The 112,329-nt window shown below is 69.0% G+C and carries 103 protein-coding genes and 1 riboswitch (2 of these 104 only partly in view); of the genes, 49 read left to right on the top strand and 54 right to left on the bottom strand.

What is annotated here, in order from left to right; genetic code table 11:
* Both GGQ61_RS11930 and GGQ61_RS11925 read right to left on the bottom strand, forming a co-directional pair.
* Nucleotides 1-93: the 5' portion of a malate synthase G gene (locus tag GGQ61_RS11930; RefSeq protein WP_183773027.1), read on the bottom strand. 2,061 nt of this gene lie to the left of the window's left edge; the window shows 93 of its 2,154 coding nt (coding positions 1-93); the start codon lies at nt 91-93; the stop codon falls past the left edge of the window.
* A 151-nt stretch (nt 94-244) separates the two neighbouring features.
* Nucleotides 245-1,660, bottom strand: a complete 1,416-nt coding sequence (locus GGQ61_RS11925; RefSeq protein WP_183773025.1) for a helix-turn-helix domain-containing protein — start codon at nt 1,658-1,660, stop codon at nt 245-247.
* A 157-nt stretch (nt 1,661-1,817) separates the two neighbouring features.
* Between GGQ61_RS11925 and GGQ61_RS11920 the strand changes: the two genes are divergently transcribed.
* Together GGQ61_RS11920 and GGQ61_RS11915 are read left to right on the top strand one after the other, a co-directional pair.
* Nucleotides 1,818-3,410, top strand: coding sequence for an isocitrate lyase (locus GGQ61_RS11920; RefSeq protein WP_183773023.1), 1,593 nt, complete (start codon nt 1,818-1,820; stop codon nt 3,408-3,410).
* Between the two features lie 159 nt (nt 3,411-3,569).
* A complete protein-coding gene (locus tag GGQ61_RS11915) occupies nt 3,570-4,559 on the top strand; it encodes a polysaccharide deacetylase family protein (RefSeq protein WP_183773021.1) in 990 nt (329 codons plus the stop codon).
* Here the strand turns inward: GGQ61_RS11915 and GGQ61_RS11910 are convergent.
* Nucleotides 4,556-5,257: a methyltransferase domain-containing protein gene (locus GGQ61_RS11910; RefSeq protein ID WP_183773013.1), complete on the bottom strand. Its 702-nt coding sequence runs from the start codon at nt 5,255-5,257 to the stop codon at nt 4,556-4,558. The genes GGQ61_RS11915 and GGQ61_RS11910 overlap by 4 nt on opposite strands.
* Before the next feature lie 179 nt (nt 5,258-5,436).
* Between GGQ61_RS11910 and GGQ61_RS11905 the strand changes: the two genes are divergently transcribed.
* From GGQ61_RS11905 to GGQ61_RS11895, 3 genes are read left to right on the top strand one after another with little or no spacing between them, the layout of a single operon-like run.
* A complete protein-coding gene (locus GGQ61_RS11905; RefSeq protein WP_183773011.1) occupies nt 5,437-6,303 on the top strand; it encodes an ABC transporter permease in 867 nt (288 codons plus the stop codon).
* Complete coding sequence (locus tag GGQ61_RS11900) at nt 6,300-7,565, top strand: ABC transporter ATP-binding protein (RefSeq protein WP_183773009.1); 1,266 nt, start codon at nt 6,300-6,302, stop codon at nt 7,563-7,565. Before GGQ61_RS11905 ends, GGQ61_RS11900 begins: the two co-directional genes overlap by 4 nt.
* An 18-nt stretch (nt 7,566-7,583) precedes the next feature.
* Nucleotides 7,584-8,702 (top strand): glycosyltransferase, encoded by a 1,119-nt coding sequence (locus GGQ61_RS11895; protein ID WP_221221000.1) that lies wholly within the window; start codon nt 7,584-7,586, stop codon nt 8,700-8,702.
* Here the strand turns inward: GGQ61_RS11895 and GGQ61_RS11890 are convergent.
* From GGQ61_RS11890 to GGQ61_RS11860, 7 genes are read right to left on the bottom strand one after another with little or no spacing between them, the layout of a single operon-like run.
* Nucleotides 8,699-9,637, bottom strand: a complete 939-nt coding sequence (locus GGQ61_RS11890) for a glycosyltransferase family 2 protein (RefSeq protein ID WP_183773007.1) — start codon at nt 9,635-9,637, stop codon at nt 8,699-8,701. The genes GGQ61_RS11895 and GGQ61_RS11890 overlap by 4 nt on opposite strands.
* Nucleotides 9,637-10,509, bottom strand: coding sequence for a glycosyltransferase family 2 protein (locus tag GGQ61_RS11885; protein WP_183773005.1), 873 nt, complete (start codon nt 10,507-10,509; stop codon nt 9,637-9,639). Before GGQ61_RS11885 ends, GGQ61_RS11890 begins: the two co-directional genes overlap by 1 nt.
* Nucleotides 10,496-11,464: a glycosyltransferase family 2 protein gene (locus GGQ61_RS11880; RefSeq protein ID WP_183773003.1), complete on the bottom strand. Its 969-nt coding sequence runs from the start codon at nt 11,462-11,464 to the stop codon at nt 10,496-10,498. Before GGQ61_RS11880 ends, GGQ61_RS11885 begins: the two co-directional genes overlap by 14 nt.
* 17 nt (nt 11,465-11,481) lie before the next feature.
* Nucleotides 11,482-12,567, bottom strand: coding sequence for an NAD-dependent epimerase/dehydratase family protein (locus tag GGQ61_RS11875; RefSeq protein WP_183773001.1), 1,086 nt, complete (start codon nt 12,565-12,567; stop codon nt 11,482-11,484).
* Entirely contained in the window at nt 12,564-13,553 is a 990-nt protein-coding gene (locus GGQ61_RS11870) for a Gfo/Idh/MocA family protein (protein ID WP_183772998.1), read from the bottom strand. Before GGQ61_RS11870 ends, GGQ61_RS11875 begins: the two co-directional genes overlap by 4 nt.
* A gap of 5 nt (nt 13,554-13,558) precedes the next feature.
* Nucleotides 13,559-14,539 (bottom strand): glycosyltransferase, encoded by a 981-nt coding sequence (locus GGQ61_RS11865; RefSeq protein WP_183772996.1) that lies wholly within the window; start codon nt 14,537-14,539, stop codon nt 13,559-13,561.
* Nucleotides 14,536-15,492, bottom strand: coding sequence for a glycosyltransferase (locus GGQ61_RS11860; RefSeq protein WP_183772992.1), 957 nt, complete (start codon nt 15,490-15,492; stop codon nt 14,536-14,538). The genes GGQ61_RS11865 and GGQ61_RS11860 overlap by 4 nt, the downstream gene beginning before the upstream one ends.
* A gap of 484 nt (nt 15,493-15,976) precedes the next feature.
* Here GGQ61_RS11860 and GGQ61_RS11855 point away from each other — a divergent pair, with 484 nt between their 5' ends.
* Nucleotides 15,977-16,975, top strand: a complete 999-nt coding sequence (locus GGQ61_RS11855) for an NAD-dependent epimerase/dehydratase family protein (protein WP_183772987.1) — start codon at nt 15,977-15,979, stop codon at nt 16,973-16,975.
* Here the strand turns inward: GGQ61_RS11855 and GGQ61_RS11850 are convergent.
* A complete protein-coding gene (locus tag GGQ61_RS11850) occupies nt 16,968-18,041 on the bottom strand; it encodes a glycosyltransferase family 2 protein (protein WP_183772980.1) in 1,074 nt (357 codons plus the stop codon). The genes GGQ61_RS11855 and GGQ61_RS11850 overlap by 8 nt on opposite strands.
* Before the next feature lie 103 nt (nt 18,042-18,144).
* On the opposite strand from GGQ61_RS11850, the gene GGQ61_RS22630 reads away from it, so the two are divergent.
* The 4 genes from GGQ61_RS22630 to GGQ61_RS11830 all read left to right on the top strand — a co-directional run bounded on the left by GGQ61_RS22630 (nt 18,145) and on the right by GGQ61_RS11830 (nt 22,847).
* Nucleotides 18,145-19,272 carry a glycosyltransferase gene (locus tag GGQ61_RS22630; protein ID WP_183772975.1) on the top strand — a complete coding sequence of 376 codons (1,128 nt, stop codon included), beginning with the start codon at nt 18,145-18,147 and terminating at the stop codon, nt 19,270-19,272.
* Nucleotides 19,262-20,281, top strand: a complete 1,020-nt coding sequence (gene galE, locus GGQ61_RS11840; protein WP_183772971.1) for a UDP-glucose 4-epimerase GalE — start codon at nt 19,262-19,264, stop codon at nt 20,279-20,281. The genes GGQ61_RS22630 and galE overlap by 11 nt, the downstream gene beginning before the upstream one ends.
* 2 nt (nt 20,282-20,283) lie before the next feature.
* Nucleotides 20,284-21,459 (top strand): class I SAM-dependent methyltransferase, encoded by a 1,176-nt coding sequence (locus GGQ61_RS11835; RefSeq protein WP_183772965.1) that lies wholly within the window; start codon nt 20,284-20,286, stop codon nt 21,457-21,459.
* Nucleotides 21,460-21,572: 113 nt separating this feature from the next.
* Nucleotides 21,573-22,847, top strand: a complete 1,275-nt coding sequence (locus GGQ61_RS11830) for a DUF1254 domain-containing protein (RefSeq protein ID WP_183772959.1) — start codon at nt 21,573-21,575, stop codon at nt 22,845-22,847.
* 52 nt (nt 22,848-22,899) lie between these two features.
* Here GGQ61_RS11830 and GGQ61_RS11825 read toward each other — a convergent pair whose 3' ends face one another.
* Entirely contained in the window at nt 22,900-23,349 is a 450-nt protein-coding gene (locus GGQ61_RS11825; RefSeq protein ID WP_183772955.1) for a hypothetical protein, read from the bottom strand.
* A 289-nt stretch (nt 23,350-23,638) separates the two neighbouring features.
* On the opposite strand from GGQ61_RS11825, the gene GGQ61_RS11820 reads away from it, so the two are divergent.
* From GGQ61_RS11820 to GGQ61_RS11810, 3 genes are read left to right on the top strand one after another with little or no spacing between them, the layout of a single operon-like run.
* Complete coding sequence (locus tag GGQ61_RS11820; protein ID WP_246370814.1) at nt 23,639-24,358, top strand: response regulator transcription factor; 720 nt, start codon at nt 23,639-23,641, stop codon at nt 24,356-24,358.
* Nucleotides 24,355-25,659: a FecR domain-containing protein gene (locus GGQ61_RS11815; RefSeq protein ID WP_183772949.1), complete on the top strand. Its 1,305-nt coding sequence runs from the start codon at nt 24,355-24,357 to the stop codon at nt 25,657-25,659. The genes GGQ61_RS11820 and GGQ61_RS11815 overlap by 4 nt, the downstream gene beginning before the upstream one ends.
* Nucleotides 25,656-27,953 (top strand): CHASE2 domain-containing protein, encoded by a 2,298-nt coding sequence (locus GGQ61_RS11810; protein WP_183772937.1) that lies wholly within the window; start codon nt 25,656-25,658, stop codon nt 27,951-27,953. Before GGQ61_RS11815 ends, GGQ61_RS11810 begins: the two co-directional genes overlap by 4 nt.
* On the opposite strand, the gene GGQ61_RS11805 is transcribed toward GGQ61_RS11810, so the two are convergent.
* Nucleotides 27,950-28,450: a hypothetical protein gene (locus GGQ61_RS11805; RefSeq protein ID WP_183772924.1), complete on the bottom strand. Its 501-nt coding sequence runs from the start codon at nt 28,448-28,450 to the stop codon at nt 27,950-27,952. The two genes, GGQ61_RS11810 and GGQ61_RS11805, sit on opposite strands and share 4 nt — an antisense overlap.
* 592 nt (nt 28,451-29,042) lie before the next feature.
* Here GGQ61_RS11805 and GGQ61_RS11800 point away from each other — a divergent pair.
* Nucleotides 29,043-29,426 carry a helix-turn-helix domain-containing protein gene (locus GGQ61_RS11800; RefSeq protein ID WP_183772919.1) on the top strand — a complete coding sequence of 128 codons (384 nt, stop codon included), beginning with the start codon at nt 29,043-29,045 and terminating at the stop codon, nt 29,424-29,426.
* A gap of 58 nt (nt 29,427-29,484) precedes the next feature.
* Here GGQ61_RS11800 and GGQ61_RS11795 read toward each other — a convergent pair whose 3' ends face one another.
* The gene (locus GGQ61_RS11795; RefSeq protein ID WP_183772915.1) at nt 29,485-29,688 is read right to left on the bottom strand and encodes a cold-shock protein; all 204 of its coding nucleotides are present in this window, start codon (nt 29,686-29,688) and stop codon (nt 29,485-29,487) included.
* 187 nt (nt 29,689-29,875) lie between these two features.
* On the bottom strand, nt 29,876-30,505 hold the full coding sequence (locus GGQ61_RS11790) for a TlpA family protein disulfide reductase (protein ID WP_183772914.1): 630 nt from the start codon (nt 30,503-30,505) through the stop codon (nt 29,876-29,878).
* Here GGQ61_RS11790 and argH point away from each other — a divergent pair, their 5' ends adjacent.
* The 4 genes from argH (at nt 30,506) to GGQ61_RS11770 (ending at nt 35,299) form a co-directional block, all read left to right on the top strand.
* Complete coding sequence (argH, locus tag GGQ61_RS11785; protein ID WP_183772910.1) at nt 30,506-31,936, top strand: argininosuccinate lyase; 1,431 nt, start codon at nt 30,506-30,508, stop codon at nt 31,934-31,936.
* Complete coding sequence (locus GGQ61_RS11780; RefSeq protein WP_183772902.1) at nt 31,936-32,214, top strand: hypothetical protein; 279 nt, start codon at nt 31,936-31,938, stop codon at nt 32,212-32,214. Before argH ends, GGQ61_RS11780 begins: the two co-directional genes overlap by 1 nt.
* Complete coding sequence (gene lysA, locus GGQ61_RS11775) at nt 32,211-33,494, top strand: diaminopimelate decarboxylase (protein WP_183772897.1); 1,284 nt, start codon at nt 32,211-32,213, stop codon at nt 33,492-33,494. The genes GGQ61_RS11780 and lysA overlap by 4 nt, the downstream gene beginning before the upstream one ends.
* An 89-nt stretch (nt 33,495-33,583) precedes the next feature.
* A complete protein-coding gene (locus GGQ61_RS11770; protein ID WP_221221031.1) occupies nt 33,584-35,299 on the top strand; it encodes an ATP-binding protein in 1,716 nt (571 codons plus the stop codon).
* Here GGQ61_RS11770 and GGQ61_RS11765 read toward each other — a convergent pair.
* On the bottom strand, nt 35,296-35,820 hold the full coding sequence (locus GGQ61_RS11765) for a phosphoribosyltransferase (RefSeq protein WP_183772880.1): 525 nt from the start codon (nt 35,818-35,820) through the stop codon (nt 35,296-35,298). The genes GGQ61_RS11770 and GGQ61_RS11765 overlap by 4 nt on opposite strands.
* Complete coding sequence (locus tag GGQ61_RS11760) at nt 35,813-36,685, bottom strand: DUF3426 domain-containing protein (RefSeq protein WP_183772875.1); 873 nt, start codon at nt 36,683-36,685, stop codon at nt 35,813-35,815. Before GGQ61_RS11760 ends, GGQ61_RS11765 begins: the two co-directional genes overlap by 8 nt.
* A gap of 56 nt (nt 36,686-36,741) precedes the next feature.
* Here GGQ61_RS11760 and ftsE point away from each other — a divergent pair, with 56 nt between their 5' ends.
* Genes ftsE through GGQ61_RS11740 form a run of 4 tightly spaced genes read left to right on the top strand, consistent with a single transcriptional unit; the run spans nt 36,742 to nt 39,666 of the window.
* Nucleotides 36,742-37,458 (top strand): cell division ATP-binding protein FtsE, encoded by a 717-nt coding sequence (gene ftsE, locus GGQ61_RS11755; RefSeq protein WP_183772870.1) that lies wholly within the window; start codon nt 36,742-36,744, stop codon nt 37,456-37,458.
* Nucleotides 37,455-38,342, top strand: coding sequence for a cell division protein FtsX (locus GGQ61_RS11750; RefSeq protein WP_183772864.1), 888 nt, complete (start codon nt 37,455-37,457; stop codon nt 38,340-38,342). The genes ftsE and GGQ61_RS11750 overlap by 4 nt, the downstream gene beginning before the upstream one ends.
* Entirely contained in the window at nt 38,339-38,950 is a 612-nt protein-coding gene (locus GGQ61_RS11745; RefSeq protein ID WP_183772858.1) for an ElyC/SanA/YdcF family protein, read from the top strand. Before GGQ61_RS11750 ends, GGQ61_RS11745 begins: the two co-directional genes overlap by 4 nt.
* A gap of 5 nt (nt 38,951-38,955) precedes the next feature.
* Nucleotides 38,956-39,666: a lysophospholipid acyltransferase family protein gene (locus tag GGQ61_RS11740; RefSeq protein WP_183772851.1), complete on the top strand. Its 711-nt coding sequence runs from the start codon at nt 38,956-38,958 to the stop codon at nt 39,664-39,666.
* A gap of 37 nt (nt 39,667-39,703) precedes the next feature.
* Here GGQ61_RS11740 and GGQ61_RS11735 read toward each other — a convergent pair whose 3' ends face one another.
* Nucleotides 39,704-40,243, bottom strand: coding sequence for a gamma-glutamylcyclotransferase (locus GGQ61_RS11735; RefSeq protein WP_183772846.1), 540 nt, complete (start codon nt 40,241-40,243; stop codon nt 39,704-39,706).
* Between GGQ61_RS11735 and GGQ61_RS11730 the strand changes: the two genes are divergently transcribed.
* The gene (locus GGQ61_RS11730; RefSeq protein ID WP_183772841.1) at nt 40,242-41,309 is read left to right on the top strand and encodes a DUF2125 domain-containing protein; all 1,068 of its coding nucleotides are present in this window, start codon (nt 40,242-40,244) and stop codon (nt 41,307-41,309) included. The genes GGQ61_RS11735 and GGQ61_RS11730 overlap by 2 nt on opposite strands.
* A gap of 175 nt (nt 41,310-41,484) precedes the next feature.
* On the opposite strand, the gene GGQ61_RS11725 is transcribed toward GGQ61_RS11730, so the two are convergent.
* A complete protein-coding gene (locus GGQ61_RS11725) occupies nt 41,485-42,063 on the bottom strand; it encodes a DJ-1/PfpI family protein (protein WP_183772838.1) in 579 nt (192 codons plus the stop codon).
* Between the two features lie 72 nt (nt 42,064-42,135).
* Nucleotides 42,136-43,383, bottom strand: a complete 1,248-nt coding sequence (locus GGQ61_RS11720; RefSeq protein WP_183772833.1) for a M24 family metallopeptidase — start codon at nt 43,381-43,383, stop codon at nt 42,136-42,138.
* 122 nt (nt 43,384-43,505) lie between these two features.
* Here GGQ61_RS11720 and GGQ61_RS11715 point away from each other — a divergent pair, with 122 nt between their 5' ends.
* The 4 genes from GGQ61_RS11715 to GGQ61_RS11700 all read left to right on the top strand — a co-directional run bounded on the left by GGQ61_RS11715 (nt 43,506) and on the right by GGQ61_RS11700 (nt 47,269).
* Nucleotides 43,506-44,255 (top strand): class I SAM-dependent methyltransferase, encoded by a 750-nt coding sequence (locus tag GGQ61_RS11715; protein ID WP_183772828.1) that lies wholly within the window; start codon nt 43,506-43,508, stop codon nt 44,253-44,255.
* Nucleotides 44,256-44,374: 119 nt separating this feature from the next.
* Nucleotides 44,375-45,181 (top strand): chorismate mutase, encoded by an 807-nt coding sequence (locus GGQ61_RS11710; RefSeq protein WP_183772826.1) that lies wholly within the window; start codon nt 44,375-44,377, stop codon nt 45,179-45,181.
* A gap of 31 nt (nt 45,182-45,212) precedes the next feature.
* Nucleotides 45,213-46,343: a histidinol-phosphate transaminase gene (gene hisC / locus GGQ61_RS11705; protein ID WP_183772823.1), complete on the top strand. Its 1,131-nt coding sequence runs from the start codon at nt 45,213-45,215 to the stop codon at nt 46,341-46,343.
* Entirely contained in the window at nt 46,340-47,269 is a 930-nt protein-coding gene (locus GGQ61_RS11700) for a prephenate/arogenate dehydrogenase family protein (protein WP_343056128.1), read from the top strand. Before hisC ends, GGQ61_RS11700 begins: the two co-directional genes overlap by 4 nt.
* Here GGQ61_RS11700 and GGQ61_RS11695 read toward each other — a convergent pair.
* On the bottom strand, nt 47,266-49,299 hold the full coding sequence (locus tag GGQ61_RS11695) for an elongation factor G (protein WP_183772821.1): 2,034 nt from the start codon (nt 49,297-49,299) through the stop codon (nt 47,266-47,268). The genes GGQ61_RS11700 and GGQ61_RS11695 overlap by 4 nt on opposite strands.
* Nucleotides 49,300-49,423: 124 nt before the next feature.
* Between GGQ61_RS11695 and GGQ61_RS11690 the strand changes: the two genes are divergently transcribed.
* The gene (locus GGQ61_RS11690) at nt 49,424-49,756 is read left to right on the top strand and encodes a DMT family transporter (protein ID WP_183772819.1); all 333 of its coding nucleotides are present in this window, start codon (nt 49,424-49,426) and stop codon (nt 49,754-49,756) included.
* A 19-nt stretch (nt 49,757-49,775) separates the two neighbouring features.
* On the opposite strand, the gene GGQ61_RS11685 is transcribed toward GGQ61_RS11690, so the two are convergent.
* From GGQ61_RS11685 to GGQ61_RS11665, 5 genes are all read right to left on the bottom strand, one after another.
* The gene (locus GGQ61_RS11685; RefSeq protein WP_183772817.1) at nt 49,776-50,240 is read right to left on the bottom strand and encodes an SRPBCC family protein; all 465 of its coding nucleotides are present in this window, start codon (nt 50,238-50,240) and stop codon (nt 49,776-49,778) included.
* Nucleotides 50,237-50,575, bottom strand: a complete 339-nt coding sequence (locus GGQ61_RS11680) for an ArsR/SmtB family transcription factor (RefSeq protein WP_343056127.1) — start codon at nt 50,573-50,575, stop codon at nt 50,237-50,239. Before GGQ61_RS11680 ends, GGQ61_RS11685 begins: the two co-directional genes overlap by 4 nt.
* A complete protein-coding gene (locus GGQ61_RS11675) occupies nt 50,572-51,240 on the bottom strand; it encodes a glutathione S-transferase family protein (RefSeq protein ID WP_183772815.1) in 669 nt (222 codons plus the stop codon). Before GGQ61_RS11675 ends, GGQ61_RS11680 begins: the two co-directional genes overlap by 4 nt.
* A 693-nt stretch (nt 51,241-51,933) precedes the next feature.
* Nucleotides 51,934-54,750: a helicase C-terminal domain-containing protein gene (locus GGQ61_RS11670; RefSeq protein ID WP_183772814.1), complete on the bottom strand. Its 2,817-nt coding sequence runs from the start codon at nt 54,748-54,750 to the stop codon at nt 51,934-51,936.
* Between the two features lie 68 nt (nt 54,751-54,818).
* Nucleotides 54,819-55,247: a GFA family protein gene (locus tag GGQ61_RS11665; protein WP_183772812.1), complete on the bottom strand. Its 429-nt coding sequence runs from the start codon at nt 55,245-55,247 to the stop codon at nt 54,819-54,821.
* A 152-nt stretch (nt 55,248-55,399) separates the two neighbouring features.
* On the opposite strand from GGQ61_RS11665, the gene GGQ61_RS11660 reads away from it, so the two are divergent.
* The 3 genes from GGQ61_RS11660 to pdeM are packed head-to-tail and all read left to right on the top strand — an operon-like array spanning nt 55,400 to nt 59,226.
* A complete protein-coding gene (locus tag GGQ61_RS11660) occupies nt 55,400-55,987 on the top strand; it encodes a hypothetical protein (RefSeq protein WP_183772810.1) in 588 nt (195 codons plus the stop codon).
* A gap of 42 nt (nt 55,988-56,029) precedes the next feature.
* On the top strand, nt 56,030-58,501 hold the full coding sequence (locus tag GGQ61_RS11655) for a ligase-associated DNA damage response DEXH box helicase (RefSeq protein ID WP_183772809.1): 2,472 nt from the start codon (nt 56,030-56,032) through the stop codon (nt 58,499-58,501).
* Nucleotides 58,498-59,226 (top strand): ligase-associated DNA damage response endonuclease PdeM, encoded by a 729-nt coding sequence (gene pdeM, locus GGQ61_RS11650; protein ID WP_343056126.1) that lies wholly within the window; start codon nt 58,498-58,500, stop codon nt 59,224-59,226. Before GGQ61_RS11655 ends, pdeM begins: the two co-directional genes overlap by 4 nt.
* Nucleotides 59,227-59,261: 35 nt before the next feature.
* Here pdeM and GGQ61_RS11645 read toward each other — a convergent pair whose 3' ends face one another.
* The 4 genes from GGQ61_RS11645 to GGQ61_RS11630 are packed head-to-tail and all read right to left on the bottom strand — an operon-like array spanning nt 59,262 to nt 64,621.
* Nucleotides 59,262-59,729 carry a DUF3429 domain-containing protein gene (locus GGQ61_RS11645; RefSeq protein WP_183772808.1) on the bottom strand — a complete coding sequence of 156 codons (468 nt, stop codon included), beginning with the start codon at nt 59,727-59,729 and terminating at the stop codon, nt 59,262-59,264.
* Between the two features lie 4 nt (nt 59,730-59,733).
* Nucleotides 59,734-60,504: a TIGR02186 family protein gene (locus GGQ61_RS11640; protein ID WP_183772807.1), complete on the bottom strand. Its 771-nt coding sequence runs from the start codon at nt 60,502-60,504 to the stop codon at nt 59,734-59,736.
* On the bottom strand, nt 60,504-61,424 hold the full coding sequence (locus GGQ61_RS11635; RefSeq protein ID WP_183772806.1) for a sulfite exporter TauE/SafE family protein: 921 nt from the start codon (nt 61,422-61,424) through the stop codon (nt 60,504-60,506). The genes GGQ61_RS11640 and GGQ61_RS11635 overlap by 1 nt, the downstream gene beginning before the upstream one ends.
* A 23-nt stretch (nt 61,425-61,447) precedes the next feature.
* On the bottom strand, nt 61,448-64,621 hold the full coding sequence (locus tag GGQ61_RS11630; RefSeq protein WP_183772805.1) for a peptidoglycan-binding protein: 3,174 nt from the start codon (nt 64,619-64,621) through the stop codon (nt 61,448-61,450).
* Nucleotides 64,622-64,834: 213 nt separating this feature from the next.
* Between GGQ61_RS11630 and GGQ61_RS11625 the strand changes: the two genes are divergently transcribed.
* A complete protein-coding gene (locus GGQ61_RS11625; RefSeq protein WP_183772803.1) occupies nt 64,835-65,038 on the top strand; it encodes a hypothetical protein in 204 nt (67 codons plus the stop codon).
* A 12-nt stretch (nt 65,039-65,050) separates the two neighbouring features.
* On the opposite strand, the gene GGQ61_RS11620 is transcribed toward GGQ61_RS11625, so the two are convergent.
* Nucleotides 65,051-66,724: a phosphatidylglycerol lysyltransferase domain-containing protein gene (locus GGQ61_RS11620; protein WP_183772801.1), complete on the bottom strand. Its 1,674-nt coding sequence runs from the start codon at nt 66,722-66,724 to the stop codon at nt 65,051-65,053.
* 161 nt (nt 66,725-66,885) lie between these two features.
* Here GGQ61_RS11620 and GGQ61_RS11615 point away from each other — a divergent pair, with 161 nt between their 5' ends.
* The 6 genes from GGQ61_RS11615 to GGQ61_RS11590 all read left to right on the top strand — a co-directional run bounded on the left by GGQ61_RS11615 (nt 66,886) and on the right by GGQ61_RS11590 (nt 73,733).
* On the top strand, nt 66,886-68,109 hold the full coding sequence (locus tag GGQ61_RS11615) for an acyl-CoA dehydrogenase family protein (RefSeq protein WP_183772799.1): 1,224 nt from the start codon (nt 66,886-66,888) through the stop codon (nt 68,107-68,109).
* 76 nt (nt 68,110-68,185) lie between these two features.
* The gene (locus GGQ61_RS11610) at nt 68,186-69,397 is read left to right on the top strand and encodes an acyl-CoA dehydrogenase family protein (protein WP_183772797.1); all 1,212 of its coding nucleotides are present in this window, start codon (nt 68,186-68,188) and stop codon (nt 69,395-69,397) included.
* Between the two features lie 75 nt (nt 69,398-69,472).
* Nucleotides 69,473-70,681, top strand: coding sequence for an acyl-CoA dehydrogenase family protein (locus GGQ61_RS11605; RefSeq protein ID WP_183772795.1), 1,209 nt, complete (start codon nt 69,473-69,475; stop codon nt 70,679-70,681).
* A 97-nt stretch (nt 70,682-70,778) separates the two neighbouring features.
* Nucleotides 70,779-71,984 (top strand): acyl-CoA dehydrogenase family protein, encoded by a 1,206-nt coding sequence (locus GGQ61_RS11600; protein WP_183772793.1) that lies wholly within the window; start codon nt 70,779-70,781, stop codon nt 71,982-71,984.
* Between the two features lie 43 nt (nt 71,985-72,027).
* Nucleotides 72,028-73,164, top strand: coding sequence for an acyl-CoA dehydrogenase family protein (locus GGQ61_RS11595; RefSeq protein WP_183772791.1), 1,137 nt, complete (start codon nt 72,028-72,030; stop codon nt 73,162-73,164).
* Nucleotides 73,165-73,205: 41 nt separating this feature from the next.
* Nucleotides 73,206-73,733 (top strand): energy transducer TonB, encoded by a 528-nt coding sequence (locus GGQ61_RS11590; protein ID WP_183772789.1) that lies wholly within the window; start codon nt 73,206-73,208, stop codon nt 73,731-73,733.
* Nucleotides 73,734-73,898: 165 nt separating this feature from the next.
* Here GGQ61_RS11590 and GGQ61_RS11585 read toward each other — a convergent pair whose 3' ends face one another.
* Nucleotides 73,899-74,501: a restriction endonuclease gene (locus tag GGQ61_RS11585; RefSeq protein ID WP_183772785.1), complete on the bottom strand. Its 603-nt coding sequence runs from the start codon at nt 74,499-74,501 to the stop codon at nt 73,899-73,901.
* Nucleotides 74,502-74,812: 311 nt separating this feature from the next.
* Here GGQ61_RS11585 and GGQ61_RS11580 point away from each other — a divergent pair, with 311 nt between their 5' ends.
* Nucleotides 74,813-75,580 (top strand): terminase small subunit-like protein, encoded by a 768-nt coding sequence (locus GGQ61_RS11580; protein WP_183772780.1) that lies wholly within the window; start codon nt 74,813-74,815, stop codon nt 75,578-75,580.
* Nucleotides 75,581-75,684: 104 nt separating this feature from the next.
* Here GGQ61_RS11580 and GGQ61_RS11575 read toward each other — a convergent pair whose 3' ends face one another.
* On the bottom strand, nt 75,685-77,505 hold the full coding sequence (locus GGQ61_RS11575) for an aspartyl protease family protein (protein WP_183772778.1): 1,821 nt from the start codon (nt 77,503-77,505) through the stop codon (nt 75,685-75,687).
* Between the two features lie 198 nt (nt 77,506-77,703).
* On the opposite strand from GGQ61_RS11575, the gene GGQ61_RS11570 reads away from it, so the two are divergent.
* Nucleotides 77,704-78,573: an alpha/beta fold hydrolase gene (locus GGQ61_RS11570; protein WP_183772770.1), complete on the top strand. Its 870-nt coding sequence runs from the start codon at nt 77,704-77,706 to the stop codon at nt 78,571-78,573.
* A 64-nt stretch (nt 78,574-78,637) separates the two neighbouring features.
* Entirely contained in the window at nt 78,638-79,396 is a 759-nt protein-coding gene (locus tag GGQ61_RS11565) for a glycosyltransferase family 2 protein (protein WP_183772764.1), read from the top strand.
* Here the strand turns inward: GGQ61_RS11565 and GGQ61_RS11560 are convergent.
* The 3 genes from GGQ61_RS11560 to GGQ61_RS11550 all read right to left on the bottom strand — a co-directional run bounded on the left by GGQ61_RS11560 (nt 79,393) and on the right by GGQ61_RS11550 (nt 81,772).
* Entirely contained in the window at nt 79,393-80,277 is an 885-nt protein-coding gene (locus tag GGQ61_RS11560; protein WP_246370813.1) for a hypothetical protein, read from the bottom strand. The two genes, GGQ61_RS11565 and GGQ61_RS11560, sit on opposite strands and share 4 nt — an antisense overlap.
* A gap of 61 nt (nt 80,278-80,338) precedes the next feature.
* Nucleotides 80,339-81,001: a lysoplasmalogenase family protein gene (locus GGQ61_RS11555; RefSeq protein WP_183772759.1), complete on the bottom strand. Its 663-nt coding sequence runs from the start codon at nt 80,999-81,001 to the stop codon at nt 80,339-80,341.
* Nucleotides 81,002-81,121: 120 nt separating this feature from the next.
* Nucleotides 81,122-81,772, bottom strand: a complete 651-nt coding sequence (locus tag GGQ61_RS11550) for a Type 1 glutamine amidotransferase-like domain-containing protein (protein WP_183772753.1) — start codon at nt 81,770-81,772, stop codon at nt 81,122-81,124.
* 117 nt (nt 81,773-81,889) lie between these two features.
* Here GGQ61_RS11550 and GGQ61_RS11545 point away from each other — a divergent pair, with 117 nt between their 5' ends.
* On the top strand, nt 81,890-82,843 hold the full coding sequence (locus tag GGQ61_RS11545; protein WP_183772738.1) for an amidohydrolase family protein: 954 nt from the start codon (nt 81,890-81,892) through the stop codon (nt 82,841-82,843).
* A 62-nt stretch (nt 82,844-82,905) separates the two neighbouring features.
* Entirely contained in the window at nt 82,906-83,316 is a 411-nt protein-coding gene (locus GGQ61_RS11540; protein WP_183772734.1) for a YybH family protein, read from the top strand.
* Here the strand turns inward: GGQ61_RS11540 and GGQ61_RS11535 are convergent.
* Nucleotides 83,313-84,158, bottom strand: a complete 846-nt coding sequence (locus GGQ61_RS11535) for a bestrophin-like domain (RefSeq protein WP_183772731.1) — start codon at nt 84,156-84,158, stop codon at nt 83,313-83,315. The genes GGQ61_RS11540 and GGQ61_RS11535 overlap by 4 nt on opposite strands.
* Nucleotides 84,159-84,291: 133 nt before the next feature.
* Nucleotides 84,292-85,794, bottom strand: a complete 1,503-nt coding sequence (locus tag GGQ61_RS11530; protein ID WP_183772730.1) for a flavin-containing monooxygenase — start codon at nt 85,792-85,794, stop codon at nt 84,292-84,294.
* Between the two features lie 210 nt (nt 85,795-86,004).
* On the opposite strand from GGQ61_RS11530, the gene GGQ61_RS11525 reads away from it, so the two are divergent.
* Entirely contained in the window at nt 86,005-86,799 is a 795-nt protein-coding gene (locus tag GGQ61_RS11525) for an SDR family oxidoreductase (RefSeq protein ID WP_183772725.1), read from the top strand.
* Here the strand turns inward: GGQ61_RS11525 and GGQ61_RS11520 are convergent.
* Nucleotides 86,796-87,179, bottom strand: coding sequence for a group III truncated hemoglobin (locus tag GGQ61_RS11520; RefSeq protein ID WP_183772721.1), 384 nt, complete (start codon nt 87,177-87,179; stop codon nt 86,796-86,798). The genes GGQ61_RS11525 and GGQ61_RS11520 overlap by 4 nt on opposite strands.
* A 406-nt stretch (nt 87,180-87,585) precedes the next feature.
* On the opposite strand from GGQ61_RS11520, the gene GGQ61_RS11515 reads away from it, so the two are divergent.
* Nucleotides 87,586-88,383 (top strand): outer membrane protein, encoded by a 798-nt coding sequence (locus GGQ61_RS11515; protein ID WP_183772718.1) that lies wholly within the window; start codon nt 87,586-87,588, stop codon nt 88,381-88,383.
* 57 nt (nt 88,384-88,440) lie between these two features.
* Here GGQ61_RS11515 and GGQ61_RS11510 read toward each other — a convergent pair whose 3' ends face one another.
* From GGQ61_RS11510 to GGQ61_RS11500, 3 genes are all read right to left on the bottom strand, one after another.
* The gene (locus GGQ61_RS11510; protein ID WP_183772717.1) at nt 88,441-89,565 is read right to left on the bottom strand and encodes a hypothetical protein; all 1,125 of its coding nucleotides are present in this window, start codon (nt 89,563-89,565) and stop codon (nt 88,441-88,443) included.
* Between the two features lie 105 nt (nt 89,566-89,670).
* Nucleotides 89,671-89,859: a hypothetical protein gene (locus GGQ61_RS11505; RefSeq protein ID WP_183772716.1), complete on the bottom strand. Its 189-nt coding sequence runs from the start codon at nt 89,857-89,859 to the stop codon at nt 89,671-89,673.
* Between the two features lie 217 nt (nt 89,860-90,076).
* Nucleotides 90,077-90,841 carry a hypothetical protein gene (locus tag GGQ61_RS11500; protein WP_183772714.1) on the bottom strand — a complete coding sequence of 255 codons (765 nt, stop codon included), beginning with the start codon at nt 90,839-90,841 and terminating at the stop codon, nt 90,077-90,079.
* A gap of 188 nt (nt 90,842-91,029) precedes the next feature.
* Here GGQ61_RS11500 and GGQ61_RS11495 point away from each other — a divergent pair, with 188 nt between their 5' ends.
* Both GGQ61_RS11495 and GGQ61_RS11490 read left to right on the top strand, forming a co-directional pair.
* Nucleotides 91,030-91,521, top strand: coding sequence for a pyridoxamine 5'-phosphate oxidase family protein (locus GGQ61_RS11495; RefSeq protein WP_183772712.1), 492 nt, complete (start codon nt 91,030-91,032; stop codon nt 91,519-91,521).
* Between the two features lie 224 nt (nt 91,522-91,745).
* Nucleotides 91,746-92,456, top strand: coding sequence for a Crp/Fnr family transcriptional regulator (locus GGQ61_RS11490; RefSeq protein WP_343056125.1), 711 nt, complete (start codon nt 91,746-91,748; stop codon nt 92,454-92,456).
* Here the strand turns inward: GGQ61_RS11490 and GGQ61_RS11485 are convergent.
* The 11 genes from GGQ61_RS11485 to GGQ61_RS11435 form a co-directional block, all read right to left on the bottom strand.
* Nucleotides 92,453-93,046 carry a sensor histidine kinase gene (locus GGQ61_RS11485; protein ID WP_183772710.1) on the bottom strand — a complete coding sequence of 198 codons (594 nt, stop codon included), beginning with the start codon at nt 93,044-93,046 and terminating at the stop codon, nt 92,453-92,455. The genes GGQ61_RS11490 and GGQ61_RS11485 overlap by 4 nt on opposite strands.
* 184 nt (nt 93,047-93,230) lie before the next feature.
* Nucleotides 93,231-94,013 (bottom strand): adenosylcobinamide-GDP ribazoletransferase, encoded by a 783-nt coding sequence (gene cobS, locus GGQ61_RS11480; RefSeq protein WP_183772709.1) that lies wholly within the window; start codon nt 94,011-94,013, stop codon nt 93,231-93,233.
* Nucleotides 94,010-95,038 carry a nicotinate-nucleotide--dimethylbenzimidazole phosphoribosyltransferase gene (gene cobT, locus GGQ61_RS11475; RefSeq protein WP_183772708.1) on the bottom strand — a complete coding sequence of 343 codons (1,029 nt, stop codon included), beginning with the start codon at nt 95,036-95,038 and terminating at the stop codon, nt 94,010-94,012. The genes cobS and cobT overlap by 4 nt, the downstream gene beginning before the upstream one ends.
* Nucleotides 95,035-96,501, bottom strand: coding sequence for a cobyric acid synthase (locus GGQ61_RS11470; RefSeq protein WP_183772707.1), 1,467 nt, complete (start codon nt 96,499-96,501; stop codon nt 95,035-95,037). Before GGQ61_RS11470 ends, cobT begins: the two co-directional genes overlap by 4 nt.
* A complete protein-coding gene (gene cbiB, locus GGQ61_RS11465; RefSeq protein ID WP_183772705.1) occupies nt 96,489-97,409 on the bottom strand; it encodes an adenosylcobinamide-phosphate synthase CbiB in 921 nt (306 codons plus the stop codon). The genes GGQ61_RS11470 and cbiB overlap by 13 nt, the downstream gene beginning before the upstream one ends.
* Entirely contained in the window at nt 97,399-98,175 is a 777-nt protein-coding gene (locus GGQ61_RS11460) for an ABC transporter ATP-binding protein (protein WP_183772703.1), read from the bottom strand. Before GGQ61_RS11460 ends, cbiB begins: the two co-directional genes overlap by 11 nt.
* On the bottom strand, nt 98,172-99,149 hold the full coding sequence (locus GGQ61_RS11455; protein ID WP_183772701.1) for a FecCD family ABC transporter permease: 978 nt from the start codon (nt 99,147-99,149) through the stop codon (nt 98,172-98,174). Before GGQ61_RS11455 ends, GGQ61_RS11460 begins: the two co-directional genes overlap by 4 nt.
* 178 nt (nt 99,150-99,327) lie before the next feature.
* Nucleotides 99,328-100,182, bottom strand: coding sequence for an ABC transporter substrate-binding protein (locus GGQ61_RS11450; RefSeq protein WP_183773807.1), 855 nt, complete (start codon nt 100,180-100,182; stop codon nt 99,328-99,330).
* Between the two features lie 5 nt (nt 100,183-100,187).
* A complete protein-coding gene (gene cobO, locus GGQ61_RS11445) occupies nt 100,188-100,802 on the bottom strand; it encodes a cob(I)yrinic acid a,c-diamide adenosyltransferase (RefSeq protein ID WP_183772699.1) in 615 nt (204 codons plus the stop codon).
* Nucleotides 100,799-101,794, bottom strand: a complete 996-nt coding sequence (cobD, locus tag GGQ61_RS11440) for a threonine-phosphate decarboxylase CobD (RefSeq protein ID WP_343056124.1) — start codon at nt 101,792-101,794, stop codon at nt 100,799-100,801. The genes cobO and cobD overlap by 4 nt, the downstream gene beginning before the upstream one ends.
* Complete coding sequence (locus GGQ61_RS11435) at nt 101,775-103,718, bottom strand: TonB-dependent receptor plug domain-containing protein (RefSeq protein WP_183772695.1); 1,944 nt, start codon at nt 103,716-103,718, stop codon at nt 101,775-101,777. Before GGQ61_RS11435 ends, cobD begins: the two co-directional genes overlap by 20 nt.
* 106 nt (nt 103,719-103,824) lie before the next feature.
* Nucleotides 103,825-104,012, bottom strand: a riboswitch (cobalamin riboswitch).
* Between the two features lie 27 nt (nt 104,013-104,039).
* Between GGQ61_RS11435 and cobU the strand changes: the two genes are divergently transcribed.
* Nucleotides 104,040-104,549, top strand: coding sequence for a bifunctional adenosylcobinamide kinase/adenosylcobinamide-phosphate guanylyltransferase (gene cobU / locus GGQ61_RS11430; protein ID WP_183772693.1), 510 nt, complete (start codon nt 104,040-104,042; stop codon nt 104,547-104,549).
* A 114-nt stretch (nt 104,550-104,663) separates the two neighbouring features.
* Complete coding sequence (locus tag GGQ61_RS11425) at nt 104,664-105,482, top strand: alpha/beta hydrolase (RefSeq protein WP_183772691.1); 819 nt, start codon at nt 104,664-104,666, stop codon at nt 105,480-105,482.
* On the opposite strand, the gene GGQ61_RS11420 is transcribed toward GGQ61_RS11425, so the two are convergent.
* On the bottom strand, nt 105,404-112,329 hold the 3' portion of the coding sequence (locus GGQ61_RS11420; RefSeq protein WP_183772689.1) for a non-ribosomal peptide synthetase/type I polyketide synthase. 2,359 nt of this gene lie beyond the right edge of the window; 6,926 of the gene's 9,285 nt are visible here — the last part of the coding sequence; its start codon lies beyond the right edge, outside the window — the gene reads right to left on this strand; the stop codon is at nt 105,404-105,406. The two genes, GGQ61_RS11425 and GGQ61_RS11420, sit on opposite strands and share 79 nt — an antisense overlap.

Here is a 112,329-nt window from a genome sequence, read left to right as displayed (position 1 = left end):
GGCGTCGGAAGCTACGCCCGTCCCCGGCAGCAGCTCGCCTTCCACGAAGGCGTGCAGCGTGTCGTCGACCGTGAGGGATTTGCTGATGTTCATGCGATCCGTGTCCCCAACTAAAGCGTCCTTCGGCTTCGCCGCAGTGCAGCGAGCCGGACCATTCCGGCGCTTTACTGCACGGAAGCGCGCCGGTTTGAAGCGTTTTGTTCGTGCGGGGCGACGCTTTGGCGCGCCACGGGCAGAATTTGCCTCAGGCGTCGGAAAAGCCGAACGGCGCGCTCGTGCGCCGGATGTCGTCGGCCAGGATCTGGCGGCCGATAGGAGGGGCCGAGCGTGCTGTGCATTCCGTACGATGGCAGAGCCGGCAGGTGACGCCGATCGGCGTGGCGCTCTCCGGTCCCGGGCGATCCTGGGTGTAGATCAGCCGGTGCGCGTGCTCGGCCGAGCAGCCGAGCGCGATCGCCCGCTCGACCCGCGGCGTGCCGAACGCCCCGCCGCCGGCGGTGACCGTGCGGGCGATCGAAAAGAACCGCTCGCCGTCCGGCAGCTCCAGCCATTGGGTGACGATCTCGCGCGGGGTCTTGAACGCCTGGTGCACCGACCACAGCGGACAGCCGCCCCCGTGGCGCGCGAACGGAAAGCCGGCGCCGTCCAGGCGCTTGGAGACGTTGCCGGCCGGGTCGACGCGGATGAAGAAGAAAGGCACCCGCTCGTGGCCGGGCTTCTGCAGGGTGGTCAGCCGGTGCGCGGTCTGCTCGAAGCTGGCCCCGAACTGGCGGGCCAGGGCTTCGACGTCGTAGCGGCGCGCCTCCACGGCCTTGGCGAAGGCCGTGTAGGGCATCAGGATCGCGGCTGCCGCATAACTCGCGAGCGCCCGGCGGGTCAGCCGCTCGCCGCTCTCGCTGGCGAAGGTCCCTTCGGCGGCGACCGCATCGACATCCTCGCGCATCTCCAGATAGGCCAGCTGCAGGGCCAGCTGGAACACTTGGCTGGCGGTGTCGAGCGAGTCGTCGAGCAGCAGCTCCTTGCGGTGCCAGTCGAGCCGCCGGATCGAGCCGACCATGAAACTCGACGGGATGCGCCGGACCCGCAGATTGTGCCGCGCCTTCAGATAGGCCGCGATGCTTTCGTGGGCGGCGACCTGCTGGGCCAGCCGCTCGGCCGCGTCGTCCAGCACCGGGAACGAGTTGCGCCTCGCAGCCAGGAATCGTCGCGACTCCGCCACCGGATCGGCTGCGTCCGGCCCCTGGGCGGCGTCGCCGGCCGGGCCTTCAGCGCCGCGGTCGGCCAGCGCCAGCTGCTCTTCCTTGTAGGCGGTGTAGAGCCGCAGCAGCGCTTCGGTGATGCCCGGGAAGTTGGTGGTGACGTCGGTGCTCTCCAGGGTAGGCAGATCGATGTCGCCGAACATCGGGTCCTTCAGCACCGCCTGCAGCCGCGCTGCGTCGTCCGACCCACCGTCGCCGGCCAGGGTCGCCATGTCCATCTTGTAGGTCTGTGACAGCCGCAGCAGCATCTCGGCGCTCAGCGGCCGATGATTGCGCTCCAGCAGCGCGATGTAAGAGGGCGAGACTTCCAGGTCCGCGGCCATGTCCGCCTGCGTCAGGCCGTGATCCCGGCGCAGTCGGCGCAGGCTCGGCCCGACATAGAGGCGGCGTTCGGCGACCATTTCTTACTCCTGCTATTGTCGAAACATTACAGCATTACAGAGATCGTCCGTAAAGTCTTACATCCGCACCTCGCGGCGACTCCACACCGGCGCGCCGCCGCCCTAGGTGACCGCCAGCACCGGGCCGAGTTCCCCCGGCTGATCGCGGAAGAGGCACATGTCTTATCAAGACCACATCATCGAGATGAGCCAGCTCATCAAAAGCAAGAACGGCACCTGGGACGGCATCAACGCCGAATCCGTGGCCCGCATGCGTCTGCAGAACCGCTTCAAGACCGGCCTGGAGATCGCCAAGTACAACGCCGCGATCATGCGCAAGGACATGGCGGCCTATGACCTGGACGCCGGCAAGTACACCCAGTCGCTGGGCTGCTGGCACGGCTTCATCGGCCAGCAGAAGCTGATCTCGATCAAGAAGCACTTCGGCAACACCGACCGCCGCTACCTGTACCTGTCGGGCTGGATGGTCGCCGCCCTGCGCTCGGAATTCGGCCCGCTGCCGGACCAGTCGATGCACGAGAAGACCTCCGTGCCGGCGCTGATCGAAGAGCTGTACACCTTCCTGCGCCAAGCCGACGCCCGTGAGCTCGGCGGCATGTTCCGCGAACTCGACGCCGCCCGCGCGGCCGGCGACAAGAAGCGCGAGCAGGAACTGATCGACGCGGTCGACAACTATCAGACCCACGTCGTTCCGGTTATCGCCGACATCGACGCCGGTTTCGGCAACGCCGAAGCCACCTACCTCCTGGCCAAGAAGATGATCGAAGCGGGCGCCTGCGCCCTGCAGATCGAAAACCAGGTCTCGGACGAAAAGCAGTGCGGCCACCAGGACGGCAAGGTCACCGTCCCGCATGAAGACTTCCTGGCCAAGGTCCGCGCCTGCCGCTACGCCTTCCTCGAACTCGGCGTCGACGACGGCGTCATCGTGACCCGCACCGACTCGCTGGGCGCCGGCCTGACCAAGCAGATCGCCGTCAGCCACACCCCGGGCGACCTGGGCGACCAGTACAACAGCTTCCTGGACTGCGAAGAGATCGCCCCCGCCGACCTCAAGAACGGCGACGTGATCATCAACCGCGAAGGCAAGCTGCTGCGTCCGAAGCGTCTGCCGAGCAACCTGTTCCAGTTCCGTGAAGGCACCGGCGAAGACCGCTGCGTCCTGGACTCGATCACCTCGCTGCAGAACGGCGCCGATCTGCTGTGGATCGAAACCGAAAAGCCGCACGTCGAGCAGATCGCCGGCATGATGGACCGCATCCGCGAAGTCATCCCGAACGCCAAGCTGGTCTACAACAACAGCCCGTCGTTCAACTGGACCCTGAACTTCCGTCAGCAAGTCTACGACGCGTGGAAGGCCGCCGGTAAGGACGTCTCGTCCTACGACCGCAACGGCCTGATGAGCGTGGACTACGACGCCACCGAACTGGCGGCCGAAGCCGACGAGCGCATCCGCACCTTCCAGGCGGACGGCGCCAAGCGCGCGGGCATCTTCCACCACCTGATCACCCTGCCGACCTACCACACCGCGGCCCTGTCGACCGACAACCTGGCCAAAGAGTACTTCGGTTCGCAAGGCATGCTGGGCTACGTGAAGGGCGTCCAGCGTCAGGAAATCCGCCAGGGCATCGCCTGCGTGAAGCACCAGAACATGTCCGGCTCGGACATCGGTGACGATCACAAGGAATACTTCGCCGGCGAAGCCGCGCTGAAGGCCGGCGGCGTCCACAACACGATGAACCAGTTCGCCTAAGCGTCCCGCATCGACGACTAAAGGGAACGGCCCGGAGCTCACGCTCCGGGCCGCTTTCTTTGGGCCATCGCGCAAGGACGGCGCGAACTTCATTCTCGACTAAGGCTTTTGGGCGTTTAATTCGTACGCAGGCATCGCTGTGCTGGGAAATGGTCTCGGATGTCCAGGATCAGACGTATCGCGCGCAAGGTAAGGAACCGCCTGGCGACGGCCGGCCGGCGCACCTTCGGCCTGCCCGCCGGGCCGGCCATCCTCATGTATCACCGCGTCAACGAGCCCGGTTACGACCCTTGGGAACTGGCCGTCACGCCGGCCCGCTTCGACGAGCAGCTCGCCTGGCTCAAGCGCCGCCGCACGGTGCTGCCGCTGGTCGAGTTCGCCGAACGCCACGCTCGGGGCGACCTACCCCGTGACGCCATCGCCATCACCTTCGACGACGGCTACGCCTGCAACGGCCACAATGCGGCGCCGCTCCTCGCCGCCCACGGCCTGCCGGCGACGGTCTTCCTCGCCACCAGCGCGATCTCCGCCGAACATGAATATTGGTGGGACGACCTGGAACGCATCGTGGTCGGCGCGCCGGTCACGTCGATGAACGTCGAGGTTGACGGCCAGCGCCATGCGTTCGACCTCGGCGCGGTCGGCGACCTTCACGCCCCCAATCCGCAACGCCAAGCCGCCTACAAGGCGCTCTGGCAGGCGATGCGGCTGCTCGACCCAGTCGAACGCCGGGCGCTGTTGGCCGATCTGGCTCAGCGTCACGGCATGCCGTCGGCTCGCAGATCCAGCCATCGCAGCATGACCCGCGAGGAGATCCAGACCCTGGCATCTGAGGGCGTGATCAGCTTCGGGGCGCACTCGGTGAACCACCCGGCGCTCAGCGAGCTCAGCCGCGAGGAACAGCGCATCGAGATCGAAACTAGCCGCGAGGTCTGCGCCGAACTGCTGGGCTCGACGCCCTCGACCTTCGCCTATCCGTTTGGCGACTACAGCGACGTGACTGTGGACGTGGTGCGCGATGCCGGCTTCGCTGTCGCGGTCACCACCGACGCCGACGTCGTGCGCAAGGGCGCCGACCGCCTGCGCCTGCCACGGCTGCAGGTCGGCGACTGGCCTGCGCGGCGCTTGAGCGCCGTCCTCAGCGCCTAGGCGCCGCGGCGCGCTTTGATCGTGATAGTGACCGGATAGCCATCATCGACGAGATCGAGCTTGCGTTTGCTGACCTCCTCGTGAGCCAATCCCTGAAGAAAGGCGGTCGCGGAAAAGGCGTTGCCATACGTCTCCACCTCGACGTTCTCGGGTCCGAAGACCTCGCCGAACAGTCGCTTGGCCGACAGCGCAGTCAGTGACCAGTACCAGGTCGTGCCCCACTGGTCTTCAGCGACCGGGCTGATGCCCGGCACCGTCACCAGCGCAACACCGCCGGACCGTAGTCCACGGTGCATGCCCTCAACGGCGGCCTTCATATCGTAGATCAGGTGCAGGGTCTGGGTAAGCACGATGCAGTCGAGTCCGCCCTCAGGTAACACGCCCGGCTCGGACAGGTCGCCGACGATCGTGGCCTCCGGATTGCCGGCCTTGACGTGCAGCACTTCTTGACGGGTTACCCGCGCGCCTCCGAACCGTCGGCAGTAGGCGGCGTCGCCGATCTCCAACGCCCTCCCGCGGATTTCGGCGGACTGCCGCGCCAGGAAGTTCTCGATATAGTATCGGTCGATCGGAGTGCCGCGATCGTAGCCGAACCGCCGGCTCACCGGCTCAGTGCTAAGGAACCTCAAGAACAGGCCCGCGCCGACACGGCGGTCGATTTTCGACATCAAGGCATGGCGCCGGCGGCCGTCGGTCAACACAGCATTCCTCAAAAGCGGCGGGGAAAATTCTCAATAGCGAAGCAGCAATTGACTATCGCCCTTCAATATTAACACTCCCTAAGCATCGGTCATGGTCAATGCCTTCGCAACTGGAGTCTTGATGTGGACACCCCGTCCGGCCAATGCTCGGGAACCACAAAGGAGTTCGTAACGACATGGCTGACAGCGCCGTAGTCCCGAACCATGAGGCGCCGCCGCACCTGCTGCGGGAAACGGTCGTGCGCCCGACCAGCGGCTGGCGCTCGCTAAATCTTGGCGAACTGTTCCTCTATCGAGACCTGCTGATGTTTCTCGTCTGGCGCGACCTCAAGGTCCGCTATCAGCAGACCATCCTCGGCAGCGCGTGGGCGATCATCCAGCCCTTGGCGACCATGGTCGTGTTCACGGTCGTGTTTGGTAAGCTGGCCAAGCTGCCGTCCGACGGCGTGCCCTATCCGCTGTTCAGCTTCACAGCCCTGGTCATCTGGACCTATTTCAGCCAGGCGGTGAACGGCGCCGTGAACAGCCTGATCGGCAACACCCAGCTGATCGAAAAGGTGTACTTCCCACGCCTGATCCTGCCGATCGCCGCGGTGGTCCGCGGCCTGGCCGACCTGGCGATCTCCTTCGCTTTCCTGATCGCGATGCTAGCCTTCTACGGCGTCTGGCCGACCTGGAAGGTCGTCTTCGTCATTCCCTTCACCCTGTTGGCCATCGTGGCCACCGTCGGCGTCGGCGCGGGTCTGGCGGCGATCAACGTCCGGTTCCGCGACGTGCGCCAGATGATGCCGCTGCTCGTCCAGCTCTGGATGTTCGCAACGCCGGTCGCCTATCCGGCGAGCATGGCCCCTGAGAAGTGGCGCGTGCTGCTCGGCCTTAACCCGATGACCGGCGTCGTCGAGGGTTATCGCTGGGCCATGCTGAACACCGGCCCCTTCCCACTTGATCTGGTCGCCCTGTCCACCGCCAGCGCGCTGGTCATGCTGATCATGGGTCTCTTCGTCTTCCGACGGATCGAGAGCAGCTTCGCGGACATCATATGAAGAACGAGCGGCCATGGGCTATTAAGGTCGACGACCTCACCAAGCGCTATCGCTTGGGCGGGGCCGGCTCCACAAATCTGCGCCAGACAATTTCCATGGGCGTCAAACGCCTGCCGGAACTGCTGCGCGGCGAACAGCGCCCGCGGCCGGAGGACTTCTGGGCGCTCAAGGGCGTCTCTTTCGACATCAAGCGCGGCGAAATCGTGGGAGTCGTCGGCAAGAACGGGGCGGGCAAGAGCACGCTGCTGAAAATCCTCTCGCAGATTACCGAACCGACCTCCGGCGAGGTGCGCTTTCGCGGCCACGTCGGCTCGCTGCTTGAGGTTGGAACCGGCTTCCATCCCGAGCTATCGGGCCGCGACAACGTCTTCCTCAACGGCGCCATCCTGGGCATGTCGCGCCAGCAGATCGCCCGCAGGTTCGACGAGATCGTCGCCTTCGCTGAGGTCGCAGACTTCATCGACACGCCTGTCAAGCGCTACTCGAGCGGCATGTATACGCGCCTCGCCTTCGCGGTGGCCGCGCACCTTGAGACGGACATTCTGCTAATCGACGAAGTCCTCGCCGTCGGCGACATCGGCTTCCAGCAGAAGTGCTTGGCGCGAATGGGCGAGATGGCGCACGACGGCCGCACCGTGCTTTTCGTCAGCCACAACATCACAGCCATCCAATCGCTCTGCCCGCGCGCAATCCTGCTGCAGGGTGGCAAGGTGGCGGCCGACGGCCGCACGCATGAGGTCCTCTCGGCCTATCTGCGCGCCGGCGCCGAAGGGCCATCCGGGTTCCGCATGTGGTCGCAGGAAACCGCGCCCACGGGCGGCTCTGCAAAGCTGCATGCGATCCAGGCTTTGTCGCTCGACGAAAACCAGCCGAAACTCATCGACGTGCACACGCCGTTTCAGATCGCATTGGACTATGAATGGCTCGGCGGCTCGCAACCCTTGCGCTTTGATCTTCGATTGCTCAATCAAAGCGGAGTGGTGGTCTTCGATGTATCGAGCCCGCCATCGACCTGGGCTCAGACCCCCGGACGCCATCGCATCAGCTGCCAGATTCCCGGCGATCTGCTGAACGCCGATGAGTACCGCCTGCATCTGATCCTGCGCCAAGGCGACGAAGAGGTGCTCGATCTGCCGGACGTGATGCTCTTCGAACTGCTGGACAGCGACCGTGATCGCCACGGCTGGTACGGCGAATGGGAAGGGGTGTTGCGTCCGCGCTTCGAGTGGAGCGCTGAGCCTCTTCCGGCCGTCGTCGCCTGATCCGTCGGACCGGCAACGGTGAACAGCCCGCTTTCCAGCGACCTGATTGGCCCCGGCGTCGCCACGCCGGGCGTCAGCCATCGCCCGGCGTCCGCCGAGCCCGACCCCACCACGGCGATGACCGTCTTCTGGGACCAGGGCCTGCCCGTGGCCCAGGCCCTGACCGGCATTGACGGCGTCACCCGCCGCTCCCAGCCCGCGACGCGGGGCGAGCGGCCCAGTATGTCGCCCCGGCCACCGTCGGTCAGCGTGGTCATCTGCACGCGCGATCGCCCGGATGAGCTCAGGCGTTGCCTTGCTTCCTTGCCTTCTCAAACCCTGCGGCCGCTGGAGGTAATCGTCGTCGACAACGCTTCGGCCGGCGGCGCCACTCGCGCGGTCGCGCAGGACGCCAACGTTGTCTATGTCCGCGAAGATCGGCCGGGCCTCGACTACGCCCGCAACACCGGCGCAGCGACCGCCCACGGCGAGATCGTCGCCTACACCGACGACGACGTGTTGCTGCACCCGAACTGGCTGCAGAACCTGGTCGCGGGCTTCGAAACGCCAGCGATCGGCGCCGTCACCGGCCTGGTGCTCCCGGCCGAGCTCGCGACGCCCGCCCAGCTTCACTTCGAGACCTATTGGAGCTTTGCGCGCGGCTACGCGCCGAAGGACTATACGCCCCAGGCGTTCGAGGCCGAGCGGCGGGCCTTTCCCGCGTGGGAGATCGGAGCCGGCGCCAGCATGGCCTTCCGCCGCGAGGTGTTCGCCAAGGCTGGCCTGTTCGACGAGCGGCTAGACGTCGGCCGGGCCGGCTGCTCGGGCGACTCCGAGTTTTGGCACCGGCTGCTCGCCCATGGATATGTCTGCCGCTACGAACCGTCATCGGTCGCATTCCACTATCATCGCGCGTCGGAAGACGGTCTGGCGCGCCAGCTATTCAGCTACATGCGCGGACACTCCGCAGCCCTGCTGGTGCAGTTCGAGCGCAACCGCCGACTCGGCGACCTGCGGCGCGCTTTTGTCAGCCTCCCGGCGCGTTACGCACGCCGGGCGCTGCGGCGCTCGCAGCCCCGCGACCGTTTCCTCGGCCTCGAGTTCCGCGGCTATCTCTCGGGACTTGCCTTCTACCTGACCGGCTCGCGTCGCGCCTAGCGGCCGACCATGCCGCGTACTGAGCGGCGTACCGCGCGACGCGCGCGGACGGCCGCCTCCGACGCCCGCCGCGTCGCCAGGGCGATTCGATCGCTGGGGCCGAGCGGCCACTCCGGCAGATCATAGGGCGCGAAGGCTAGCCGGAAGGCTCGCTCGGTCTGCGGCGTCATCAGCCCGTGGCGCCGCGCGTGCTCGGCCGCCCAATTCAGGAACGCGATCCGCGCCGCGTGCGGCCGGTAGCGGTCGTAGTCTCCGCCCTCCGTAGCCTTGTTCGAGGTCGAATCAGGATGCTGTCGGTAACGCGACTGGAACTGGTCGGCGACGTAGACTGGATAGCGCAGCAGCAGCTTGGCCCATAGGCTCTGGTCCTCATAGAGCGCGAACTGCTCCTCAAAGCCGCCGACCTGCTCGATGGCCGAGCGGCGGATCAGCACCGCGCAGGTGCACGGCACGTCACCCTGCTGCCCTAGCAACACAGCGTTGAACAGCGCGGGCGCCGGATGCGCCCGCCCGGCGAAGCGACGCATGGTCTCGGTCCAAGTGCGAGGGGTCTCGCCCTCCCACCACCACAGCGTCGGGCCGTACATCCAGGCCGCCTCAGGGGCCCGCTCCAGCATGGACAGCTCGAAGGCGAGCTTGGTCGGCTCGAACAGGTCGTCCGCGTCAAGAAAGGCGATGAAACGCCCGCGCGCCGCATCCATGCCGCGGTTGCGCGCGGCGGCCGCGCCGCGCCGCGCCGGATCGGGCGCGATGACCCGGATCCGCCCGTCGGCCGCCGCCGCGGCCGCAGCCATCCGGGGGCTGGCGTCGCTAGAACCGTCGTCCACCAAGAGCAGCTCCCAATCGCCGAAGGTTTGGGCCTGCACCGAGGCGATCGCCTGTTCAATGTAGGCCTCAGCGTTGAGGAACGGCGTGATCACCGACACTTCGGCCATCAACGGGGCGCCTTTCCGAGCATGCGCCTGACAACGTTCTTAGCCATCCTCAGGCGCAGATCGGCGATCGTGCTCCGCACGGCCTGGCGCGCCTGCGGGTCCGCCCGCTGCGCCGCCAGGTAGCGCGACAGCCAGCCGAGATAGCGCAGCCGCGCTTTATCGTCGGCGCCCGCCGCTGCGGACTCCGCCGTCGCGCTCTGCGGATGCTGCCGATACTTGAACCAAACTGCGTCGGCGACATAGGTCGGGGCCGCCAGCAACGCCTTGGCGTAGAAAACTTGGTCCTCGAACATGCCCTTGAATGCTGCCTCGAAGCCGCCGACTCCGTCGACCAGGGACTTTCGCAGCAGTGAGCCGCTCGAGGTCGGCGTCTGGTAGACATTCTTGAGCTGAAGATGAAACAGGTGCGGCGGCCGGTAAACCTGGTCGGGCTCCACACCGAGGTCGTAGACGAAATCCTCTTCGGCGGCGTCGGGCCGCCAAGCATGCCAGATCAGCGCACGCCCATATACCATCCCGACTTCGGGCTGCTGGTCCAAGATCGCGACCTGCTCGGCCAGCTTGCCCGGCGCCCAGACATCGTCGGCGTCGAGGAAGGCGATCAGCTCGCCCTTGGCGTGGGCCAAGCCCAGATTGCGCGTCGCGCTCATGCCCCGGTTGACGCCGCCCGGATGGCGCAGCAATCGCACCTGCTCAGGATACGCGTCCACGTAGCGCTGCGTCAGCTCGCGGCTGCCGTCGCTCGACCCGTCGTCGACCACCAACAGCTCGAAATTCGGCCAGCTTTGCGCCAGCACGCTGTCGATCGCCTCGGCGAGATAGGCTTCGCCGTTGTAGACGATGATGATGACGCTGACCCTAGGCGGGGCCATTCTGACCTCCGGCACGTTGCGCCCGTCGACGGCGCAACGCCGAGCGGACCGAGCGCAACCGTTCGCGCGCATTGGAGATCGCCATGCGAGCGGCGCTGGCCGGCAGGGCGCGCGGCGCGATCCGCGTGATCCCAATCGCCTGGCGCATCAGCGGCGCAAGCCCAGCCGGCTTGCGGTTCGCCAGCAGGTTCATCAGCCAAGTGTCGGAGTAGAAGCGGATCCAGCGCGCCTCGCCCTCGCGTACGGCGGCCCGCCACTCGGGCCGCTCCTCGGCCGCGCTTCGGTAACGGCGCACGACGCCGAGCACCGAGCGCAGCATCATCGCGCTGTCGCGCGACATGTTCTGATCGTGCTGCCAGTACTCGGCCATCATCTCGGGTCGCGCGGCGATGGCGTAGTTGCGCGACATGCGCAGATAGGTGTCGTAGTCCTCGCAGGCGCGCAGCGAGGCGTCGAACGCGCCGACCGCTTGCAGCCGGTCGGCGCGATACATCACCGTCGCATGCATGCCGATGCAGTTGCAGCGCAGGAAGGTCGCGAACGGATCCTCGCCGGGCGGAAACAGGGTCACCGGCGTGATCTGCCGGGTGACGGCGTCGACATAGCAATACGAGCCGTAGACCATGCCGCAGTCCGGATGCTGCGCGAAGAGCTCCAACTGCTTGGCCAGCGCGTCGGGCATCAACTGGTCGTCCGCATCGAGAAAGACGAGATACTCGCTGGTCGCTGCGCGCATGCCGGTGTTACGCGCCGCCGACAGGCCCTGGTTCTCCTGGCGGATCAGCTTCACCGACGAATAGGCGGCCGTGACCGCGGCCGGGTCGTCGCGCGATCCGTCGTCCACAACGATGATTTCCGTCGGCGGCGTGGTCTGGCCAAGCGCGCTCTCGATCGCCGCAGCCAGATAGTGCGCGTGATTATAGGTCGGTATGATCACCGCTACGCTTGCAGACATCGCCCCACCCTGTCCCCTTACGATACGACTGGATATCCTGCGTACTTGAGCCACGCGATGGAACGGCGCAGCCCCTCATCGAACGATACGACAGGAACGTAACCAAGTTCCACCTCCGCGCGTGTCCACGGAATCCAGACCTCTCCAGTCTGCAGCAAAACGCGTTCCAGCGAGACTTCGGGGCCGCGGGCGTTGCGGCCTGGGGGCGGGGAGCGGCGGGCCCGGTAGGACTTTAGCCCCGCTCCGATTCCGACACGGACCGGTCGCGGCAGGGCGCCGGCGAGCCCGTTGACCAGCCTAGAACGCCGCAGCCTCTCCAGCCCCGAGGGGGGCGCCGGGACGGCCGCCGCCGAGGCCGGCATGTCCGGAAGGGAATCCAAATCGACGCCCAACGCGGCGGCGATAGGTCCATAGAGCTCGCGCCAGATCGGCTTCTCTCGATCCCCCAGCAGATAGGTCCGCCCGTCGGCGCGCTCGGATGTCGCCGCCAGGCCGATCGCGTGGACGAGGTTGTCGACATATATGGAATTGCAGGCGCCGCGCGCGCCGTTGACGACGTAGGCCTCACCAGCCAACAGCTCGTCGGCCCACCCGCCCACCCACTGCGAGCGGGGTCCGAACACGATGCCGGGACGCAAAACCACCGTCTCCACGCGGCCGGCGCGGCGCAACTCGGCCAACAGGCGCTCGGCCCGCACCTTGGCGTTGTTGTAATCCATCGGCTGGCGCTCGCTGAGGGGGCTGTCTTCGTCGACGTCGACGGTGGGCGACTGGCCATGCACCGATGCGCTGCTCAGATAAACCAGCCGCCGAACGCCGGCATCCTCGGCCGCGCGGTAGACCGGCGCGACGGCGCCGACGATAGTCTGCGGATCGCCCGCGACCGCCGAGACCACCACGTCGCAGCCCTCCAGCGCGGCGGCCATGGCGGCGCGGTCGCCTGCGTCCGCCACCCGCACGTCGAGATCGAACCGTCGCGGCAGGGCTGCGGCGCTGGCGCGGCGCACGATGGGGCGCACATGGGCCTGGCCTGAGAGATGCAGCATTTCGACGGCGCGGTTCCCGACGAAGCCGTTGGCGCCGACGATGGCGATATTCGTCATGCCGCGCGCCCGCCGTCGATCCATGGCTCGGCCATCTGCTGGCGGCGCGCATAACAGAGATCGATAAGCCGCAACGCCTCGACGCCGGGCGCCTGCCCCCGGCCGACGCCGCTCGAGGGGACGATTGCGGCCCGCAATTGGGCGGTGAACGCGTCCTGGAACTCGCCCGCGCCCTCCAGGATCAAGGCCGCCGACTGCCCCTCAAGGCGCAATTCGAGTCGGTTCGTCTCATACGGCGTCCAGGCGATGGCGCCGGACGAACCATTGAAGACGAAGCGGTTGGGCCGTGCCCAGTCGCGGCTGAGCCGGACATTAGCGCGCGCGGCGCCGAAACCCAGCTCGACCCGCGCATTGGCTTCGACCCCGCCCCTGGCGTCGTCGGCGGCGGAGATCAGTTGCGGCTCGCCAAGCCAGCCGATCAGCAAGTCAAACACATGCGGACCAAGGTCGCGCAAGACGCCCCCGCCGCTCTCAGCGCGGCTGAAATAGCGCTGCGAACTCACCGGCCAGTCGAACGGGCCGCCCTCGAAGACGTCCACCGAGATTAGGTCGCCGATCGCCTGCCGTCGCAGCAGGTCGGCAATGGCGCGCACCGACGGGAACTGCCGGCGCACCAATCCTTCGGTCAATGGCCGCCCGGCGGCCGTCGCCGCGGCCATCATCGCCGCCGCTTCGTCTCCCGACATGGCCAGCGGCTTCTCGCAGTGCACCGCCAGACCCACGGCCAATGCGGCGAGCGTCTGCTCGGCGTGGCGGCGCGGCGGCGAGGCGACAAGGACCAGGTCGAGGCCCGCGGCCAGCAACTCGTCATAGCTGGCGCATAAGCGCCGGCCCTGCAGGCGATCGCCCATCGCCTGCATCGCTGGGACGTCGGGATCGAACACGGCGACTAGCCGCGCCTCGCCGGCGGCCGCCAATGCGGCCAGCGCGGGCGCATAGTAGCGCGCGCTGACCGCACCGCATCCCGACAGTCCAATACGGATCATGCAGTCTACGCGTTGCCGGCCACGAAGCCGCCCCTCAGGGCGATGCTGGCGGCCTGCCGCATGACGCCTGGGGTCGCACTCATTTTGACCGCCTCCAGCAAATGCGCCTGCATCCCCTGTCGATCTCCGTTCCGCGCGAACTTACGGGCATTGTTGAGGGCCGTGCCGGCATAGGTCAACCGTGCCCGCCGGGCTATGTCCCGCGCCCGTTCCGGCGGCAAATAGGGCGTGAACATCTCAATAGCGCGGCGGGTGTAGCCAAGCTCCTCGGCCATTCGGAAATGGCGGCCGGTATTCGACTCCTGGTGCATACGGTAGCCGGCCAGCACCTCCGGCTCGTACCAGATCGGATAGCGCGCAGCGATGCGCACCCACATCTCCCAGTCCTCCGAACAGACGAGCCGCGGATCGAAGCCGCCCAACTCTTCGTAGACCTCGCGCCGGACAGTGATCGAGGGGGTCATGATCCGCTGCTCCTCGGCCAGCCGCTCCACGCCGCCGGCCAGGATGCCGGCCCGCGGCTGCTCTGCGTCCGGAACCGAAAGCTCGTGGCCCTCGCCGTCGATGTAGCGGTGTCGGCAGAATGCCGCTCCGACGTCGGGGGAACTCTCGAAGCCTTGCTGCAAGGCCTGATAGAAACCCCGCTCGACGCGATCGTCGCCGTGCAGCAGGTGCACATAACGCCCACGCGCGCGGGTCAGACAGGTTGCGAAGTTAAGGATGTGCCCGACGTTCTGCGGCTGCCTGAAAAAGCTCACGCGATCGCCGCCTACGGTGCGAACGATCGCCTCGGGGTCATCGGCCGACCCATCGTCGACCACCTCGATCTGCATCTCTTCGGGACCAGGCGCCTGATCGAGCACGCTGTGCAGCGTCTCGGCCAGATAGCTGGCGCAATTGTAGGTGGGGATCATCACCGACCAGTCCGGTCTTGGCAGATTGTCCATGATCGGTTCGATCTGGGCGCGCTGAAGGGAGGTGTTCATCGTCTTTCTCCGCTCCCCCACACGCGCCGGGATACGCGCAGCAAGCTGCGCGCGCTGAGCTGGCTGGCGCCGCCGGCGCGCAGCGCCCGCCAGAGACAGTCGCGGGCCATCTGCGTCTCGCCACGCGCGGCGTAGACCTCGGCCCATTCGAAGAAGTAGCGGCTGGCGCCGCCGCGAGCAGCGCGCTGCTGGTCGCGCGGCGAGACCGCCCGCATGCGCCGGTAGAACCCCTCGATGCGATCGAGCTTTTCCTGGCCCGGCAGCGAGGAGAACATGCCCCCCGGATGCAGCCGGTAGCCGCCGATCGGCTCGTCCACAAAGGCGATCGGCCCCCACGCCGCGCAGAGGATGTAGAGCGGCCAGTCGGTGATCGGGAAGAAGTCCGCGTACCAGTCGCCGAGCTTACTCAGCGCCTCGCGCCGCATCATACCCGCGCAGGTCGCGAACGGGTTGCCGCCCCAGAGTTCGTCAACGTCATTGCGCATTTGCTGGTCGGCGGGCGTCCAGCGACGCGAGGGCACGCCTTCCCCGTCGTCCACCAGGGCGTTGTGAAACACGGCCGAAAGCGTCGGGTCGGCGTCGAGCATTCCGGCCTGACGCTGCAGCTTATCGTGATCGGTCCAGTAATCGTCACCGTCCAGCAGGCAAATGTAGCGGCCGCGCGCGGCGCGGATCGCCCTGGCGACCACCTCGTTGGAGCGCAGGTTTTGCGGCGACGCCAACGTGCGGATTTGTGGATGCCGTTCAACGTAACGGGCAAGGATCGTCCGCGTGGCGTCCGTTGAACTGTCCTCGCTGACAATCACTTCGACCCTCTTATCGGTGCGCTGGGCCAGCACGCCGTCGAGCGCCGAGGAAATATAATCGGCGTGGTTGTATGTAATTATTAGAATACTGATATCGGCGTCGTCGCCAATTTTTACATTTGACAACTTAAGCGATAATTTTTCCACCGCATCGCGCCCAGATAAGTGCAATGGCGACCTAATAAATCTAAGCCTGCCCTTCACTTAACTATTGCTTGCGCCCACGCGGCGGCGATGTCAGCAACACCCCTTATAAGATACTAAAAATTCACCCAACTGGCACAGCAAAGCTTCTCTGAGCGCATTGGGAGCCGAGACGTCGTCTGGCGCAAGAAGAGTCCAGGCAATGCCCGTCTGCGAAGTGGGCGCGGATTCGACCTCGACTGTAACTGCTCAGAAACTCCTGACCGCTAAGGTACGCATTCGGTCGGAATTCTCCGAAATGGAGAATGATGTTTTTTCGGGATGTATCCGATCGTAAATCGACTAATGTTCAGTCTATAAGTCTCGGGTTATCGCGTACCTTTTGCTCCACCCCTTTTCAGGAAGTCGACAGCCCTAGCTGACGGGTCGTCGGACCGGCTTACTGCTGGGGGGGGCTTGGCTCTACCGTTCACAACTGGGGGTGAATGTGGGAAAGGCAGTTCTCGTTGCTGGTGGTTGCGGCTTCCTTGGCTCGCACCTGATCGACCGGCTCCTGCTGAGGTCGGATGTCGACCGCATCGTCGTGGTTGACAACCTTTGGACGGGCACGCGGGACAATCTCAAGCACATCTCGGACCCGCGCCTGCACCTTGAGGTCGCGCCGGCGGAGCACTTCTCCACCTCCGAGCGCTTCGACGAAATCATCCATCTCGCCTCGCCGGCCTCGCCACCCTGGTACATGCGCGACCCGGTCGGCGTGATCCAGGCCAACCTCGGCGGCGCCCTGAACCTGCGCAACCTGCTGGTTAAGGGCGGCCGGTTCTCTTTCGCCTCGACGTCTGAGGTCTATGGCGACCCGCTGATTTCGCCGCAGCCCGAGGACTATCGCGGCTCGGTCGACTGCACCGGCCCGCGCTCATCTTACGACGAAAGCAAGCGCTGCACGGAGTCGCTCCTGTTCGAATGCCGCCGCGTCTACGGCATCGACATCCGCATCGTGCGACTATTCAACGTCTATGGCCCGCGCACGCGGATCGATGACGGCCGCGCGGTGTCGAACTTTCTTGGCCAAGCTCTGACCAGCGGCAAGCTCACCGTCTATGGCGATGGCCTGCAGTCGCGCAGCTGGGGCTATGTGGACGACATCATCGACGCGCTCGAACGTTACTTCTGGCGCGACCAGGTCACCTATCCAGGCCCGCTCAACGTCGGCAACGACCGCGAGATATCGGTGTTGGAAGTCGCCGAATACATCACCAAGCTCGTGCCTGGCTCGTCGATCGAATTCCTGCCGCCGGTGCCGCAGGACCCGACCAATCGCCGGCCGGATCTGACGCGGATGAACCAGATTCTTCCGGGCTGGTCGGCGGACATCCCTTACGAGGATGGGATCCGGCGCACGCTTGAATGGTTCAAGCTGCAGCTCGGCGAGCAGAAGACCGCGCCCGCCCTCGCGCCCGCCCCGCTGTTTATGGGTCCTAACTAACGGGGCGTCCCACCATGTGCGGATCGTACGCGGCGTCGAGCGCAGCCAGGCTTCTGAACCGTTGAAGCCGGCGCCTCGAATCCCAGGCCGTGTCGACCTCGGTGTCGGAGTAGGCGTCGAAGTGGCGGGGATCGATCACCCTCTCCGCACCTCCGGTGCTCCGACGACCGAGGTAGACAATCGCCAGTCGCGCCTGCTCAACCAGCTTGTGGGGGGCGCCAAACGGGTCATGCGCGAATGCCTCGCCGACGGCCGCGAGCGCCTCGCGCGCCAGACCGCGCCGGGCGCGGTTGCGGGCGTACTCGGCGAAGAAAGTGGCCATACGCCGCCGCGCCAGATTGCGCGCCGTGTCGTCGAGCTCGGGCCACATCACCCGGTACATCTGGATGTGCGAACGGATCATGCGCCCGACATCCTCTGTCATCGCCCCGTCAGTCCGGCGGTATCCGGTCAGATAGGCTGGCACGCATGCGAACTGGTGCTTCAGGGCGACCTGCAGCTGGATGAGATAGTCCTCGCACCCCTGGGCGTTGGCCGCGTTAAGCCCCGGATCGTAGCGCAGGTCGCCCAGCGCGCTGCGCCGAATCAGCGGGGTGCTGCCGTTCGAGACGAAGTTCCAGTCCAGGTGCCGGTACAGCACCCAGCCCTCCACCACCGGCGCGGCCGAGGCGTCGATGATGCGGCCGGACGTGTCGATGCGGCGATACCAATTGTACACCAGGCCCAGGCTGGCCGGTCCGTTCGTGAAGCGCTCGAGCTGGAGCCGCAGCTTGTCCGGATGCCAGAGGTCGTCGGCATCCAGCGGCGCGATGAAATCACCGCGCGCGGCATCGATGCCGGCGTTGCGGGCCGCCGCCACTCCGCCGTTGGGCTTGGAGATCACACGCACTCGCGGGTCTTCGGCCGCAAAGGACTCGGCCAGCGCGCGGGTGCCGTCCTTCGAACCGTCGTCGACGACGATGACCTCGAGGTCGGCATGGGTCTGCCGCAACGCCGAGCGCAACGTTTCGGCCAGGGTTGCGGTGGCGTTGTACGCGGGCACGACGACAGAAACCAGGTTCGGCATGATCCAACTTCGCGGTGAAAACGTGCAGATTTCGAACTACACTATACAAATACCTTTGATCGCCTTCGGCCTAGAGCCAATGTGCTGGTGAGCGGGAGTCATTGTGCGTATCGCCTTTGTCTCGCTGGGAAGTCCGTTCAACCGCTCCTCGTGGAGCGGCATTCCCTATTATGCGCTGCGCGAACTCAGCCGGCGCTTCAACGACCTGACTGTTATCGACACCCCGCGGCTCGATGAGGGTCTGCGCTACGCCTCCAGCCTGGCGGCGATCGGCGTGCTGGTTTCGCGCGAACCGGTGGTCACCCGTGCCTTCGGCCACTGGCTCGACAAGCGCCTGACTGAGGCTGACGCCGACGCTGTGATCTCGATCGGCGCGGCCCACAAGGTCGCCTACATCGATCCCAAGTGGCCCGTGCTGCACGTCGCCGACGCCCTTTTCGGCCCGCTGGTCGACTACTACCCGAAGTATCGCCCGCTCAACGGCCGCAGCCGGCGCATCGGCAACGCGCTGCAGCGCCACCTGATCAACCGCAACCAGCCGATCATGCTGACTTCCGATTGGGCGGCCAGATCCGCGGCCGAGTACTACGGCGTCCCGCCCGAGCGGTTCGGCGTCGCCCCGCTTGGCGCGAACTTCGACGTCGAGCCGGCCGCCTACGCTCGCGTGTCGCAGGGCGACAAGCTCAAGCTCCTGTTCGTCGGCTACGACTGGCCCCGCAAGGGCGGCGCTCTCGTGCTGCAGGTGTTCCGCGAGTTGCGCAGGCACATCGGCGACGCCGAACTGCACATCGTCGGCTGCAAGCCCGCCGAGACTTTCGGCGTCCCGGGTGTGGTCCACCATGGCCATCTCAGCAAGACCGATCCCGAACAGGCCGCGCAGCTGGAGAACCTCTTCCGCACCTCGTCATTCCTGTTCATGCCCAGCCAGCAGGAGGCGTTCGGCCTCGTCTACTGCGAGGCCTGCGCCTTCGGCCTGCCGTCGATCGCCCGCGACACCGGCGGGGTCAGCGCCATCGTCCAGAATGGCTCAAACGGCCTGCTTTTCGGGGCCGACGCAGCGGTCGAGGATTATGTGGCCGGCATTCGTGAAATCTGGGCCGACCAGCCCCGCTATCTCGCCATGACCCGCGCGGCCCGCGCGGCGTTTGAGAATCGGCTGCGCTGGAACGTCTGGGGCGCGCGCGTCGAAGCCGAGATTCGCGCCCTAGGGAGGAAGATCAATGGCGATTGACGCCCGGCGGACCAAACCCGCCATCCTGGTCACCGGCGGCGCCGGCTACATCGGCAGCCACGCCGTCTTGGAACTGCTCGACGCAGGCTACCCCACCGTCGTCATCGACAATCTGGTCACCGGCTTCAGATGGGCCGTCGATCCCCGCGCCACCTTTGTCGCGGGCGCGATCGAGGACGATGCGCTGGTCCGCCGGACGATCCACGAACATGGCGTCGGCGGGGTGCTGCACTTCGCCGGCTCCACCGTCGCGCCGGAGTCGGTCGCCGACCCGCTCAAGTACTATCGCAACAACACCGCAGCCAGCCGCGCCCTGCTGGAAAGCGTGATCGGCGAAGGCGTCCGCCATTTCGTCTTCTCTTCAACCGCCGCCGTCTACGGGGTCACGCCCGAGCGGCCTGTGACGGAGCGCGATCGGGTCGAACCCGAAACGCCCTACGGCCGTTCGAAGCTCATGACTGAACGGATGTTGGCCGACGTCGCCGCGGCGACGGCGGACTTCAACTATTGTGCGCTGCGCTACTTCAACGTCGCCGGCGCCGACGCCCTTGGCCGGGCCGGGCCTTCGGGCATCGGCGCCACGCACCTCATGAAGGCGGCGGTCGAGGTGGCGGTCGGCAAGCGCGACGCGCTCATCGTCCACGGCGACGACTTCGCCACCCACGACGGCACCGGCGTGCGCGACTACATCCACGTCAGCGACCTGGCCGCCGTGCATATCCTGGCGCTTCAGCGGCTGTTCGACGAACCCGGCGTCAGCCACGTTCTCAACTGCGGTTACGGCCGCGGCCATTCGGTGCTCGACGTGGTCGGTGCCGTCAGCGCCGCCGCCGGCCGCCAGATCCCGTACGTCATCGGAGGCCGCCGTCCCGGCGACCTCGGCTCGGTCATCGCCGACAATGCCCGCATCCGGACCGAGTTCGCCTGGCGGCCGCGCTTCGACAAACTGTCGGTCATCGTCGCCGACGCCCTGCGTTGGGAGCAGGAACTGGAACGGCGCAGGGCCTGAACATGTCCGAGCCGGATCCCCCAAGGTTGGAGCGCCTGCTGCAACTCGGGATTCTCCGGCTCCGCGAGCACTTCCTGCACCATGCCGAGCAGATCTTCCGCCAGATGCTGGCGGAGACGCCGAACCACCCGCACGCCCAGCGGTTCCTGGGCGTGACGCTCTTCAAGCTCGGCCGGCGCGACGAGGGCGTCGAACTCCTGCGCCAGGCCACCGCCGATCCGGATACGCCGCCCAAGGCCTGGGGCGACTTGGCCGCCGCCCTGCACCGGATGGGCGCGGTCGACGAGGCGGCTGAGGCCTACGGCCGAGCCATGCACGGGCCGCCGACGGCCCCGCCGGCCGACATCGCCTTCGCCACCGAGCGGGCGGTGCACGATTTCAAGCTCTCCGACTATCCGTACCGCGCCATCGTCCGCTACGGCGCGGGCCGGCCCTCGCACCCCCGACTTCTCGAACTCATCGACGCGGGGCGGGAAAGCTACATCCGGCAGTACGCGGCCATCGCCGAGATCCAGGCAGACTTCGCCGACATCGGCTGGAACGGCCACTACGACTCCCACGATCCGTTCTGGATGAACGGCTGGTTTCCGCCGCTCGACGGCATGGTGCTGACCAGCATGCTGCGGCAGTCGAACCCGAACCGCTTCGTAGAGGTCGGGTCAGGCGTCTCCACCAAGTTCGCGCGACGGGCGGTCAGGCGCTACGGCCTGCGGACCAAGCTGATTTCCATCGATCCCCAGCCCCGAAACGAGATCGACGCCCTGTGCGACCAGGTGCTGCGCAAACCGCTCGAAACTTGTGACCCGGCCATGTTCGACGTGCTCGACCCAGGCGACATCTTCTTCCTGGACTCGTCGCATCGCGCCTTCCAAGGCTCGGACGTCACCGCCTTCTTCCTCGACATCCTGCCGCGCCTGAAGCCGGGGGTGATCGTCCAGATCCACGATATTTACCTACCCGACGACTACATCGGCGGACACGTCGAGCGGCTCTGGAACGAACAGTACCTTCTGGCGGCCGCGTTGCTGTTCGGGTCCGACGCCTTCGAGATTCTGTTCCCAGCCTGGTACGCCGGCCAGGACCCGGCCCTGTCCGATCACGCCGCCAGTCTGTTCCGCGGCGGCCCGCTGGAGGGGCTGAACCTTTACGGAGCCTCCTTCTGGCTGCGCAAAGTCTAGCGCTGCGCTTCCGTACATTGCCAGGCTTGACCGCCGCGGGCAGGTTGCGCGGCCCGGTCGCCCAGCCGCAGGGCCGCCGCTCCGGACACCATGCGGCCAGGGAGAAACCATCGATGACAGGCGTCCAAGCTTCCCCGCTGTCCAGCGAACTCGACCGTCTGCGTGAGGCCGCCTGCGAAGCCTGGATCTACGGACTGCCGCTCATCGAGATCGCCGCCACCCGCGGCAGCAGCGTCGGCTTCGGCGGATCGCTGAACACCTTCGGCCACATGCGCAACCTGGCCAATCACAAGATGCGGGCGGTCACCACGCCCAACAACGACACCCTCTACACCAGCGCCCAGATCGACCTCAGCGAAGGTCCGGTGACGATTTCGCTTCCGGCCTCGGGCGAGCGCTACCTCTCGCTGGCCCTGATGGACGCCTATACCAACAACTTCGCGATCCTCGGCACCCGCACCACCGGTCCGGACGCGGTGACCTTCCGCCTGATCGGCCCGCAGGACGCCAGCGAGGGCCCCAACACCCTGCGCTCGCCGACCAACCATGTCTGGGCCCTGGCCCGAATCCTGGTCGACGGCCCCTTCGACCTGGAAGCCGCCCGGGCCGTCCAGGCCGGGATCTCGCTGCAGGGCCCGCCGGCGTCTGCAGCGCCCGTTCACGCCCGTCGCAGCGCGCCGTGGAATGAGTACTTCGCCAGCCTGGACGCCTTGCTGGTCGCCAACCCGCCGCCGGTCACCGATCTGGCGCTGCTGCGCCGGATCGCCGTGCTCGGTCTCGGCGGCGGCGCGTTCGACGCCTCGCGCTTCAGCGCCGACGAAGCGGCGGCCATCGAGGCAGGCATCGCCCAGGCCCGCACCATGATCAGAACCTCCGGCATCGGCGGCGTGAACTGGGTCGACGGCTGGTCCTATCCGCGCTCGGATCTCGGCGACTTCGGCCAGAGCTACGGCTACCGGGCGGCGGTCGCGCTGGCCGGGCTAGCGGCCCTCCCGCCGGTCGAAGCCATGTACATGCGCGCCCAAGGCGAGAGCCGCGGGCTCTATGACGGCGCCAAGTCCTGGCGCCTGCACTTCCCCGCCGACCGGCTGCCCGCGGTGGACAGCTTCTGGTCGCTCAGCCTTTACGAGGCGACGCCCGAGGGGCAGTTCTTTTTCACCGACAATCCGATCGACCGCTACGCGATCGGCGACCGCACGCCCGGCCTCACCTACAACGAGGACGGCTCGCTAGACATCTGGATCGGCCACGCCCATCCGGGCGAGGAACGCGAGAGCAACTGGCTCCCGGCGCCCGATGGCCCGTTCGCCCTGTTCATGCGCGCGTACCTGCCGAAAGCCGCGATGCTGGAAGGCGACTATCGCCTGCCGCCCGTGACCGCCGCCTAGATGGGCCCGCCCTATCCCGCTTCAGGTGGTCTTACCTGAAACGGATAAGGGTCTAGTGCACCCGCTCGAAGTGGCCGCTGAGGCGCTCGACCGCATAGACCGTGGTCCGCAGTTCGCGGGTCAGAACCGGGTTGAGCGTCTCGTCCGGGTCGACCGCCCAAAGCTCGCTGTCCTCGGAGCAGGTCGCCAGCAGCACCCGCAAGGCCCGCATCAGATCTTCCCAGACCGAACGGTCGTTGTCGGGCGCGGCCTGGGGGTCGGACACGAACATCAGGTCGGCGAAGCGGCGCATAGCGCGCGATGCATGGGCGACGTCCATGGCCAGGGGACTGGTCTCGAACTGCGGCGCAGTCATCAGGCGACCGAACTCGCCGGGCGAGGCCCCGGCCCAGAGCAGGCCCTGGTTGAGACGGTGCAGGGACTCGCTCAGCCGCAGCAGCCAGTAGGTCAGCTGATCCTGCTGCGATAGGCCGGGATAGGGCGTATCCACGAACGCCGTCACGTCAGCGATTGTCCGCCGGAGGGCTGCTGGCGAGACACCGCTTGAGAGCGAATCCCAGCGACAACACCATGATGAGCCAGACCAACGACAGGCCGGCGATGTAGGCGGCGATACTCATGGAAACACACGGGGGTAGACGAAACTCGCCCCATGGGTAGTCCAGGACCCTGGCCGACAGGTGTAAACTTCCGGCGCATTTACACTTGTTTACCGGCCCAAGCCGGACCATGGCTGTAGTTCTCCATTTGGCGCTGACCATTTGCGGCGTCGATGACGATCTCGATCGAGCATGCGTATGAGAATTGCGGCGTTGGAAGACGACGACGCCCAGAGAGAGGCGATCGCTCGCCTGTTGGTGAGCGGCGGGCACAACTGTCAGTGTTTTCATTTGGCCACGCCGCTGATCGCGGCGCTGCGTCGGGAAACCTTTGACCTGCTTGTGCTCGACTGGAACCTGCCCGACATGAGCGGTCTGGACGTGGTCGCCTGGGCGCACAAGAACCTGACGCCCTGCCCGCCGATCCTGCTGCTGACCAGCCGCTCGGCCGAGGCCGACGTCGTCGCCGGCCTGAACGGCGGCGCCGACGACTATGTGGTCAAGCCGGTGCAGTCGGGCGTGCTGCTGGCCCGCGTCAACGCCCTGCTCCGCCGCAGCTATCCCGATCGTGCAACGGGCGGGATCGAGACCCATGGCGAGTACCGCTTCAACCTGCCGGCGGAGCAGGTGACCCGAAACGGCGAGCCGGTGCCGCTGACCGCCAAGGAGTTCGGCTTGGCGCTACTGATGTTCCGCAACGTCCACCGGGCGCTGTCGCGCGGTCACATTCTCGAGGCGATCTGGGGCCGCAATCCCGACCTGCCCACCCGGACGCTCGACATGCACATCTCGCGCATCCGCTCCAAGCTGGAGTTGCGCCCGCAGAACGGCTACCGCCTGGCGCCGGTCTACAGCTACGGTTACCGGCTCGAACGGCTGACCGAAGAGGCTCCGGAAGAGGCTGCGGAATGATCTGGAAACCGGCGGCGATCGCCGGCCTGGCGCTGCATGCGATCGCCGTGGCGCCCGCCCTCGCGGCCGAGCCGGTCGAACGCTATGTCGTCCGGCCGGGCGATACGCTCTACGAACTGGGCCGCCGCTACTTCGCAGGCGGCGACTATCGCGCCGTCCAGCGCCTGAACCGCATCGCCGACCCACGCCGGCTGAAGGTCGGCAGCCAGCTCAAAGTCCCGGCGCGTCTCTTGAAGATCACCACGATCGAAGCTCGAGTCGCGGGCTTCCGTGGGGCGGTCACGGTCACAGCCGGCGGCCGCACCCTGCCGGTCTCCACCGGCATGATGCTCAAGGAAGGCGCCGTCGTCGCCACTGGGCCCAACGCCTTCCTGCGCCTTGACCTGCCGGACGGCACGCATTTGTCGCTGCCCTCGCAGAGCCGGGTGCGGCTGGGCAAGATGACGCTGGTCGAAATGACCGGGGTCGTTCGCCGCGACCTGCAGGTCCAGGGCGGACGGCTGGAATCCGACGTCACGCCGCTGCGCGATCCTCGCGACAGCTACACTGTGCGCACGCCGATGTCGGTCTCGGCCGTGCGCGGCACCGAGTTCCGCGTCGCCTATGACGAACAGGCCGGCCGGGCCAGCACAGAGGTCATCGAAGGCTTGGTCGCGGTCAGGGCCGATCACAACGGCGCCGATGTCGCGGCCGCCCATGGCGCGGTCGCCACTGCCGAGGGCGTCTCCGGTCCGATCGTTCTCGCGCCCGCGCCGACCCTCGCCGATCCTGGCAAAGTCCAGGACGAGCAGACGGTCCGCTTCCAGATCGCCGCGCCGGCCGCGACCCGCGGCTACCATGTGCGCCTGGCCATGGACGCCGGCTTCGTCGAGGTGCTCGAGGAGACCTCCGCCGACGGCCAGACGGTGACGCTCGGCGAGCTGCCGGATGGGACCTACTTCCTGCGGCTGGCGGCGCTGGACGACAACGGCCTGCTCGGCCTGCCGGCCACCTACGCCTTCGAGCGGCGCCTCAACACCCTGCGCGCCGACACGCCGGTCGCCTCGCGCGACGGCGGCGTGCGCCGCTACAAGTTCCGCTGGCAGGCGGCCGGCGGCGGCGAGCGAACCTATCGGCTCCAGGTCCTGCGGGAGGGCGCAGAGGCTCCCGTCGTCGACGAAGCCGGCTTGACCCTGCAGGAGTTGACCGTCACCGACCTGCCGCCGGGGGTGTACACTTGGCGCGTGATGTCGCGGACCTTCGCCGGCGGGGGCTACTACGAGAAATGGACGCCCCCCGAGCGGTTCGAAATCGGACGTTGAACGCGCGCGCCGGCAAGCTTGCGGCCCGGTCCGCACGCCGGCGAGTGATCGCCGAGTGGGCGCTGGTGGCGCTGGCGGCCTCCGCCCTTGTCGCGACGCTGGTGCTGACCCGCGCAACTGAGCGCGGCGACAACGTGGTCTTCGACACCGTGTCGGGCTGGGGCGTGCGCGCCCCGCACGAGGACATCGTCGTCGTCGCCATCGACAACCGCAGCATCGCCGAGTTCGGCCGCTGGCCCTGGCCGCGGGCCCGCCACCAGGCGCTGCTCGAAACCCTGGCCGGCTATCGCCCGCGTGCGGTCGCTTACGACGTGCTGCTGGTCGAGGCCGACCCGACGCCCGGCGCCGACGCAGCGCTGGCCAGGGCGCTGGCCGCCGGGCCGCCGGTCTTCCTGCCGCTGACTTTCGACGTCCCCGGCCCGAACGGCGCGCCCTACGAGGTGCTGGGCCCGATCGCGCCCCTGGCCAGCGGCGCCGCCGGCCTCGGCCAGGTCAATGTGGACTTCGACAGCGACGGGGTTATCCGCCGCACCTACATGCTCGAGCGCGACGGCGCCCGCGTCTGGCCGCACCTGATGGCCTTCATGCAGGCCGCAGCCGAAGGAACCGCCCTGCCGGCCAGCGCCGGCGTCGCGCCCGGTCCGGCCGGCCGTCCGCTGGTCCGCGAGGCGCCGCTGCTGATCTCGTTCGCCGGTCCGCCGGGCCACTTCCGCACCGTTTCGTTCATCGACGTCGTCAATGGCGCCACGCCGGCCGACTTCCTCAAGGACAAGCTGGTCCTGGTCGGCGCCACCGCCGACGGGCTCGGCGACCGCTACGCCACGCCGCTGTCGCACCACACCGAGATCATGTCGGGCATCGAGCTCCAGGCGAATCTGCTCGACACCCTGCTCACCGGACGAGCGATCGCGCCGGCCGGACCGGGTCAGCTGCTGGCGTTCTCACTGACCCCGCTGGCCCTGGCGCTGGCCGGCTTCCTGCTGCTGCGGCCGCGCGCCAACCTGCTGCTCGGCGGCGGCCTGGTGGCGGCCACGGTCGCCGCCGCCGCCGTGCTGCTGCTGCAGGCCCAGGTCTGGGCTCCGCCCACCGCGGCGCTGGCCGGTCTGCTGCTGGTCTATCCGCTTTGGAGCTGGCGGCGGCTGGAGGCGACCAGCGCCTACATGCTGCAGGAGCTGCGCGCCTTCTCGCAGGAGCCCGACCTGCTCTCGGCCCTCGCCCAGCGCCGCGGCGGCCCGCCCACCGACGTCATCGACCGCCAGGTGGCGCTGATGCGCGCGGCCATCGACCGCGCCCGCGACCTGCGCCGCCAGGTGCTCGACGCCCTGCAGGGCCTGCCCGACGCCACCCTGGTCACCGGCCTCGACGGCCACGTGCTGATCGCCAACCGCGAGGCTGAAGCACTGTTCGCAGACTCCCCCGTCGATCGTCCGGTCGTCGAGGTCATCGGCGGCCTGTCGCCGGAGGCGCAGGACCTCGACCTGACAGGCGAGGCCGGCGACGTCGAGCTGACCGTGCCCGACGGCCGCAGCTTCGCCATCCGTCGCACCCCGCTCAGCGAGGCCGACGGCGCGCAGGTCGGCTGGATCGTCCGCTTCACCGACATCACCGCCCTCAAGGACGCCGGCCGCCAGCGTGAGCACATCCTCGAACTGCTGACCCACGACATGCGCTCGCCGCAGGTCTCGATCCTGACCCTGCTCGGCAGCTCCGAGGCCAAGGCCGCGGTCGCCGCCCCGGTCGCCGACCGCATCGCCGGCTATGCCCGCCGCACCCTGTCGCTGGCCGACAACTTCGTGAACCTGGCCCGCGCCGAGGCCGACGCCTATTCCGTCGAGGTGCTGGATCTGGCCGAGGTGCTGCTCGACGCGGTCGACGACCTCTGGCCGCAGTCCTCGTCCCGCCAGGTCAGCGTCGTCGCCGCTGAGACCGACGGCGAGGTTCTCGTCGAGGGCGACCGCGCCCTGCTGACCCGCACGCTGATCAACCTCGTCGACAACGCCATCAAGTATTCGCCGGCCGGCGGCCGTGTCGACTGCGCGGTGCGGATCGAGGGCGACGAAGCGGTCTGCACCATCGCCGACCAGGGCGAAGGCATGACCCCGGCCCAGGTCGCCAACCTGTTCATGCGCTTCCACCGCGTGCGCCCCAAGGGCGGCGAGCGGATCGACGGGGTCGGGCTGGGACTCTCTTTCGTCCACGCGGTGGTCCAGCGGCACGGCGGGCGCATCGACTGCGCCAGCACCCTTGGCCAGGGCTCCAGCTTTACCGTCCGCCTGCCGCTGGCGAGCGTTTAGGACGCCGGAGCCAACAACCCCGCGACCGCGGTGTTGAGGCCCTCCGAGGCGTCCCCGCAGTCCGGCGCCCGCCCCTTGGTGCTGGCGCGCACGCGGTAGGCCTCTATTCCGCTGGCCGGTTCGACCACCCGCGCCGTCAAGGTGCACAGCTGACGGCTGCGCGGCGCCCACCACGGTCGCGCCTGAGGCGGCGCCACCCAGGCGTCGGGCGCAGCGTCGGCCGCCGGCCGCGGCCCGGCATAGGCGCCGACCTTTTGAGGCCGCTCGCTGTAGCTCAGTTCAACCAGATAGCCGTCGCCCGGCGTCTCGCGCACAGCCACGCCCGCTGCCTGCAGCTTCGCGGCCACCGGACGCCCGGCGCCGTCGTCGGGCGTCAGCGCCAGGCCGCGAACCCGCAGGTCCGGCCGCGCGCCGCTTTCGAGCACGTCGATCCTGTTCGACGCACAACCCGCCAACAACAGCAGCACGCCGACGTACGCGACCGAGGCCCTATTCATCTCGACCCAGACTTGGACATGCCCCGAGTATGGCGATTTAACCCCGCGAGTAAATCACGCGCCACGCCGGGAGGCCGCCCGCCGGCCCAAGTCGCAGCCAAAGGTCCCGCCGGCTGCAGCAGTGTGCAGGTTGCGCAGTTCACGAGATTTGCAGCCCGGCGGTAGGTGCTCGCCCCTTCTAAGGCCCTGCTTCAAATGGTCGCCGGACTCATCCATAAGGCGAAGTATTCGGCGCTATGGGTGAGTGAGCTCAACCTGACCGGCGCCGGGGACACAACCGTGACTGAGGCCGCAAGGCGCCGATCCTGGGACGAAAGAGGCCGAAATCTCGCCCTTCAGTCGCCTGCGCGCCCCAATTTATTGGCGGGGCAAAGCTTTCGGGTCGCGAGTACTCGAGAACGGCAAAACACGTTCGCTGAGCATGCTCGACTATCGTCGAGAAATGCGCCAACAGTACTCTTTTCAAAGGTGAAATATGGGCCTTAACTCCCTTTGAATCCAAAGCGCTCCTCCGAGCCTTCACTCCGTTGGCGGACCTTTGGGTGAGGAGACCACAATGTCTGCTGAACCTTCAAACAAGACTCCAGATCCCATGGACGTGGCGCTCGGCGCGGCGGTCCGGATCCGGCGAAGGACGATCGGCATGTCGCAGGAGGCGCTTGCCGAACAGTGCGGCGTAAGCTTCCAGCAGATCCAGAAGTACGAGAACGGCGCCAACCGGATCTCGTTTTCCCGGCTCGTCCAGATTGCACGGGCGTTGCGATGCCGGGTTGTGGACCTGATGGACGTTCTGGACACCCCGGCCGGCGAAGGCGACGTCGATCTGCTCAGCCGGATGCGCACGCCAGGCGCTCTGGAACTGCTGAGCGCATTCGAGCGCCCGCCGCAGGAAGCCAGGTCTTCCCTGGTCAATCTTCTGCGGGTGATGACCGACCCCGACGCCGGCCAGCGGGCGCGGCAGAAGGAAGTGGCGTAAACGAAACGAGCGCCGGCCTTAGGAGACCGACGCTCGTCCTCGAATAGCTGCAGCGGGTTTAGAGCGGCTTCAGGTCGACGGCGGCGATCTTGCCGCGCTCTTCCCGCTCGACGAACTCGAGCTTCTGGCCTTCATTCAGGCTGCGCAGGCCCGCACGCTCGACCGCGGAGACGTGGACGAAGACGTCCTTGCCCCCATTATCCGGCTGAATGAAGCCGTAACCCTTGGTGGTGTTGAACCACTTGACCGTCCCGGTGGCCATAACGCTTTCGTCTCCCTGACTAGCGTTCCAAACAAGGCACGCGCGGCGCGCACCCTGAAACAATCTCAAGTCTGGGAAGGCTGGTTCGGTCCGCAAGGGCGGGAAATGAACGTCTGCAGGCCCAAGTTCGGATTGCGGGCCAAATTTTTGCACACGGCCAGGCTGGGCGGTCAACAGAGAACGCGGGTCAATTTTCCGCCAGAACTTTGTCGATAAGGGCCTTCGCGTCCTTGCCCGACCAATCGGCGTCGCCGGCCAGCCGGCCGCGCTCGACCCCGTCGGCGCCGTAGATCACCGTCGTCGGCATGCCGGCGGCGGGCGGCTTGAAGGCGAACGGCAGGGCCATCTTCGGGTCATGGTAGAAGACCAGCGGCGCATGTTTGGCGATGAAGGCGCGGGCCTTGTCCGCGTCCTGCGGACGATCCACGCTTATCGCCACGACCTGGACCGGCTTGCCCTCATAGCTGGCGGCCAGCTTGGCCAGGGTCGGCATTTCGATCACGCAGGGCCCGCACCAGGTGGCCCACAGATTGACGATCGTCACCTGCCCCTTGAAGTCGGCGATGCGCTTGGGCGCGCCGTTGGCGTCTAGGAAGCTGGTGGTCGGCGGCGAGGTCGCTTCCAGCGGCGTCTCGAACTTGGCCATCTCGCCCTTGGCGAGAGACTTGAGGTCGGTTTCCCGCTGGGGGTTTATGGAAGCCTGGACGATGATGTAGACAACCGCGGCGACGCCGGCGACGGCGACGCCCCGAAGCGCCCATTTCAACGGGAATGCCTTGGGTTCGCCAACGGCTTTCTCGGCAGACTTCTCGTTCATATGACGCACTCTTCCTCGACTGGCGCCGGCAATTCGGCGCAAGCGCCCCAAGACGGGGGCCAGGCCATGTGGGGCGGACGGTTTTCGTCCAAGCCGGCCGAACTGATGCAGGCGATCAACGTCTCCATCGGCTTCGACAAGCGGCTCGCGGCCCAGGACCTGGCCGGATCCCGCGCGCACGCCGCGATGTTGCTCAAGCAGGGCGTGATTTCAAGCGAGGACGAAGCGGCCATCCAGGGCGGGCTGCAGGCCATCGAGGCCGAGATCGCCGCTGGGACCTTCCCTTTCCGCGACGAATACGAAGACATTCACATGAATGTCGAGGCGCGGCTGCGCGAGTTGATCGGCCCCGCGGCCGGGCGCCTGCACACCGCCCGCTCGCGCAACGACCAGGTGGCGCTCGACTTCCGGCTCTGGGTCCGCGACGCCTGTGACCGCACGGTCCAACAGATTCAGGCGCTGCAACGCGCCCTGGTCGCCAAGGCCGAGCCGCACGCAGCGACCCTGATGCCGGGCTTCACTCACCTGCAGCCGGCCCAGCCGGTGACCTTCGGCCACCACCTGATGGCCTATGTAGAGATGTTCGGCCGCGATGCTTCGCGTTTCGCCGACGCCCGGGCGCGGATGAACGAGTGTCCGCTCGGCGCCGCCGCCCTCGCCGGCTCGCCGTTTCCGATCGACCGACATGCGACCGCCCAGGCCCTGGGCTTCGCCGCCCCGACCGCCAACTCGCTCGACAGCGTCTCGGACCGCGACTTTGCGATCGAAAGCCTGTCGGCCGCCAGTCTCTGCGCCGTGCACCTGTCGCGCCTGGCCGAAGAGATCGTGATCTGGATGACGCCGCAGTTCGGCTTCGTGAAGCTGACCGACGCCTTCACCACCGGCTCGTCGATCATGCCGCAGAAGAAGAACCCGGACGCGGCCGAGCTGATCCGCGCCAAGGTCGGCCGCGTGCTGGGTTCGCTGACCCAGTTGACCGTGGTCATGAAGGGGCTGCCGCTGACCTATTCGAAGGACATGCAGGAGGACAAGGTCCCGACCTTCGAGGCCTTCGACGCTCTGGAACTGTCGCTGGCCGCCATGACCGGCATGGTCGCTGACCTCGAGCCGAACGCTGATCGCATGGCCGCCGCCGCCGGCGCCGGCTTCTCCACGGCCACCGATCTGGCCGACTGGCTGGTGCGCACCCTCGACATGCCGTTCCGCGACGCTCACCATGTGACCGGGGCTGCGGTGAAGAAGGCTGAGGGTCTGGGCGTCGATCTGCCCGGCCTGCCGCTCGCCGAACTGCAAGCCATCGAGCCGCGCATCACCGCGGCAGTCTTTGACGTGCTGACGCCCCAGGCGTCGGCCGCCAGCCGCATGAGCTACGGCGGCACATCGCCGGAGCAGGTCCGCGCCCAGATCGCGCGTTGGAAGGAGAAGCTCTGATGAAACTTCATCCCCTCGCCACGATCGCTCTGATCGGCGCGGCCGCCCTCGCGGGCTGCGGCAAGATGGGCGACCTTGAACGCCCCGGCCCGATGTTCGGCAAGGGCTCGGGCGCCGACGCCGGCGCCGATCCGGCCCGCGCCGTACGCACCGTCGATCCGCGCACCCGCGACGACCGGCCCGCGCCGCCGCGCACCCTGCCGATCGATTCCGCCCAGAACCCGACCGCCAGCGCCCCGCAAGGCGCCCTGCCCGACCCGTACGCGAACCCGCGATGAATCATTTTGAGCTGAAGGGCGGCGAGCTCTTCTGTGAGGGCGTGTCCCTGGCCGACGTCGCTTCGGCGGTCGGCACCCCCGTTTATGTCTATTCGACCGCCACCTTCGAGCGGCACTACACGGTGCTGCGCGACGCCCTGGTCGCCGAAGGCATCAAGGGCGACGACGGCGGCGATCCGCTGATCGCCTTCGCGGTCAAGGCCAACTCCAACCTCGCCGTCCTGCGCACCCTGGCCAGACTGGGCGCAGGCGCGGACACGGTCTCCGAGGGCGAGGTCCGCCGCGCCCTGGCCGCCGGCGTGCCGCCTGAGAAGATCGTCTTCTCCGGCGTGGGCAAGACCGAGGGCGAACTCGCCTTCGCCCTCAAGGCCGGGGTCGGCGAGATCAACGTCGAGTCCGAGCCGGAAATGCGCCTGGCCAGCCAGGTCGCCCAGTCGCTGGGAACCCGCGCCACCATCGCCATCCGCGTCAATCCGGACGTCTCTGCCGGCGGCCACGCCAAGATCTCGACCGGCAAGTCCGACAACAAGTTCGGCGTCTCGTTCTCCGAGGCCGAGCGCCTCTACGCCAACGCCTCCAACGACGCGGGCCTCAACCCCGTCGGCGTCACCTGCCACATCGGCAGCCAGATCACCGACCTCGAGCCGATGGCCCAGGCCTTCGCGAAGATGCGCGGCCTCGTCGAGCGCCTGCGCGGCGAGGGGCTGTCGGTCAAGCGCCTCGACCTCGGCGGCGGTCTCGGCGTGCCTTACTTCAATCAGCCCGAACCGCCCTCGCCGGCCGACTACGCCCGCATGATCGCCAAGACGATGAACGGCCTCGATGTCGGCTACGCCTTCGAGCCCGGCCGGATGATCGCAGCCAACGCCGGCGTCCTGCTGGCCCAGGTCCAGCACATCCACGAGCGGCCCGAAGGCAAGAAGTTCGTCGTCCTCGATGCGGCGATGAACGACCTGATCCGCCCGGCCATGTACGACGCCTATCACGAGATCGTCCCGGTCCGCCCGCGCGAGGGCGAGCCGGTGGTCTATGACGTGGTCGGGCCGATCTGCGAGACCGGCGACACCTTCACACGCGAGCGGGCCCTGCCGCCGTTGCAGGCCGGCGACCTAGTCGCCTTCCTCAGCGCGGGCGCCTACGGCGCGGTGATGTCCAGCGAGTACAACAGCCGCCTGCTGGTGCCTGAGGTGCTGGTCAAGGGCGGCGCCTACGCCGTCGTGCGCCCGCGCCCGACCTACGAGGACATGCTGGCCAGGGAGGCTCCCGCGCCCTGGCAGTAACTCGCGCGCTAACCCTATCTTGAAACTCCGTGCTGCAAATTGTCGCGGGACTTGGGGCGGGTGCGGGTCGGAACGTGGCGTTGAACGAGATGCTGGACGATGGCAAGGACGGCGCGACGCTCGCCCAGAGCAAGCGCAGCCGTCTCAACCGTCTGGTCCTCGCCACCCTGGTGGGGGCGCTGCTCGGCCACCAGTTCGGCTGGAAGGCCGTCGGCGCCTGGATCGCCGTCAGCGCCGTGCTCGAAGTGGTCCTCCTGGCGAGCCATCTCAGCTTCACCCGCAACATCCGTAAGGATCGCAGCAAGACACGCTGGGAACGGCTGGCCCCTGCGGTCGCCTTCAGCGTTATCTGGACCGGCATGGCCGTCGGCTGCTGGATCTACGGCTCGGAGGCCGCGCGCTTCGGCGCCCTGCTGGTGATGTTCGGCATCCTGCTCGAAGGGCTGAAGTACGCCGCCCTCAGCCGCGCGGCGTTTCTCGCCATCATCCCGTTTCCGGCCGCCGCCCTGGCGATCGCCCCCCTCACCTCGGGGGACTTCAGCGGCCGCGGCGGCGTCTTCGCCGCCGGCGCGCTGGTCGCCCTCGCGATCTGCGTGATCCACGTTTCGCGCGCCCTGCGCGCCAACGCCCTGGCGCTTGAAAAGGCTCAGGCCGAGGCCCAGGAGGCCAGCCGCGCCAAGTCGGCCTTCCTGGCGATGATGAGCCACGAACTGCGCACCCCGATGAACGGCGTGCTCGGCATGGCCCACGCCCTAGCCGCCACCAAGCTCAACCGCCAGCAGGCCGACTATCTCGACATGATCGTCCAGTCGGGAGACGGCCTGATGGCGATCCTCAACGACATCCTCGACCTGTCGAAGATCGAGGCTGGAAAGCTGAACCTCGAAAGCGTCGGCTTCGACCTCGAGAAGATGGGCCGACAGACCTTCCTGCTTTGGAGCGAGACCGCCCGCCAGAAGGGGCTGGAACTGTCGCTCGACATCGACGCCGACGCGCCGACCTGGCTGGTCGGCGATCCGGTGCGCGTGCGCCAGATCCTGCTCAACCTCATCTCCAACGCCCTGAAGTTCACCGAGCAGGGCTCGGTCGCCGTCCGCATCGTCGGCCTCGTCCCGCAGGGGATCGAGATCATCGTCACTGACACCGGCGTCGGCATGCGCCGCGATCAGCAGGAAAAGTTGTTCCAGGCCTTCTCGCAGGCCGAGATCTCGACCACCCGCCGGTACGGCGGCACCGGGCTTGGCCTCTCCATCTGCCGGCAGTTGGCCGAGATGATGGGCGGTTCGATTTCGGTCGAAAGCGAACCCGGCTCAGGCTCGACCTTCCGGGTCGCGCTGCCGCTGCCGGCCTGCGCGCCGCCGGCCCCGGCCCAGGCCGCGCTCGACACCGTCAGTCTCGAAGGCCGCCAGGTGCTGGTCGTCGACGACAACAAGGTCAATCAGGCCGTCGCCCGCGCCATCCTCGAGGCGGCCGGCGCGGTGGTCAGCCTCGCCGACGACGGGGCCGACGGCCTCGACCTGTTGCGCGCGGCCCACTTCGACGTCGTACTGATGGACGTCCACATGCCGCGCATGGACGGCGTCGAGGCCCTGCGCCGCATCCGCGCCGGAGAGGCCGGGATACGCAGCATCCCGGTCCTGGCCCTGACCGCCGACGCCATGTCCGACGAGTGCGAACGGCTGATCGCCCAAGGGTTCGACGACGTCCATCCCAAGCCGATCCAGCCGGCCGAACTGATGTTCACCGTAGCGGCCTGGTGCGCGCGCGCCGATCAGGCGGCCGTGCTGGCCGCGACCGCCGCCTAGTCCATCGCGCCGATGTACGGCAGGCCGCGCAGCGCGCCCGCCGCGTCCATGCCGTAGCCGACCAGGAACCGGGCCGGCGCCTCCCAGGCCACGAAGTCCGGGACGATCGCCCGCGGCGTCGGCCAGGGCTTGCTGGCGAACACCGCGGTCAGCACCCGGCTGGCGCCGGCGTCGCGCACCAGCCGGTGCGCTTCCGACAGCGACAGGCCGGTGTCGATGACGTCGTCGATGACCAGCGCCGTGCGGCCAGCCAGCGGCCGCTGCAGGTCGGCCCGCACCTCGCAGCGCCCCAGGCTGGCGCGTTCGTCACCGTAGGAGGCCAGCCACAGGGCATCGAAACGCACATGGCGCCCGGCTCGGGCCAGCGCCCGCGTCAGGTCCGAGGCGAACCACAGCCCGCCCGTCAGCAGGCAGACCGCCACCGTCTCGTCGTCGATCACCGGCGCGATCTGCCGGGCCAGCGCCTCGACGCGCCCGGCCACCTCCTGTTCGGTCAGCAGGACGATTGGAGCGTCAGTCATGGGTCGGCAACGCGTCGGGGCTGCCCGGCGGCAGCGGTCGGGCTTCGACCGGGGCCAGGGCCGGCGGCTCGGCGGCGGGACGCAGGGTCGGGCCAGCCGGCTTGGCGACGGCGGGGGCCGGGTCGCCCTGCTTGACATTCAGGCTCACCGGCTCGCGCGGCGCAAACGCCACCTCGAGCTCCTTGGCGCTCGCCGGCGGGTCGAGCAGCGCAATTGCGAAATGACGGGTCTCGCCCGGCGGTATGCGCGCATCGGCCGGGCGAGCGATCTTGGTCGCCACCGCCTTGCCCTCGGCGTCCAGCAGGCTGATGCGCAGCGGCGGGGTCACCACCGGCTCGTTCTCGATGTTGCGGATCATGCCCGAGACCGACAGCGCCGCATGCCCGTCCTGCAGCGACGGCTCGAAGCGCACGCCCTCGATGACCAGGCCCAGGCTGTTCACCGGCAGGCCGACGCCGGCATAGGCGCTGGCCGTGCGCGGCCACAGCCGCACGACGTCGACGCGGAAGATGATCCCCAGCGCGATCATCAGCACCAGCGCTGCGGCCATGCCGGCCCAGATCACCCCGGTGGCCGCCGCCTCGCGCACCCGCCGGTCGGTATCGGCCTTGGCGCGGAACGCGCGCGGCAGCTCGTCGCCGCTCAGCTCACGGACCGGCCTTTCCTCGACAGGCTCGGGCGCCGGTTCGCGCGCGACCGCCCCCTCCTCTTCGGAGGTCTCCAGTTCCAGCGAGTCTTCGGGGGACGCAGGGGTCGCAGTCCAGCGCGCGCCACAACTGGCGCACTTCACCAACCGGCCATCCGCGGGGATCTTGGAATCGTCCACGAAATAGCTGGTGGCGCAGTCTGGACAGGTCAGTATCATGACAGCCGAATCGGACGCTCCAGCAACCTCCACCGAGGTCGCCGATTTCGGCCCCCATGTCCAGAAACCCGAACGCCACAGGCGCCATCGACGCCGATCACGCCGTTGTCCGCTTCGATGATGTGTCGATGCGCTATGGCCGCGCCCCCGAGACCTTGAAGGACCTGACCTTCTCCCTGCAGCCGGGGTCGTTCCACTTCGTCACCGGCGCTTCGGGAGCGGGCAAGACCTCGCTGTTGAAGCTTCTGTTCCTGGCGGCCAAGCCGTCCAAGGGACTCATGCACCTGTTCGGCCAGGACGTCTCCACAATCGCGCGCGAGGCCCAGCCGTTCCTGCGCCGCCGCATCGGGGTGGTGTACCAGGAGTTCAAGCTGCTCGATCACCTGTCAGTGTTCGACAACACCGCCCTGCCGCTGCGCATCGAGGGCCGCAAGCCCGACACCTACCGCGACGACGTCGCCGAGCTGCTGGCCTGGGTCGGTCTCAAGGACCGCATGCACGCCATGCCCGCCACCCTGGCCGGCGGCGAGCGCCAACGCCTGGCCATCGCCCGCGCCGTCGTCAACCGCCCAGAGATTCTGCTGGCCGATGAGCCGACCGGCAACGTCGACCCCGAGATGGCGCTGCGAATCCTCAAGCTGTTCGTCGAGTTGAACCGCCTGGGCGCCACCGTGCTGTTCGCCACCCACGACCAGGACCTCGTCGCCCGCTCGGGTATGCCGGTCCTGCATCTGGAACGCGGCCGGCTGGTCGCACAGGGGACGCGCCGATGAGCGAATTCGACGTCGCCCGCTGGCGGCCCGCCCCGTTCCTGCCCGAGTCCGACGCCCGCGACGCTTCGCTGACCTTCGTCGTCGCGGTGCTCTGCTTTCTCGCATGCCTGACCCTGCTGGCGGTGCTCGCCGCCGACCGCGCCGCCCGCGACTGGACCGACCAGCTCGAAGGTCAGGCGACGATCATCGTGCGGCCCAAGGCCAACGAGACGCCCGACGGCGCGGCCGCCCGCGCCGCAGAAACCCTGGCCGGGGTCGACGGGGTCGCCGAGGCCCGCGCCATCGAGCGCGAGAAGGCCGAGGCGCTGATCGCTCCCTGGCTCGGCGACGCCGACCTCTCAGATCTGCCGGTGCCGAGGCTGGTCGCCGTGCAGCTGACCCGCGAGCGACCGGCGAGCGCCGCGACCCTGGATCAGGCGCTGAAGGCGCAGGGACTCGACGCCGTCGTCGACGATCATTCGGTCTGGATGGCCGATATTCAGCGCTCGGCCCGCACCGCCCGCTGGGTCGGGCTGGCCGTGTTCGGCCTGATCGCCGTGGCCGCCGCCGCCGTCGTCGCCTTCGCGACCCGCGCCGGCCTCGCCGCCCGCCGCGAGGTGGTCGAGGTGCTGCACCTTTCCGGCGCCGAGGACAGCTTCATCGCCCGCCTGTTTCAGGTCCGCTTCGCGCGCATGGCGGCGTTGGCGGGCTTGTTCGGAGCCGGCGGGGCGGCGATCATGGGGGCTCTGTTGCGTTTGGCGGGTGGAGGCCAAGGTTTGACGCCGGTGCTGCCGATCGCCTGGATCGATCTCCTGTCCGTCCTGCCCGCGCCGCTGGTGGCCGGCGGCGTCGCCGCCTTGGCCGCCCGCTTCACCGCCCAGGCCATGGTCCGGGAGCTGGCGTGAAAGGCCTGAGCGCCCTCCTCGTCGCGGCCGTTATCTGGGCGGCCGGACTGCTCGCCTTCGCCGAGCGGGTCGAGCGCTCGACCCCGGCGCCGCAGCCGCCGCGCGCCGACGGCGTCGTCGCCCTGACCGGGGCCGGCTCCAACGAACGCATCGGCGCAGCCATGGAGCTGCTGGCCGACGGCAAGGCCCGCCGCATGCTGGTCTCCGGCGTCAGCCGCGAGGCCTCGCGTGAGGACATTCGCGTGGTCAGCCGCGCCGTGCGCCGGCTCTACGACTGCTGCGTCGATCTCGGCTTCGACGCCGCCAACACCCTTGGCAACGCCCGCGAGACCCAGGAGTGGGCGCGGGCCATGCGCTTCGACAGCCTGATCGTGGTCACCGCCGACTACCACATGCCGCGCGCCATGCTGGAACTGCGCGGCGCCATGCCCGACAAGCGACTTACCCCCTATCCGGTCGCCACCTCGGTGATGAACGCAGGCCGCTGGTGGCGTACCAGCGGAGCTGCGCGGTTGATGGTGACCGAGTACTGCAAGTATCTGGCGATCCTGGGCCGCGAGGCCGTATTGGGCCTTGGCCCCCGCAACGACGCGCCGAAGAAAGGCTGACCTGTTTGACCACCCTGCGCTCCCTGGCGTTCGCCTTCCTGTTCTATCTGTGGTCGGTCCTCGTCGCTGTCGGCTGTGCGATCGTCGTCCTGCCGGCTCCGCGCAGCTGGTGCACGGAGATGATGCGCGGCTGGGCAAAGGGCATCATCTTCCTGCTGCGCGTGGTCTGCGACATCAAGGTCGAGGTCCGCGGCCGCGAGCACATGCCGACCGGCGCGGCCCTGCTGGCCCCCAAGCACCAGTGCATGTTCGACGTATTCGCCCAGTTCGCTTTCATGCCCGACGCCTGCTTCGTCATGAAGAAGGAGCTGATGTGGATCCCGTTCTTCAGCTGGTACGCACTGAAGGCCAAGATGATCGTCGTCGATCGCGAGGGCCACTCGGCCGCCCTGCGCAAGCTGGTCAAGGACGCCCAGGAACGCTTCGCCGAACACCGGCAGGTGATCATCGCCCCTGAGGGCACGCGCACCGCGCCGGGGGCGGCCCCCGACTATAAGCCCGGCATAGCCGCCCTCTACCGCGAGATCGACGTGCCGGTGCACCCGATCGCCACCAACGCCGGCGTCCACTGGCCCAAGCACGGCTTCACCCGCAAGCCGGGGATCATCGTCTTTGAGTACCTCGAGCCGATCCAGCCGGGCCTAAAGCGCGCCGAATTCATGCGCACCCTGCAGGAGCGCACCGAAACCGCCTCGAACGCGCTGCTGACCCTGTGACGTGAATCTCCCCTCTCACCTGGGGAGGGAGAATTCCTTACCGCGCCGCCAGCTCGCGCGCCTCGACCATGCCGAGCAGCTTCTCCATCGCCTGATCGTGCATCCCCATCTCGCAGAGGTGGGCGACCAGGTCGCGCAGATAGTCGACATTGCGGCCCGACAGGCCGTGGGCCCCGGCGATCAGCTCGGCCTGCCGCTCGAGCGACAGCGCCCCCGCCCATTGCGGGTGATGCACGTCGGACAAGAACACCAGCGTCTCGACCCGATGGCCGTTCGCCAGCCGGATGTTGGCCTTGGCCTCGACATAGGTCTCGGTCGGCTGCTCACGTTCGCGCAGGTACTCGTAGGTCGCCGGCCAGTGTTCCTCCGCGACCCGATAGGCCGCGCCGCGCACCGCGCCGCCCGGCGCCAGGCCCAGCACCAGGCCCGGCCGCTCGTAGGTGCCGCGATGGTGCACCGAATAGATGCAGAAGGCGCGCCGCCGCCCGTGTAGGGTGGCGCTCTGGCGCTCGACGAACTCGAACCCCGGACGCCACATCAGCGACCCGTAACCGAAGACCCAACGCTCAACCGACATGGCCCGCCGCGATAATCCCGCTCCGTCTTCCTCCCCTGTGCCCGATCCGGCGCACCGCCGCAAACCCCGACGCGCAGCGCTCTACATCCCGTTCATCATCGCCGGTGTCGCCGCCATCGGCTGGAGCGGCCTGTGGCTCTATGCCCGCGGCGAGGCGGACAAGCGGCTCGAGGCCGGCGCCGAACAGCTGCGCAAAGCCGGCTACGACGTCGCCTGGAGCAGCAAGCGGATCTACGGCTACCCGTTCCGGCTCAACATCCAGCTCGACGACGCCAAGATCCGCGAGCCGTCCGGCTGGGCGCTGGCCGCCCCGAAGCTCGAAGCCCAGGCGTACATGCATGGCCTGTCCACCTGGGTGGTGGCCACGCCGGGCGGCCTGACCTTCACCCGCCCGATCGGCGGTCCGGTCGACGTGAAGGGCGAGGTGATCCACGCCAGCCTCGCCGGTCTCGACCAGCCGCTGCCGCGCTTCTCGTTCGAGGGGACCAAGTTGACCTTCTCGCCGACGCCGGGGGCCCAGCCATTCGCGCTGTCGGCCGCCGACAAGGTTGAGTTCCACTTCCGGCCCGGCCCCGACGATCAGGCCGCGGTGTTCTTCAAGGTCGACGCCGGCAAAGCCCGGCTCTCCGGACTGTTCGCCCGCGTCGCCGGCGACAAGCCGATCTCGATCTCGTGGGATTCGCTGCTCTCGAAGATCAGCGCCTTCCAGGGCGCCAACTGGCCCGAGGCGGTCCGCGCCTGGACCACCGCGGGCGGTCGCATGACCGTGCGCCAAGCCGGGATCACCGCCGGAGAAGCGGTGCTCGGCGCTCAGTCCGGCGTGCTCAGCGTCGGCTATGACGGCCGCCTGAACGGCTCGCTCGACGTCACCCTGCGCGAAGCGCCCAAGGCGCTCGGCGCCATGGCCGAGACCGGCGTCATCCGTCCGGAAGCCGCCATGGCCGCCTCGGCGGTCGCCGCCGCCCGCCAGGGCAATGACGACCTCGCCCGCGCCAACGTCACATTCCAGGCCGGCCAGACCACCCTCGGCCCGGTCGCCATCGGCCCGGCCCCGAAGGTGTACTGACGCCTCACCGCGGTCGCCCCATCGCGTGTCATCCCGGTCTGCGCAGCAAGACCGGGATGACATCAGATGAATTAGAACTCGGCTCGGCCCCGGGCCGTCGCCCCTTCCCGCGCGAATGCGTCCCCGACAAGCCCTGCGGGCTTTCCGGGACGACATCTTGAACTAGGCTCGTAGATCACCCCGCCAGCTCCGCCGCGCACATCGCCCGGAACTGCGCCAGGCTGTCGGCCCGCTCGGGATGCAGCGCGCCCAGCACCTCGATCGTGAAGGTGACCGGCGCCGAGCCGGCCGCCGTCACCAGGGTGCCGTCGCGCACCGCCGCCGGGGTGTCGACATAGAGGTCCCAGGCCCGGTAGCCGGGCGTATAGCAGCGCATGAAGTCGAGCGCGTTGGAGGTGTGGCGCCGGCTGTCCAACAGACCGGCGCGCGCCGCCGCCACCGTCCCGGCGCAGATCGCTCCGACCACTTTGCCGGCCTCGTCCGCGGCCCGCAGCACCGGGGCGATGTCGGGCGCGTCGTCGCCGGTCCAGCCGTCCGACCCGATCACCACCAGCGCGTCGTACGCGTCCGGCGTCAGGTCCTCGATGGCCGATCCGGGGTCGATGGTCATGCCGCCCATCGAGGTGACCGGCCGCCCGCCCGGCGTGTGGAACGAGGTCGCCCCGTCGAAATAGGTCCGTGCCGCGGCGCTCAGCTGCGCGTGCTCCCAATCGGCGAAGTTGTCGATGACGATGAAGGCGATGTGCTTGCCCATGGCGATGCTCCAGACGCGCGATGACGAAACGCATCATCGCCGCCCCCGGCGCCAGAACCTGTCAGCAGGATGTCAGCCCATCGGCCGGTCGATCGAGGTCGGCGGCGTGGAGAACCAGCGCGGCCCCTGCTCGGTCATATAGAGGCAGTCCTCCAGCCGCACCCCGAATCGGCCGGGCAGATAGAGCCCCGGCTCGTTGGACAGGCACATGCCCGGCGCCAGCTTCGTCGCCTCGCCGCGCACGAAGTTGATTGGCTCGTGGCCCTCCATGCCGATGCCGTGCCCGGTCCGGTGCGACAAGCCCGGCAGGCCGTAGTCCGGCCCATAGCCCAGGCTCTCGTAGTAGCGGCGCACGGCGTCGTCGACGGCGCCGGCGGCGACCCCGACCTGGGCGGTCTCGAAGGCGATCTGCTGGCCGCGCGCCACCTCGTTCCAGACCTTGCGCTGGGCGGCCGTCGGCTCGCCGAACACGAAGGTTCGCGAGATGTCGGACTGGTAGCCTTCGACGGTGCAGCCGCAGTCCATCAGCACGATCTCGCCCTCGCGCACGACCTGCGGCTTCTCCGAACCGTGCGGCAGGGCTGCGTCCGGGCCGACCAGCACCATCTCGAATTCGGGCGAGCCGCCCAGGGCGCGGGTCGCCTTGTGCATGATCGCCCCGACGTCGGCGTGGCTCATGCCGCGCTCGACCTTGCCGTGAGTGTAGCGATAGGCGGCCATCGTCACGTCGGCGGCCAGCTGCATCAGCGCCAGTTCGGCCGGCGACTTGATCATTCGGCAACCGCGCACGACGTCGGCGCCGGACACGAACCGCACGTCGGGCATCCGCCGCGCCAGGCCGTCATGGACGAAGAAGCGGACCGTCTCCTCGACCCCGATCTTGCCCGCGGCGAGCTTGCGCGCCTTCAGCCAGTCGGCGACGACCAGGGCCGGGTCCTCGTCCTCCTGCCAGACCCGCACCTGCGCGGGGACCGCCAGGGTCTCGCGCACCGACGGCTCCTCGAAGTGCGGGGTGACGATCAGGGTCTCGCCCTCGACCGGGATGATCGCCGCTGTCACCCGCTCGCTGCGCCACCAGCGCACTCCAGTGAAGTAGGTCAGCGACGCGCCGGCCTCGACCACCAGCGCCGAAAGTCCCGACGCCTTCATCAGCCGCTGGATCTTGGCCATCCGCGCCGCCCGCTCCTGCGGCGAGATCGGAACCGCCCCGCCGGTGATCTTGCTCAGGCCCTCGACCTGCGCGGCCGCCGCGCCTCCAAGGCTCAGCACCAGTCCGGCGCCGGCCGCGCCGGTCAGGAAATTCCGTCGATCCAGAACCATGGCGCATCCCCCTCGTCACGCAGCTATGTGAGCCGAGCCGCTGACTCGCTCCAACCGATAACAACGATATTCCCGAAGCGTCCGCGCGCGGCTAGCTTGACGGCAAAAGCAGAGGCGTCCCCATGACCACCCGCACCAGCATCCTCGCCCTCATGCTCGCCGCCGGCCTGGCGGTCCCCGCGCTCGCCGCGCCGCCAACCAACATCGCCGCGGCCCTGGCCGATCCGGCCCGCCCCGCCGCCGACGTGGCCCGCGACGCCGCCCGTAAGCCCGCCGAGCTGCTGGCCCTGGCCGACATCAAGACCGGCGACAAGGTGGCCGACTTCGTGATCGGCGGCGGCTACGTCACCCGCATCCTGTCGGCCGCCGTCGGCCCGACCGGCCACGTGTACGCCTACCAGCCGGCGGAGTTCATCAAGTTCCAGGCTTCATATGGCGAGAACCTCAAGAAGGTCGCCGACGCCTACAAGAACGTCACCCCGCTCGACGCCAGCTTCCAGCAGCTCGACCTGCCCGACGGCCTCGACGCCATCGTCACCGTCCAGAACTACCACGACCTCTATCTGAAGCCCTTCCCTTCCGGGACCGCCGCCAAGGTCGACGCCGAGCTCTTCAAGTCGCTGAAGCCCGGCGGCGTGCTGCTGGTGGTCGACCACGCCGCCCTGCCCGGCTCCGGCATAAGCGCCGCCGACAGCCTGCATCGCATCGATCCCGCGGCGGTGAAGAGCGACCTCAAGGCCGCCGGCTTCGTGCTGGAGAGCGAAAGCCCGCTGTTCCACGAAGCCGCCGATCCGCACACCACCAACGTCTTCGACCCGTCCATCCGCGGCAAGACCGACCAGTTCACCCTGGTGTTCCGCAAACCGCGCTAGGGCGCCGCGCCGCCCCACACGGCAACAGGTTTCCCGTGCAACTTTTTTGCGGCGAAGGGGCCTATTGCGCCATCGTCTGCGATGACCTATGCGCCGAAACTTCGTTTTCGGGGGAAAGTATGGCCAAGGCCGATCCCAAGTCCGCTCCGCCCACCCTCGAGGCCGTGCGCGCGCGTATCGACGCGATCGACGCCCAGCTGCTGGCGCTGGTGGACGAGCGCGCGGGCCTTGCCGTCCAGGTCGCCGCCGCCAAAGCCGCCGCCGGCGACGCCGACAAGTTCGCCCTCCGCCCCGGGCGTGAGGCCCAGCTCCTGCGCGCCCTGCTCGACAAGCCGCGCAACGCCGCCCGTCCCAGCCTGGTCGTCCGCATCTGGCGCGAACTGATCGGCGACAGCCTGTCGCGTCAGGGCCCGTTCCACATCTCCGTCTTCGGCGGTCGCGATCCCGGCCGCGCGGTCGAAGGCGCGCGCCTGCGTTTCGGCGCGGCGCCCTCGCTGCGCCAGGTCGCCCGCCCCGAAGACGCCATCGCCGGCGCCAAGACTCTCGGCGGCGTCGCCGTGCTCGCCCTCTCGTCCGACACCCCCTGGTGGGGCCGTCTGCTGGCCGAGCCGCGGCTCAAGGTCTTTGCGGCCCTGCCGTGCCTGGCGGCCTGGGGCCCAAACGTCGCCCTGGCCGTCGCCGAGGTCGAGGTCGAACCCACCGGCGCGGACCTGACCTACTGGGTCACCGACGCCGGCGGCACGGCCCAGGCTATCGAGAACGCGCTCGGCCGCGATGGCGTCGCCGGCGATCTGATCGCCGAAGCCGGCGGTCTCAAGCTGTTCGCGCTGATGGGCTTCTACCAGCCCGGCGACGAGCGCCTGGCCCGCGCGCCTGGCCGGCTGACCGGAGTCATCGGGGCTGCGCCGGCGCCGATCGACGTGTAAGACGGCGCTCCCTCCCATCGCCGCAAAACCCATGTCCGACACCGTTCTCGACCGCGCCTCCGCCCCGCGCCCGACGCCCAAGCCGGGCATCCTCGACATCGCCCCCTACGTACCGGGCAAGTCGAAGGTCGAAGGGGTCGAGCATCCGCTGAAGCTGTCGGCGAACGAGAACATTCTCGGCTCCAGCCCGGCCGCGCGCGAGGCGTTCTCGACCGCTTTCGACCAACTGCAGATGTACCCGGACGGGCGCTCGACCATCCTGCGCGAGGCGCTGGCGGCGACCTACGGCCTGGAGCCTGATCGCCTGCTGTTCGGCTGCGGCTCGGACGAGATCTTCCAGATGCTGAACCAGACCTTCCTCGAACCGGGCGACAACATCGTCCAGGGCGAGTTCGGCTTCGGCGCCTACGCCATCGGCGCGCGCGCCTGCCAGGCGGAGGTGCGCATGGCGCCCGAGCCCGGCTACCGCATCGACGTCGACGAGCTCCTGAAGCTGGTCGACGAGCGCACCCGCATCGTCTTCGTCGCCAACCCGGCCAACCCGACCGGCACCTGGAACTCCGGCGAAGAGATCCGCCGCCTGCACGCGGGCCTGCCGCCCAGCGTCGTGCTCTGCCTCGACGGCGCCTATGCCGAGTTCTGCGACGACCCGGCCTACGAGGACGGCATGTCGATGGTCCGCGAGTTCGAGAACGTCGTCGTCACCCGCACCTTCTCCAAGCTGCACGGCCTGGCCGCGCTGCGGGTCGGCTGGGCCTACATGCCGCGGGAGATGGCGGCCGCCGTCGACCGCATCCGCCTGCCGTTCAACGTCAACATCCCGGCCCAGCTCGCCGCCGTCGCCGCGCTCGGCGATGCGGACTTCCAGCGCCGCTCGCTGGCCCTCGTGAATCAGTGGCGCCCGTGGCTGGCCCAGCAGCTCGGCGGCCTCGGCCTCGAGCCGCTGCCCTCGGCCGCCAACTTCGTGCTGGTCGGCTTCCCGGCCACCCCGGGCAAGACCGCCAAGGAGGCCGACGCCTTCCTCAGCGCCCGCGGCCTGATCACCCGCTACGTGGCCGGCTACGGCCTGCCCAACCACCTGCGCATCACCATCGGCCTGGAAGTGCACAACCGCGCCGTCGTCGAGGCCCTGGCCGAATTCATGAAGGGAGCCGCGCAGTGAGCGTGATCTATCCGCGCATGGCGGTGATCGGCTGCGGCCTGATCGGCTCGTCGGTGATCCGCGCCGCCCGCGAGGCCGGCGCCGTCGGCCACGTCTTCGTCGCCGACGCCAGCGAGGCGCACCGCGCGCGCATCCTCGAGCTCGGCTACGCCGACGAGGTCACCGGCGACATCGCCGAGGCGGTCAAGGACGCCGACCTCGTGGTCCTGGCCGTTCCCGTGCTGGCGATGGGCCAGGCCGCCGCCGCCGCCGCGTCCGCGCTGAAGCCGGGCGCCACGGTCACCGACGTCGGCTCGGTCAAGGGCAGCGTCGCCGAGGCGATGGCCAAGGCTCTGCCCGAAGACGTCTTCGTCATTCCCGGCCACCCGATCGCCGGCACTGAGCACTCCGGCCCTGACGCCGGCCTCGCCGAACTGTTCCAGAACCGCTGGGTGATCCTGACGCCCCAGCCGCGCGACGACGAAGCCTATGTCGAGGCGACCGGCCGCCTGGCCGAGTTCTGGCGCGCGCTCGGCGCCAATGTCGAACAGATGGACGCCGGCCACCACGACCTGGTCCTGGCCGTGACCAGCCACCTGCCCCACCTGATCGCCTACAACATCGTCGGCACCGCCGCCGACATGGAGGAGGTCACCCAGGCCGAGGTGATGAAGTACTCGGCCGGCGGCTTCCGCGACTTCACCCGCATCGCCGCCTCCGACCCGACCATGTGGCGCGACGTCTTCGTGGCCAACAAGGACGCGGTCCTGGAAATCCTCGGCCGCTTCACCGAGGACCTCCAGGCGCTGTCGCGCGCCATCCGCTGGGGCGAGGCCGACAAGCTCTACGACCTCTTCAGCCGCACCCGCGAAATCCGCCGCGGCATCATCGCCGCCGGTCAGGAAAGCGCCGAACCCAACTTCGGACGCGACCGCGGCAAGCACTAGGCCACGTGCTGCTCGCCGCCCTTGGTCACCTGCTCGGCCAGCTTGCCGGGCAGCTCGGCCATGTGGTCGAACTCCGCCGTAAACTCGCCCAGCCCCTGGGTCAGTCCGCGCAGCTCCTGGATCAGGTCCTGGCGCTCGGCCCGCGGCAGGCAGACCTCGATCTCGTCCCAGCCGCTCCAGCCTTCACGCGGGGAAAAGCCGAGGATCTGGCCGCGCCGCGCGGTCACCGCCTGGGTGATCTTCGAGGTCGAGGCCTGCGGCGCGTGGATGACCAGCTTCTCGACCGGCTCCAGCAGATAGGGCGCGGCGGCCCGCAGGCCCTCGCTCATCGCCAGCCGCCCCGCCGCCCGGAAGCTCATCTCCGAGGAGTCGACGCTGTGGTAGGAGCCGTCGACCAGCACCACCTCGACGTCGGTCACCGGGAACCCGAACGCCCCGCGCTCCATGGCGTCGCGCACGCCCTGCTCGACCGAGGGGATCCACTGCTTGGGCACCACCCCGCCGGTGATCTTCTGCGAGAACGAAAAGCCCTCGCCGCGCGCCCGCGGCCGGATTTCCAGCACCACGTCGCCGAACTGACCGTGGCCGCCGGTCTGCTTCTTGTGCCGCCCGCGCTGTGTCACCGGTTTGCGCAAGCTCTCCTGGTAGGAGACCTTCGGCCGGCCGGTCGCCGCCTCCACGCCGAACCGCCGCTTCAGCCGCTCCAGCAGCACCTGCAGGTGCGCCTCGCCGCGGCCGGAGACGATAGTCTCCTGGGTGGCCGGATCCTGGGCGATGACGATCGCCGGGTCCTCTTCCGCCAGCTTGTTCAGCGCCGCCGACAGCCGCACGTCGTCCTTGCGGTCCTTGGCCGAGATCGACATCGAGAAGAGCGTCGCCGGCGGGAACGCCGGCTGCGCCAGGGTGCGCGCCTTCCCGTCCATCGAAACCACCATGCCGGGGCTCGCCGCCTCCAGCTTGCCGATCGCCACCACCTCGCCTTCCAGCGCCTTGTCGGTCTTCTTACCGCTGGGCGAGGAGAACGTGGTCAGGCCGCTGGCCCGCGCCTTGTCGCCGCCGCCCAGGGTCAGCTCCTGGCCGTCGGCCAGTTCGCCCTGCATCACCCGACCATAGGCGATCTTGCCCGCCTGGCCGGCGTACGAGGTCTTGAAGATGTAGGTGCAGGGCCCGTCCAGTCCCATGCGGGCGGCGGCCGCGACGACGTCCGGGGTCTCGTGCCGCAGCGCCTTCAACAGCCGCCGCACCCCGAACCCGTTCAGCGCCGAACCAAAGAACACCGGGGTGATCAACCCCTGCGCCAGATCCGCCACCAGGTCGGCGAACACCGCGTCCCGCTCCGGACTGAGATCCGACAGCAACTGCTCCATCAGCGTGTCGTCGAAATCGGCCAGCTGCTCGAGCATGCGGAACCGCGCATCGGCCTCCAACGCCGCCATGTCGCCGGCGAGATCGACCTGCTGGCTCGGCTGACCCGGCCGGTAGATGAAGGCCCGCTCCAGCGCCAGGTCGACGAACCCGGTCACGTGCTCTTTCTCGACCATCGGGATCTGCCGGGCGACCAGCCGGTTTCCGGACGCCGGGGCCATCGCCGCCATCAGCTCGTCCAGCCCGCCGCGCGCCTGGTCGATCTTGTTGACGAACACCGCGTGCGGCGTGCGCCGCGCCTCCAGTTCCTTGAAGATCGGCTGCAGCAGATGCGCCCGCATCGGGTTCGGATCGGCGACGATGATCGCCAGATCCACCGCCGGCAGCACATAGTCCTCCGTCCCGGCGAACTCCGGCGATCCGGGACAGTCGATCACCGCATAGCGGTCGCCCATGAACTCGAAGCCCGCGACGTTGAACTCGATCGACTGCCCGCGGGCCCGCGCCTCGGGACTGGCGTCCCCGACGCTGGCCGAGCCGACCTCGCCCTGGCGCGGGATCGCACCGGCCGCGAACAGCATGGCTTCCATAAGGGTTGTCTTACCGGCTCCCGCCGCGCCGACGAGGGCGATGGCGCGTGCGGCGCCGGAACCTGGTCTGCCCATCCTATGGGCCCTCCCAACTGGAGGCGCCCGCCTCTTGGGAGCGGGCGCTTGTGACCCCGACCGCCTATATGCTTCCACCCGCTTGGCCATCTGCACAAGCGGGTAGTTCGACGAAGGAGCAGGGATGAACGGTTACGCTTGGCTGGGTCTGGCCATCGTCGCGGAGGTGATCGCCACCACCGCCCTCAAGGCCTCCGACAGCTTCTCGAAGCTGGGCCCGTCCCTGCTCACGGCGGTCGGCTACGGCGTCGCCTTCTACTGCCTGTCGCACTCGATGAAGACGGTCCCGGTCGGGGTCGGCTACGCGATCTGGTCGGGCGTCGGCATCGTGCTGATCACCATCATCGCCTGGGTGTTGTTCAAGCAGCGGCTCGATCCGCCGGCCATGGTCGGCATGGGCCTGATCGTCGCCGGCGTGTTGGTGATCAACGTCTTCTCCAAGAGCTCGGCCCACTGACCTCCGCTCAGGAGAGCGCTCAGTGGGCGCCGGCCGCCTCGACCTCCAGCGCCAGCCGCTCGATCCCCTCGCGGGTGCCGTGGATGCGATCCTCCAGGTCGTCGTGGCCGTCGAAATAGGCCAGCTGCTCGGTCATCCGCATGAAGGTCGCTTCGCGCTCGGCGCTGAACTCGACCGTCACCAACGAGGCCGACAGCCGCTTGCCGCCGATCTCGATGTCATAGGCGAAGACGATCCGCGCATCCTGGACGATGTCGAAGAACACCTTCTCGACCCGCTGGCTCACCCCGTCGGGCAGCTGCGCGCGATAGCTCTCCCGCCCGCCGGGCCGGAAATCCATGGTCAGCTCCGTCTCGCCTTCCTCGGCGTGACAGTCGGACCAGCGCTTCTTGGCCTCCAGGTCGGCCCAGGCGCCGAACACCGCAGCTGGCGACGCGGCGAACCGGCGCTCGATCACGAAGCTGGTGTGGCTCGCAGAGGTCATCGCTCGTCTCCGCTCTTGGTCTGCGCCAGATAGGCGTCCAGCCGGTCGAACTGCGCGTTCCAGGCCCGCTTGCGCTGCGCCACCCAGGCCTCCAGCCCGGCGAAGGCGTCAGGTGCCAGACGATAGGTCCGCACCCGCCCGGCCTTCTGCGAGGAGACCATGCCGCTGGCCTCCAGCACCGCCAGGTGCTTCATCACCGACGGCAGCGCCAGCGTCGTCGGCGCCGCCAGTTCGCTGGCCGAGGCCGGGCCGCTCGCCAGCCGGTCGATCATCGCGCGCCGGCCCGGATCGGCCAGGGCCGTGAACACCCGGTCCAGCGCCTCGACGCCGGTCACGCCTCCTCCAGGAAGCGCGCAGGCATCAGCTCGCGATAGGGGAAATATTCGAAGAACGGCCGCGCCTCGCTAAGCGTCCGCGCCACCGACGGCCGCGCGACCAGCCGCTCGAAATAGGCGGCCAGTTCACGCCGCTCCTCGCCCCAAGGCTCGACGATGCCAGCGTAGAACAGCGCGGGCGCGGCCGCGCAGTCGGCCAGGCTGAAGTCTGCGCCCGCCGCCCAGCTGCGGCCCGCCATATGCCCCTCGATCAGACCATAGGCCATCTGCAGCATGTCGCGGGCGTTCTCGACCCCGCGCGGGTCCTTCTCGTCCCCCGCCCGCATCCGGTCGGCGACGATCTTCTGCATCGGCGTCATCACGTACTGGTCGAGGAGGCGATCCCACAGCCGCGCCTCCAGCCGCGCCTCGGCGTCCGTCGGCAGCATCGGCGGACCGGGATAGTGCGCATCCAGATACTCGAGCTGGATGCTGGTCTCCGGCACCACCCGCTTCCCGTCGACCAGCAGCGGGATCTTCGCGGTCGGCCACAACGCCGCGAACTCCTCCGCCGTCTGCGAGAGATCGAGCACCCGCGCCTCGAACGGCGTCCCGCGCTCATAGAGCCCGATCAGCACCTTGTGGCAGTAGGACGACAACGGATGGAAGTGCAGCACCAGGCTCATCGGCTCGGCTCCAATTAGTTTCCGCACGAGCTAACTATCTGGCAGCGAACCTGGCAAGCAAAACTTTCCTGCGCGGCTAAGTGTTTCCTCCCCGCTTCGCAGGGGAGGAATACACATCCACCCGCTGTCATCCCGGTTTCGGCAGCCGAAGACCGGGACCCATGAACACCGGATGAGTCGGGACACGGCTCGGCCGCGCGCCATTCTCCCGCTCCAGCGCGAAAGGGTCCCGGACAAGCGCTGACGCGCCTTCCGGGATGACACTCTGAGGTCAAACCTGTCGGCGTGAGCCCCACGCCGCGACCACCCAAAAGGCGAGCCCGCTCACCGAACCCGCCGCCGCCGCGATCGCGACTAGCCAGAGCGCGGCGGATCTAGGCCCTAGCCCGACAGCAACCACCAACCATGGCGCGGAGGCGACCAGTGCGCCGGTGATCGTCGCGCGCAGCGACGTCAGCCGAACGCCTCGCCGTCGCGCGATGAGATACGTCGGCACGCCCAGGACCAACGCCGGCAGGTACGCAAAGAAGACCAAGGTTAGAAGGCCAATGCTCACCCAACCTTGGCTCCCAAGCACGAGCGCTGCGATGATCCACCCGGCCGGAACAAGCGCCGGCGCGAGGATGAACGCGTAAACCACTCTCACTGACGACGAGGCGTGCGGAGCACGTCCAACCGTGCGCCCGGCCTGCGTCACGACGGATCTTCCACCGCCGCCGCCGGCCCCAGGAACTCCGTCACCGCCTCGATGACCTCGACCAGCCCCAGCCGGTCGACGCGCACGCCTTCGGGCAGGCCCGAGAACAGCCGCGTCGGGGCCGCGGCGTCCAGCATCACGAACACGCCCTTGTCGTCGGCGCGGCGGATCAGCCGCCCGAAGGCCTGGCTGATGCGGGCGCGGGCGACGTTGTCGTCATAGACCTTGCCGCCGAAGCGGGTGCGGCGGGCCTTGTGCAGGATGTCGGGCCGCGGCCACGGCACCCGGTCGAAGGCCAGCAGCCGCAGCGAGCGGCCCGGCACGTCCACCCCGTCGCGCACCGCGTCGGTGCCCAGCAGGCAGGCGTCCTCTTCCGCCCGGAAGATGTCGACCAGCGCCCCGACCTCCAGCGGGTCGACGTGCTGGGCGTAGAGCGCCAGACCCTTGTCGGCCAGGGGGGCGGCGATCCGCTCATGAACCGCGCGCAGCCGGCGGATGGCGGTGAAGAGGCCCAGCCCCCCGCCCCCGGCCGCCAGGAACAGCTCGCGCATGGCCGCGGCCACCTGGCGCGGGTCGTCGCGGCCGATGTCGGTGACCACATAGGCCCGCGCATTGGCGGCGTAGTCGAACGGCGAGGTCAGCTTCAGGGTCTTGGGCCGATCCGGCAGCCGGGCGGCGCCGGTGCGCATCTCGGCCAGGGCGAACGGGTCGTCCAGTGTGGGGTCGGTCAAGGTGGCGCTGGTCACCAGCACCCCGTGCGCCGGGGCGATGACGGCGTTGGTCAGCGGTTCGGTCGGATCGACCCAGTGGCGGCGGCAGGCGGCGTCCACCACCCGGCCATAGAGGAAGGTGGCGTCGAACCAGTCGACGAAGTCCGGATCGTCCTCGGCGTCCTCGTCGATGGCCCGAAGCATCGAGCGCCAGGCCGGCAGCAGCATCCGGCAGCGGCGGTCGAGGCCCCGCAGCGCGCCTTCGATCCGGCCGCGGTCGCTGGTGACGATCTGGCTGGCTTCCTCGTCCAGCAGGTCCTCCAGGTGCCGGGCCAGGGCCAGCAGCGGGGCCTCGATCTTGGCCAGCGCCCCGGCGGCCTCGCGGGCCGTGGCGCGGACCAGGTCCAGAGCCGGGCGCGCAGCGCATTCCATGCCCACGTCCGACGGCGCGGCCCGCGCCCGCAGCTGTTCGATCACCGCCACCAGGAAGGCCTCGATCGGCCCGATCGGATTGACCTCGCCGTTCGGCGGCGCGATGCGCCCCGACCAGCCCTCGCCCGGCAGCGCGGAGGCCGCCTGGATGGCCGAGACCAGCGCCTCGCGGGCGTCGTCGCGGTCGCCCAGCATGTCCATCAGCCGCGCTTCCAGCCCGCGCCCGCGACGTCCCCGGCCTTCCGGCCCGCGGATCCAGCGGCGCAGCTCGGCGGTCTCCTGCCCCGACAGCGCCGCGGCGAAGGCGGCGTCGGCGGCGTCGAACAGGTGGTGGCCCTCGTCGAAGACGATGCGCTTGAGCTGGGTGGTCTCGCCGTCGGCCTTCGAGCCGCGCGCCGCCCGGGCCCCGTCGAACGCAGCCTGGGTCAGCACCAGGGCGTGGTTGGCGATCACCAGGTCGGCCTTGCGCGAACCGCGGATCGCCTTCTCGACGAAGCAGGCCCGGTAGTGCTGACAACCGGTGTGGACGCACTCGCCGCGGCGATCGACCAGGTTGGCGGCGCTCGCCTGCCCCGCGGCCGGAACCGCGAACAACGTCGGCAGCCAGGCCGGGAAATCGCCGCCGGTCATGTCGCCGTCGCGGGTGGCCCGCGCCCAGCGCGCGGTCAGCGCCATGCCGATCAGGTCGGCCCCGCCCTGCTGGGCGGTGTTGGCCATGTCCTGGAAGTTCAGCAGGCAGAGATAGTTCTCGCGCCCCTTGCGGACCACGGCCTTCTTGGCGCGGACCTTGGGGTCGGGAAAGATCGAATGGCTCTCGCGCTCGATCTGCCGCTGCAGGGCGCGAGTGTAGGTCGAGACCCAGACCGAGGGCCCGTTGGCCTCGGCCCACAGCGAGGCCGGCGCCAGGTAGCCGAGGGTCTTGCCGACCCCGGTGCCCGCCTCGGCCAGCATCATCCGCGGCTCGCCGTCGCGTTCGCGCGGGGCGAAGGCGAAGGCCGCCTCCTGCGCGTACTCGGCCTGGGCCGGCCGCGTCTCGTCGAGGCCCGAGCGTTGCAGCAGCTCGGCCAGCCGCTTGCCGGCGTCCTCCGGAGCGATGGGCCGCGAATTGGCCTCGCCGGGCGGCGCCTGGTCTTCCCACTCGGCGATGCGCGTCCAAACGTCGAGGCCCGAGGTCCGGAACTGGTTGCCGACCGGGGCCGAGCGCAAGGCCGCCACCACCGAAGGCCCCCAGGCCCAGCCGGCCCGCATCATCGTCTCAGCCAAGGCCAGCGCTTCCTCGCGGCTCGGCTGCGGCGTGGCGGCGATCTCGTTCAGCAATTGCGTACAGGCCGCGCGCAGCGCCTCGGCCTGAGCCTGCGCCCCCTTCGGTTCGGATTGGCCGAGCGCCAAGGCCAGACCCACCGACGACGGCGCGCAGAAGGTCGCCGGCCGAGCGAAGGCGTAGAGCTCGAGCGCGTCGAACAGGCCGGGCATCCGCGGCGGCGCGTTGAGCCCCAGCCGCCGCGCGGTCATCGAGGCGTGGGCGACCAGCACCGGGCCGCGCTGCAGCAAATCGCGGGCGTCGGGCGCACGGATCGCCTGGCCGCCGGTCGCGTCGGCGACGCCGCCCCGCGGCCCCGGCAACACCACCAGGGCGGGCGCAAGATCCAGACTCGGTGCCGGGGCGTTCACCCCGCCTTGCTAGCCGCTTTCGGCAGGAAACTAAAAGGGAACGTTCAAAACCTGCCGATAGGCCGCATTTACTCGCCGATGGCCTCGCCGGAGCCGCCGAACTCGGCCGGAAAGTCCTTCAGTTTCGGCAAGCCGTCCTTCATCCGCAACACGGTCTCGGCGTAATTGACATGGACGCCGGGCGCGAATTCGAGGGTCGGTATCGTGGCGGCGAACACGTCGACCAGCTTCAGCGGCGGATGATTGGCCATCAGGTGGCCGCCGCATTTGCTGCAATACTTTCGTTCGCTCATCTCGGTCTTGGCGAAGGTCGCCACGTATTCCTCACCCGATACGACCTTTACGGCCGACGGCTCCCATAGACTGAAGGCGTTGACCGGCCCTCCGGACCACGATCGGCAGGATCTGCAATGGCAATAGCCCATGGCTGCCGGTTGGCCCGTGACCTCGATTTTCACGGCGCCGCAAAAGCACTCACCCGGGTATGACTGAGACATGCTCGGCTCCTGTCAGCTTGTGCGTGACGGCGCGAAGTCTACGCCCCCCGCGGGCGGCGACCACCGACTCAGGGACGCCGCTGCGCAACTCAAACTTGACTCGAACAAACCACGAACTTACGACTGGTTGCGCAATTCAGACGGGTGGGCAAATGGGATTCGCGCTCGACTTGGCTTCGATCGAAGGGCTCGACAAGGACGAGGCCCTGAGACGCCTGGGATACGTCGACACCGGCCGGAAGACCGACCGCATCGGACGTGACGTGGCGTGGGCGACCACCTCCAAAGGCCGAGTTGTCGTCATCGCGCGATACGGCTGGCTCAAGCCAGAGCGTCTCGCGGACCTCTCCGCGGGAACCTCGTTGGTGGCCGGACGGTTCGAGACTCATGTCGGCGACAGCAACGCCTGGGGCTACCGCGACGGAGACTGCGTCTGGTCGGTCCTCTACCCCGCGGAAGGCAGCGGCTTGACGGTCGAGGGCGCGCCGCCGCCGGAGTTTGCTGTGATCCGTGACCGCCTGCTGGCCGAACGCCGGGCCGAAGCCAACGACGGCGACGAGCCTGACGAGGACTTGTTCGATCTGCCCGAGGCCTTGGTCGCCGCCATCGGAGGCTGGACTCCGGAAGGCGAAGGCAGCGAGGATTTGCAGTTCTTCATCGCGGCCTCTGACGGAACCGCCGAACCGAGTTCCGAAGGCTTCCTCGGTCGATTGCTCAAGGTCTTCGGCCGTTCCCGGTAAGCGACGCTTGCGCGAAACGTAACGCGAACATCATATGGGGCGATGGCTGACGCAGCAGCGCTCCCGACCGACCTCCTGCCCGATAAGTTCGCCGCCTGGTTCGCCGACCGCGGCTGGAGCCCGCGCGCGCACCAACTCGACATGGTCGCCCAGGCCCGACAGGGCCGCGACGCGCTGCTCATCGCCCCGACCGGCGGCGGCAAGACCCTGGCCGGCTTCCTGCCCAGCCTGATCGAACTCGCCGAACGCCCGCCGGCCAACGCCCCGCGCGGCATCCACACGCTCTACATCTCGCCCCTCAAGGCGCTGGCCGTCGACGTCGAGCGCAACCTGATGGCGCCGATCCTCCAGATGGGCCTGCCGATCGTCGCCGAGAGCCGCACCGGCGACACCGGCATATCGCGCCGCCAGCGCCAGCGGGTGAAGCCGCCGGACATCCTGCTGACCACCCCCGAACAACTCGCGCTGTTCTGCGCCTGGGAAGGCGCGCGGCTCTACTTCGAGAGCCTGTCCTGCGTGATCCTAGACGAGATCCACACCCTGCACGGCTCCAAGCGCGGCGACCTGCTGGCGCTGGACCTGGCGCGGCTGCAGCAGTTCGCGCCGAACCTGCGCCGCGTCGGCCTCTCGGCGACGGTCGACGATCCCGATGTGATCCGCCGTTGGATGGGCTATGGCCGCGCCGCCGACACCCACGAGGCCGTCGCCCTCGTCCGCGGCCCCGCCGGCGCGCCGCCGATCGTCGACATGCTGCTGTCCGAGGGCAAGGTTCCCTGGGCCGGCCACACCGCCAAGCACGCGATGGATGAGGTCTACGACGCCATCAAGCAGGCCCGCACCGCCCTGGTCTTCGTCAACACCCGCTTCCAGGCCGAGTTCGCGTTCCAGGAGCTCTGGCGGCTGAACGACGACAATCTTCCCATCGCCCTGCACCACGGCAGCCTGGCCGCCGAGCAGCGCCGCAAGGTCGAAGCCGCCATGGCCCGCGGCGAACTGCGCGCCGTGGTCTGCACCTCGACGCTCGACCTTGGCATCGACTGGGGCGACGTCGACCTGGTCATCCAGTTGGCCAGCCCCAAGGGCGCCAGCCGCATGGTCCAGCGCATCGGCCGCGCCAACCACCGGCTGGACGAGCCCTCGCGCGCCCTGTTCGTCCCGGCCAACCGCTTCGAGATGCTCGAGTGCCAGGCCGCCCGCGAGGCGATCGCCGAGAACCGCTTCGACGGCGAGGCCAGCCGTGTCGGCGCGCTCGACGTCCTGGCCCAGCACGTCATGGGCTGCGCCTGCTCCGAGGCCTTCGATCTGGTGGCGCTCTACGACGAGATAACCAGCGCCGGCCCTTACCGCGACCTCAGCTGGGAAGACTTCGAGCAGGTCGTCGACTTCGTCTCGACCGGCGGTTACGCGCTGAAGACCTATGACCGCTTCCGCCGGATCGTGAAGACCCTCGACGGCCGTTGGACTGTGCGCAACGCCGAGACCGCACAGCGCCACCGGCTCAATGTCGGCGCCATCGTGTCTCCGGCCATGCTGGCGGTGCGCATTTCGATGGGCCGCGGCCGCGCCGGCCGCAAGATCGGCGAGGTCGAGGAGGGCATGCTGGAGATGCTCGAGCCCGGCGACACCTTCGTCTTCGCCGGCCAGGTCTGGGCCCTGGTCGCGGTCACCGGCGTCGAGGTGCTGGTCAGCCCCGCCGTGAACAAGGACCCGAAGATGCCGTCCTGGGGCGGCTCGAAGTTCGCGCTTTCGACCTTCCTGGCCGGCCGGGTTCGCGAGCTGATGTTCGACCAGGAGCACTGGCGGGTCCTGCCGCCGGACGTGCGCGAATGGCTCGAAGCCCAGCGCGACCTGTCGCTGATCCCGCCGGCTGACGAGATGCTGCTGGAGACCTTCCCGCGCGGGAAGCGGCACTTCCTGGTGGTCTATCCGTTCGAGGGCCGCTTGGCCCACACCACGCTGGCCATGCTCCTGACCCGCCGGCTGGAACGGCTGGGCGCGGCCCCCCTCGGTTTCGTCTGCAACGACTACGCGATGGCGATCTGGGCGCTGAAGCCGATGGACGGCCTCGACTTCGACGAGTTGTTCGGCGAGGACATGCTCGGCGACGACCTGGAAGCCTGGCTCGCCGAAAGCTTCATGATGAAGCGCGCCTTCAAGGGTTGTGCGATCATCTCGGGACTCATCGAGCGACGCTTCCCCGGTCACGAGAAGACCGGCCGCCAAGTGACCTTTTCGACGGACCTGATCTACGACGTGCTGCGCCGCCACCAACCTGACCACCTGCTGCTGCGCTGCGCGCGCGACGACGCCGCCACCGGCATGATCGACGTCGCCCGGCTCGGCCAGATGCTGGCGCGGATCAAGGGCCACATTCGCCATGCGCCGCTGGCGCACCTCTCCCCGTTCTCGGTCCCGATCCTGCTGGAAATCGGCAAGGAGCGGTCGCCCGGCGACGCCGGCGAGATGATCCTGGCCGAAGCCCAGGACGACCTGATCGCCGAGGCGATGTCGTGAGCGCGCTGGCCTCCCCCGCCCCCTACGCCTTCGCACCAAGCCCCTGCGGCGGCCTGCGCACCGGCCTGAACGGAACCGCCGTCACCCTGCGGCACAGCGGCGCGCTGTGGATCGAGTCCGCGCGGATGCTCGTGGTCGCCGACCTGCACCTGGAAAAGGGCTCGGCCTACGCCATGCGTGGCCAGATGCTGCCGCCCTACGACACCCGCGACACCCTGCGCCGGCTGCAGGCCGAGGTGGTCGCCGCCCAGCCGGACGCCGTCGTGCTGCTCGGCGACACCTTCCACGACCGCGCCTCCGAGGACCGTCTCGCCCGCGACGACGCCGAGGGCCTGCGCGCGCTGTCCGGTTTGACGCGGATGATCTGGGTGGTGGGCAACCACGACGCCGACGGCCCCCGCCATCTGCCCGGCGAGGTCGCCGACGAGATCGGCGTCGAGAGCCTGGTCCTGCGCCATGAACCGACCCCAGGCCGCCAGGACGGCGAGGTCGCCGGCCACCTCCACCCCTGCGCGCGGGTGGTGGCCTCGCGCGGCAGCGTGCGACGGCGCTGCTTCGTCACCGATGGCGCGCGTATGGTGGTGCCGGCCTTCGGCGCCTATGCCGGCGGCCTCAGCATCCGCGACGAAGCGTTCTCGGGATTGTTCGCACGTCCGCCGCTCTGCGGGGCGCTTGGGGCCGGCCGGGTGCACGCCGTGGGCTGGCGCTCCGTCGCCGGCGACTGAGGTCGCACGGGGACGAAGTTCGACTTCGATCAGGGCTACATCCGCATCGCCTGTTCGAGCGCCAGGCCCAGCGACAGGCAGGCGCCGAGCGTCAGGGTGGTCATCAGCCGCGGGAAGCGGGCCGGCACGTCGGGTGCGGCATGGTCGTACAGCCACTGCAGGATGAACGCGGCCAGGAAGCCGCACAGCAGCCAGGCGGTCTCCACCGAGCCGCGGGCGAAGATCAGCGTCCAGGCCGCCGTCGGCGAGATGACCGAGGTCGCCAGCCGCGTCCAGCGCGGGCTCGCCCGGCCGCTCTCGAGCCCCCAGCGGATCCCACCGAGGAACCCCAGCACGATCGCCGACCAGGTCAGCAGCACGGTCAGCGCCGGGCCGCTCACTTCGGCGTCGCCATAGACATAGGTGAGGGCGGAGATCGGGAACGGCGCCAGTCCGGCCAGCGCGATCACCCAGAGGGGACGCGGCGCGGCGGTCACGGCGTGCAGGTGGCCGTCGGTTTCCAAGCGGTCAGTTCCTCCGGAAGGCGACAGAGGCCGCCCAGCCCGCGGCGAGGGCGATCGCCACCGAAGCCAGACCGTACGACCATGGCCTTTGATGGGCGAACAGATAAAGCGCCCGCTCGACACCGGCCTTCTCGACGGTCAGGCCCCGGGTGCGGCTCGAGACGGGCTGGCCGTCCTGGAACAGGTAGATGTCGGCGGAATAGACCCCGATCGGCGCCCCGGTCGGCAGGTCGATCTCGGCCTTGAACAATCCCTTGTCGACGAAGTTGACCCCTCGGGAGTCGGCGGCGTAGAGGCCGCTGGCCTCCTTCAGCCGCACCACCGCACGTCGCCAGTCAAGGTAGTCGGCCCCCAAGCCGCTGACCACCACGTCCCGCACGCCGTAGCGGGTCTCGGTGCGCTGCTCCATCGGCGCATTGATCCGCAGGTGGTCGATTCCCGCACCCAACCGCCGCAGGGTGCTGAAGTTGGCGATCTGGTCCAGCGGGCGGGTCGAAGCGGCCATGTAGAAGCCGGGCGCGCCTTCGAACACCACCGGCCGCGAATTGACCCAGACTCCGGCGATGCGGGTCTTGCGCGCCATGCGAACCGGCGCCTCGGGGCCGCGCACGATCACCACGACGTCGCTGGGCTTCTGGGTCGGATCGAGCACCGCCCCATAGAGTACGATGCGCGCCCCGCGGAAGCTGGAGGTCACCCGCACGTTGGTCGTGGTCAGCGCGGCCGACACGGCGGCCGGCGGCGGAGTCGGGGGCGGGCCTGCGTCGAGCGCCATCAGCCGTTCCCCGCCATCAGCACGAACGGCTCGGAGGGCGTGAAGAACAGGCCCAGCCCCATCCGCAGACCCACAGCCAGCACGATCAGCGCCAGCAGCGCACGCAGTTCTTCGGCCCGGAAGCGCGACGAGGCCCGCGCGCCGACCTGCGCGCCCAGCACCCCGCCGATCAGCAGCAGGGTCGCCAGCACCACGTCGACGGTCTGGTTGCGTCCGGCCTGCAGCACGCTGGTCAGCGAGGTGGTGATGATGATCTGGAACAGGCTGGTGCCGACCACCACCCCAGCCGGCATGCGCAGAATGTAGACCATCGCCGGGACCAGCACGAAGCCGCCGCCGACCCCCATGATCGCCGACAGGATGCCGACGAACACGCCCAGCAGGATCGGCGGAATGACGCTGATGTAGAGCCGCGATCGCGGGAACCGCACCTTGAACGGCAGGCCGTAGAGCCAGGGCGGCCGCCGGTCCTTCCGCGGCTTCGGCGCATCGCCGCGCCGGCGACGCAGGATCGAGCCGAGCGATTCCCACAGCATCAGCGCGCCGATGACGCCCAGGAAGATCAGGTACGACAGCGAGACGACGAGATCAGCCTGGCCCAGCAGTCGCAGCCAGCGGAACACCTCGACGCCCAGCAGAGACCCGACCGCGCCGCCAGCCGCCAAGACGCCGCCCATGCGGAAGTCGACCGCCTTGCGCCGAGTGTAGGAGATTACGCTGGAGGTCGAGGACGCGGCGACGTGGTTGGCTTCGCTGGCGACCGCCACCGCGGGCGGGATGCCTAGAAACACCAGCACCGGCGTCATCAGGAAGCCGCCGCCGATTCCGAACAGGCCCGAGATGAAGCCCACCGCCGCGCCGAGCGCGATCAGCAGCGGCGCGTTCACCGAGACTTCCGCTATGGGCAGGTAGAAATCCAAGGGCGCCCCTTACCCGGCGCGCGTCACCGCGTGAAGACCTGAAGCCGCGAAAGCGTGACGGGATCGAGCGAACCGGTGGCCGCCATTCCCTGGTGACGCTGATAGGCGGCGATCGCCATGGTCAGCGCCGGCGAGACATTGCCGTCGGTCGGACCCTGGTAGTAGGCCAGCCGCGACAGCGCCCGTTGGGCGGTGGCGACATCATTGCTCGACGCGGTTGGCGTGGCCGCGACCGCTGTGCTCGGCGTGACAGGCCGGAACCCTTGGGCCGAGCGCTCGGCGACCGCGCGCGCTTCGGCCGAGAGGCCGGCGCGCACCCGCGCGGCGTTGTCGAGCGCCAATTCATCCCGGCTGCGGGCCGCAATCAGATACCATTTGTAGGCTTCGGCCGCGTTCTGGGTGACGCCCCGCCCCTGCTCGTAGAGGACGCCAAGATTGTACTGGCTGTCGACCAGACCGAGATCCGCCGCCTTGCGGAACCACTCGGCCGCCAGGGTCAGGTTCTTGGTCCCGCCGGTCCCCTGGGCCAGGGCGATACCGAGGTTGTGCATGGCCGCGCGATTGCCGCCTTCGGCAGCGCGCTCGGTCCAGCGGCGCGCCTCGACCAGGTCCTTCTTCAGGCCGGCGCCGCCGTCCGTGTAGAGCTTGGCGAGATAGAACTGAGCCGGCGAATGGCCGAGGTTCGCCGCCTTGCGCAGCTTGTCGAGGCCGCCCGGCTCTGACGTTTCGATCGCGCGCAGCGCTTCGGCGTAAAGGTTGGCCACCGCCGCGGGGTCTTCCACAGAGGCGGCGGAAGCAGGGGCCGGCGTCCCGGGCGCGTTGAGCGGCTGCGGGGCCAGCGCCACAGCGGCGCGGACGGTGGTCGGGTTCGGCGTGGTGTCTGCTTCACCGCCGGCGATCTCGCCGGCCTGGTCGCTGGCGAACACCGCCAGCGCATCGGCCACCCGCTTGGGCGGCGCGCCGCCGGGTTCGGCGTCGGCGACGAAATAGCTGGCGGCGCCCAGGCTCAGGAACGCCGCGCCGCCGGCCACCAGCAGGGCAGTCTGCAGCGACGAGGATCCCACCGCCCGCTTGCGCAAGCTGAGACCCGACAACAGCGAGCGGCCGCCCTCCTTCTCCTTGCGGGGAAGCTTCTCGATCTTGCCGCTCTTGCGCTTGGTTTCGGAGGGGCTGGAGGCGGCGCGCGCCGCGGCCCGCGCCTGCTCGATGACTTCGCGCGTCGACAGCGGACGGGCCAGCTCGGCGGGCTCTCCGGGGGCTTCGACTGGTTCGGCGGCGACGATCTCGGCGCCGTCAGGCGCAGGCTCGGACCCGGCCGGCGACATCCAGGCGGCGGCGGCGAACGGGTCGGCGTTGGCCTGCGGTTCGGGAAGCTCGACTTCGAGCGCGTCCGCAGAGGTCTGGCCGTCGGGCTCGATCTCGGCTGTCGCCGCCGCCGTCTCCTCGATCGGATCGAAGCCGTCGGCCGCCTCGAAATCGACTGCGTCAAACACAGGCGCGTTCGCGGTTTGCGGGAAGTCGGCGGCGACGGGCGTTTCGGCCGTGTCGTCGTCGGCCTCGGGGTCGCCCACAGCCGCACCGAACGCGCCGGCCGGGAGCTCGGGCGCCGCGAACGCCTGCAGCGCCAAGCCTTCGGGCCGAGGAGCGGCGACGGGGCCAAGTTCGCGGAACGGATCGTGGTCGAACGGCGTCGCCGCCGGCTCCTCGCGGGTCAGCCGCGGCGCAGCCGGCGCGGCGGCGGCCTGCTCGCTCATCCGGCGATGCGATTCCGCCAGGCTGCGGTCGATCTTCTCTCGTGCTTCGTCGAGCAGGCGCGCGGTGCGCTCCTCGCTCTGACGGATACGGTCGGCGAGGTCTTCGACTGAGCGCTCCTGGCGCTGGCTGATCCGCTCGCTGACCCGGGCGACCTGCTCGCCGACGTCGTCGATGGCCTGTGCGGCGCGGCGCTCCGAACTGCCGATCCGCTCGGTCAGACGGTCGGTGATGCGGCCGATCTCCGCGCCCAGCTTCTCCAGCGCCTCGGCGTGCGCGCCTTCCGAGCGGCCCAGCCGCTGCTCCATCGCCTGGGCTATGCGGGCGACCTCGCCGCCGACCTGCTCGATGGCGTCGGCGCTGCGGTGTTCGGCGGCCTGAACCTGGCGGTTCAGCGTGTCGGCAACGGTCAGGACCTCGCGGCCCATGCGCTCGATAGCCTCGCCCGCGGCTTGCTCGGACTTGCGCACGGTCTCGGCCATCTCGCCGAGCTGGCGCTCCATGCGGTCCAAACGGCCGCCGGCAGCTTCCTGCAGGCCCTTGGCGATCTCGCCTCGGACGTTCTCGACTCGGCGCGACAGGGTCGCCGCCAAGGCCTCGATCCGGCGCTCGACTTCGGGACCGATCGCCTTCTCGGCCGCGCCCATGCGGGCGTCGAGATTGGCGAAGGCCTGGCCCAGATTGACCAGCGCTTCCGACGTCCGCGTCTCAGCGTCGGTCAGGCGGGCGTCGACCCGGTCGACGACCTCCTCGAGCAGGCTGGCCGGATCGGCGCCGCCGGAGGCGAAGATCTGGTCGATCCGCTGTTCCATAGCCTGCAGGCTGTCGCGGGTGCGGCCTTCGCCCTCGTAGAGATGGTTGGCGACCTTGCCGAGCGCCGCTTCCAGCGAGCGCAGCGCTTCGGCCGAGCGCGGCCCGGCGGCTTCGGCCTCGACCCTGCGCAGACGTTCGGCGAGGCGGGTGTTCTCGGCGCGCGCTTCCTGCACGGCGCCCTCAAAGCGGGCGGCGACGGCCACCGCGTCCCGCTCGGCGGCCTCGATGCGGGCCATCGCCTCGCGCAGCACGTTCTCGGCGGCGATGGACTCCGGGGTCAGCCGCGGCTGGGCGCGATCGAACTTGCCGCTCAGGCGATCGAGCGCCATCGCCACGCGCCCCATTTCGTCGCCTGGATGCTGGACGGCTTCGAAGCGGCCGGGCGGCGGCTCCATCACCGCCACCGGCGCGGCTTCCGGCGCACGCGGCGTCTCCAAGTAGACGCGCTCCGAGCGCGCGGGACGCTCCTCGAAATACGACTGCGAAGTGATTTCCTCGGGCGCGTCATCCTCAAGGATCATGCGGTTCAGCCATTCGCCGAGGGTCATGCCGGACCGGCGCGCGAGGTCCTTCGCGACCTCCCTCGCCTTAGGGTCGATCCCCTTGACGCTCCAGGGCGCACCCGACGTCATACCGAATCGTTCTCCCAGCCCATTCTGGACGCTACCACCGATCCCTGGTGTGTAAACGGAAGGTTAACACTAGATGTTGGGACCGCAGCGAAAGTCTGTGGATGGCGCAGGGGCCCCTAGGGAAAACAAGCCTCAACGTGGTTAAGAGGCCGTTAAGCGTTAATGACGGGTTCACCTTTGCACCCGCCTTCGGCCTGCTGTAGGCGCACGAAAATGGATCTGAACGTCACCCTGGCGCTATGCGGCGTCCTGCTCGCGCTCGCCGCCTTCGCCGGTTGGCGGGGCTCTAAGCCGTCCGACCCGATCAAGGGCCCTCGGCTGGTGCCGTGGCGCTTCATCATGGTGACGGCGAGCGCGTTCGCGCTGTTCATGATCGTCCACGCCGTGAACCTGCTGGGCGTGACGACCGGACGCTGACCGCCCCCTAGCTCACGCCGCGTTCTGCAGACCGGCGGCTTCGTCGGACTTCTTCGGCCGTTTGGCCAAGCCCGCCACCCCGCCGGAGGTCAGCAGACCCATGTCGGCCAGCAGCAGCGGGATCGCCCACTTGTTGGGAGCCGCCATGTAGCGCGGCCGCCAGACTGGGTCATATTTGCCCTTGTAGGCCCGCACGCCCTGGAAATTGTAGATCTCCTCGCCCCGCTCGAAGATCAGCGCGCCAACCCGGGAGAGCACCGGCGCCAGCGGCCGGTCGTCGAGACCCGAGAGCGGAGCCATGCCGAACTCGATCGCCTGATAGCCTTCCCGCCGCCCCCACTCGATCAATTCGACGAAGAGGTAGTCCATGATCCGCCTCGGGCCTTCGTCGATGTACCGCATCAGGTCCATCGAGAAGGCGCTCTTGTTGGCGGTGATCCAGAGCGTGGCGAAGGCGATGATCTTGCCCTCGAAGCGGACGATGCCGACCGGGAATTCGGCCACGTAGGACGGGTAGAAGCCGCCCATCGAGAAGCTCTTGTCCCCGCCCGCATGATGCACCAGCCAAGCGTCGGAGATCGCCTGCAACTGCGGCATGATTTCGTTCACCCGGTCGGGGGGCACGACCTCGAACGTGGCGCCGGCCTCGCCCGCCTGGCGCCAGGCGCGCCTCAGGTTGCCGCGCTTGGTGCCCTCGATCGTGAAGGTGTCCAACGCCACGGCGGCGCTCTCGCCGACCTTGGCGATCGCAAAGCCGAGCTCGACGACGTCGGGCAGGTCTTCGGCGTCCAGGCCATAGAAACCCGGACGCGCGGCATGAGCGTCGGCCAGTTCGCGAAAGCGCCAGAGCAGGTCCATGCACTCGTCGCGCCGCCCCACCGGCGCGCCGAGGGAAATCCAGGACCGGCCGCGCACGCCAAACATCAGGAAGCTTTCGCCCGATGGCGAGAACAGGAACCGTTTGTCGCCCAGCAGCGCCAGATTGGAGCCGGGCTCGGCCTCCTCGGCCTTGGCCAGGATGGCGCGGACACGCTCCAGCTCAGGATCGTCCTCGCCGACCACCTTGGGCGTCGCGGCCGAGGCGAACAGCCGCCAGATCCCGAACGCCAGCAGCAGAATCGCCGCCCCGACCCAACCGCGGATGGCGCGGGCCGCATCGGCGTCGGCCATCACCGCCCAGAACGGCTTGTCGCCGTAGTCGGCGTGCTGGAACGACCAGAGGCCGAGCAGGCCGGCGCCGACCATCACCGCGAAGGCCGAGATCAGCCAGCCGGGGGTGACTTCCATGCTGAGCAGCCGCGCCTTGCGCGGGAACGCGCCGTGGAACGGCAGCAGCAGGACGGCGAACAGCGCCAACGCCAGCGCCTCCTCCCAGGCGAAAGCTTTCAGCAGCGCCAGCGGGCTGGCGATGATCAGGGTGAACAGCGTCGCCCACCAGGCGCCGTCGAGGCGGGCTCTCAGCCCGAAGGCCAGCAGCACCAGGACCAGACCCAGGATGCTGGACAGGAAGTGGCTGACCTCGATCAGCACCACGGGGCTGATCTCATAGATCTGGAAGAAACGGTCGGGGATGGTGGGCGTCGCGCCCGAGGCGAGGAGCATGGTTCCCGCCAGCAGGGCCAAGATCGCTGCTGTTGACGGCGCCGCGGCGAAGGCCGCCGGCCTCAGTTCACGCCAAAACCTCATCCGCCCTCCAAATGGCCGCCCCTTGCGCCCGTATATATCGTGATTTGCCGCCTGGGCAGGGGCGACCGCTTCAGTCAAACAAGCGTTTCGTTCCGCTTGCTCTTGCAACGCCCGGCGCTAATGTGCCCGCGCGTAAAGGCGTTCCGATACGGGAGGAATTCATGGCCGACTTTGGCGGCGGCGATCTCGATGCGTTCCGCGGCGAGGTGAAGGCCTGGCTCGAAGCCAACTATCCGCCCGAATTGCGCGATCCGAACGCCAGGACCGACCCTGAGGCGATTTGGGGCGGCCGCGCCTTCGCGGGCTCCGACGACCCGCAGATCGTCTGGATGCAGCGCATGGCGCAGCAGGGCTGGACGGCGCCGACCTGGCCCAAGGCCTACGGCGGCGGCGGCCTCTCGCCGCAGGAAGCCCGCATCCTCGACCAGGAGCTCAGCGCCGGCCGCTACCGTCAGCCGCTGGCCTCGTTCGGGATCTGGATGCTGGGTCCGGTGCTGCTCGAATACGGCACCGAGGAGCAGAAGCAGGAGTACCTGCCCAAGATCGTCCGCGGCGAAACCCGATGGTGCCAGGGCTATTCCGAACCGGGCGCGGGCTCCGACCTCGCCGGCCTGCAGACCAAGTGCGAGGACAAGGGCGACCATTGGCTGATCAACGGCCAGAAAATCTGGACTTCTTACGCCAACAAGGCCGACTGGTGCTTCTGCCTGGTCCGTACCGATACTTCGAAAAAGCACGAAGGAATCTCCTTCGTGCTTATTGATATGAAGACCCCCGGCGTCGAGACGCGGCCGATCCAGCTGATCTCGGGCGAGAGCCCGTTCTGCGAGACCTTCTTCACGGATGTGAAGCTGCCCAAGGCCGCCCTGGTCGGCAAGGTCAACGGCGGGTGGGAGATCGCCAAGCGCCTGCTGCAGTACGAGCGCCAGAACATCTCCGGCGGCTTCGGCGGCGGCGGCGGCGCGGGCGGCGCGGCCGGCGACCTCGGCCAGATCGCCAAGACCTACGTCGGCGCGGACGAAACCGGCGCCCTGGCCGATCCCGACCTGCGCACGCGCATCACCAAGAACAAGATGGACTTCGACTGCTTCTACAAGACCATCGCCCGCGTGGCGGCGGAGTCGAAGGCCTCCAACGGCCCCAGCGCCGCCACCTCGATCATCAAGTACGCCGCGGCGACCTTCGCCCAGGAGCGGTCGGAGCTGATGGTCGAAGCCATGGGCGCGCAGGGACTCGGCTGGGAGGGCGAGGCCTACACCCCGCTGGAGCTGACCGCGACCCACGGCTGGCTGCGCTCCAAGGGCAACTCCATCGAGGGCGGCACGTCCGAGGTGAACCTCAACGTGGTGTCCAAGCGGGTTCTCGGCCTGCCCGACCCCAAGTAAGTGTGAACGGCGGGGCCCTGTTCTTCGAGCCCCGTCCTTGATTTGATCGACCTGATTTCGAGAGGCGAGATTTCCCATGGCTGACTTTGGCGGCGACGACCTGCAGGCCTTCCGCAACGAGGCGGCGGCCTGGCTTGAGGCGAACTTCCCCAAGGCCCTGGCCGCCGATCCGGCCGCCCAGACCGCCAAGGCGAGCGGCGGCGAAGAGACGCCAGACGCGCTGGCTTGGCGCAAGGCCATGGGCGCCAAGGGCTGGGGCGTGCCGACCTGGCCGGCCGAATACGGAGGCGGCGGCCTGAGCCGCCAGCAGGCCCGCGTGCTGCACGAGGAAATGGCCAAGATCGGCGCCCGCAACCCGATCGGCGGCATGGGCGTGATGATGTTCGGCCCGACCCTGATCGAGTACGGCACCGAGGAACTGAAGCGCCAGCACCTGCCGGGCATCATCAACGGCGACGTCCGCTGGTGCCAGGGCTACTCCGAGCCCGGCTCGGGCTCCGACCTCGCCAGCCTGCAGACCCGCGCCGAGGACAAGGGCGAGACCTATCTGGTCAACGGCTCCAAGATTTGGACGAGCGGCGCGAATCTCGCCGACTGGTGCTTCTGCCTGGTGCGGACGGACACCTCGAAGAAGCATGAGGGCATCTCGTTCCTGCTGATCGACATGACCACGCCGGGCGTCGAGGTCCGTCCGATCCGGCTGATCAACGGCACCTCGCCGTTCTGCGAGACTTTCTTCACCGACGTCGTCGTCCCCAAGAACCAGCTGTTCGGCCCGCTGAACGGCGGCTGGACGGTGGCCAAGCGCCTGCTGCAGTTCGAGCGCGACAACATCTCGGCCGGCCTCGGCGGCGGCTCGATCGGCGCGCCGGTCAACGCCCTGACCGTCAAGAGCGCGGCGACCCAGTACGTCGGCCTCGACGAGACCGGCCGCCTGGCCGACAGCGACCTGCGCCGCCGCATCACCGAGCACCTGATGGAAGTGCAGAGCTTCCAGCAGACCGTCCGCCGCGCCGCCGACGAAGCCAAGGCCGGCAACGGCCCGTCGGCCGCCACCTCGATCATGAAGTACATGGGCGCCAAGGTGGCCATGGACCGCAACGAACTGATCGTCGAAGCGCTGGGCGCGGCCGGCGGCGGCTGGGAGGGCGAAGGCTACGAAGCCCCCGAACTGGCGGCCGTCCGCACCTGGCTGCGCTCGAAGGGCAACTCGATCGAAGGCGGCACTTCGGAGATCAATCTGAACGTCGTTTCGAAACGAGTGCTGGGCCTTCCCGATCCCAAGTGATTTCATAGACCGGCCCGGAAACGGGAGCGCGAACTATAATCGTCGCTAAGATAATGAATATTAGGGAGAATTTTCATGGCTGACTTTGGCGGCCCCGATTTGGAAGCCTTCCGCGCCGAAGCCAAGGAGTGGCTCGAGGCGAATTTCCCGAAGTCCCTGGGCAAGGACGTGGCGGCTCAGACCGCCGCGATCATGAGCCCGGAAGCCCCCACGGGCGACCACGCGCTCTGGAAGGAGCGCATGGGCGCCAAGGGTTGGGGCGTTCCGACCTGGCCGAAGGCCTATGGCGGCGGCGGACTCAGCGCCGCCGAGGCGCGGGTCCTGGCCCAGGAGATGGCCAAGATCGGCGCGGTGAACCCGATCGGCGGCATGGGCGTGGGCATGTTCGGCCCGACCCTGCTGGAATACGGCACCGAAGAACAGAAGCAGAAGTATATCCCCGACATCGCCACCGGTAAGGTGCGGTGGTGCCAAGGTTTCAGCGAGCCCGGCGCCGGTTCAGACCTCGCCTCTCTGCAGACGAAGGCGGAAGACAAGGGCGATCACTGGATCGTCAACGGCTCGAAGATTTGGACAAGCGGCGGCCAATACGCCGACAAGATCTTCTGTCTTGTCCGCACCGACCAGACCCGCAAGCATGAAGGCATCTCGTTTGTCGTCTTCGACATGCACCAGCCGGGCGTCGAAGTCCGCCCGATCCGCCTGATCGCCGGCAACTCGCCCTTCTGCGAGACCTTCTTCACCGACGTAAAGGTGCCGAAGGAAAACCTGATCGGCCCGCTGAACGGCGGCTGGACGGTGGCCAAGCGCCTGCTGCAGCACGAGCGCAGCGGCATGAACGGCGGCCGCGGCGGCGGCGGCGCCACCGTCTCGCTGGGCGTGCTGGCCAAGAAGTACGTCGGCGAGGACGAGAAGGGCCGCCTGGACGATCCGGATCTGCGCACCCGCATCATCCTCAACGAGATCGACCAGCGCGCCGTCGCCCAGACCGTGGTCCGCGCGGCGCTGGAGTCGAAGGGCAATTCCGGCCCGTCGGCCGCCACCTCGATCATGAAGAACGCCTTCATGAAGGCGACCCAGGACCGCGCCGAACTGACCCTCGAGGTCATGGGCCACCAGGGCCTGGGCTGGGAAGGCGACGCGTTCAGCGAGGAGGAGCGCACCGCGGTCCGCACCTGGCTGTCGGGCAAGGCCGGCTCGATCTACGGCGGCTCCAACGAAGTGCAGAACAACATTATTTCCAAGCGTATCCTGGGACTCCCCGACCTGACGCAGAACCACTAGGGTGATCCCGAACCAGGCCGTTTGCGCCATGTCATTTCGCATGGCGCGGGCGGCCGCGAGTTTTCAAACGACCTGATTTTTCTGGGAGACTATTTCAATGGCAGATTTTGGCGGCGGCGATCTCGACGCCTTCCGTTCGGAAGTGCGCGGCTGGGTCGAAGCCAACTTCCCCGCTTCGCTCAAGGGCAAGCCCAACCCGATGATGCGCGAAGAGCGCAGCAACCCGAGCCCGGACCAGGAAGCCTGGCGCAAGGCCGTGGGCGCCAAGGGCTGGGGCACCCCGACCTGGCCGGCCGAATACGGCGGCGGCGGCCTGTCGGCGGCCGAGGGCCGCGTGGTCATGCAGGAATTCCAGCGCGCCGGCGCCTACAACCCGATCGGCGGCATGGGCGTCATGATGTTCGGCCCGACTCTGCTTGAGTACGGCACCGAAGATCAGAAGAAAGAACACATTCCGCCGATCTGCCGCGGTGACCTTCAGTGGTGCCAAGGTTTCTCCGAGCCGGGCGCCGGTTCTGACCTGGCCTCTCTTCAGTGTAAAGCTGAAGACAAGGGCGATCACTTCGTGATCAACGGGCAAAAGATCTGGACTTCGGGCGCTCAATACGCCGACTGGTGCTTCTGCCTGGTGCGTACGGACACCAGCAAGAAGCATGAAGGCATCTCCTTCGTGCTGTTCACCATGCACCAGCCGGGCGTCGAAGTCCGCCCGATCCCGCTGATCGCCGGCAACTCGCCCTTCTGCGAAACCTTCTTCACCGACGCCATCGCCGACAAGAAGAACCTGGTCGGCCCGCTGAACGGCGGCTGGACCATCGCCAAGCGCCTGCTGCAGCACGAGCGTTCGGGCCTGTCGGGCGCCGGCGGCGGCGGCTATGCCGGCGGCCGCGGCCTGCCGAAGCTGGCCAAGGACTATGTGGGCGTGGACGAACAAGGCCGCGTGGCCGACAGCGACCTGCGCACCCGCATCATCCTGAACGAGATCGACGGCCGCGCCTTCCAGCAGACCGCCGTGCGCGCGATGATGGAAGCCAAGGGCAATTCCGGCCCGTCGGCGGCGACCTCGATCATGAAGAACGCCGGCACCCGCTGGATGCAGGACAAGGCCGAACTGACCCTCGAGATCATGGGTCACCAGGGCCTGGGCTGGGAAGGCGACGCCTTCACCGGCGAAGAACTGGGCGCCGTGCGCTCGTGGCTCGGCGGCAAGGCCACCACGATCTATGGCGGTTCGCAGGAGGTGCAGAACAACATCATCTCCAAGCGCATCCTCGGCCTGCCCGACCTGACGCAAAACAACTAACCATCAGAACAACCACAGAATTTTCGAGAATAGGATTTAAGACATGGCCGTTCTGAACGAAGAACAGAGCATGCTCCGCGACGCGGCGAAGAGCTGGGTCCAGGAAAAGAGCCCGGTCACCGCCTTCCGCAAGATGCGCGACTCGGGCGTCGAGCTCGGCTACGACGCCGCCGCCTGGAACGAGCAGGCCGAAATGGGCTGGGCCGGGGTCATCATCCCGGAAGACTTCGGCGGTTCGAACTTCGGCTACCTGTCGATGGGCCTGATCCTCGAGGAGATGGGCCGCACGCTCACCGCCTCGCCGCTGCTGGCCTCGGGCCTGGCCGCCGCCAGCGCCCTGATCCTGGGCGGCAACGACGCCCAGAAGGGCGAGTACCTGCCGAAGATCGCCGACGGTTCGCTGGTCGCCACGCTCGCCGTTGACGAAGGCGCTCACCACGCCCCGGAAAAGGTCGCGCTGGAAGCCAAGAAGTCGGGCGCCGGCTACACCCTGAACGGCAAGAAGACCTTCGTGCTCGAAGGTCCGGGCGCCGGTCTGCTGATCGTCTCGGCCCGCACCAGCGGCAAGCCGGGCGACAAGGACGGCATCAGCCTGTTCCTGGTGTCGGCCGACGCCAAGGGCGTGACCAAGCAGAACCTGAAGCAAGCCGACAGCCGCGGCGTCTCGAACATCTCGTTCGACAACGTCGAAGTGTCGGCCGACGCCCTGCTGGGCGAAGAGGGCAAGGGCTGGGACGTGCTGGAAGCGACCCTCGACCGCGCCCGCGCGGGCCTGGCCGCCGAAATGCTCGGCGCCGCGGTCCAAGCCTTCGAAACCACCCTCGACTACCTGAAGGTCCGCGTTCAGTTCGGCCAGGTCATCGGTTCGTTCCAGGCCCTGCAGCACCGCGCGGCCAAGATGTTCACCGACCTGGAACTGGCCCGCTCGGCCGTCGAAGCCGCCCTGGCGGCGATCGACGCCGGCAGCCCGGACGTGCCGGAGCTGGTGTCGCTGGCCAAGGCCAAGATGGGCGACGTCTTCCACCTCGTCTCCAACGAGATGGTCCAGATGCACGGCGGCATCGGCATGACCGACGCCCACGACGCGGGCTTCTACCTGAAGCGCGCCCGTGCGGCCGAGGCGGCCTATGGCAGCCAGTCGTATCACCGCGACCGCTACGCCCGCATCCAGGGCTACTAAGACCTTGAGCTTCGCGCCCCGGCCCGCCGGGGCGCGGGGTCATGGAGAGCAAACGAAACCCCGCGGGCACGAGCCGGCGGGGTTTTTGTTTGGGACTATTCAGCCTCCCACTACTGGCGGATCTGCTGGGCCGGCGCGCGCACCTATCGGCGATGCTCGACAACGCCCCTCTCATGGTGAAGCTTCACATCATGAAACCGCTCTTCATCATGTTGCTCGCCGCCGCGCCGGTCGCCGCGACCGCCGGGGAGCCCCCACCGGAAGCCTTACTCGCCAACCAGGTCGACTGGGCGCAGCTCCCTCGCGGAGAGGACTTTGCGCGTGTGTTTCCGGACTACGCCATGCGCAGCAACGTCGAGGGCCGGACGGAGCTCGTGTGCCGCATCACTCAGGCTCAGACCTTGGACAACTGCCGGGTGCTGAGCCAAGCGCCCGTTGGATACGCATTCGGCCAAGCCGGACTGGCGCTGTCTAGATACTTCAAGCTGAAGCCTCAGCAGACAAACCCCAGGGCAGTCGAAGGGGCGAGCGTGTTGCTCAAGCTGAGGTTCAACCTGCCAAAGGGGTAGCGCCCGTGGCCAAGCCTTCGAAACCACCCTCGACGACCTGACGGCCCGCGCGGTCGTGGAACCTCCCCGGAGGCGCGTTCCTAGCCGCTCAACCCCCTCCTATCTCCCGCCTCGTCCACTCTGGTGCTCCCTGCACGTCATGGCGCCAGCCTCTATCTGTGAGAGTCATGGCTGCGCCTTTATTTCTTTGAGCCAGCGCATCAGAGCCTCCCCGTTTTTCAGTTCCAGACGGTGCGGCATGATCTTCGCGAACTCGCTGTCCGGCTTGAGGATGCCCGGCTGGAAGTCTGAGGTGGTAGTGACGAGCCCCTTAGACGAATTTGGGTCCAGGCCAAGCACGCCGACCATCGCGCGGATGTCATCGTGAGTCACGAGATGCCCTGGCGCATATGCCTTTGTCTGCTCCAAGAAGCGGATCGAGCCGAACCCATGCTTGACGGCGATCACATCGCGCCCGCGATCACCACGCTGCGGTGTGAGCGTAATCTGATCAAAGCCAGCGCGCTCATAGGACGCCGCGATGAATTCCTCGAATTTTCGCGGGTGTTGAGCGAAGTGCGCAAGAAAGGCCGGATCTCTTTCCAAATGCTCCACAATTTCTAACCAGGGCAGCGCGACCGCGCGGACAAGCGCACCCTCGTCCGTCGCACCATTTGGCTGCACTAATTCGGCCTGAAGCAGCAGTTCCGGTCCACCGTTTGTGATCTTCGGCTGTGGACGCGCAGAACTGGGAATGATTCCAAGGCCGAGGCCGAGGCCTAACCGCATTGCACTCTCCCGAGTCGTGCCGAAGCAAAGTTAACATGCGCGGCAACCCTAGAAGGGGTCCCGTACCTCTTGGCACGGAAATGAGCGGTTGGATCGCTCATTTCGTGGGCCGCCATGCGGCATCGCTGAACACGCCGGCCCAGCGCGCGCAGCGAACCTCGCCAGTGCCTCCGATGAGCCAAACCGAGTCATCAGCTCACGCTCCCGCCGAGGCACCCGGAAGCGGAGCTTGGGATGACGGCTAGGAGCCCTAAGCAGCGCCCGCACGCCCACGTCCGCTTCCGACGCTCCGCCACGCGATGCTCCGCGCCATGGCCCGACCTCCGTCCCCGCCCCTGCCCGTCATCGACCACAAGGGCGGCGCCAAGGCGAGCCAGTACCATCCGAACCTCGGCTGGGAGATCTGCCAGCGGATGTGCGACGGGCTGACGATCCGGGAGATCGCCGCCGATCCGGCCATGCCGTCCTACGCCACCATCTTTCACTGGCGGAAGATGCATCCGGAGTTCGCGGCGATGTACGACGCCTGCCGCGACAAGCTGGCCTGGAAGCGGCAGATGGAGGCCGCCTCGCTGGCGCGGGCGACGGCGGCGCGGCGCGATCAGGATGTGGCGCGCGGCCTGCGCCGGCGGCGGCCGGCGGGGTCCGGGCGCAAGAGCACCTTTACGATGGAGGCGGCGCTGGCGGTGTGCGTGCGGCTGGCCGCCGGCCAGGCGCTGAGCGCCATCTGCGCGCGCCCGGACATGCCGTCGCTGAAGGCGGTCTATACCTGGCTGAAGCGGTTCCCGGTGTTCGAGGCCATGTACCTGGCCGCGCGCGAGGAGCAGCGCATGTGGCTGGAGCTGAAGATCGAGCATGTGGCCGGCTCGTGCCACTGGACGCAGGTCGGCGCGGCCATGGCCCAGGTGGCGCAGCTTCAGGAGCGGCTGGGACGGCTGACGCCCAAGCACTATCGGCCAGGCGGGCGGACGGCGCCGGTGGCGCTGAGGGACGAGGACGAGGCCGGTCCGCTGTTCGGCGACCACGGCGGGCGGGTGGCGCGCGGGCCTTGGCTGCACGGGCTGCTGGACGAGGACTGAGGCTTCTCGGGCGGGCGGGGCCGAGCTGCGTCCTGCCCCATCCGGTCGGTCCCGGTCTTCGGCGGCGCCGAAACCGGGATGACACACGAAGGCGTGGGCGAGCCTCAGTAGTAGTCCTTCAAGGTCAGCGGGACCTGGGCGCCGTCCTGCAGGGTCAGGGTCAGGACGCCGCCCGCCTTGGCGGTGCGCAGGGCGGTATAGCCGGCGACGCCGAGCTCTGAGGCCGGGCGGCCGTCGAGGGCGGTGATCAGCTGGCCGGCCTTCAGGCCCGCGGCCTCGGCCGGCGAGCCGGGGGCGACCAGGGCGATGGCGAGGCCGCCTTCGGCCGGGCGGACCAAGGCGCCGGCGCGGTCCTTGACGAACGGGGCGGCCAGGGCGTCGGGGCGCGGGGTCAGCAGCAGGCGGTTACGCGCATAGTCGGTGGTCAGGCCGAAGCGGCTGAGCACCGGCATGCCGACGTTGCCGGAGGTGTGGCCGATGTTGAAGACGCTGTTGTCCTCGTCGCCGAACACGGCGGGGATGTCGCGCACCTCGACGCCGCCGATGGCGATGGTCTTGACCGTGGCGATGGTGCGGGCGCGCGGCCCGCCGGCCCCGACCCCGCCGGAGAGGGTCTTGGACGCCGGGCGGCGGGCCAGCATCGCCTGGGGCTTCCAGTAGTTGGGATAGACCAGCATCGGCGAGCCGTTGCCGAGGTCGAAGTGCATGAGCACCGGGTCCGCACCCTCGATCGAGACCGGGATCGCGTGCAGGCCGCCGACATTGCTGACCGGGACGGCGACGGCGCCGGCCGGGGCCTGATAGCGCGCGGGGTCGTGGAAGGTGATGGTCTTGCCGGCGAAGTCGAGCTGGACGGTCAGGACGTTGAGCACCTCCTTGCCGAGGATGGCCGGCAGCGGGCGGCCGATGCCGGCGGCGATCGGCGAGAGGTCCATGAGCGCGACGGTGACGTCCTTCAGCTCCACCTCGCCCAGCGTCAGGGTGACGCCGCTGGCCAGCTCGGCGACGTCGCGCCCGCCGGTGCCGAGGGCGGCGACCAGGCCGTCGGGCTTGATGCCGAGCTTCTCGGCATAGGCCTTGTCGAGGACGGTGACCTCGGCCCCGCTGTCGAGCATGACCGGGGTGGCGACGCCGTTGACCGCGGCCGGGATGACGATGCGGTTGCCGAGGAAGAGCTCGAAGGCGAGCGGCGCGGTCGCCGCGCGGCCCTGCGGGAAGCTGTAGATCCGCCGCGGCTCCGGCCGGGCGAAGGCCGCCGCGTCGGGGGCCGGGTCGATATCGACCGAGGTCAGGGCGGTGGTCAGGGTCAGCGGCTCGCCCTGCGTCTGCTGGACCTGGCGGAACGCCATGCGCACGCCCTCGACCATGCGCCAGTCGGCGTAGCGGGTCGTGGTGGCCACGCCCTCGTCGGTCATGCGGTCGGCGAGCAGGGCGCCGCTGGCCGGGTCGAGCAGCAGCTCGTAGGCGCCGCCGCCGGTGAAGGCCACGCGCAGCACCTGGACCGGCTTGCCGTCGAAGGTCTCGTCGGGGGCGAGGGTCACCTGCCCATGGCGGCCGTCGAAGGCGTCGTCGAAGGCGGCCAGCCGGCGGCGGGCGGCCTCCTTGGCGGCGGGCTCGCCGGCGTCCTCGACCTGGCCGCTCAAGGTGACGGTCCAGCCGTCCTCGCCGATCAGGGCGCGGCGCATGTCGGCCGAGCCGACGGCGATGTGCTCGGCCAGGCGCCCCGGCTCGATGCGGCGCTCGACCGTCCCCTGATAGCGGCCGTTGTCCATGGTTCCGCGCACGGCCAGCCCTTGCGCCTTCGCGAACGGCGCGCCGCCGCGCCAGGCGACATAGCGGGCCAGGGCGTCGGCGGCGGGATCGGCGTGAGCGGCGGCCGGCGCCAGCAGGGCGACAGCGGCGGCGGCGGCGAGCAGGGACTTCATGGCTGGGGCTCCTGAAACAGCGCCGGCATTTGCGCCGCCCGAGCGCTGTTAGTCCAATTAAGCCGATGTAAGGATTGGCGTTTCCCGCCGATTTCGTCGTACCGGCGGCGGCTTTCGTCGATCCGCGGCTGCGCGAGACAGTGGAGCCTGCCGCGCAGGGGATGCTAAGGGCCTGCGTTCCGACAACGGAGAGTTCGCATGCACGGGCCAACGTCGCACTTCTACTTCTCGCAGCGCCTGCGCCTGCACTATGTGGACTGGGGCAACGAAGGGGCGCCGCCGCTGCTGCTGGTGCATGGCGGACGCGACCATTGCCGCAACTGGGACTGGGTCGCCGAGCGGCTGCGCGACCGCTATCACATCATCGCCCCGGACCTGCGCGGGCACGGCGACAGCGCCTGGGCGGTCGGCGGCGGCTACGACATGAGCGCCTATCTCTACGACATCGCCCAGCTGGTGCATCAGAAGGCGATGGCGCCGGTGACGATCATCTCGCACTCGATGGGCGCGGGGATCTCGCTGAACTACTGCGGGACGTTCCCCGACCAGGTGAAGAAGATCGTCGCCATCGAAGGCCTCGGCCCCTCGCCCAAGGTGATGGCCGAGCAGTCCAAGAAGAGCGTCGATGCGCGGCTGCGCGGCTGGATCGCCGACCGCCGCGAGAACTCCGGCCGCGCGCCGCGCCGCTACGCCAGCCTGGACGACGCCACCGCGCGGATGGCCGAGGAGAACCCGCACCTGTCGCCCGAGCAGGCCCGCCACCTGACCGTCTATGGCGCGCACCAGAACGAGGACGGCACCTTTTCCTGGAAGTTCGACAACCACGCCCGCTGGGGCGGCGTCGGAGGCCTCTCGCACGCCGACCAGCACCAGCTGTGGCGCAACATCACCTGTCCGGTGCTGCTGATGCGCGGCATGGAGTCGTGGGCCTCCGACCCGGTCGAGGACGGCCGGATCGAGAACTTCGCCAACGCCCGGCTGGTGAATTTCGAGGGCGCCGGCCACTGGGTGCACCACGACAAGCTGGACGAATTCATGCGCGAGACCGAAGCGTTCCTCGCCGAATAGCGCCCACGCCCACGCCCGGTCGGTGCAAGCGCCGCCGACCGCCGCGCGGGTCAGGCGTCATAGGATGTCGATGCAATCAGGATCGCTCGGGAGTTGGTTCGGCGGCGCCGGCGACCCGCAAATCCCCTACGACGTCGCCGTCGTCACCCCGAGCGTGCTGCGCCCGTCGCTGCTGAGGGCGCTGGCCTCGGTGTTCGCCCAGGATCTGAAGGGACGCATTCAGGTGCTGGTCGGCGTCGATGCGCCCACGCCCGCGCCGGCGGCGCTGCTGGAGCTGCTGGCGCAGCGCCCTGCGAACGTCGACGTGCTGATGCTGACGCTGCCCTATTCAACTTCGATCCGGCACGGCGGCGTCCATAGGGCGACCGACGGCGGGGCGCTGCGCACCATCCTGACATTCATGGCCAACGCCCGGCACGTGGCCTATCTGGACGACGACAACAGCTGGACCCGCGACCACCTCTCCGCCCTGCGCGGAGCGATCGAGGGCAAGGCCTGGGCCTACGGCCTGCGCATGCTGATCGAGGAAGACACCGGCCGCGAGCTGGGGGTCGACCGCTGGGATTCGGTGGGGCCTGACCGCGGCCGCTTCGCCGCGCGCGGCGGATTCGTCGACCCGAACTGTCTGATGATCGACAAGCTGATCGCCCTGCGCACGCTGGGGCGCTGGTCGCAGGGGCCGGGCATGCAGTCGGACCGGGCGTTCTTCGAGGCCATCCGCCTCAGCCCGCACGGCCACGTCCCGCGGCCGACGACCCGCTACTCGGTGCGGAAAGACAACGACGTCTTCAGCGCCTTCATGGCTCAGGGCGTCGAGTTCTAACGGCGCAGAGTCTTGCCGTGGGTGACGGCCGAACGCGCGTGGATCAGATCGCTCCAGGTCCAGTCGCCGTCGCCGAGCGCGATGTGGGCGCCGCCGGCCCCGTCGCGCAGCGAGATCAGCACCAGGCCGCGGACCCGTTCGGCGCGGCAGGCCTCGGGCGCATAGGCGATCTCCCAGGTCATGATCTCGCGCACGGCGGCCAGCCCGCCGCCTTCCTGGCCGGGATGGACCACCCAGTCGCCGTTCCAGACCATCACCGGCCGGCCGCGATGCGCGCCGGCCATCGCCGCCTGCACGCGGCGGTCCTGGCGCAGCTTGGCCTGCAGCCAGCGCAGCATGTCGCATTCGCCGCCGCCGGCTCCGTCGCCTGAGCCCGAGCCCGACCCGGCGCGGGCCGCGCCGGCGATCTGGGCGTCGGTGAGTTCGACCCCGGAGCCGACGCTGGCGACCTCGACCCGGCTGGCGGGGACGGTCTCGACCTCCGGCGGCGGCGGCCGCGGGGTCGGCCGGCGCTTGGGCGGCGGCTTGGCGGGAGTCGGCTTGGGGGTTTCGACCGGCGCGGCTGCCGGGGCCGGCGAGGGCTCCGGATCGGGAGCCGGCGGCGAGAGAATGGGGATCGGCTTGGGGATCTCGACCAGCTGCACGACCATCGGCGGCGGCTCCGGCTCGATGGGCTCGGACGGCGCCAGGATCATCGGCAGCACGATCAGGCCGTGAAGGACGACGCTAAGCGCCAGCACCACCGGCCGGCGGCGGCGCATCAGCCAGCCGCGCAGGGCGAGCTCGGCCCGGGCGATCGGGGGTAGGTCGTCGGTGATCGTCTCGCCCTCCCCTGGCGACAGCCTCGTCCGTGCGGCCCAACCGCGGCGAGCGCCCTGCATTGGGGGCGAAAGGGGCGGATTGTGGGCGGCCGCAGGGCGCCGAAAGGTCGCAGCTTGACCGTCAGAGCCGCCGCCCGCGGGTCAATCCGCCGACCACGCCCACGCAGATCAGGAACTGGCCGAAGTAGTAGAGGCCCCAGATCGCCAGCCCGACCCAGGCCGCGCCGGCCAGCGGTCCCGCCCGCCCGAAGATCAATAGGTCCGAGACCACGAACATCAGCGCGCCCAGCCCGACCAGCATACGAGGGAAGCGGCTGGTCCAGGCGCAGGCGGCCATGATCGCCAGGCCGAGCGAGTAGAGCGCCGCGCCGCCGCCGAGCGCCCGGTCGGTCGGCAGAAAATAGGCGGCGATCGCCGTGCCTGGCACCAGCACCGCGATCAGCAGCTTGTCGGCCAGGGTCAGGCCCCAACGGCGGTTGCGCAGATAGAGGCCGATCGCGACGAGATGGCCGACCAGGAAGGCGACGGCTCCGACATTGAGGCCATGGGTCTCGAGCAGGATGTCGCCGAGCGCGCCGAAGGCCATTACCGCGCAGATCAGCCAGCCGTCGAGGCCGCGCGCGCGCAAGCCGGCATGGACCGCCAGCAGCGCCACGCCGGCGCCTTTCCAGGCGGTCGCGGCCCATTCGGGAAAGCCGGCCAGGTTCCAAGAGGCGATGTAGCTGACGCCTGCGATCACCGATGCGGCCAGCACCAGCCAGGCGAGCGGATTGGTCCGCTCCATTCGCCTCACTCCCGCCGTTTTGCGACAGTCTAGCTTTGGGACGGCAGGCTCGTCACCACCAGGGCGAACCCCTATCGGCACACGGATCGTAAAGCGGGAAGCGGGCGGCCCGCGTACGCGCTACGCGCACACCTCGACCTCGTCCCCCACCCGCACGATGGCCTCGCCGTCGCGCAGTGTGCGATGAGCCAGGCCTTGGCGCGCCAGCCAGGCGGCGCTGACCGAGGCCGCGTCGGCCTCCGGATGCTCGGAAGCGAAGTGCGGGACGATGACGAAATCGACCAGGCCGAGGCCGTCATAGATCGGGGCCGGGGCGTAGCCGTCGGCGACCTCGTCCGGCGCGTCCATGAGGTCGATCCCCCGCAGGCTCGGACCGGCCACGCAGGCGCCCGCGCTCCAGCCGCCGTAGGCGAGGCTGTCCTCAGCCAGTCGACGCTGCAGGATGGCGTCGAGTCCGCTCTGGGCCATGGCCCGGCGCAGCAGGAAGGCGTTGCCGCCCACCGCCCAGACGAGGCCGACATCGGCAAGGTCGCGCTCCAGCCCGGCCGCCTCGCCGAACCAGCGGCGCAGATCAAGGTCGAAAGGCGCGAAGCCCATGTCCGCCAGGTCGGCCAGCGGGTCGTGGACGTTGCGGGCATAGGACCTGCGCGACTCCTCCGGGACCAAGTCGAGGGCGTTGGACACCATCGCCACCCGCGCCCCGGGCGGGACCAGGGCTGTGAGACGCTCGACCGCCGAGCCGAAGCGGTAGGAGGAGAGGTAGAGGCGCATGTGCGCAACATGAGCCTGCGTCTTGCATGACGCCAGCGCTTCCCTGCCGCGCATAGCGGGCTAGGGTGCGCCGCATAAGGGCGCTGAGCCCACCGATTCATTAGGAACGAAACGCCCATGATGATCATCGATTTCGAATGCGACACCCCGACCAAGGAAGCGGTCGAGGACACAGTCCGGCTCATCAAGTCGGGCCGCGGGTTCGACAAGGAAGGCTACGCCCAGCACATGGCGCCCGGCTGGGCCGCCCAGATCGGCATGAGCCTCGAGGAGTTCAACGCAGCCAAGGAACGCGACGGGCTGACCAGCCTGGCGCTGAAGCTCTGCGAGGTCGATATGACCCGGGCGATGAGCCACGAGCAGGTGATCGGCATGCTCGACACCGCCCAGGTCCGCTACGCCTGCATCGGCAACGCCGGACGTCGGGCCAGCAACGAGGACGTCGCCAAGTTCGCGGCCGAGTATCCCGACCGCCTGATCCCCTGGTTCCGCATCTGGGGCGACGAGGGCGAGGAGGGCGTTGCGGCGCTTGAGCGCGGCGTGCGCGAGTGGGGCTGCAAGGGCTTCGAGATCTCGTCCTACCGTGAGGAGCGCTACATCAACGATCCGGCCTACTGGCCCTTCCTGGCCAAGTGCGTCGAGTTGGACATCCCGGTTCGGATCACGGTCGGCCTGCACCTGCTGTCGGACCGCCCGTACGACTATGCGCACCCGAAATACCTGGACGAGGTGGCGGTGCGGTTCCCGGAGCTGAAGATCGTCGCCGGGCTGACCGGCTGGCCGTGGGTGGACGAGGCCTGCGCGATCGCCTCGCGCCATAAGAACGTCTACATCGACTTCGCCTGTAAGCGGGTGAAGCACCTGCTGGCGCCCGGCGCCGGCTATGAGGCGCTGATCTATTACGGAGCGCGCAACCTGCAGGACAAGATCATCTTCGCCACCGGCTGGGGCACCCAGATGGTGCCGCTGCACCAACTGGTCGCCGAGACCGATGAGCTGCCGCTGAAGCAGGCGGTCCGCGAGAAGTGGATGGGCGGCAACGCCGCCCGCGTGCTGGGTCTGGACCGCTGAGGCTGGCCCCTCTCCTGCTGGCGGCGGCGCTGATCGCGCCGCCCGTCGAGGCTGCGCCCCGGTTGACCGAGGCGCAGGCGCGGGCCTTCGCCAAGAATCAGGAGGCGGCCTGGAACGCCCGCGATCTGGACGCCTACTTCGCGCTCTTCACCAGGGATGCGGTGTTCGTCGACCAGACCCGCGACGTGAAGCACGGCGGCATGATCCCCTATGGGACCAGCACCCTGCCCAAGGCCCGCGCCCAGGCGGCCAAGTTCCTGGCGGGGGCGACCTCGATCGAGCGGGGCACGATCGACAAGGTCGAGATCTCGCAGGATGGGACCAGCGCACGGTTGGTCGGGCGCGAGGTGACGACGGTTCAGAGCAAGGGCCGCACGCGCAAGGCGTGCGCCGACACCGAGCAGACCCTGGTGCTGGTCGGCGGCCAGATCCGCTCGAAGGGCCAGACCGACACCATCACCCGCTGCCGCTAGCGGACCGTAGCGGGGGGCTCCGGCGTCAGCCAGCGATCGTAGGTGGCCGGCGGGGTGGTCTTGAGGGTCTGCAACGTCCACTGCATCGGCAGCTGACTTTCGCGGATGCCGCCCCGGGTCGGGCGGTCGATGTCGACGATCAGCAGCATCGACATCCAGAGAAGCCCCAGCATGAACACCGCGGCTGCCCGTCCGCGCGGGCCGGCGAACACATAGCCCAGCACCCCGGCGGTGACGGCCAGATAGATCACCAGCACCACGAACACCTCGGTCGGCACCCGCACCGTCCGCGCTGCCTTGCGCGAGGTGTCGAGGTCGATCAACGTGTTCATGCTGTCGACATAGGCGCTGGAGAAGTCGAGCCCCTTGATCGACTGGAAGCCGGCGGCGGTCGCGGCCCAGAGGTCCGTGACGATCCTGTTGTTCCTGGCGAGCAATTGCGGGTTCTCGGCCACCGAGCTCTGGCCGAGCGCCACGCGATTCTCGGTGTAGTCGATCAGCAGGGCGCTGATCCGCTCGCGGTGCGGCTGGGGCAGCAGCTGCGTGCGCAGGTAGGCGGTGCCGATGGCGTTGGCTTCCTGTAGGACCAGGGACCGGCGCGCCTCGAAGCGATCGACCGCCAAGGCGAAGGTGAAGCCGAGCAGCAGGGCCAGCAGGCCCAGAACGGCCGAGACGACGTAGCCTTCCTGACCGTCATCGTCCTTTCCGGTTCGGCGAGGATCGCGGTCGTGGAGGTGGCGAATGACCAAGCCGGCGGCGAGACCGGCGGACAACAGCAGCAGGACGACGACACCCAGCACCAGCAGCGGAGCACCGTCCACCCAGCCCTTGAGAACGTCCATGAGCGCCTCCTGAAGCGGGAGGCAGGATCATGCGGTCAAGCCTGGGGGCCTATCGGGCGAAACCCGGACACGGCGTCTCAGCCGGGCCCGAATGAAAGGCGGCGCCTCCCAGGGGGAGACGCCGCAAGCCGGATCAACTGTAGACGAGGGCCGGTTCGTCGAGGTCGACGTTCGGCAGCTCGTCCTTCTCGGACCAGTAGTCCTGGGTGTGGCGCCACTCCGGCTTGTCCAGGCTCTTGGGCAGGAGGTGCATGCCGCGCATCAGATAGCCGGGATTGAAGTTCTCCGGGTCGATCCACGGGCGCAGTTCTTCGCCCTGGTCCTCTGGCCGCAGGGCCGGGGTCACGGTCTTGTAGCCCTTGTCCTGCATGTGGCCGAGCAGGCGGGCCACGAAGTCGCCCATCAGGTCGGCGCGTAGGGTCCAGGAGGCCCGGAAGTAGCCGAACACCCAGGCCAGGTTCGGCACGCCGGTGAACATCATGCCGCGATAGGTGACAGTCTTGGACCAGTCGACCGGCTTGCCGTCGACCGCAAACGGGATGTCGCCCATGACGCTGAGGTCGAAGCCGGTGGCGCTGATGACGATGTCGGCCTTCAGCTCCTCGCCGGACTTCAGCAGGATGCCGTTTTCGGTGAAGCGCTCGATCTCGTCGGTGACCACCGAGGCCTTGCCCGAGGCGATGCCGCGGAACAGGTCGCCGTCCGGGATGAAGGCGATGCGCTGGCGCCAGGGGCGGTAGCTGGGGGTGAAGTGCTTGTCGACGTCGAACTGGTCGCCGAGGAAGGCGCGCACGCCGCCGAGCAGCTCGGCCTTGACCGCCTCGGTCTCTTCCATCGCCCGCTTGGTGAAAGCCGCGCCGTCGAACAGGCGCTTGCGGCGGACGATCTCGTGCACCCAGGTCTCGTCGATCTGCAGCTGGCGCAGGGTGTCGGCCAGTTCGTCGACATTGCGGCCCGGCACGAACCAGGTCGGCGAGCGCTGCAGCAAGGTCACGTGGGCGGTCTGGTCGGCGATGTTCGGCACCAGGGTCGCGGCGGTGGCGCCCGAGCCGATCACGATGACGTTCTTGCCCTTCAGGTCGATGTCGTCGGGCCAGGTCTGCGGATGGACGATCTGGCCCTTGAAGTCGGCCATGCCCGGCCACTGCGGCGTGTAGCCCTGATCGTGCTTGTAGTAGCCCTGGCACATGAACAGGAAGTTGGTGGTGAACTGGGTCTTGGTCCCATCGGTGCGCACCACGTCGACGGTCCAGAGGTTGTCGGCGCTGGACCAGTTGGCGTCGACGATCTTGTGGCCGTAGCGGATGTGCCGGCCGAGGTCGTTCTCCTCGATCACCTCGTTCATGTAGCTGAGAATCTCGGCGGCGGTCGCGATCGGCGCGCCCGTCCAGGGCTTGAAGCGGTAGCCGAAGGTGTAGAGGTCGCTGTCCGAGCGGATGCCCGGATACTTGTGCGTCACCCAGGTGCCGCCGAAGGTGTCCTTGCTCTCCAACACCACGAAGCTGGTCCCGGGACGCTGGGTCTGCAGGTGATAGGCCGCGCCGACGCCGGAAATCCCGGCCCCGACGATGAGCACGTCGAAGTGTTGGACGGCGGCGGAAGCCGGACGCTCGGCGATCATGTCGGTGGCGGTCATCTGTTTCCTTGCCCTGGGTGCGGACCGCTCGCCGCGGCCTCTAGGTTATCGGTGATAATGAACAAGCCGCGGACCCCGCGTCAAGCGCCCGCGTGACGCACGCCAAACCCATTTTTCGAAAACAGAAGCTCCGTGGGGTCAGGCTTTCTTCGCCGGCCGCGCCAGGGATAAGCTCGACGCCAACCAAGGGACGGAACAAGGAGCAGGAACATGAGCCAGGAACTGGCCGGCAAGGTCGCCTTCGTGGCGGGCGGATCGAGCGGCATCAACCTCGGCATCGCCAAGCGGTTCGCCGCCGCCGGAGCCAAGGTGGCGATCATCAGCCGCAGCCCCGAGAAGATCGAGGCGGCCGCCAAGGAGGTCGCCGCCTTCGGCCCCTGCATCGGCATGGCCGCCGACGTGCGCGACTACGCGGCGGTCGAGGCGGCGCTGAAGCGGACCCACGACGAGTTCGGCCCGATCGACATCGTGCTGTCCGGCGCGGCGGGAAACTTCGTCGCCCCTGCCCTGGGCATGAGCGCCAACGGCTTCAAGACCGTGGTCGACATCGACCTGATCGGCACGTTCAACGTGCTGCGCGCCTCGTTCGAGTTCTTGAACCGACCGGGCGCCTCGCTGATCTCGATCACCGCCGGTCAAGCCGAGCGCGCCTCGATGTTTCAGGCCCACGTCTGCGCGGCCAAGGCCGGGATCAACATGCTGACCAAGTGCCTGGCGCTGGAATGGGGTCCGGCCGGGGTGCGGGTCAACGCCATCTCGCCGGGTCCGATCGCCGACACCGAAGGCATGGCCCGACTGGCCCCTACCCCGGAGGCCGAGGCCCGGGTCACCAGCCGCAACCCGATGCGCCGCTATGGCCAGAAGGACGAGATCGCCGACATGGCCATCTTCCTGTCGACGCAGAAGGCCGCCTATGTAAACGGCGCGATCATCCCGGTCGACGGCGGCAGCGGGGCCGGCGACGCCAGCGGCAACGCGCTGGGGAACTACGCGTCGGTCTACTAGTTCGCGGCCGCCTGATCTTCGGACGGGCGATAGAACATGCCGAGCTTGAAGCTCTCGGCGATGCGGCCGGCCCGGGTCTGCAGCGCCTGGGCGATCGGCGGGACATAGGTCTCGTCGGTCGCCTCCTTCCACAGCGCCAGCCAGCGGTCGAACATCGGCGGGGTGATCGGCTGGCGCATGTGCTTGGCCATCGGCCGGCCGGTGAAGCGCCCGACCCCGAGCAGGCCGGCGGCCCAGAACTGGGCGATGTGGTCCAGGTGATGGTCCCAGTCGTCGATGGCGGCGTTGAACACCGGGCCGATCAACGCGTCCGCGCGCGCGCGGCCATAGAAGCGGCCGACCAGTTCGCGCAGGTTCTCGGGCGTCACTTGCGAATGCATGGCCGCCAGATAGGGCGCGGGGCGCGGCGGCGGTAGTCCGGAAATGTCCTGGCGCCGATCGGGGCCGACGTTCGAGCGCACGGCCGCCGGATCGCACGAAGCCGAATTCCGACCTCGTTTGACATCAAACGACCGATCCGTACGGTTTTTTTCAGGTGCAAGCGGCACGGAGTTGCGTCGCAGGGCGCTATGTGCGGCCGGACCGACGGCTTTCGAGGCGAAATCTTGCCGTTTCGGCGCCGGCCATGGGTCACCAATAACGCATTTCAAGGGGCGTGGCGCAAACTGTGACTGACCGGTCACACCACTCGCAGACCGGTGAAATGCAAGGGGTTCCGCCATTGTGACGGAGCCATGACAGGCATAGCTGGGGTCCAGTGTTTCAAGCCCAAAAGGGGACAAGAACGTGAAGACCCAACTGATCGCGACGGCCGCCGCGGCCGCCTTTTTCGCGCTGACCGGCGCCGCCCAAGCCCAGACCGTCGGCCATGTCGGCGCCAACTATAGCCGCGCCGAAATCGACGCCGGCGCGCTCGGCGACACCGACGCCGACGTGTTCCAAGGCGAAGGCGCGGTGGCGTTCGACGTCGGCTCGTCGCTGCGCGGCGCCGTCGATGGTTCGGTGACGAACTTTGACGCCGATGGCGGCGACGCCACCACCTGGGCCGTGACCGGCCACCTGAACAAGACCTTCGACGGCGGCCTGGCCGGCGGCTTCCTGGGCGTGAACAAGAGCGACGACGTGACCCTGTGGGCGGTCGGCGCCGAAGCCCAGTTCAACGTCTCGCCGAAGACCACCCTGTACGGCCAAGTCGGCTACGGCCAATCGGACGACCTGGACGATGTGGACTTCTGGGCCGGCCGCGCCGAGCTGCGCTACTTCATCACCGACACCTTCAAGGTCCAAGGCGCCGCCGGCTACACCAAGGCCGACGCCAAGGGCGGCGACCTCGACATGTGGAACATCGGCGCCGACGCCGAGTACCAGTTCGCCGGCACCCCGTGGAGCGTCACCGGCGCCTACGAGCACGGCGAGATGGACGACGCGGACCTGAAGGCCGACACCTTCAAGATCGGCCTGCGCTACACCTTCGGCGGCACCCTGCGCGACCGCGACCAAGCCGGCGCCTCGCTGGGTTCGACCACGAACCTGTTCGGCGGCACGCTCGGCCAGGGCGTGATCGCCGCGGTCGGCGCGTTCTAATTACGAACGCCAATATCGGACGCAAGGACGCCCCCGGCCTCGGCCGGGGGCGTTTTCTTATGCGATGTGCAGCGGCTCGACGCTGACGGTGTTCAGGCTGGCCTCGAAGTCCATGAAGATGTCGATCAACTCATCGACGGCGATCCGGGGCAACTGGCCGGCCGGGAAGCGGAAGCGCCAGAAGCTGGCGACATGCTCGATGGCCGAGAGCCGCTCGCCAAGGCTGTTGAACATCGCCGGCGCACGCAGCAGGAACTCGCGGAACGCCACCGGGTCGCTGCGCTCGGTCATCGCCAGGTAGGCGGTGTCGTAGGCCGCCAGAGATTCCGTCACCGCCGTCGTGGCCGAGAAAATCCAGCCGCGCAGGTCCTTCTTGATGCGGGTGATATAGACCCGGTCGTCGGGCTCCATCGGCCCGACCGGGCGGATCAACGCGATCTCGTCGACCACCTTGCGGATCCGCGGCAGCAGGTCGCGCAGCTGCCATTTGTAATAAAGGAAGGCCTTCCAGCAGAACACGCCCTCGCGGAACTGCTGGGCGTCCATGTTCATCACCCGGCGCAGCGGCTCGAGTTCGGCGCTGCCTGCGTCCGACAGCAGCTTGGACAGCAGCGTCGCCGACTTGGCCGCGAAGGCGTGGCCCGAGCCGAACGACATACGCACCAGCGGCTCGAGTTCCAACCGGGCCGAAGCCGACATGCGCTCGACGTCGCCGTCGGAGAGGTTGAAGTAGCAGGCGGCGGGCGTGAAGCCGTTGGTCTTCAGGCTCTCGCGCATCAGGAACGGATCGAGCGAGGGTAGACCGGAGATGATGTCGAGCACCAGCCGGTCGCGGGACCCGCGCCGCAGGTCTTCGGCGAAGGACGCAGCGGCCACTTCCTCGAAGTCGCGCTGGCCGACGAACAGGAAACGCGCGCCGTAGCGCAGCTCGCGCTCGGCGATCGGCAACAGTATCTTGGTCGCGGTCTGCACCGGATAGTCGAAGAGATCGACCTCGCTGCCGCGCACACGGTGCTTGAGGATCATGCTGCGGTTCAGCAGCGAGTTGCGGAAAAACGGGTTCTCCTGGTGCTCGGGCTTGCCGCCCTCGCGCTGGGCGATCTGCCACAGATTAAGCACGCGGGAAGTCGCGGCGCTTTTCCTCAGGTACTCGAGGCTGCGATAGGTACGATCACGCGACACGGTTAATCCCCCAGATTCCGCGTCGTAGAGTCGCGCGCGGTCCGCTTCAAGCCGCAATCAACAATTGCCACGGCGCAAACGTCCGCCCGCCCAAATGCGCGGCGGTCAGACGCGCACGTCGAAGGTGCGGCCTTCTTCGCGGCTTTCCACCGGGCGGCTGGGCACGACCCGCGCTTCGTCGGCGAAGCCGAGGTCCTGAAGAGTCTTGGCCAGATGCGTCGCCGCCGTCTGCGTCATCGGCGCCGCGCGGGACCAGAGCCCCTCTCCCAGAAAGTGAAACTCCACCTTGAACATCGGACGACCCTTCTAGTCGCGACGTAGGGGAAGCTTGCGCCTGCATGGTTATCGAGAGGTTAAATATACGGAAGTTCCGCGAACTTTGTTCGCTGAACGCCATCGGCGTGCCGCAATGATCACAAGTCAAAAGGGGCTCGACTCACGACGAAACCCCTTGCAGCGCGCCGTTTTAGCGGCGCGCCGTCAACTTGAACCTGATCGGGCGGATAGGCCGTCAGGCCTGCTGAGTCGCCCCAAGCGGCAGCGGCATCGGGGCGCCCGGCGGACGGCCGATCCAGATCTGACCAGAGCGGGCCATCACCTCGCCAGCACCGTCGAACAGCGCCACGCCGGCGAAGTGCTTGCGCCCCTCAACCTCGCGCGCCCAGGCGACGACGACGTAGGACTCGCCCGCCTTCGGCTTGCGCAGCACCTCGCCGGCCATGGTGCCGAGCAGGCCGACCGGAGAGCCAGCCTTGATCCACCACGCCATCGAGCCCGAGCAGTCGAGCGCGCCCCAGGTCACTTCGTCGGGGATATCGCCATTAGCGTCGGCGAAGTTGGCGTGCGGGGTCCAGACACCAGCGCAGTGGCCGGCCGGAGCGCCGTCGATCTGGCCGACGAACACGCCGAGGCCTTCGCCCGCCTCGCGTTCGACGCAGCAGGAAAAGCAGCCGCGGTGCAGCGAGCGGGTGGCGAACGGCGAGGCCGCGCCGAAGGCCCGCGCCTCCTCGATGCTCGGCGGCGCCGGCGGCGGAGTAGGAATCTGGCTGTCCTCGGCCGGGCGGGCCGAGCCAAGCACGGCGCCCTCGGCATTGACCAGCAGCACGCCTTCGCCCTCGCCGGGCTGCAGGGTCACGGCCGTGTCCAGCGGCACGCCCGCGCGCAGCATCGCCACGCCGCGGCCTCCGACCGCGTTGGAGAGCACGCCGCAGATGTAGCCGCCATTGGCCGTGAAGGGAGGTCCCCGGAATTGGCGGGGAACGACGATCTCGCTCATCGAAATGATCTCAACTTTGAATCGGCAGTCGAAAGAATTCGACCATCATGGCCCAGGCGGCGGCGCTCTGGGAAGCGTGACGCAAGGGAAAGATGCCGGAACCGCAACTTTGCTTTCGGGTTCAAGCTATAGCGCGCGGGCCCTCAGCGGGCGTTCCGCGCCGATGCAAGATCGTCGCAGGAGCCTTCATGAGCATCGACATGAACGACCGCGCCGCCGTCGAACGCAAGCTGTGGGACGACATCGAGCGTCATCAGACCGGCATGCTGGGCCTGGCGGATGGTCCGATCCTGCAGCCGATGACCGCCTTCGTCGAACGCGAAGGAGAGCGGCTCTGGTTCTTCGCCCGTACCGACACTGCTCTGACGCGCCGCATAGGCGAAGGCGCCGAGGGCCTGTTCGTGTTCCAACAGCGTGACCTGCAGGCCGCAATCACCGGCCACCTGAAGGTGCAGCACGACGAGGCCCGGATCGCCAAGTACTGGAACGCCGTGGCTGCCGCCTGGCATCCGCAGGGCAAGACCGACCCGCGCCTCACCCTGATCTGCCTGGACGCCCGCGACGCCGAAGTGTGGTGCTCGCAGGCCGGGCCGGTGACCTTCGCCTGGGAGATCGCCAAGGCCAACGCCCGCAAGCACGAGCCGCACCTGGGCGGACGGGCGAACCTGCACTTCCACTGAGCCGTAGACGCCCTAACCGGGCCTCGGTTTTACTTCGGGTCGTTTCGATGTTTTGAAGAACGGCGGTCTATATTCGCCAGTTCTCGACACGTGTTCTGACCCCGCCGCCGCACGACCTTAGAGTTGTGTCGTGTTCACGACAGTCATCAAGCAGTGCTCGGACTAGGTTAACGCCAAGCCGGATGGCGACGCTTGATTCTCTGCTGCGAAGGTCTTCGAGTTCAGTGCAAAATCGCTTACTCGCCGCACTGCCTGCCGAGGACTTCGGGCTGGTGGCGCCGCATCTCACCCATATGGACCTGGAGCGCGCCCGGCTGCTGTACGAGCCCGGCGACCGCATCGACGTGGTCTACTTCCCGCACGACGGGGTCGTCTCGATGATGACCTTGATGGAGAACGGCGCGGCGATCGAAAGCGCCACGATCGGCTGGGAAGGCGCGGTCGGGCTGTCGGCGGCGGTGGCGCCGCGGCGTTCGCTGTCGCGGGCGATCGTGCAAACACCCTGCCGCTGTTCGCGCATCGGCTCGAGCCAACTGCACGACGCATGGGTCAAAAGCCCACGCATCCGGGAAATGGTCGACCGCCACGGCGAGGCGCTGCTGGCGCACACCACCCAGTCGGCGGCCTGCAACGCGCTGCATTCGGTCGAGGCGCGCTTTTGCCGCTGGTTGCTGACCTGCCATGATCGGATTTCGAGCGACACCCTGGCGCTGACCCAGGAGTTCCTGGCGGACATGCTGGGGGTGCAGCGCACCACCGTGACCGCTGTCGCCCGCAGCCTGCAGGAGAAGGGCTGGATTCGCTATCGCCGGGGCGTCGTCGATATCGTTGATCGCAACGGCCTGCAGTCAGCCAGCTGCGAGTGCTACGAGGCGGTGCGCCGCCAGTACGAACGGCTGGGCCCGCCGCCGCGGCCCGAGACCGCGCGCGCCTAGAGCGAAAACAGAAGTTGCGCACAGACCCCGCCGCGGGTGTCGAGCTTCAACTCGCCGCGGACCTGGGCGGCCAGGCTTCGCACGAACCACAGGCCGAACCGCTCGCGCCCGCCAGGGGAAGCCGGATCGAAGCCGCGCCCATGATCGCGCACGACCAGCTCGTAGCGCTCTCCGACCTTTGACAGCCGCACTTCGACCCGACCGCCCCCGCCTTCCGGATAAGAGTGGGCGAGCGCGTTGGCGACGAGCTCGTGAATGATCAGCGCCAATGTGGAAGCGGCCTGGTCCGGAACGATAACCGGCTCGGCCTCGACCACGACCTCGGTATGACCGGCGGCCTGCCGAACACGCCAGACCGGCGCCATCTCCAGCAGATATGCCTGGAAGTCGACCCCATCCCCGCGGCGGTGACGCTCCAGCGCGCCGAGAGCGCCGATGGCGTCGGCCATCCAGACCAGCTGACGTCGGGCCTCCGGTTCGGCCGTCCGCTGGCCGCGCATACGGGCGAGGGCGGAGATAAGCTGGAAGGTGTTGGCGGCGCGGTGGCGCATTTCCGCCGCCCGGACGTCGTCCTGGCCATCGTCCGTCATCGTCTCGCCCGACGCCCCACGTCTCCGCATCCCCGGACGAGTATATCCACCGCCAATCACGCATTTCCGTGGCGCGCGGACAGTAGTCTCAGGGACTCAATCAGTATGAAGCACAGTATGCGGCGCCCAGGCGCCATGAAAGCTGAATACTTCCCGCCTAGGTCGAGCAGTTTGATCGCGATTCTCAGCGCTCGGAAACCGGCCAGGCCAGAGCGGCGGCGACGCCCAGCGTGAAGCCAAGCTCGAAGACCTGCTCGATCGCGCCCAGCACGTCGCCGGTGTAGCCGCCGAGCAGCCGGCGCGCGACCAGCGCCAGGACCAGCGCCAGCAGCGCCCCGGCGAGCAAACCCTGAAACACCACACCGGCCGGCGACAGGGCCAGCGGCAGGGCCGCGAAGGTCGCGGCGGCCAGCACCTCCCAGAAGCCGAGATCGGACGGAGCCGGTTTCCACTTGCCGCCGTCGACGTCGCGGACATAGGCCAGAGCCCGCATGGCCAACACCGATGCGCCGCGGCCACCCGCGTGCGCGGCGACCAGGGTCCAGGCCCCCAGCCCCACCGGCAGCGTCGCCAGCGCGGCGACCTTCGTCGACAGCACGAAGCCCAGGCCGAGCGCGCCATAGGTCCCGATGCGGCTATCCTTCATGATCTCCAGCCGGCGCTCTGACGTGCCGCCGCCGCCGAGGCCGTCGCAGGTGTCGGCCAGGCCGTCCTCATGGAAGGCGCCGGTGACCAGCACCCCGACCCCGATCGCCAGCAGGGCCGGCAGCGCGCCGGTCCAGAGCTGCGAGGCGCCCCAGAACACCGCCGCGCAGATCCCGCCGACCAGCAGGCCGACCAGCGGGAAGTAGCGGGCGCTTCGCGAAATCCAGTCCGGTTCGAAGCCGGTCAGGGCCGGGGTGGGCAAGCGGGTCAGGAACTGAACCGCACACAGGAACAGCCCCAACTGACGAAGGGCGAAGCTCACAGACGGCCGGCCAGAACGTCGTCGAGGCTTGCGACGTCGCGCAGCATGGCCGCGGCGGCGCGGACCATCGGCAGGGCGAGCAGCGCGCCGGTCCCCTCCCCCAGCCGCATCGAGAGGTCGAGCAGCGGGTCGGCCCCGGCCGCGGCCAGGACAATGGCGTGGCCCTTCTCGGCCGAGCGGTGGGTGAAGATGCAGAAGTCGGCGCAGGCCGGCTCAAGCCGGATCGCCGCAAGGGCGGCGGTCGAGGCGATGAAACCGTCGATCAGCACCGGCGTGCGCGCCGCCGCCGCGCCGAGGATCGCCCCGGCCATGGCGATGATCTCGAGCCCGCCGAACTGGGCCAACACCTCGCGCGGGTCGGCTGCGTCGCTCCGCGCCGCGGCCTGGCTCAGCACCGCGTGCTTGCGGGCCAGGCCCTCGGCGTCATGGCCGGCGCCCAAGCCGATGCAGTCGGCCAGCGGCGCAGGGGCCAGGCGGTGCAGGATCAGGGCGGCGCTGGCGCTGTTGCCGATGCCCATCTCGCCGACCGCCAGCACCTGTACGCCGTCCGCCTCGATGGCGTTGCGGGCGATCGCCGCGCCGCGGGCCAGGGCGCTCTCGACCTCGTCGGGGGTCAAGGCCGGGCCGAGCTGGGCGTTGCGCGTGCCCTTGCGGACCTTGGCGTCGATCAAGGCCGGGTGCGGCGGCAGGTCGGCGTCGACGCCGGCGTCGACGACCATCACCTGGGCGCCGACCGCGCCGGCGAAGGCGTTGGCGCTGGCCTTGCCGGCCAGCAGAGTGGCGACCATCGCCGTGGTGACGGCGGACGGATAGGCCGAGACGCCGGCCTCGTTGAGCCCGTGGTCCCCAGCGAACACCAGCAACAACGCGTTGTCGAAGCGCGGGTCGGTGCGACCAGCGATCAGCGCCAGGCGGACGGCGAGGTCCTCGACCTTGCCGAGCGCGCCCGGCGGCTTGGCCTTGCCGTCGACCAGGGCGCGGAACGCGGCTTCCTGGCTGCGGTCGAGGGCGGCGATCGGGGTCATGCGCGGAGCTCCAGGCCGGCGATGGCCGCCAGGCGGGGGATGTCGAAGGACGACTGCAGCACCGCGGCGATCTCGTCCAGGGCCGCGTCCACGCGCGCGGTCTGGTCGAGGCCGTCCGAGGTCGCACCCAGCTCCGCCAGCAACGCGGCGCGGGCTTCGGCGCGGTCGAACAGGCCGTGGACGTAGGCGCCGGCGATACGGCCGTCGGGCGAGAGCGCCCCCTCCCCCGCGCCGTCCTCACGGATCAGCAGAGGGCGTTGGAGCGCGGGGCCGGAGGTGCGGCCGACATGGATCTCGTAGCCGGCGAACGGTGCGCCCGAGGCCAGCCGACCAGCGGCGGGTCGCAGAACCTTTTCGCCGGTCAGCACGGTCTCGACGTCGAGCAGGCCAAGGCCGGGGGCGCCGCCGGGCGGCCCCTCGACGCCGTCCGGGTCGGCGATCGTCCGCCCCAGCATCTGGAAGCCGCCGCAGATCCCCAGCACCCGGCCGCCGCGGCGAACGTGGGCGAGAAGGTCGATGTCCCAACCCTGGGCGCGCAGGAAGGCCAGGTCGGCTATGGTGGCCTTGGTTCCGGGCAGGATCACCAGGTCGGCGTCGCCGGGCAGCGGGGAGCCGGGCGGCACGAAGCCGAAGTCGACCTGCGGCTCGGCCCGCAGCGGGTCGAAGTCGTCGAAATTGGCGATGCGCGAAAGCATCGGCACGGCGATGCGCACCTTGCGATCCTGGCGGACGCCGACACGGTCGAGCGCCACCGCGTCCTCGGCCGGCAGCTGGCGCGCGGCCGCGAGCCACGGCGCCATGCCCAGGTCGGCCCAACCCGTGCGGCGGACGATCTCCGCGCGGCCGTCATCGAACAGGCTGGGATCGCCGCGGAACTTGTTGATCAGGAAGCCGGTGATCATGTCCCGGTCGGCCGGCTCCAGAACCGTGTGGGCGCCGACCAGGGCGGCGATGACGTGGCCGCGATCGATGTCGCCGACCAGCACCACCGGAACCTGGGCGGCGCGCGCGAAGCCCATATTGGCGATGTCGCCGGCCCGCAGGTTGGTCTCGGCCGGGCTGCCGGCGCCTTCGACGACGACCAGGTCGCTTTCGGCCTGGAGCGTGCGGAAGCTCTCCAGCACCACGTCCAGCAGGGCGGCCTTGCGGTCCTGATAGCCCCGCGCCTGCCAGGTCCCGGCCATCTGGCCGCGGACCACGAGCTGGGCGCCGACGTCGGACTGCGGCTTGAGCAGGACCGGGTTCATGTCGACGGTGGCGGGGGTGCGGCAGGCGATGGCCTGCAGGGCCTGGGCGCGGCCGATCTCGCCGCCGTCGGCGGTGACCGCGGCGTTGTTCGACATGTTTTGCGGCTTGAAGGGCCGCACGCGCAGGCCCTGGTTGGCGAACACCCGGCAAAGGCCGGCGACCAGCACCGACTTGCCCACGTCCGAGCCGCATCCCTGGATCATCAACGCGGCCACAGCAGTCCTCCGAGGGCGAGCGCGGCGGCGAGGACCGCGCAGGCGCGCAGATAGAGCCCGAGCCCCCGCCTCAGGTCCAGCGGCGACGGACGCGGGCCCTCGCCAAAGGTCGGGCGCTCGTGGGGAACGCCGTCATAGCTGGCCGGGCCGCCGAGCCGCACACCCAGCGCGCCGGCCATCGCCGCCTCGGGCCAGCCGGAGTTGGGCGAGACGTGCTTGGCCGCATCGCGCCACATGACCCGCCAGCCACAGCCGGCGACCAGGGCGATCAGGGCGCCGGCGATGCGAGCGGGGATCAGGTTCATCAGGTCGTCGGCGCGCGCCGCGGCCCAGCCGAAGCAGCGATAGGGCTGCTCACGGTGGCCGATCATGCTGTCGGCGGTGTTGACCGCCTTGTAGGCGAAGAGGCCGGCCGGCCCAGCGATCAGGAACCAGAACAGCGGGGCCACGACGCCGTCGTTGAAGCTCTCGGCCAGGCTTTCCAGGGCGGCGGCGGCGACGCCCGCCTCGTCCAGCGCAGCGGTGTCGCGGCCGACGATCATCGCAACGGCTGCGCGGGCGAGCGGCAGGTTGGCGCCGGGGTCCAGCGCCCGACTTACCGCCGCCACATGGTCGTAGAGGCTGCGGGCGGCGAGGCCCGTGGAGGCGAGCGCTATCGTCAGGATCAGCGCCCAGCCTTGCAGGAACCTGTCGACCAGGAAGCCGGCCAGCCCCGCGGCGCCGGCGACCAGCAGCAGGGTCAGGATCCCGGCGGCGCGGCGGCGCAGGTCGCCGCCGTGGTTGAGCGCCGCCTCGAGCCGCCCCAGCGCCGCGCCGATCCAGACCACCGGATGGGGAAGACGGCGCGGATAGCCGAAGGCGCCCTCGACCGCCGCCGCGGCGAGGACGATCCAGGGATCAGCCGCCACGCCCGACGATCTCGATCAACGGCCCGCCCTGCCCTTCAACCACACGGGCGCGCACGCCGTAGGCGCGGGCCATGACCTGCGGCGACAGGGCCTTGGCCGGCGGGCCGTCCGCCAGCACCTTGCCGGCGGCCATGACGATGACCCGGTCGGCGATGCGGGCGGCGAGCGACAGGTCGTGCAGAGTGACGATGACGCCCTTGCCCTGATCGTGGGCGAGGCTGCGAAGCAGCTCGCCGGCGTCGAGCTGGTGGCCGGGATCGAGGCCGGTCAGCGGTTCGTCGGCCAGCAGCCATTCCGGCTCGCCGGCCAGGGCGCGGGCGATCAGCACGCGGCCGCGCTCGCCGCCCGACAGGGTGGTGACGTCGCGGTCGGCCAGCTCGACCACCCCGGCCGCGGCCATGGCCCGGTCGATGGCGGCGGCGTCCTCGATCGAGAGGCCGCTGGAGCCGATGAACGGCGTGCGGCCGAGCCCGACCAGGATCCGCGCCTCGACCGCCCAGGCGACCTCCTGGGTCTGCGGCAGCACGCCGATACGGCGGGCGCGGGCGCGCGGGGGCATAGCCAGCACGTCGTCGCCGTCGAGGTCGACGTGGCCAAACTGCGGGCGGCGCAGGCCGGCCAGGCAGGCGAGGAAGGTCGACTTGCCCGCGCCGTTGGGGCCGAGGATGGCGGTCACCGTACCGCCCTCGAAGACGGCGCTGACGCCGTCGACCACGGCCTTGCCGCCGAGGCGGACCTGGACGTCCTTGGCTTGCAAGCGGCTCATGCGATCCTCCGGCGCAGGGACAGCAACAGGGCGAAGAAGAACGGCCCGCCGAGCACGGCCATGGCGACGCCGAGCTTCACCTCGCCAGCCGCGGGCGTCAGGCGCACGGCGATGTCGGCGGCCAGCACCAGCACCGCGCCGCCGAGCGCGCTAGGCCAGAGCAGGCCGCCCGGCCGGGCGCCGACGAGGGGCCGCAGCAGGTGCGGCACGATCAGGCCGACGAAGCCGATGACGCCGGTCACGGCGACGCTGGCGCCGGCGGTCAGCGCCACGCCGAGCGCCAGCATCCAGCGGACGGCGGTCATGTTGACGCCCAGCGAGCGTGCGCCGGTCTCGCCCAGGGTCAGGGCGTCGAGGCTGCGGCCGGTCATCAGCAGCAGGCCGCAGCCGACGGCGATCAGCGGCAGGGCGGTCTGCACCTCGGGCATGCTGCGGTCCGCCAGCGAGCCCATCAGCCAGTTGACGATCTCGTTCACGGCCCATGGATTGGGGGCGAGACTGAGGGCCAGGGCGACGCCGGCGCCCGCCATGGTCTGCAGGATCACCCCGGCCAGCACGAAGGTGACGATGCTGGAGGCGCGGCCCGACAGCGCCAGCAGCAGGAACACCGCGACCAGGGCGCCGAGCATGGCGAACGAGGTGATCACCCAGGGCTCGGCCGCGCCGGCGCCCAGATAGAGCGTCAGCACCGCGCCGAGCGCGCCCATCGACGAGACGCCGAGCGCGCCGGGATCGGCCAGCGGGTTGCGGGTGTAGCCCTGCATGGCGGCGCCGGCCATGCCGAGCGCCGCGCCGACGACGATCGCCAGGATGGTCCGCGGCAGCCGAAGCTCGAAGATGATCGACCAGGGTGGATCGCCGGGGTTCAGCCAGTCGGCGAGCGGCACCCAGACGCGGCCGGCGGCCATGCTGACCGCGGACAGCAGCACCAGCAGAACGCCGAGGACGAGGAGGGTCGTGCGTCTCTTGCTCATGCGCATGCTCGGTCGCCCTTCCCCCCTTGCGGGAGAAGGTGGCAGGCGAAGCCTGACGGATGAGGGGAAGGCAGCCTCGCCGATATGAGGCGGCGGAAAGTCCCCGCCCCCTCATCCGACTCCGCTGCGCGGGGCCACCTTCTCCCGCGAGGGGAGAAGGAGTGCTGGTCGGTTGACATCATGCGCGGGCTCCGCGTCGGGCCAGGGCGTCTTCGCGGGCCTTGGCGAGCATGCGGGCGGTCTGGATCAGCACCGGGCCGCCGCAGAAGGTCAGCTGCTGGGGAAAGGTCGCGCGGTGCATGCGCCCGGCGACCCGTGAGAGGGCGGGATGGGTCAGGACGCGGTCTGCCCAGGTCGGGGCGCCGGGCTCGGCCTCGCCGGCCAGCAGGACGTCGGGCGGATCGGCGACCAGCAGTTCAAGCGGGATGTTGCCGGTGCGCTTAAGGCCGTAGCGGGCGGCGGCGTTGTCGAGGCCGCAGCGGCGCATCATCTCGTCCATCATCGTCCCTGGCGCGGTGGCGAAGCCGCCGGCCTGGTAGGTGATCGCGGAGAGGCGCGGGGTTCCGTGCCGCGGCGCGGCGGCGGCCAGCGCGGCGCGGACTTGGGCGATCACGGCTTCGCCGCGTTCGGGGCGATGCACGGCGCGCGCCACCTGTCGGACCTGACCAAGACTCTCCTCGACCGAGTTGGGCACCGCGAACAGCTCGGCCGGGATGCCGAGACGTTTCAGCGCCGCGCGAGTGGCGGGCGAGGAGTGGCGGCCGGTCAGCACCAGGTCGGGCCGCAGGGACAGCACCTCCTCGGCGCTCTCATAGGTGAAGGGATAGGTCGCGCCGGCCGGGCCGATGCTGGAGGAGCTCGGCTCGTGCGAGTAGTGGCTGATCGCGGCGATCTGGGCGCGGTCGGCCACGTGGACGAGGATCACGTCCAGGCAGGGATTGAGCGAGACCACGCGCCGCGGCGCGCGGACCGGCGAGGCCCCGGAAAGGCCCACCACGGCGCCCGCGGCGAGCGCCGAGCGCCGGGTGAGCATCCAGCTCAAAAGTCGACGCCCCGCTGGGCCTTGATGCCCTGGTCGAACGGATGCTTGACCAGGGTCATCTCGGTGACGAGGTCGGCGATCGCGATCAGTTCGGGCTTGGCGTTGCGACCGGTGACAACCACGTGCTTGTCGCGCGGGCGAGCCTGGAGATCGGCGACCACCTTGGCGATGTCGAGATAGTCGTAGCGCAGGGCGATATTCAGCTCGTCGAGGATGACGAGGTCGAGTTCCGGGTCGTGCAGCATCTCCAGCGAGGTCGCCCACGCGGCCTCGGCAGCCTCGATGTCGCGGGCGCGGTCCTGGGTGTCCCAGGTGAAGCCCTGGCCCATGATCTCGTAGCGGACGCTCTCCGGGAAGCGCTTGTAGAACTGGCGCTCGCCGGTGATCCACTTGCCCTTAATGTACTGGACGATCCCGATCTTCTGGTTCCAGCCGAGGGCGCGGGCGACCATGCCGAAAGCGGCGGTGGACTTGCCCTTGCCGTCACCGGTGTGGACCAGCAGCAGGCCCGGCGCATCGGTCTTCTCGGCCATCATCGCGTCGCGCTCGGCCTTGAGCGCCTGCATGGCGGCCTTGTGTTCCGCGTTCTTGCGGTCTTCGTCGTCGCTCATGGGCGGAAGCTCTCCAGGGCCGCCTTCAGGCGCGGCCAGTCCTTGGGTTTCGGCAGGCCGAACCTGAGCCAGGTCGGCTGATCGGGAAAGGGCCGCGTGAGCACCCCGTAGCGGGCGAGATGCTCGAAGCGGCGACCGGCGTCCGGCGCCGACGCCAGCCGGAACAGCGAGGTCCCGCCCAGCACGTTGAAGCCGCTCGCGATCAGCAGGCCGTTGAGCCGCGCCGCGTCGGCGGCCAGACGGAGGCGCGTACGCTCGGCCCAGGCGTCGTCGGCATAGGCGGCGAGGCCCGCGGCGATCGCTTCGGCGCCGACCGGCCAGTCGCCGAACTGGGCCGCGACACGCGCGGCCAGGCCCGGCTCGGCGATTACGAAGCCGAGCCGCACGCCTGGCAGGCCGTAGAACTTGCCGAACGAGCGCAGGACGATGGTACGCGGACCGGCCTCGGCGGCGACGCTGAGCTGCGGCGCGGTCTCGACGAACGCCTCGTCGACAATCAGCCATCGGCCGGCGAGGTCCGGTGCGCAGACCACCGCTCCGTCGGGATTGTTCGGACGAACCAGCACCACCGCTTCAGCGGCGCTGGCGGCGATCTGGTCGGGCGTGACGGCCTTCACCTTGGCTCCGGCCAGCCGCCAGGCTTCCGCGTGACCGCCATAGGTCGGCGAGACGATGGCGGCTGAGCGGGCCCCGAGGATCCGCGGCAGCACGCGCAGGGCCGCTTCCGTACCGGGAGTGGCGACCACCCGGTCGGCGTCGACCCCGAAGGCGCGGGCGGCGACGGCTTCAAGCGCCCTCACCTCCTCCGGATCAGGCAGGCGGCGCAGCGCCTCCGGGGTCGCCCGCGGAGCTGGATAGGCCCGCGGGTTGATCCCCGTCGACAGGTCGAGCCACGGCGCGGGAGCGTCCGGAAACGCTCCCTTGGCCGCCGCCAGGCGGCCGCCGTGGCGGAGGAAGACCCCCGCGTCGCGATCAGAAGCGGGCGCGGACACCAGCGTACACGCCCCGGCCGGGCGAACCGTAGTTACGGGTGGTCTCATAGTCGTCGTCGAAGGCGTTCTCGACGCGGCCGTAGACCTCGAAGGTCTCGTTGACCGGATACGACGCACGCAGGTCCAGCAGGGTGTGGGCCTGCAGGACGTAGCTATTCGCGGCGTTGTCGAAGCTGGCGCCGACATAGCGGATCGAACCGCCGAGGCTGGCCCGGTTCTCCCAGGTGTAGGTCGCCTGGACGTTGGCCTGGTGCTCGGGCCGGCGGGCGAGTTGCTTGCCGCGGTTCGCGTTGCCGGGCGAGTCGTTCTCGGTGTCGGTCCAGGTGTAGTTGGCGCTGACTTCCAGCGGGCCGAGATCGGCGCTGCCCTCCAGTTCCACCCCATGGGCCTTGGTCTGGGCGGTGTTGGCGTAATAGCCGAACCGGCGCACGCCGTTCACTACGCACATCGGATCGGTGGTCGTGGCGGTGCAGGAGAAGTAGTCGATCTGGTTGTCGGTCTCGCGGTTGAACCAGGTCGCGCGGACCAGGAAGCGACCTGCGAAGCGCTGCTCGATGCCCGCGTCCCAGCCGTCGGCCTCTTCGGCTTCCAGGGCCTGGTTCCCGTACTCCGAATAGAGCTGGTAGAGGGTCGGTGCCTTGAAGCCCTGACCGAAGCTGGCGCGCAGCACGGTGTTCCCGTCGTTGAGCGACCAGGCCGCGGCGAGCTGGCCGAGCGTCGCGTCTCCGAAGGTGTCGTGGCTGTCGCGGCGCAGGCCGGCGGTCAGGGTGAGGCCGGTCAACACCTCGCCCTGCACCTGGGCGTAGATGCCGTCGATGCCGGCCTTGGCTCGGATCGCCGGCGGATTGGGGGCGAAGGCGCTGGGCGATGCGGAGCGCATCGAAGCGTCCTCGGTCTCGCCGCCGAAGGTCGCGGTCCAGGCGTCGTTGATCGTCCAGACGCCCTGGTACTCCCAGCGCTTGTTCTCGCCGCGGGCGTCGAAGGTGGTGGTGGTCACCGCCTGGTCCGGATTGGTGTTCTGGCGGTCGGTGCGCGTGTAGGCGTAGGCGAGGCGGTTGGTGAGAGCGCCGTCGAACAGGTTGAAGTTCACCGCGCCGTAGCCGACGAACTCCTCGGTCTCGCCGGTCTCGCGGGTGTCGCCGAAGCTGTAGGTCGGCGGCGGGAAGCCGTCGAAGCCGTTGCGCCCCTTGGAATAGACGCCGCGCAGGTCGAAGGAGAGGTTCTCGGTGGCGGTGAACAGCGCGCGGCCGCTGACGCCGGTGTTCTCGTAGCCGTCCTTCTCCTGGCCGAGACGATAGGACGAGACGCCATCGGTGTCGTAGCGGCCGGCGGCGAGGCGCCAGGCCAAGCGCTCGGTCTTGCCGCCGGCCCCGGCGCGGAAATAGGTCGTTCCCATCGAGCCGCCCTCGGCGGCCGCGTCGACCTCGAACGGGCCGTCCGCCTCGCGGGTGATGATGTTGACGACGCCGCCGATGGCCTGGCTGCCCCACAGGGTCGACTGGGCGCCGCGCAGCACCTCGATGCGGCCGATGTCGCCGGCCAGCAGGTTGGAGAAGTTGTATCCGCCGCCGGTCGTCGACGGGTCGTTGAGCTTCACGCCGTCGATGATCACCACGGTTTGATCAGCCTCGGCCCCACGGATGCGCACCGAGGTCGAGCCGCCGACGCCGCCGTTACGGGAGAAAGACACACCCGGCATCGACGCCAGCAGGGTCGACATGTCGACCGTCTGGGCGGCCCTGATAGCCTCGTGATCGAACACGCTGACGCTCTGGCCGACGCGCTCGGCGGCCTGCGGATTGCGGTTGGCGGTGACCACCAGTTCGCCGACGCTGGCGATGGCGACCGGCGCGGCGGTCTGAGCGAACGCGGCGGTGCTGAGGCCGCAAATCGCGGCGGTGGTGGCGAGTAGAACGGTCTTCATCGGGTTATCCCCCTGACGCATGACGACATGACCCGCGCTTGCACGCAGGTCGACGGACGTCGTCTCTCGGGAAGCTTCCCCGTTCGCGCGCTCCCACCGAGCATGCGAAGGACGACCGCGTCAGGCAGGTCTCCTGGCTCACGGGTCACAGCCTATGCGCGCCGCCTTCCCAGACTGTCGTCCAGTGGCATATGACGCGCGGGCTCGCCGCTTACAGTTGCGGGGGCAGCCCAGGTTTCACACCTGAGTTCCCTATTAATCCCCTCTCGGGGAACCTGTCGCGGGGCCTGCCTAGGCTCTGCCATGCGGAGCGTCAATCCCATGAGCCTGACCTTCGTCCTCGGCGGCGCGCGATCCGGCAAGACCAGCTACGCCCTTCGGGAGGCGTGGAACCACGCCGGAAATCGCAGGGTGATGATCGCGACGGCGCAGGCCCACGACGTTGAGATGGCGCAGCGGATCGCCCGCCATCAGGCCGAGCGCGGCGCGGGCTGGGTTACGGTCGAGGCGCCGCTGGAGCTGGCCGAGGCGGTCGCGGCGCTGGACGCCGGCGATGTGGCGGTCGTCGACTGCCTGACGCTGTGGCTGACCAACCACCTGCTGGCCGAAGCCGACCTTGCGCAGAAGGTCGGCGACCTGGCCGCGGCGCTGAAGGCCAGTCCGGCGGCGCTCTACGTCGTCTCCAACGAGGTCGGCCAGGGCATCGTGCCCGACAACGCCCTGGCCCGCCGGTTCCGCGACGAGGCCGGCTGGATGAACCAGGCGATGGCCGCGGCCGCCGACCGCGCGGTGCTGGTCGCAGCGGGACTGCCGCTGGTGCTCAAGGGCTGACGGTCTTCGGCGGAGCTATGACTTGCTCGCCTGGCGTGCGTATAAATTTGACCGGCCGCGGTTTCTGAGGAGAGGCGCGCCGGGGCCGGATATGGCCGCTGCAGGGGCGCTCGCATGTCGATGTTCAATCTCGTCGTGACCGCGCTGCTTATCGCGACCGCGCTGCTGTTCGCCGGCGTGTGGGCGTTCCAGAACTACGGGATATATCGTTTCGGCGGCGCCGACGAAGGCCCTCCGGCCGACGACGTGAAGACCGTCCAGTTCCGCTCCAGCGACGGCCAGATGATCGGGGCCCGGCTGGCCATGCCGCAGCCGGGCAAGCCGGTGATCATGAGCTTCCACGGCAATGGCGCGGGCGTGGACGCGTCGTTCGAGCGCCTGCGGGCGTTGCAGGAGCAGGGCTTCGGGTTGGCGGTGATGGAGTATCGCGGCTCTGGCGCGACCGGCGGCAAGTCCAGCGAGATGAACTTCGCCCGCGACGCGCTCGCCTTCTACGACCAGCTCGACGACCTGATGGGACAGACGGTTCCGGCGAACCGGCGCGTCCTGCACGGCTTCAGCCTCGGGGCCGGCGTGGGCAGCCGCCTGGCGGCGGCGCGGCCGTTCGAGGCGGTGGTGTTGGAAGCCTCGCCCTACCGCACCTGCCAATACTATCAGGACGCCTACAAGGGCTTCCCGTTCTGTCAGGTGATGTGGGCCGAACGCTATGACATCATCGACCACGTCCAAGCGATTGGCGCCCCCAAGCTGTTCGTTCACGGCGCGTTGGACGAGTCCCTGCCGGTCGCCCGCGCGCGGCGGCTATACCAGGAGGCTCCCGGTCCGAAGGAGTACCTGGAAATCCCCAACGGCCATCATGCCGACCTCGCCAGGTTGGGACTGATCGATGCGATGGAGTCCTTCATCTCAAGGGTCGTCGCGCCGCCCCCCTGAGGCGTGATCCGGCTCTCGATCAGGTTCGCCAGCATGCGGGCGTTCTGATCCTTTAGCATGCCCAGATGGTCGCCCTCGACCCACGGCGTCTCGACGGTCGAGGGATTCGAGACCGCGCCCCAGCCGAGGGTCGGGTCGAGCTCCAGGGCGCGGCGCGCCAGCAGGCGCTGCGGCCGGGTGCGGAACAGGGTGACCGGCGCGCTGATCTTGCCGCCTTCGTACTTGCGGGCCGCCGCCATCCAGATGTCCTGCATGATCTGGTAGCGCGAATGCGACAGGCTGGGATTCTTGAAGAAGGTGAGCAGGCGGCCGCGCATGATCCGTTGACGCAAGGCCCTGGCCCGCCGCTCGAAGAACAGCGGCAGCCCCTCAATCCGCAGCATCTGGAACTCGTCGAGCAACCACTCGCCCATCCCGAGCCTGACCGGCGGACGGAACTCCTTGGCGAAGCCCGGCGCATAGGTGTCGAGCACGAACAGCCGCTCGACCTGCTCGCCCGCCTCTTCAAGCTGGCGCGCCATTTCGAAGGCAGTCAGCGAGCCGCCCGAATAGCCGGCCAGCAGATAGGGGCCGGTAGGCTGATGCCGGCGCATGTATCGAATGTTCGCGGCCGCCATCTCCTCGATGGTCTCGTGCGGAGTGTGGCCGAGCACGCCGCGGGTCTGGAAGCCCACTACCGCACGGTAGAGCCCAAGCTGCGCGCCGAGCTCCATGAGGTTGTTGACGTTGCCGCCGACGCCGCCGGCGATGAACAGCGGACGGTTGTCGCCTCCCGGTCCGGGATGGATGATCGCGCTGGTGTCCCACTCGGCGTCCGGATTGGCTTCCGTCGGCGGCGCCGGGCTGGAGGCGTCGAGCAGCGCCGCCAGCGCGCGCAGGGTCTGGTTGCTAAACAGGGTCGAAAGCGGCAGGTCGTGCCCGAACTCGCTGCGGACGCGATCGAACAGCCGCACCGCAAGCAGCGAGTGCCCGCCCATCTGGAAGAAGTTGGCGTCGGCCGAGATCTCCTTCACGCCCAGGACGGCGGACCAGATCTTGGCCAGGCGGACCTCGGTCTCGCCGCTCAGCGTAGCGTCGGCGTCGTCCTCAGCGCCCTGGCTGCGCAGGGCCGGCAGGGCCCGCCGGTCCGGCTTGCCGTTGGCGTTGAGCGGGATTTCGTCCACCGCCACGAAGAAGGATGGGATGGCGAACTCCGGCAGGCGCGCGGACAGGAAGCCCCGCAGCTCGGCGGCCGGCGGCGCGGCGCCTTGGGCCACGAAATAGGCGGCCAGCACCTTGTCCGTCTGTCCCTCCGGCACCGACGCGGCGACGACCGACTGGCGAATGGCCGGATGGGCGTCCAGCGCCTGCTCGATCTCGGTCAGCTCCACCCGGAAGCCGCGGACCTTCACCTGGGTGTCGGCCCGTCCGAAGAAGCGCAGTACGCCGTCGCCGGGGTTCAGCACCAGGTCGCCGGACCGATAGAGCTTCAGGGTCGGGTCCCAGGGGGCGATGACGAACTTCTCGGCCGTCAGCTCCGGGCGGTTCCAGTAGCCCAGCGCCAGGCCGCGCCCGGCGATGCCCAGCTCGCCGATGATCCCGTCGGGCACCGGGTTCAGGTTCTCGTCGAGAATGTAGGACTGCGTGCCGGGGATGGCGCGGCCGATGGGCAGCGCCATGCCGCGGGACAAATCGGCCTGCGTGACCTTGTGCGCGTTGGTCACGCAGCTTTCCGTCGGCCCGTAGCCATTGATGACGACGACGTTCGGGCACGCGGCCATGACGCGTCCGACATGGACGGGCGAGACGATGTCGCCGCCGACGATCACCTGCTTCACGCTGGCGAAGGTCTGCGGGCGGACGTCGGCGATGGCGTGGAACAAGCCTGAGGTCAGCCAGAGCGTATTGACGCCGTGGCTCTGGATGGCGTCGGCGAGCTGCGAGATCGACAACGTCCCGTCCGGCGGCACCACCAGCGTCCCGCCATGCAGCAGCGAGGCGAACAGGTCGATGATCGAGGTGTCGAAGGCGAAGGCGGAGGAATGCAGCGTGACGGTCTTGTCCGACATTTCCAGCCAGTCGGTGTCGCACAGCATGCGGATGATCGAACGGTGCGGCAGCACGACGCCCTTCGGCGTCCCGGTCGTGCCGGAAGTGAACATCACATAGGCGATGGACTCGCCGGTGACCTCGACGGCCGGCGCGGCGACAGGCGCTTGCGGGAACTCGCGCCAGTGAATGATGCGCACGCCCTCCTGCGCGGCCGCCGGGCAATCGCCGAGCAGCACCGTGATGCCGGTGTCGCGCGCCATGAAGCGCAGCCGGTCCTCGGGCAGGCTGACGTCGAACGGCGCATAGCCGGCGCCGGCCTTCAGGACGCCCAGCACCGCGACCACTAGCGACAGCGAACGGTGGGACGAGATCCCCACCAGCTGTCCCGGGCCGACGCCCGCCTCGGCCAGCATCGCGGCCAGCGCGTCTGACCGCTGGTCGAGCTCGGCATAGGTCAGGGTCTGGTCGCCGAAGCGCACGGCGACCTTGCCCGCGTGCGCGGCCGCGACGCCGCGGAAGACCTCGGTCACGGTCTGCGGCCCGGCGGCGCCCGGATCGGCGTGCTCGCCGCTGGCCGGGGCGACCTGGCGGCCATGCGACAGCAGGGCGGCCATCGGCCGGTCCATCGCATCCGGCGTCTCGGCGATCGCCCGCAGGAGCGCCAGCACGTTGCCGGCATGCAACTGGATGGTGGCTTCGAGGAAGAGGTCGGTCTTGTAGTTCCAGGTCAGCTCGACCCGGCCGGGCGCGTCGAACTGATTGAAGAACAGATCGAAGAACTCGTGGCCGGTCGAATTGACCTCGATGCGGACGGGCGCGGCGCCGAGAGCGATGTTCTCCAGATCCGCGAGGCCGTCGATATTGACCACCACCGGCGCCAGCAGGTGGCGCGCGGAACTGCGCGGCGCCTGCAGGTCGCGCACCAGGGCGCCGTGCGTGTAGTTCTGGTGCTCCACCGCCTCGAGCATGTCCCGGCGCGCCTGGCTCAGCAGGTCGCGCAGCGAAGCGCCGCGTTCGATGGTGGCGCGCACGGGCAGGAAGCTGACGCCGTGGGCGACGATGTCGTCCAGCCCGTGGGCGATCTGACCGGCGACCGGGATGCCGACGGTCACGTCGGGAGAGCCCACCATCATCGACAGGTAGTAGCGGAAGCTGGCGAAGATCAGGTTGCGCAGCGGCGTGTCGGCCCGCTGCGCCACGCCGCGCAGGGCCGCTTCCAGCTCGGCGTCGAGCCGGGTGACGACCCGGGCCGCCGCGGTCGTCGTCGTCGCCGGATGCGGCTTGTCGAACGTCAGGTCCATGACCGGCAGCGAGCTGGCGTACTTGTCCAGCCAGAACCGGCGATGCGTCTCGGCCTCAGCCGATCCGCGCCATTGCGCCTCGGCCTCGACAAGGGCGCTGACGCCCTGGGCCGGCGGCAAGGCGGCCGCCCTCCCCTCGAGCGCCGCGGTGTAGAGCACGGCGAGGTCCCGCATCAGCACGCCGGCCGACCAGCCGTCGCAGACCATGTGGTGCACGATGAGCACCAGTTCCGAGCGCCCCTCCGGCAGCCGCAGCGACAGCACCCGCAGCAGCGGACCGCTGGCCAAGTCGAACGGCGCGCCGGCCGCATCGCGCAGCAGCGCATCGCGCTGCGCCTCGGCGAGCTGGCCGCCCAGCCGCGACAAGTCGTTCTCGCTCAGTTCGAAACCGCCCTGCGGCCCGATGGTGAGCGTCGCGTTTTCGAGATCAAAGGACGCCCGCAGCACCTCATGTCGATCGACCAGCGCGTTGAGCGCCGTGCGCAAGGCGGGCAGCTCGATGGCGCCTGCGACGTGCATCGAGAAGGACAGGTTGTAGGCGATGAGGGTCGAGCGCTCCACGAGGATGCTGCCGGCGATCTCGCGCTGGCCCTCGGTCATGGCGACGCGCCGAGGCTCCAGGCTCCGTTGGGCGGCGGGAAGCTCGCTCGGCGCCTGCACGACCTGTTGGGGCGGGCTAGCGCCGGCCCCGAGCAGGGCTGCGAAGGCTTCCAGCCGCGGCGCCTCGAACAGCTTGCCGAGCGGCAAGGACACGCCGAACTCCTTGCGCACCCGCGCAATCATCCGCACTGCGTTCAGCGAGTGGCCGCCGAGCGCGAAGAAGTCGTCCTCCGGCGCGATGCCGGCGACGCCCAGGATGTCGCTCCAGATCGCGGCCAGCCGCGCGGTGACCGGATCGGCGATCTCCTGCTGCGGCTGGTTCTGGCGCTGCGGTTGGCCGGCCTCCGGGATCTCCAGCATCGCCAGCCGGAGCAGGTCGATCGAAACTGGCGACACCACGATCTGACGGGCCGGGTGGTCGAAGACGCGGGCGAACAGCTCGGGCGCCTCCAGCCGTCGGATGCCGGTGGACAGCACCTGGCTGCTGACGCTCTGGCGCGGTTGCGCCCCCGCCAGCCGGCCGTCGGCGATCGCGCGCAGGGCGAAGTCCTCGAGTTGCACGAGCACCTCGCCGTCCGCGCCGCAGATGGCGACCTTGAACGAGGCGTAGCGCCCCTCCTCGCTGGCGATCAGTTCGCCATGGGCCACGAGACGGTCCGCCAGCGGCCCGAAGACCTGCATGCGGCCGATCGACATCGGCGCATAGAGGTCGCCGTTCAGGGGGACCAGAGCCAGGCCTACGGTCGCGGCCATGTCGAGCAGGGCCGGATGCAAGGGGTGCAGCGCCAGGTCGCCGTGGAAGGCGTCGGACAGCGCGAATTCGCCGACGACCTGCTTCTGCGCCATGCGGATATCGCCGACGCAGCTCCAGCGCGGGCCGAAGTCGATCAGCTTATTCTGCACCGGCTGACCGCTGACGACAGACATCGGCAGGTCGGAGGCGCCCATCGGTTCGGGGCGCGGCGGAGCAGCGTCCAGCGCGACGATGCGCGCGCGCATGTGCTCGACCGGTTCGGCGCTCATGGCCGCGCGGCTCTCGACGACCAGCTCATAGCCGTCCGGCGCGGGATCGAGCCGCAGCACGACGCGGCGCGGCATGCGCTCGAAGGTCATGGCGGTGGCGAACTGCAGCGCGTCGAGCACGAACGGACGCTGGGCCATCACCGCGTTCGCCGCGGCGTAGGCGAGTTCCATATAGGCCGAGCCCGGCAGCACCGAGGCGCCGTTGACGACATGATCGAGGACGCGCCAATCGGTCTCCGGATCGATCACGCTCTCGAACAGGATCGAGCCGTCGGCGACGTCCTTGCGGGCGCCCAGCAGGGGATCTCCCCCCGCCACCGAACCCGCGCCATAGGCGCGCGCGGCCATGCCGGTGTCGCGCCATGCGCCCCAGGCGATCGAGAACCCGTCCTTGCGGCTGGCCGCGATGGCCTCCAACGCGGCGTTGGCGCCCGCATAGGAAGTCTGACCTGCCCCGCCCAGCAGCACCGAGGTCGACGACACCACCGCGAAGAAGTCGAGGCTGCCGTCGGGGTAGAGCCGGTCAAGGGTCCGCGCCCCGATGAGCTTCGGTTCCATGACAGCGAGCGCCGCGGCCAGCGGCTGGAGCGCAAGGGGCGCATCGTCGAGAACGCCGGCCGCGTGAACGACGCCGTTCGGCGCGCCGAAACGCTCGGCCGCGCTCTCCAGCGCGCGCGTGGTGGCCTCGGGATCGGTCAGGTCGACCGGGACGAATATCACCTCGCCGCCGAGCGCCTCGATTTCGGCGCGGACGCTCGCGTCTTCCTCGGCGTGGCGCGACAGCACGATCAGCCGCGCCTGCGCCTTCTCCGCCAGCCAGCGGACCATCTCGCGGCCGATGCCGCCCGTGCCGCCGGTTATCAGATAGACGCCGTTCTTGCGCAGGCGCTGCGGCAGGTCCCGCGGCTTGACCACCGGAGCGGCCTTGCGCGAGCGGACGAAGCGGCCGGCGCGCAGCGCCACATGATCAGAGTCGCCCGGCGCGGCGGCTTCCGCCAGCAACGCGTCCAGACCGGCGCCTTCGCCGACATCGACCAGCACCGAGCTCAGGCCCGGGATCTCGCGCGGGGCGACCCGAACCGGGCCGAGCAAGGCGGCGGCCTGCGGATTGACGAGCGGCTCCCCCGCGACGCTCGCCGCGCCCTGGGCGACGAAGGTCAGGTGCGTCGCCTGCTCCAGGTCGGCCTGCTGCAGCAGCCGGGCGAGAAGATAGGCGCCGGAGAACGCCGCGTCGGCGAGGGCGGGATCGAGCCCCCACAGATAGAGGATGCGGGACGGCGGCGAGGGCAGCGCGTTGGACAGCGCCTCGAAGTCGTCCTGCGCCTGCGGACGCAAGGTGAAGGCCTCGCCGGATCGGCCGAACGCCGCGCCGGCGCGGACTGTGGCGAGGCCCGCGCCCGCGGCCCCCAGCCTCTCCAGCACCGCCTCGGACAGCGGATCGGCGCCGGCGAAGACCAGCCAGTCGCCGTCCAGGCTGGGCGGCCGGCCGCCCCGCGCCTGCTCGCTCCAGCCGAGTTCCTCGAACCATTCGGGAATGTCTGGCCGACGGACGAGCTCAGGGGCTTCCTCGGCGGTTTCGCGGGCGGCGCCCCGACCCGGCTCGACCCAATGGCGATCCTTGGCGAAGGCGTAGGTCGGCAGCGAAACGCGCGCGCCGCCCGCAGGGACGGCCAACGACCAGTCCACCTCGGCGCCGTTCGCCCAGACCCCGCCGAGCGCGGCGAGCGCGACTCCGACCTCGTCGGTCGCATCGCGCGGTCGCGGCGAGGAATAAAGCACCGCACGCGGCGGAACCGGCACGTCGCAGGCTTCCAGCAGGGGCCCGAGCGTCTGTCCGGGCCCGACCTCGATGACGATGCTCGGCTCGCCCGCCAGGACCGTGCGGGCCGCGT

Origin of the sequence: Phenylobacterium haematophilum, from assembly GCF_014196295.1 — a bacterium.
Taxonomy (GTDB): domain Bacteria; phylum Pseudomonadota; class Alphaproteobacteria; order Caulobacterales; family Caulobacteraceae; genus Phenylobacterium; species Phenylobacterium haematophilum.
This window is presented reverse-complemented; position numbering and strand designations above follow the sequence as displayed.

Excerpts from the sequence above, each read along its gene's own strand:
- GGQ61_RS11725 (WP_183772838.1), bottom strand. The coding sequence starts at position 42,063 with ATGGGCAAGCACATCGCCTTCATCGTCATCGACAACTTCGCCGATTGG.
- GGQ61_RS11550 (WP_183772753.1), bottom strand. The coding sequence starts at position 81,772 with ATGCGCCTCTACCTCTCCTCCTACCGCTTCGGCTCGGCGGTCGAGCGT.
- GGQ61_RS11560 (WP_246370813.1), bottom strand. The coding sequence starts at position 80,277 with ATGCAGGGCGCTCGCCGCGGTTGGGCCGCACGGACGAGGCTGTCGCCA.
- GGQ61_RS11455 (WP_183772701.1), bottom strand. The coding sequence starts at position 99,149 with ATGAGCAAGAGACGCACGACCCTCCTCGTCCTCGGCGTTCTGCTGGTG.
- GGQ61_RS11655 (WP_183772809.1), top strand. The coding sequence starts at position 56,030 with ATGGCTGACGCAGCAGCGCTCCCGACCGACCTCCTGCCCGATAAGTTC.
- GGQ61_RS11815 (WP_183772949.1), top strand. The coding sequence starts at position 24,355 with ATGATCTGGAAACCGGCGGCGATCGCCGGCCTGGCGCTGCATGCGATC.
- GGQ61_RS11730 (WP_183772841.1), top strand. The coding sequence starts at position 40,242 with ATGGCCCGCCGCGATAATCCCGCTCCGTCTTCCTCCCCTGTGCCCGAT.
- GGQ61_RS11850 (WP_183772980.1), bottom strand. The coding sequence starts at position 18,041 with ATGCCGAACCTGGTTTCTGTCGTCGTGCCCGCGTACAACGCCACCGCA.
- GGQ61_RS11880 (WP_183773003.1), bottom strand. The coding sequence starts at position 11,464 with ATGTCTGCAAGCGTAGCGGTGATCATACCGACCTATAATCACGCGCAC.
- lysA (WP_183772897.1), top strand. The coding sequence starts at position 32,211 with ATGAATCATTTTGAGCTGAAGGGCGGCGAGCTCTTCTGTGAGGGCGTG.
- GGQ61_RS11625 (WP_183772803.1), top strand. The coding sequence starts at position 64,835 with ATGGATCTGAACGTCACCCTGGCGCTATGCGGCGTCCTGCTCGCGCTC.
- GGQ61_RS11545 (WP_183772738.1), top strand. The coding sequence starts at position 81,890 with ATGATGATCATCGATTTCGAATGCGACACCCCGACCAAGGAAGCGGTC.
- GGQ61_RS11890 (WP_183773007.1), bottom strand. The coding sequence starts at position 9,637 with ATGGCCGAAGTGTCGGTGATCACGCCGTTCCTCAACGCTGAGGCCTAC.
- GGQ61_RS11865 (WP_183772996.1), bottom strand. The coding sequence starts at position 14,539 with ATGAACACCTCCCTTCAGCGCGCCCAGATCGAACCGATCATGGACAAT.
- GGQ61_RS11665 (WP_183772812.1), bottom strand. The coding sequence starts at position 55,247 with ATGTCTCAGTCATACCCGGGTGAGTGCTTTTGCGGCGCCGTGAAAATC.
- GGQ61_RS11460 (WP_183772703.1), bottom strand. The coding sequence starts at position 98,175 with ATGAGCCGCTTGCAAGCCAAGGACGTCCAGGTCCGCCTCGGCGGCAAG.
- argH (WP_183772910.1), top strand. The coding sequence starts at position 30,506 with ATGACGCACTCTTCCTCGACTGGCGCCGGCAATTCGGCGCAAGCGCCC.
- GGQ61_RS11870 (WP_183772998.1), bottom strand. The coding sequence starts at position 13,553 with ATGATCCGTATTGGACTGTCGGGATGCGGTGCGGTCAGCGCGCGCTAC.
- GGQ61_RS11805 (WP_183772924.1), bottom strand. The coding sequence starts at position 28,450 with ATGAATAGGGCCTCGGTCGCGTACGTCGGCGTGCTGCTGTTGTTGGCG.
- GGQ61_RS11900 (WP_183773009.1), top strand. The coding sequence starts at position 6,300 with ATGAAGAACGAGCGGCCATGGGCTATTAAGGTCGACGACCTCACCAAG.
- GGQ61_RS11485 (WP_183772710.1), bottom strand. The coding sequence starts at position 93,046 with ATGACGGACGATGGCCAGGACGACGTCCGGGCGGCGGAAATGCGCCAC.
- GGQ61_RS11500 (WP_183772714.1), bottom strand. The coding sequence starts at position 90,841 with ATGAGCGAGATCGTCGTTCCCCGCCAATTCCGGGGACCTCCCTTCACG.
- GGQ61_RS11770 (WP_221221031.1), top strand. The coding sequence starts at position 33,584 with ATGCTGGACGATGGCAAGGACGGCGCGACGCTCGCCCAGAGCAAGCGC.
- ftsE (WP_183772870.1), top strand. The coding sequence starts at position 36,742 with ATGTCCAGAAACCCGAACGCCACAGGCGCCATCGACGCCGATCACGCC.
- cobU (WP_183772693.1), top strand. The coding sequence starts at position 104,040 with ATGAGCCTGACCTTCGTCCTCGGCGGCGCGCGATCCGGCAAGACCAGC.
- GGQ61_RS11790 (WP_183772914.1), bottom strand. The coding sequence starts at position 30,505 with ATGAACGAGAAGTCTGCCGAGAAAGCCGTTGGCGAACCCAAGGCATTC.
- GGQ61_RS11575 (WP_183772778.1), bottom strand. The coding sequence starts at position 77,505 with ATGAAGTCCCTGCTCGCCGCCGCCGCCGCTGTCGCCCTGCTGGCGCCG.
- GGQ61_RS11920 (WP_183773023.1), top strand. The coding sequence starts at position 1,818 with ATGTCTTATCAAGACCACATCATCGAGATGAGCCAGCTCATCAAAAGC.
- GGQ61_RS11885 (WP_183773005.1), bottom strand. The coding sequence starts at position 10,509 with ATGGCCCCGCCTAGGGTCAGCGTCATCATCATCGTCTACAACGGCGAA.
- GGQ61_RS11495 (WP_183772712.1), top strand. The coding sequence starts at position 91,030 with ATGAGCATCGACATGAACGACCGCGCCGCCGTCGAACGCAAGCTGTGG.
- GGQ61_RS11915 (WP_183773021.1), top strand. The coding sequence starts at position 3,570 with ATGTCCAGGATCAGACGTATCGCGCGCAAGGTAAGGAACCGCCTGGCG.
- GGQ61_RS11605 (WP_183772795.1), top strand. The coding sequence starts at position 69,473 with ATGGCTGACTTTGGCGGCCCCGATTTGGAAGCCTTCCGCGCCGAAGCC.
- GGQ61_RS11630 (WP_183772805.1), bottom strand. The coding sequence starts at position 64,621 with ATGACGTCGGGTGCGCCCTGGAGCGTCAAGGGGATCGACCCTAAGGCG.
- GGQ61_RS11620 (WP_183772801.1), bottom strand. The coding sequence starts at position 66,724 with ATGAGGTTTTGGCGTGAACTGAGGCCGGCGGCCTTCGCCGCGGCGCCG.
- GGQ61_RS11720 (WP_183772833.1), bottom strand. The coding sequence starts at position 43,383 with ATGGTTCTGGATCGACGGAATTTCCTGACCGGCGCGGCCGGCGCCGGA.
- cobT (WP_183772708.1), bottom strand. The coding sequence starts at position 95,038 with ATGACCCCGATCGCCGCCCTCGACCGCAGCCAGGAAGCCGCGTTCCGC.
- GGQ61_RS11835 (WP_183772965.1), top strand. The coding sequence starts at position 20,284 with ATGTCCGAGCCGGATCCCCCAAGGTTGGAGCGCCTGCTGCAACTCGGG.
- GGQ61_RS11590 (WP_183772789.1), top strand. The coding sequence starts at position 73,206 with ATGGAGAGCAAACGAAACCCCGCGGGCACGAGCCGGCGGGGTTTTTGT.
- GGQ61_RS11570 (WP_183772770.1), top strand. The coding sequence starts at position 77,704 with ATGCACGGGCCAACGTCGCACTTCTACTTCTCGCAGCGCCTGCGCCTG.
- GGQ61_RS11580 (WP_183772780.1), top strand. The coding sequence starts at position 74,813 with ATGGCCCGACCTCCGTCCCCGCCCCTGCCCGTCATCGACCACAAGGGC.
- GGQ61_RS11695 (WP_183772821.1), bottom strand. The coding sequence starts at position 49,299 with ATGGGCAGACCAGGTTCCGGCGCCGCACGCGCCATCGCCCTCGTCGGC.
- GGQ61_RS11750 (WP_183772864.1), top strand. The coding sequence starts at position 37,455 with ATGAGCGAATTCGACGTCGCCCGCTGGCGGCCCGCCCCGTTCCTGCCC.
- GGQ61_RS11710 (WP_183772826.1), top strand. The coding sequence starts at position 44,375 with ATGGCCAAGGCCGATCCCAAGTCCGCTCCGCCCACCCTCGAGGCCGTG.
- cobO (WP_183772699.1), bottom strand. The coding sequence starts at position 100,802 with ATGAGCGACGACGAAGACCGCAAGAACGCGGAACACAAGGCCGCCATG.
- GGQ61_RS11660 (WP_183772810.1), top strand. The coding sequence starts at position 55,400 with ATGGGATTCGCGCTCGACTTGGCTTCGATCGAAGGGCTCGACAAGGAC.
- GGQ61_RS11830 (WP_183772959.1), top strand. The coding sequence starts at position 21,573 with ATGACAGGCGTCCAAGCTTCCCCGCTGTCCAGCGAACTCGACCGTCTG.
- GGQ61_RS11530 (WP_183772730.1), bottom strand. The coding sequence starts at position 85,794 with ATGACCGCCACCGACATGATCGCCGAGCGTCCGGCTTCCGCCGCCGTC.
- hisC (WP_183772823.1), top strand. The coding sequence starts at position 45,213 with ATGTCCGACACCGTTCTCGACCGCGCCTCCGCCCCGCGCCCGACGCCC.
- GGQ61_RS11595 (WP_183772791.1), top strand. The coding sequence starts at position 72,028 with ATGGCCGTTCTGAACGAAGAACAGAGCATGCTCCGCGACGCGGCGAAG.
- GGQ61_RS11640 (WP_183772807.1), bottom strand. The coding sequence starts at position 60,504 with ATGGCGCTCGACGCAGGCCCGCCCCCGACTCCGCCGCCGGCCGCCGTG.
- GGQ61_RS11600 (WP_183772793.1), top strand. The coding sequence starts at position 70,779 with ATGGCAGATTTTGGCGGCGGCGATCTCGACGCCTTCCGTTCGGAAGTG.
- GGQ61_RS11780 (WP_183772902.1), top strand. The coding sequence starts at position 31,936 with ATGAAACTTCATCCCCTCGCCACGATCGCTCTGATCGGCGCGGCCGCC.
- GGQ61_RS11735 (WP_183772846.1), bottom strand. The coding sequence starts at position 40,243 with ATGTCGGTTGAGCGTTGGGTCTTCGGTTACGGGTCGCTGATGTGGCGT.
- GGQ61_RS11425 (WP_183772691.1), top strand. The coding sequence starts at position 104,664 with ATGTCGATGTTCAATCTCGTCGTGACCGCGCTGCTTATCGCGACCGCG.
- GGQ61_RS11690 (WP_183772819.1), top strand. The coding sequence starts at position 49,424 with ATGAACGGTTACGCTTGGCTGGGTCTGGCCATCGTCGCGGAGGTGATC.
- GGQ61_RS11450 (WP_183773807.1), bottom strand. The coding sequence starts at position 100,182 with ATGCTCACCCGGCGCTCGGCGCTCGCCGCGGGCGCCGTGGTGGGCCTT.
- GGQ61_RS11715 (WP_183772828.1), top strand. The coding sequence starts at position 43,506 with ATGACCACCCGCACCAGCATCCTCGCCCTCATGCTCGCCGCCGGCCTG.
- GGQ61_RS11535 (WP_183772731.1), bottom strand. The coding sequence starts at position 84,158 with ATGGACGTTCTCAAGGGCTGGGTGGACGGTGCTCCGCTGCTGGTGCTG.
- GGQ61_RS11675 (WP_183772815.1), bottom strand. The coding sequence starts at position 51,240 with ATGAGCCTGGTGCTGCACTTCCATCCGTTGTCGTCCTACTGCCACAAG.
- GGQ61_RS11565 (WP_183772764.1), top strand. The coding sequence starts at position 78,638 with ATGTCGATGCAATCAGGATCGCTCGGGAGTTGGTTCGGCGGCGCCGGC.
- GGQ61_RS11610 (WP_183772797.1), top strand. The coding sequence starts at position 68,186 with ATGGCTGACTTTGGCGGCGACGACCTGCAGGCCTTCCGCAACGAGGCG.
- GGQ61_RS11765 (WP_183772880.1), bottom strand. The coding sequence starts at position 35,820 with ATGACTGACGCTCCAATCGTCCTGCTGACCGAACAGGAGGTGGCCGGG.
- GGQ61_RS11905 (WP_183773011.1), top strand. The coding sequence starts at position 5,437 with ATGGCTGACAGCGCCGTAGTCCCGAACCATGAGGCGCCGCCGCACCTG.
- GGQ61_RS11820 (WP_246370814.1), top strand. The coding sequence starts at position 23,639 with ATGCGTATGAGAATTGCGGCGTTGGAAGACGACGACGCCCAGAGAGAG.
- GGQ61_RS11505 (WP_183772716.1), bottom strand. The coding sequence starts at position 89,859 with ATGTTCAAGGTGGAGTTTCACTTTCTGGGAGAGGGGCTCTGGTCCCGC.
- GGQ61_RS11685 (WP_183772817.1), bottom strand. The coding sequence starts at position 50,240 with ATGACCTCTGCGAGCCACACCAGCTTCGTGATCGAGCGCCGGTTCGCC.
- galE (WP_183772971.1), top strand. The coding sequence starts at position 19,262 with ATGGCGATTGACGCCCGGCGGACCAAACCCGCCATCCTGGTCACCGGC.
- GGQ61_RS11925 (WP_183773025.1), bottom strand. The coding sequence starts at position 1,660 with ATGGTCGCCGAACGCCGCCTCTATGTCGGGCCGAGCCTGCGCCGACTG.
- GGQ61_RS11525 (WP_183772725.1), top strand. The coding sequence starts at position 86,005 with ATGAGCCAGGAACTGGCCGGCAAGGTCGCCTTCGTGGCGGGCGGATCG.
- GGQ61_RS11760 (WP_183772875.1), bottom strand. The coding sequence starts at position 36,685 with ATGATACTGACCTGTCCAGACTGCGCCACCAGCTATTTCGTGGACGAT.
- GGQ61_RS11795 (WP_183772915.1), bottom strand. The coding sequence starts at position 29,688 with ATGGCCACCGGGACGGTCAAGTGGTTCAACACCACCAAGGGTTACGGC.
- GGQ61_RS11800 (WP_183772919.1), top strand. The coding sequence starts at position 29,043 with ATGGACGTGGCGCTCGGCGCGGCGGTCCGGATCCGGCGAAGGACGATC.
- GGQ61_RS11585 (WP_183772785.1), bottom strand. The coding sequence starts at position 74,501 with ATGCGGTTAGGCCTCGGCCTCGGCCTTGGAATCATTCCCAGTTCTGCG.
- GGQ61_RS11520 (WP_183772721.1), bottom strand. The coding sequence starts at position 87,179 with ATGCATTCGCAAGTGACGCCCGAGAACCTGCGCGAACTGGTCGGCCGC.
- GGQ61_RS11435 (WP_183772695.1), bottom strand. The coding sequence starts at position 103,718 with ATGAAGACCGTTCTACTCGCCACCACCGCCGCGATTTGCGGCCTCAGC.
- GGQ61_RS11615 (WP_183772799.1), top strand. The coding sequence starts at position 66,886 with ATGGCCGACTTTGGCGGCGGCGATCTCGATGCGTTCCGCGGCGAGGTG.
- GGQ61_RS11875 (WP_183773001.1), bottom strand. The coding sequence starts at position 12,567 with ATGACGAATATCGCCATCGTCGGCGCCAACGGCTTCGTCGGGAACCGC.
- GGQ61_RS11555 (WP_183772759.1), bottom strand. The coding sequence starts at position 81,001 with ATGGAGCGGACCAATCCGCTCGCCTGGCTGGTGCTGGCCGCATCGGTG.